Origin of the sequence: Stanieria cyanosphaera PCC 7437 (genome assembly GCF_000317575.1) — a bacterium.
GTDB lineage: Bacteria > Cyanobacteriota > Cyanobacteriia > Cyanobacteriales > Xenococcaceae > Stanieria > Stanieria cyanosphaera.
The window spans coordinates 2850856-2966198 of record NC_019748.1; the positions used below are offsets into that span (position 1 = coordinate 2850856).

The following is a 115343-nucleotide window of genomic DNA, read 5'->3' on the forward strand; positions in this document are numbered from 1 at the left end:
TAATCAGACTATTGATGGTGAAATAGAAGTAGATTGGACAGGAATTCGGATTGAAATTGAAAGTAATTTACAACGATTAATTAACCGAGAGTTGAGAAGTCGACCTTTAGTAGTCTTTTTGTTGCAAACACCAGAAAAACCGGCTCTTAAATCTACTGCTCGCAGAAGACGCAGATCGACTGCTTCAGTTGCTCTATAACAAAGTTATTAAGATTGTAAGCAGAGAGTGGGCAATGCCCACTTTTTTTTGCTTTGTGAAAAAGTTTCTTGAATTTGAGCTTTTAGTTAATGCTTCGGGAAGTCTATACATATAACCGTCAAGGAAAAAACTCTGCGTTCCTAAGAAAAAATACTGCTAGTAAATCGTAACTATAATTATGGAATCTTTGAATTTTGACTTTTCTCGGCAAACAGCTACAACCATCAAATTTATCGAAGAAATCGGCATTATTATCGCTGCTAAAAATTTAACCCCGACAATGGTTAGTCAAGACTTTCTCAAATTTAGTGGTATTGTTCCTCAAAACTGGGAATTGTCACAAGAACCAATTCTAAATCCAACCTATGCCCAACTAAACTTTCAAAACGGAATTAATATTGTTGCTCAACCTCGAACTATTACTATTAATGAATCGATTACAGGTAAAAGCATTAATGAAATACAATCACCCCTAGTAACCAGAAAATATGTAGAAAAATTACCTCATGCTGAATATCAAGCCCTTAGCTTTAGCCCTAAGATTATCGTTCCATTTCCTAATAACGGCGAAATTGCTTATAAATATCTAACTAAAACTCTTTTAGCTCCAGGTTCTTGGCACGAAATAGGCAAAGGATTAGTACAGGCAGGCATTAATTTAGTCTATCAATTAGACCGATGTCAATTAACTCTCAGTATTAGTGAAGCCAGATTACAGCAACCACAACAACAGCCAGTGTTTGCCCTTTTATTTGCTGGAAGTTTTAACTACAGTATTACTAATGATAACCCCCAACAACGTTTAGAAAGACTTGCTCAAGGATTAAATTTTTGGCAAACTGATTTGCAAACTTTTCGAGAATTAGTCAATCAAAAGTTTTTAGCAGAAGGAAATATTGGTCAATTTACTCAAGAAGCAAGCATCTTTCCCGTTGGTGCTATGTAATTTTTGAACTAAGGAATTACAATAGAAAGGTTGTGCATTCATATTACATTTAATCCTATGGCTGTTCCTAAGAAGAAAACATCTAATTCAAAACGCAATCATCGCAAAGCCCACTGGAAAAGAAAAGCTGCTCTAGAAGCTCAAAAAGCTCTTTCTCTAGGTAAATCAGTTTTAACTGGACGTTCTAATAGCTTTGTTTACCCTACTGACGAAGAAGAGGAAGAAGAAAACGAATAAACCACTCATTTCAGTCTCTGGCTAGCAATCAAAGTGAAATACTTTTGGTTCAAAGCTAGCTAGACTAATTAAAAAGATAGTATTGTGACTGAAATTTTATGTTAGGCAAGTTTTTTCAAAAACCAACACCAGACGCAGATACTCGTGTTCCTCCTGGTCAATATTTAGCTAAGGGTTTTCCTGTCCTTACCTATGGAGAAACTCCCCAAATTAGTACTGATAAATGGAAATTTCGAGTTTGGGGATTAGCTACAGAAAAAACTTTGAGTTGGTCGGATTTTATGAATCTACCGCAATATGATTTCACGGCTGACTTTCATTGCGTAACTCGCTGGTCAAAATTAGATGTCAAATGGACTGGTGTTAAAGTTACAGATTTCATAGAATTAATTCAGTTAGACCCCAAAGCAACCCATCTCATGCAGCATTGCTATGGCGGTTACACTACCAATATTTCTCTAGAAGACTTTCTAAGAGAAGAAAACTTTTTTGCCCACACTTTGTTCGGTGAACCTTTACCCGCAGAGCATGGCGGTCCAATGCGTTTAGTAGTACCCCATCTTTATGCCTGGAAAAGTGCCAAGTGGATTAATGGTTTAGAATTTCTCGACCATGATGAATTAGGCTTTTGGGAACGAAATGGTTATCACCGTCGAGGAGAACCTTGGGCAGAAGAGCGTTATGCTGGTCTTTAATTAAATTTTATTCAATTTCTTGATAATAGCTTTGTAGCAAGTTTTCCAACTGTTCTTGAGGACAACATTGTATCAAAGCTTCAAAAACCTCTACTAATTTGGCTGCACTATCTCCCAAAATGGGACTTAACCCCCAAACATCTTGCACCCATTCTTGAGGCTGTTGGTCATCAAAAATTAAACGTTCTAAAAGTTGTTTAGCTTCTGTTTGAGATAAAGACATAAGCTTGATTATCCTTATTTTTGAGTTTTATAGCAGTACAAGTAAAGATTACGATTAAATAGTGTGGAAAACCGAACCTTTACTACATTGACGCATTTTACAAGCAATTGTTACATTTATTTACATATTGAAATTAAACTTATAACAAAGAGGTAAAAGTAAATTATGACTATTTTAATTGGATTATTCATTGTTGGTTGGACTGCTGCTGCGGTATTAGGTACTCAAGCTTATTTTTTAGGTGAACAAACTAAACCAATTCACGAACGTAATCTCAAATCTCAATCTTTTAAAAAACTAGCTAAAGCTGTTACAGGTAAAGACATTGACTATGCTCAAAGAACTCCAGCTTATGGTTTAGATGCTTATACCAGTAGCAATCTTCCTAACACTTAAATAGCAAACAACCCCAAAAGCTTGATAACGATTTTTGTCAAACCGCAACCCAGCTTCTCGGGTTGTTTTTTTTTAATGGGATTAATTATTGAGGAGGGATAGCAAAAATTTCTAATTTACTCAGCCGTAACAAGTTCGGTGCTACCTGGAGTACGACGACGAGTAAGAGTGTTAAACAGCATCTTACCAATAGCTTTAATTAAGTTTCCTTCTAATTCTTGGAACATTTTCATGTTCATGCCAAAAGCATCATTAGCCTCTTGAACAATTTCTTCGGCTGTTTGTTGGTCTACAGGTAACTCATCCATCGTTTGACGATATTCATTTTTAAATGCTTTTTCGTCTGGGATATCTTTAAATTCGTAGAAAGCAGTACCTTCGCCATCAGAAAGATTCATTGCTCTTTGAGAAATCTTTTTGAGGATTTGTCCTCCAGATAAATCTCCTAAATAACGAGTATAAGAATGAGCAACCAACAATTCTGGTTTAGTATTAGCTACTTCTCTAATTCTGGCAACATAAGCTTTTCCTGCTTCAGATAGAGTAGCTTCTTCACGCCAATTAGGGCCGTAATAAAAATATAGATCTTGCTCCAGACTATGTTGGCGATTTAATTGAGGAAAATAAATTTTTGAGACTACAGGATGGTCTTTTAATCTTTCCATTTCTTCTTCCATCGCGGAATAAACGAAATAGAGATTAGCAACTAATTTGCGATAGGATTTTTTTTCAACTACTCCTTTAAGAAAACATTTAACAAAACCAACATTTTCCGCCATTGTGTGGGATTTTTTAGTCCCTTCTCGTAACATAGTGGCTAAATTAACGCTCATGCTAAAATTCCTGCTCTTATGATGAACAACAGATCTACGATTTTTTTACAAAAGATCAAAATTTTATACCTAATTGGCTAGAGTAAACTGATTTAATGAGACTTTTTATTAAGAATTTTTACATCAAACGGATCAAATAACTTGAAAAATACGATTTTCAATACTTTAAGGCGACTTCAATAGTTTTTTTCATGTTAAGTTTATTAAATTAATTGGGTAATTAATCAATAGTCAATGAGCGGTTGGCTTCGGTGAAACAATCTCGTTTAGTAAAAATTAGTAAATATCTGAGCTATCATTTGCGTCATCACCCTGAGCAATTGGGTTTGATTTTAGCTCCTGGTGGTTGGGTAGAAGTAGAAAAATTACTATCAGCAGCTAAAAAAAATAATTTTCTAATTAGTTTCAACGAGTTGCAACAAGCCGTAGCACAAAATGATAAACAACGTTTTTCCTTGGATGCTACAGGAACTCTCATTCGTGCGAACCAGGGACATAGTTCTCAAGTAGATTTACAACTAAAACCAATTACGCCTCCGAGTCTTCTTTATCACGGTACTCATTTAGGTGCAGTTGCAGCTATAGTACGTGAAGGACTGCGCAAAATGTCTCGACATCACGTTCATTTATCTGAAGATTTACATACAGCGAGAAATGTTGGTGCTAGAAGAGGTAAACCTGTAATATTTCAGATTGATGCTTCGGCAATGTTTCAAGCTAACTATCAATTTTATTGCTCGGCAAATCAAGTTTGGCTAGTTGAAGCTGTTCCTCCTGATTATTTACACAAGCTTGAATTTTAAGCAGTAGTGATTTCAACTTAGCTGCAAATGTATTAAGTGTATGTTGATCTAATTTAAATAAGATAATTTAATAATTTTAAACTTAAACTATAAATATTTTTGCAAAAATTTCAATTTAATCGTGATTTTACGGAAAGTTATCTAATAAACTCCTCCAATTTTAGGATTCGTGCTTATAATCAGTACAGGAATTTTTATTTATCCTAAACTTTCTTAGTCTACTTTTACAAAGCGAGATAACTATTAAATTATATACTCATGCCACGAATACTTGTAATTGACGACGATCCCGCAATCTCAGAATTGGTATCTATCAATCTGGAAATGGCTGGCTATGACGTCAATCAGGCGGAAGATGGTATCAAAGGTCAAGCATTGGCAGTCCAACTACAACCAGACCTAATTATGCTAGATTTGATGCTACCCAAGGTTGATGGTTTTACAGTTTGTCAGCGATTGCGCCGAGATGATCGTACTTCTGATATACCTGTTTTGATGTTGACTGCTTTAGGGCAAACGCAGGATAAAGTAGAAGGTTTTAATGCAGGTGCAGATGATTATCTGACCAAACCTTTTGAAGTAGAAGAAATGCTTGCCAGGGTGAGAGCGTTATTGCGACGGACTGATCGTATACCTCAAGCTGCCAAACATTCAGAGATTCTTAATTATGGACCTTTAACTTTAATTCCTGAAAGATTTGAGGCAATTTGGTTTGAAGAGACTGTCAAGTTGACTCATTTAGAATTTGAGTTATTACATTGTTTATTACAGCGTCATGGACAGACAGTTGCGCCTAGTGAGATTCTCAAAGAAGTTTGGGGATATGATCCTGATGATGATATAGAAACTATTCGTGTTCATATTCGTCATCTACGCACGAAGTTAGAACCTGATCCTCGTCATCCTCGTTATATTAAAACTGTTTATGGTGCAGGTTATTGTTTGGAATTACCCAGTAGCGAACAGCTTGGTTTAGATAACGAGCAAGCAGCAGTTTGAATTTTCGGAGGAGAAATTTTATAGCGAAAATAGCAGCATATTGGGCAAAACTTAGGTTTGTCCCATCCTGTGAGGCTGCTAATTTTAAATTAAAATCAACTTCTTAGTAAGAATATGTAGATACGATATAGTTTATGCAAAGATTGGGTAAAGCTAACCAAATTCTTGCTCAAATATGGAAAAATAAAGTTGGTGACTGTAAATCATGATTGCATCACTATCAACTCGGTAATATAGTCAAACAGAAGTGCATCTGGTTGGTGTACTTCTTTTTTTATTATACTTCTGACTAGTTTAATAGTTTAGCAACTAAACTCTTTGAAAATTCTTAAGTTTAATCAAAGAAATTATTATAGCGATTCTCAATTTTTAGGATAAAGTCAAGACCCTGGTTTTTGTTGATAGTTAGTCGCGCAGCGCGCCTTCGGCGGGGTTTATTGTTAACTGATGTAGAACTCTCTTTATAGTCTTTAGATAGGATGAAATTAGTTATTAATTTTTATCTTGATGATTGATTAGCTACGTTAAAAAAAATTGCTGGAAAGCAGGCATAATAATTGTGCTGCAAAAATTTAGATTAGATTTTAAGGGAGAGACTATCTATGGGACGTTTAGCGTTACTAAGCGTATCTGATAAAACTGGAATTCTCGAATTAGCACGACAACTAGTAGAAGAATTTGAATTTGAAATAATTAGTAGTGGTGGTACAGCTAAGACTCTACAGGAAGCTGGCTTATCAGTTACTAAGGTTAGTGATTATACTGGTTCACCAGAGATTTTAGGTGGTCGAGTTAAAACTTTGCATCCTCGTATTCATGGAGGTATTTTAGCTAGACCTGATTTACCTGAAGATTGTAGTGATCTTGAAGCTAATCAAATTCGTCCCCTAGATTTAGTAGTAGTTAATCTTTATCCCTTTGAACAAACTATTGCTCAACCGAATGTTACTGTAGCAGAAGCAATTGAACAGATTGATATTGGTGGGCCTGCAATGCTCCGTGCAGCAGCTAAAAACTTTGCTTATTTAACGGTTTTATGTGAACCAGGACAATATCAAGAGTATTTGACTCAATTACGTAATTCTCAAGGAAAGGTATCGCAAGAATTTCGGCAAAAGATGGCAAGCAAAGCTTTTGCTCATACTCAGGCTTATGATTCTGCTATTGCTGCTTATTTTGCGAGTTTAGACGGGGAAGAAGAGTTATCAGAAATCTATGCTATTTCTGGGAAAAAAATCCAAACTCTGCGCTATGGAGAAAATCCTCATCAAGCTGCTGCTTGGTATCAAACTGGTAGTGTAGCTACAGGATGGACTTCGGCAACGAAATTGCAGGGAAAAGAACTTAGTTATAATAATTTGGTTGATTTAGAAGCAGCTAGACGAATTATTGCCGAGTTTGATGATCAACAACCAGCAGCAGCGGTTTTAAAACATACTAATCCTTGTGGGGTAGGGGTTGGTAATACTTTAGTAGAAGCTTATGAAAAGGCGTTTAATGCTGATTCTGTTTCGGCTTTTGGGGGAATTGTTGCTCTTAATCAATCGATTGATGCTGCTACAGCGACAGAATTAACCAAAACTTTTTTAGAATGTGTAGTTGCACCTGGTTGTGATTCTAAAGCAGAAGCAATTCTTAAAAATAAAGGCAAGGTAAGGGTTTTACTATTGCCAGATTTAACCGCGGGTCCGAAACAAACTGTTAAAGCGATCGCAGGGGGTTGGTTAGTTCAAGCTAGTGATGATCGAATTGAAAATCTTACTAGTTGGAAAGTAGTTACGGAAAAACAACCCACCTCAGAACAAATGGCAGAGATGTTGTTTGCTTGGAAAGTGGTTAAACACGTTAAATCTAACGCGATCGTAGTGACTAAGGATGGGGTTAGTTTGGGTATTGGTGCCGGACAAATGAATCGAGTTGGTTCGGTAAAAATTGCTCTTGAACAAGCAGGAGAAGCAGCTAGGGGTGGTGTCCTTGCTAGTGATGGTTTTTTTCCTTTTGATGATTCGGTTCGGACTGCTGCTGAAGCAGGAATTAGTGCAATTATTCAACCAGGTGGTTCGATTCGAGACAAAGATTCAATTGCTGCTGCCAATGAATTAGGTATTGTGATGGTTTTGACTGGAGTTCGACACTTTTTACACTAAATCTGGTTTAAAGATGGTACTATTAGAAGGTTGTAGTGTAGGATGGGGATAATCTACGCCATAACGGATTTTAAGAGTAAAATCTCGAGCCCTAATTAATTAGAGGGATTTGAACCACATCAACAAAACGATTACATTAAAACATTAGGAGGATGATATTTAATGACCCAAGTGGTTGTTGGACAAAATGAAAATATAGAATCAGCATTACGTCGATTCAAACGTCAGGTGTCAAAAGCAGGAATTTTTGCCGATATTAAGCGTCGTCGCCATTTTGAAACTCCGATCGAAAAACGTAAACGTAAAGCAGTGGCTAGAAGGAAAAAGCGTTATCGTTAACTATAAATTAAATTTTTATGATCTCAGGTCAAACTAATCAATATGACATATGACATTGGTATGTTCTGCTTGGAGTAAAAATAAATAATCTTGCTTAACAAAAAAAATTAGCGATCGCCATTAAACCAGAAAAAAAGGCGGTCGTTCTTTTTTTCTAATGATCCGTTTTTGATTTAGAGATTACACTAGGATCGATTATTTAGTTATGGTGTGATGGAATGAGGGTTCAAGTCTCTTTGTCTATAATCGGAGGTTTATTATTAGTTGGATTAACAATCGTTTCTCCTTTAGCTGCGCAAACTAATTCTGTAGTAATTAGTCAAGCAAATAACCAACAACTTGAAGATTTGTTACGTCAAGGCAAAGAATATCTGGATGCAGGAGACTATGCTAATGCATTAGTTCGTTATCAACAAGCAGCTAATTTAGACAAAAGTAATGCCAGAATTTTTTCAGGAATTGGTTATCTTCAAGCTCTCCAAAATAATTATGCAGCAGCAGCAGCAGCATACCAACAAGCGGTGACGATTGAACCGAGTAATGCAGAATTTTATTATGCTTTAGGTTACAGTTGGGCTAATGCTGGAGATAATGTCAAAGCAGCAGCAGCTTATCAACAAGCGATCGCTATCGATCCTGGTAATATTAATAATTATCTTGGCTTAGGTGTAGTGCTACTGCGTCAGGGAGATTATGAAAGAGTTATTGATACTTACTATCGAATTTTAACTCTTGAACCAGATAATCAAGAAGCTTATCAAATTATGTCAACTGCGTTAATTAAGCAAGAAAGATATGAAGAAGCACTTGATTTTTTACAAACTGCTACACAAAAGTTTCCTGGCAGTAGTGATTTACAATTACAATTAGCTACAGTTTTATTTTCTCAGGGAGAACTAAAAACAGGTTTACAAGCTTTACAAAAAGCCGAACAATTAGAACCAAATAATGCTTTAATTCATCTCAAAATTGGTAAAGTTTTGCAGTTACAAGGAGATGGAGAAGGAGCTTTAAAAGCTTATAATCAAGCCTTGATTTTCAAGCCAGATTTGATAGAAGCACAACAAGAAATTGGCAAAATTTATTTTAATGAACAGGATTATTTACAAGCAATTATTGCTTATCGACGTTTAACAGAAATCGACCCTAAAAATCCTGATGCTTATTATTATTTGGGTATGTCGCTCAAAGCAAGAGAAAGAAAAGAAGAAGCAATTAGTGCTTTTCAACAAGCTTTGGAATTATATCAAAATCAAGGTGATAAACAAGAAGTAGAAAAAGTTAATGCTTTACTTCAGGAGTTAAATTAGGACTGCAAATCTGAATTCTAGTTGTTATTAGTTAAACTTTGATTGTGATAACGTAGCAGAAAGGGGCTTTCAAGGTGTAGAAGTAAATTTTGTACACAGCCATAGAAGAAGGCAAAAGCAAGAATTATATAGATCAATTTGAGGATTAAGTTTTTGTCTAATGAGTTAACAAACTTGATATAATTACATAAAAAATTTCCATAAAAAAATAGAGAAAATTTATAAATTTTCCCTACTTAAATCAATGATTTATAATTGCTAGAGAATATAACTATAACCTTTCTCAAATAGTGGAAGTACACCATTCTCATTTATCAGTTATCCGTAGAGACGTGTCGGCGACCTAAGTACAGGACAAAAGTAACAAGTAGCAATTAACTATCAACTATTAACTAAAACCAAGATCTTGACTGCATTTCACCAATCTGAGAACAGCTATATATATTTCTATTACTTAGACTAACTTAATACCTTCAATTCAAAGACATCGTGAGAGCCACCACGCAGAACTGATTCGGTGTGTCTTCCCTGCATTTTTTTGCCCATGATAGTTTCAATTGCACCCCAAATTGCACCCATAGTATAAGTACATTTACGAGGAGAACCTTGGGGTTCGCCAGCAGAACAAACAGTCTCGCTAGTATAGACTTTTATGGTTTCTCCATCTTGTTCAATTTTATCCACACAACACAGACAAGTACCTTCTTTGCCCACAGCATGATTAAGTTTGCTAGCCAAATCTGCTAGAGCAATGTTGCTACCAGATAAACCTAGTTCGTTAACAAGATTTTTACCTCTGGTACGACCAGCAGAAATTAGAGCGATCGCAGTAGCTTTTTCTCCTAAAGCCTCTTCCATCCCAGTAATTACACCTTTGAAGCAAACAATGCTGTTAAAATCGCCAAGTGTAGGACGTAACATACTTAAATTTCTCCTTTTTAATTAATCGTGTAAAGTCTCCGTAGTTAAATTAGAAATGATTGTAAGAATTATTCTGATGAGGGTTAATGAATCCTAGTCAAGTCATTAAGTTAGTACAGGAGTTAACTCTCCAGCTAAACGCTTGATTTCTAAAAAAAGTAACCCTTGTTTAGCTGCTTTGCTAGCTAATACGAGCAATACTGCTTCGTTACCACAGCCAACCATGATACTGTAGCCTCGATCTCCTTCTACAAGGATGCGTTCAATAGTTCCTCTAACTAATTCTTTACCGATTCTTTCTCCTAAAGAAAGCATTGCTGCAGACATCGCTGCGGTTCTTTCTTCATCCATTTCCCCAGGTAGTACAGAAGTCAAAGCTAATCCGTCAGGACTAACAATTGCAGCACCTTGAATATCAGGGGTACTAGCAACAAAATTCTTAATAAGCTCGTTTAAATTACCAATTTTCATGGTGATATCTTCCTTAATAAGTTGTGGATTAACAGAGGTAGTTTCTTCTGAAACGTTTTGATGAAGAAGAGGCGAAACTCGAGACAATTCTTCAGTCAGAAGATGTGACTCTTGTTGAGAAGTATTCGGTTTAATAAATAACTTATGAATTAGATCAAAAGATTTAACTAACCATCCTCTACGCTTCTTTGCTTCAGCAAAAACTTGAGCAGCTTTTGAATTGTTGGAACTCATAAAATAGGTTATCGATTCAATTAAGCCTATGTTCCTAACAAGTTTTTTTTGAGGTTATATGTATATAGTTCCCAAAATTAGGCACAAAGTAACAAAATCGCTTTGACAATTAGTTAGTTAAAGCATGAGATAACATTTGTTGCAACAAAGACATTAAACACTGGGCAACAGATTTACGTTCTCCAGCGTTAACGGTAACTATAAGTGGACGTTGATTCGGATTACGATAACCTAAAGCTAAAGCAATATCTTCAGTTTCCCAAGCTTCTTCACAATCCATATGAGTCAAACCAATGATCATTGGAATTGGAACTTTTTTGGTCATAAAATTGAGAATCTGACGGCAACTGCGAAAATCTTCAGGACGATGAGCGTCTATTAACATTACCCAAGCATGAGCTTTGGCAATAATAATTTCCCACATAAAATCAAAACGAGATTGTCCAGGAGTACCGTAGATATGTAAAACTTGCTCATCATTTAAAGTGAGTTTACCAAAGTCCATCGCTACGGTTGTATCTTTTTTGAGAGAAGCTACCTCGTCAGTAGCAGGGCGTTCGGTGCTAACAACTTCAATCTCACTAATCGTGCGAATAAAAGTAGTTTTTCCTGCTCCAACATTACCTGCGATCGCGATTTTAAATATTTCCATCAAAAATTTCCTAGAAAACGAAGTAAATTACTAACCAATGAATTATTTACTTTAGGTTGAGTATTTACTGATTGAGTGCCAACAGTTGCTAATTTTGGCTCTGGTAAAATCTGATTTTTATTAGTTGATAAAGAACTTTGAACAGAGATATCAAAAACTGGTAACGCTTCGATCAAATCAGCTACGATTAGACCATAAGCAGCCCTTTGTATGGTTACAATGGGTTGATTAAATGCTTTAGCAAATTGCTGCAAAGATGTTTCTCCATCGGCAAATTTCCAAAGTTTAAATTCTAGTGGTTCAAGTTTTAAATTGTGTTGAGTAACTAACTGTTCTAAAATAGAATTTGATTCTGGTATGACAGATTCTAAATGTTTCCAATTAGTTAATTTTCGCAACCCATTCAAAGCTAATTGTCTTGCTTCAATACTTTCCCCAGTCATTTCGCTCCAGGGCATTTTATCTTGGTCGCTAATATCTTCAAACTTAAACCAACCAAAAGAAATTTCAAACAATTTATAAATTTCTTCTAGTTGAGTTTGAAGAATTAATTGAAGTTGTTGTTTAGTTAAACTTCCGTGCTTATACAAACATAAACCTACTGGTTCTATTGTTGAACACAATTGTCTAATACGCTCTTGTAATTTAGGATGATTAATCAAACCTTGTTGTTCTACAAAAGAGAGTAAGTAAGTATTGCTGAAATTATTAGTAACTGAAACTAATTTACCTTGTTCAAACCAAAGATAGTATGAACCTGCAAATTCTTGTTCTTGTTTTTCTGGTGATGGCTTAATAACTAGCCTGCCAGATTTATATCCAGAATCAATAATTTGCAAGATTTCAGCTAAAGAAAAATTATCTAGAAATCCAGTTAAACTCAAGAGGCAATTACCTCCTTATTGCTTTAATTATTTTGCCATTATAGCTATTAGTTTGTCTTGGTTGACCAGAGTAAAAACGCGTAAAATTATCTTTTATAAATAGGTAAAAAAACTCAATTAATTTATTAATTTATCTAGCTTTTAATCGTAAAATAATAATTAAATTTTCTTTCATTTCAATCAATTGCTTTTAAATATTTATTGGCTTGGATTAAAGTTCATAATTATTTAAAAAATAAGCAAAAAGTATTAAATTATTTTGATATTTATAGCGGTTTTTAGATTAATGAGATACAGTTTATTTCCCTGATTGATTGTTGATAACTGGTAACTGTTAATGATGTGCCTCACCAAGAGGGAGAAAGGCTATAGAAAATATTTTGACTAGCTAGATGAATGATTGTTTTTAATAAAAATTAATGAAGATATATAAAGTTTATTTAGTAGTACTGTTCTAAAACTTGTCGAGTTGCCTCGGCTGTTTTTTGCCAACTAAATTTACTAGCTTGGATTAAACTCAAATGACTTAAATGCGATCGCAATTGATTATTAGTGGCAATTTCTGACATAGCGGATGTGATTTCTTGTACCTGATCAGGATTAATTAAAATTGCTGCATCTCCAGTTATTTCTGGTAAAGAAGCTAAATTAGAAGTAATTACAGGAGTACCACAAGCCATTGCTTCTAAGGCAGGTAAACCAAAACCTTCCCATAAAGTGGGAAAAACTAAAGCGATCGCGCCTTGAATTATAATTGGTAATTCTTGATAAGAAACGTAGTTAAGAAACTTAATTTGTTCGCTAATTCCTAATTCTTTGGCTTGTTGTTTTAATTTAGGTGTATAGCGTGGATCGGTAGAACCTGCTAACCATAATTGATAGTTTGTACATTGGGGTAAATTGGCAAAAGCTTCGATAAGACGATGTAAGTTTTTATAAGGATCGTGACGACCAAGATAAAGAAAATAAGAAGGTGTTTGAGGTATTGTATCTAGTTTTTCTTGTGGTAATCGAGAGAAATTATTTACATCATAACCAAGGAGAATTGGGGTGATTTTTTGAGGAGAAATTCCATAAAAATGAGTAAGATCTTTAGCTGTAGCTTCAGAATTACAAATAATATGTTCTGCTTGTTTTAAAACTTGAGGAACAAGGTAACGAAAATAATTTGTTAAAGGAGAAGTAGTTTTGGGAAAACGTAAAGGAATCAGATCATGACACATTACTACATAACGACATTGTGAATAAATTGGTGCTTCTGTAACAGGAGAAAACAGTAGATTTGCCTGAAGTTTTTGATAAATTTTTGGTAGGAAAAATTGAGTCCAAACTAAACGACGAAAATGACCAATGCTACCTTGAGCAGGAGTTAAATTATGGGGGATTGGATAATAGTTAAAGTCTTTAATTGCATTAGCGGTTAATAAAAGAGGATCGAGCGGGCGCAAATAAGGAATTAGATTAGCTGCATAAGTACTTATTCCTGTTGGTTGTGCCAAAAGAAATGAAAGATTGATAATAATTGAATTAGACAATTGTATTACTGAAAATTATGGTAATTAATTATTTGTACTTTAGATAGTAAAACAGAGCCATAAGAAGTCAACTATTCGTGACTTTTACGTTAAATTTTAAATGAGGGAAAAAGTTATAATCAAAGGTTGCTAAAAAGGCACTAACCAGAACCAGTACAGGAGTCTGCTGTGGTTGTTCAAACTAATACCGACCAACGTTACGAAGCGAAAACCCAGGAAATTGCTAGGGAATTAATCAAAGTTACTAGAGAAAAGGGTAACATTTTTGCCCAAATGCGGGAAGGAATGCGTTGGGATGATAAACTCCTTGATTGGGCAATGAGTAATCCTGGTTTGCGAGTGCAATTGTTCCGCTTTATCGATACAATTCCTGCTCTACAAAGTAAAGCAGAAGTAGCTCGTCATTTGCAACAGTATTTAGGGGATGAGTCAGTTGAGTTACCCTCGGCATTAAAAGGTATTCTCAATTTTAGCGATCCTAATTCTTTTCCCGCCCAAACTGCTGCTGCTACGATTACTAAAGCCGTAGAAACGCTAGCTTATAAATATATTGCGGGGGAAAATATTGCTGAGGTAATTAAAACTATCGAACGTCTGCGAAAAGAAGGCATGGCGTTTACGATTGATTTGTTAGGGGAAGCAGTTATTACTGAGGCTGAGGCACAGTCTTATTTAGATAGATATATTGAATTAATTCAACAGTTATCTCAAAAAGCTCAAACTTGGACACGACAAGCAGGAATTGATTTAGCTGAGGGAAAAGAGATTTCTTCTGTACAGGTATCGGTTAAGTTGACTGCTTTTTATTCTCAATTCGATCCTCTCGATCCTGAAGGTAGTAAAGCGAAGGTATGCGATCGCATTAGAATTTTATTACGAAAAGCGCAAGAGTTGGGTGCTGCGATCCATTTTGATATGGAACAGTATGTTTATAAGGATTTAACTTTAGCAATTTTAAAAGAATTATTATTAGAAGAAGAATTTCGGAATCGTACCGATTTAGGTGTTACTTTACAGGCTTATTTACGAGATTCTTACCAAGATTTACAAGATTTAATTGTCTGGGCAAAACAACGAGGTAATCCCGTAACGGTGAGATTAGTAAAAGGGGCTTATTGGGATCAAGAAACCATCAAATCTTTACAACATCATTGGCAACAACCAGTTTATAACGATAAAGCCGAAACCGATGCTAATTTTGAACGGATGACCTGTTTATTACTAGAAAATCACGAATATTTATCCGCAGCCATTGGTAGCCATAACGTCCGTTCCCAAGCCTTAGCTTGTGCGATCGCAGAAACTCTGCAAATTCCTGCCCGTCGGTTTGAAATGCAGGTTTTATACGGCATGGGAGATAAATTAGCTAAAGCTTTGGTTAAAAGAGGGCATCGAGTGAGAGTTTATTGTCCCTACGGTAATCTTTTACCAGGGATGGCTTATCTGATTCGGAGATTATTGGAAAATACGGCAAATAGTTCTTTTTTAAGGCAAAATTTAGAAGAAAAACCGATTGAATCTTTAATTGCACCACCAACAGTAGAAGCGAATGGTATTCGCCCACAATCTTCATCAAATAATCAATTTGCTAATGCACCAGATACAGATTATGCCCAGGCAGAATTAAGGCAAAAAGGACAACAAGCTTTAGAACAAGTGCGTAATTCCCTTGGTAAAACCTATCTACCTTTGATTGATGGAGAATACGTTGAAACAGCCGAATATATCAATTCAGTTAATCCTTCGAGATCAAGCGAGATAGTAGGCAAAATTGGCTTAATTTCCGTCGAACAAGCCGAACAAGCCATGCAAGCAGCTAAAACAGCCTTTCCCACTTGGCAAAAAACTCCCGCTACAGAAAGGGCAGCAATTCTAAGAAAAGCAGCCCAAATCATGGAGGAAAAAAGACACGAACTTAACGCCTGGATCTGCTTAGAAGTAGGGAAAATCTTACCTCAAGCTGATGCCGAAGTATCCGAAGCGATTGACTTTTGTAGATACTACGCCGACGAAATGGAAAGATTAGATAGCGGTTACAACTACGACATTGCAGGAGAAACCAACCGCTACTTCTATCAACCAAGAGGAATTGCTGTAGTTATTTCCCCGTGGAACTTTCCGTTTGCGATCGCAACTGGAATGACAGTAGCAGCTTTAGTTACAGGCAACTGTACCCTCCTTAAACCTGCGGAAACTTCTTCCGTAATTGCAGCCAAAATTATCGAAATTCTAGTTCAAGCTGGTATTCCTAAAGGGGTGATTCAATTTGTGCCTGGAAAAGGTTCTCAAGTAGGCGCATACATGGTTGAACACCCAGATACCCATGTAATCGCTTTTACGGGTTCGCGAGAAGTCGGTTGTCGCATCTATGCCGAGGCAGCTAAATTAAAACCAGAACAAAAACACCTCAAACGAGTCATTGCGGAAATGGGTGGAAAAAATGCCATTATCGTTGATGAAAGTGCCGATTTAGACCAAGCTGTGGCAGGAGTAGTTTCATCCGCTTTTGGATATACTGGTCAAAAATGTTCTGCTTGTTCCAGGGTAATCGTCCTCGAACCTATTTACAACACTTTCATTGAAAGATTAGTAGAAGCAACCAAATCCCTCAATGTCGGCGTGGCAGATGCACCCAGTACCCAAGTAGGCCCCGTCATTGATGCTAATGCACGCGATCGCATTTTAGAATATATTGCCAAGGGTAAGGAAGAATGTCAACTTGCTTTATCAATGTCTGCCCCCGATGGTGGTTATTTCATTCCCCCAACTATTTTTAGTGATGTTTCTCCTGATGCAACTATTGCCCAAGAAGAAATATTTGGTCCCGTCTTAGCCGTAATAAAAGCTAGTAACTTTGACGAAGCCTTAACCATTGCCAACAGCACCGATTATGCCCTTACTGGAGGCTTATATTCCCGTACTCCCGATCATATCGACCGCGCTTACCAAGAATTTGAAGTCGGTAACTTATATATCAACCGTACCATTACAGGCGCGATCGTAGCTCGACAACCTTTTGGTGGGTTTAAACTTTCTGGAGTTGGTTCTAAAGCAGGAGGTCCCGATTATTTACTACAATTTTTAGAACCTCGTGTAGTGACAGAAAATATTCAACGTCAAGGTTTTGCACCGATTGAAGGAGTAGATTAGAACAGTCATCAGTGACCAGTTATCAGTTATCAGTTATCAGTAGGGATGTAGTAGACTATGTCTCTATTTTTATATTTATTCAAAATAATCTTACTTCCAATAGGTTTGCCATTATACATTTTTTGATTTCTAATTTTTTAATAACTGAAATTAGTACAATAATGACACGCAAGAGGAAATTTTACAATTAACTAAAGCACGCTCGCTTCTAAATAATTAAAGACACAATGGTAAAGAAAATAAAATCAATCCGCTTCTTATTTAATTGTTTCAGTAACAAAGAAAATTAAGATTAAAATTATTTTTATCGTTCGTTTTAATAATATTTATTTTTAAAATTAACTCTAAACTTTTAACGCTGTATTTCAAAGTTTGAAATACATTTTTCAGAATCATAATAATGATAAGATGCTCTAACAAATCGCTGCTTTTTACTTAGATTGGATATTACATTATTCACTTCCTCGTAACGATAGTCGTTACCCATATAGTTATAGTTATTGAAACATTTAATGCTTTTAATATCAAACATAACAAATTTTTTTTCTTCTATTTGAAAAGATTTAATCCATTTTTTTTCAGATGAATAGTCATCGAAAAGCTCGGTCGATGTAATTTTAATTTTCCCTTCAACAACAAGCTCATTTTTAATTTTATCTGGCAGCAAAAAAATATTATAAAATGTACTACAACCATACAATAAAATAAAAACTAAAGGCATGGCTACAATAACAATTGAGAAAAATTTATCGTTTAATTTTGAAAATTCTTCTTGTCTAATTTCTCTATGATTGCGATTCTCATAAGTAAGATAGATAGCAATAACCCAAGCAATGAAAAAGGAAGCAACAAGCGGAACTTGATAGGGAATCGGCTTGATATTGTCAAAAATAACTTGATAATGAATCATTTGTTTGTATATAAGAACTTTTCTTTGTTGTTCAAGTAATTATAGGTAAAAATTTTTTTTATAATGCGTATTTAATATATTTTTTTACGTTTTTATTTAGCTACTTATAAAGCGATCGCTTTTTATTCATCATTATGATGAATTGGTAGTTGTAACCAATCACTTAATTCTCTAGACAACCAATTTAATTCAGCTTCATTTAAGCCTTTAATTTCATATTTTTTTAGTTCATTTTTATTTCTGCCAGCCCAAATAATAATCTTATTCAAGACAATATTTTCAAATCTATCTGTTTCTAGTTTATCTAGTTTATATATAAATGAATTAGATGTAGGTGGAATAATATCGTATTTAAATTTAAATACTTGATAAGTTAAAGCAATTTTTTGTTTTTCAATAATTAACTTTTTTTTTACAAATAAAGGTAAGATATTGTCTTGTATGTAATATACAGATGAAATACATATAATTCCCACAAATATTATTAAAACGGCTAATGCACCTGGCTCTAATACAACGAAAACCAAAAATCCTATAACTATAATTATAAAATCTAGTAATGATAACTTTGTTGTTTTTGGCTCAATAATTATTTCTAATCTATTTACACTTTTCTGCAAATAAAATTTTTGTCTATCACTTAATTCAACAACATTTAAATCGTTTGATTCGGATTGAGATAAATTAATTAAATTATCTAAAGCAACTTGAGCAGAACTAAAACGTTTATCTAAACTTGGTTCAATCATTCTTTTTAACCAATCTTTTAATTGAATACTGAGATTAACAACCCTTTCAAATTGAATTCTTCCCTCTTGTTGAGGTAAATCAGCAGGTTCAATTCTGGTAACTAAATTAATTAAAGTTGCTCCTAAACTATAAAGATCTGAAGCAAGTATACAGCGATCGCCAAATTGTTCGGGAGGCATATAACCATAAGTTCCCACAATAGTAATTGTTCCTTCTTGTTTGGCTGCTACATTTTGTACCGAACCAAAATCAATTAAATAAACATCTCCAATATGATTACCAGAGCGATTTGTTAATAAGATATTACTGGGTTTCAGATCTCGATGAATTATAGGAGGATTTTGTGAGTGTAAGTAAATGAGAATTTTGAGAATTTGTTCGGCTAATTGTTTAATTTCTGCTTCAGTAAAAGTTCTACCTTTATCAAGTTGTTCGGCTAGAGATTGAGCTTGAATATAAGTTTGAACTAAAGCAAATCCTTGATATTCTGGTGAATTTATTTCAAAGTAATCTAGATATTTAGGTATGGCAGGATGATTAATATTTTGGAGAGTTTGAGCTTCTCTTTCAAAGAGTTTAAGTTGTTCCCATTGAAAGTCTAAACCGAATTGAAGAAGTTTAACTACAACTAATTCTTCGGTTTGTATGTCTTTAGCTAAAAGAGTTTCTCGTCCACCTCGCTTGCCTAATTGCTTTTGAATTAGATAGCGATTGCATAAAATTTCCTCTTTCATAAAGATTTAAAATCTAGCAATTATCAACGTTTATTTTTTGAAGTGATTTGGCAAGGTAATTATCTAGAAAATTACTAAATATAAGGCATATTTAATTAATTTATCGACATTTTTATTTAGCTACTTATAACGCGATTGAAATGAATTTTATGTACTAACTTACTTCAAAAAGCTGAATACATTCTGCACAGCCTGAGTTAATTTCTGCCACTTGGGTTTTATCACTCGATTTGTCACCATGTCGGGATTAATTGAATTGCATTTCCTGAAACTAGCGAATGCTTCTTTTTTACGACCTAAATTAGATAGGACAATGCCTCGTTCAAACCAAATTTCAGCGTAATTGGGATTGATTTCTAATATATTTGATGGATAAACACTTATTGTTTTTTAGGAACTCGCTCGGCAACTAACTGACGAAATTGCTGCCAATCTTCTTCAGAATTAAAAAAGCTACTAGGTAGAATAAATGCTTGATTAATCGCTATGTAAAGTAGAATGATATTTTCTACTTCTTTATATTTCAGCATTACGTTCCAGGGAAATTTTGATTCTCCGTAAGAAGAGTTACAGACAAAATTTTCTTCTGTGGCTACTCCAGAAAACCCTTCTTGTATTGACTTATTAGATTGCCAAACTTTTTTGATCTGTCGCTTTGTAAGTTGAGGAAGAAGTAACAACAATAGTAGTATAGATATATCAAAAGAGAAGCGTGGACTTGCTATATATTCTGGAATACCTATCGCTTCAACAATCATCAAGCCCAAATAAAACCAAGGAAACCATTTGCCAATAAATCTTGCCCAAGGCGGTCGGCAATATTGATTAAATTTATAAAAATGTTCTTCTGATAAAATACCGTTAAAATGAATTTCTATTTGTTCGGACATATTTTTTGAAGATTTTTTAAAGTTAAATTTAAATTACGTTGAGTAGGAAAAATAAATGCAACCTTGTTGCCTGTGACACGGCTTAAGATTTGCTCTTTCATAATGATTTAAAATGTGGCAATCATTAATGTTTATTTTTTGCTCATGATTTAGTAATCTAAAAGTTTTTAAAACTCAAACTGATTTGAAGTAAAACTTGATAAAATTGATATTTTCAACTCAATCTTGCGAGGGAATAGCGTTTAACTTATTTCAGGTTGGGAGTAAAAAAATTTATTGTATATTTTGAATTCCATTTAATGTATTTTGATACCCTTCCGTATTACCTCGTTGTTCATATTCAGTTCGATAGCACGATTAAAATCGGCATTCGCTTTTTCATCTTGTCGTAATGTTTGGTAGGCTAAACCGCGATTATAGTATGCGTTGGCAGACTGAGGATCGAGTTCGATGGCGCGATCAAAATCTGCGATCGCTTCTGCATATTCTAGTAATCTTGCGTAAGCTTTGCCACGAGCAACGTAGGTTTCGGCAGACTGAGGATTGAGTTCGATAGCGCGACTATAATCAGCGATCTCTTTTTCAGATTGTCCTAATAGTCCGTAAGCTGCGCCACGATTAAAGTAAGCCTTTGCGAATTTAGGAGCGAGTTCGATGGCACGATTAAAATTGGCGATCGCTTTTTCATATTCTTGTTGATCGATATATTCTTTACCGCGATCGACAAATACTTTAGGATCATTTGAGTGGTTTTGCACTATTGCTGCGGGGAATTCAGCAACAATTTTTTCTTGACTTTGAATTTCGGCAATGCTGTGAAGATTTAACATAGCCGACATTACCATAGTTGTAACTAGCATAAATATCTTCAAAGATTTTATAGTCTTAAATATTGTGAAAGCTAAACCAAATTACTTTATTGTTGGAGATTGTTCTTGAGTAAGATTGTTTTAATTTTGAGACTTAACGTTTTCTAGAAGATGTATATTTTTTAAGTAAACCGTAACTCAACAGTGTCGCCAACAAGATCACGAGTAGACTAAAAATAGTTTTTACGACAGTTTTAAATAGCGGTCGTAACTAGCAGCAGCTTCTTCCTCTCTACCTAAATTATCTAAGACAATGGCACGGTTATACCAAACCAAAGCATTATTTGGTTGTAATTCAATCGCACGCTCAAAGTTAGTCAATGCTTCTTCATATCGTTGTAAGCGATCGCAAAGTAATGCCCCTTTATTAAGCCAAGCATTAACATTATTTGGTTGTAATTCAAGAGCGCGATCATAACTAGCTAAAGCTGCCTCTAATCTATCTAAATTAATCAAAGCAACACCACGATTAACCCAAGCATTAACATTATTTGGTTGTAATTCAATCACACGCTCAAAGCTAGTCAATGCTTCTTCATATCGCTGTAGATAATCGCAAAGTAACGCACCCTGACTGAGCCAAGCATGAGGATTTTTTGGTTGTAATTCAAGAGCACGCTTGTAACTAGCAACAGCTTCCTCTAATCTATTTAAATTAATCAAAGCAACACCACGATTAACCCAAACATTAGGATTCTCTGGCGCAAACTTCAGTGCTTGATTAAAATTAGTCAATGCTTCTTCATATCGCTGTAGATAATCGCAAAGTAACGCACCTTGACTGAGCCAAGCATGAGGATTTTTTGGTTGTAATTCAAGAGCACGCTTGTAACTAGCAACAGCTTCCTCTAATCTATTTAAATTAATCAAAGCAACACCACGATTAACCCAAACATTAGGATTCTCTGGCGCAAACTTCAGTGCTTGATTAAAATTAGTCAATGCTTCTTCATATCGCTGTAGATAATCGCAAAGTAACGCACCTTGATAAAGCAAAGCCAAAGCATGATCTGGTTGTAATTTAATAACGCGCTCATAACTAGTAACGGCTTCCTCTAATCTATTTAAATTATCTAGTGTTTTGCCTCGTTCAAACCAAGCTTCAACGTAATTGGGATTGATTTCTAAAGCGCGATCGCAACTAGCTAACGCTTCTTCATGACGTTTTAGATCATTTAAGGCAATGCCACGATTATGCCAAGCACTAGCATCATCTGATTTTAATTCAATAGAGCGATCGTAACTGGCTACGGCTTCCTTCAATCTCCCTAAATTTTTCAAGGCAATGCCACGATTATGCCAAACAGTAGCATCATCTGGTTTTAATTCAATAGAGCGATCGTAACTAGCAATTGCTTCTTCATCGCATTTTAATTTCAATAGTGCATTACCACGGTTAAACCAAGCACTAGCATCATTTGGTTTTAATTTAATAGCGCGCTCGTAACTAGCAACCGCTTCCTCTAATCTCCCTAAATTTTTTAAGCCAATGCCATGGTTAAACCAAATATTAGCATCATTTGGTTTTAATTCAAGAGCGCGATTGTAACTGACAACCGCTTCCTCTAATCTCCCTAAATCATTCAAAACATTGCCACGCTTAAACCAAGCAGTAGCATCATCTGGTTTTAATTCAAGAGCGCGATCATAATTGGCAACTGCTTCATTTAATCTCCCTAAATCATTCAAAACATTGCCACGGTTATACCAAGCGTTAGCATCATCTGGTTTTAATTCAAGAGCGCGATTGTAACTGACAACCGCTTCCTCTAATCTCCCTAAATTCGTCAAAACATTGCTATGATTAAGCCAAACAGTAGCATCATCTGGTTTTAATTCGATAACGCGATTGTAACTAGCAATTGCTTCTTGTAATCTGCCTAATAAATGCAACGTATAACCATGATTATGCCAAATAAAATCAAACTCGGGAGCTAATTTAGTAGCACGCTCACAACTAGCTAAAGCTTCTTCTAATCTGCCTAAATTTCTCAAGGCAATGCCACGATTATGCCAAGCAAAAGCAAGATCGGAATTTAATTCGATAGCGTGATTGTAACTAGCTAAAGCTTCTTCTAATCTCCCTAGATCATCCAAAGCATTGCCACGATTATACCAAGCAGTAGCATCATCTGGTTGTAATTCGATAGCGCGATCATAATTGGCAACTGCTTCATTTAATCTCCCTAAATTGCTCAAAGTAATGGCGCGGTTATACCAAGCGTTAGCATCATCTGGTTTTAATTCAATAGCGCGATCGTAACTAGCTAAAGCTTCTTCATAATTTTTAGCTTGATTAGATTCTAATCCTTGTTGAACAAAAGACTCTGCATCTGAATTTATATTTTCACTCATGGGAGTTCTTTATCCTTTTAATATTTAATAACAACATGAAAATAAATTTTTATTTTTTAGGAACTTTACTGATAACTAACCGACGAAATTGTTGCCAGTCTTCTTCAGAATAAAAAAAGTTTCGAGGTATAATAAGAGTCTGATTAATTACTGTATCAAGGATAATTGTATTTTTAGCTTCTTTATATTTCAGCATTGCGTCCCAGGGAAATATTGACTCTCCATAAGGAGAATTCCAGAACAAAGTTGGCTCTGTTGCTACTCCAGAAAAATTTCCTTGAATTAATTTATTCGATTGCAAAATTTTTTTTATTTGTCTTTTTATAAAAAGCCAAGGAGACATAAAGAACAAAAAAAGAAGCAAAAATATATTATATAAAAAAGAAGAGTTTACTGATATATAGCCAGGTTTATAAAGAGGGGAACTTACTGATATATAACCAAGTATACTTAGTAGTGTATATATCATTAAGCCTAAAAAAATCCACGGAAGCCATTTAAGAAAAAAATTGAACCATATTGGCTGATAATGGTGGTGAAGATGATAAAGATACTTTTTTGTTAAAGTACCACTAAATTGAATTTCTATTTGTTCAGACATATTTTTTGAACATTTTCAAAAGCTAAATTTTAATTACGTTGGGCATGAAAAATAAATGCAATTAAATTTATCTACTTATTATTTTTTAGGAACTTTACTGGTAACTAACTGACGAAATTCTTGCCAGTCTTCTTCAGAATAAAAAAAGTTCCGAGGTATAATCAATGCTCGATCAATTTCCGTGTAAAGCATCATGATATTTTTTACTTCTCGATATTTAAGCATTACATCCCAGGGGAATCTTGATTCTCCATAAGGATGATTCCAGAACAAAGTTTTCTCTGTTGCTACTCCAGAGAAATTTCCATGAATTAATTTATTAGATTGCCAAGCTTTTTTGCTATTTTGCTTGGTAGATTGAAAGAATAGCCATAAAAAACATATAAAGATAAACACATCACCAATAACATCACTAATAACCTCATCAAAACTTAATGGTATATCTCTAGGATTACCTAGCCCTTTAATTATCATTGAGTACAAATTAAACCAAGACAACCATCTAACTATCGTTAAGCCTAAATAAAACCAAAACAACCATTTAAAAAAAAATTCTATCCATGTTGGCAAACAATATTGTTTATAAATATAAAAATGCTCTTCAGTTAAAATACCACCAAAGTGAATTTCTATTTTTTCAGGCATATTTTTTCAATATTTTTTAAGGTTAAATTTAAATTACGTTTGGTATGAAAAATAAATGCAATTGAATTTATTTACCTATTATTTTTTAGTAACTTTATCGGCAACTAACTGACGAAATTGCTGCCAATCTTCTTCAGAATTAAAAAAGCTACGAGGTACAATAAGTGCTTGATTAATTCCTGTGTAAAGCATAATTATGTTTTTAGCTTCTTGATATTTCAGTATTTTATTCCAGGAAAATTTAGATAACCCATAAAGATGATTATCCCAAAACAAAGTTTGCTCTCTTGCTACTCCAGAGAAATTTCCTTGAATTAATTTATTAGATTGCAAAATTTTTTTTATCTGTCGTTTTCTAGATAATAACCATAGAATAAATATATCATAAAAAAGAGCGGGACTTACTGGTATATATCCAGGAATCCGTAGTGCTTTAACTATCATTAAACCTAGATAAAACCAAAACAACCATTTAAAGTATTTTGAGAAAAACTCTAACCATGTCGGCAGGCAATATTGATGATAAATATGAAGATGTTCTTCTGTTAAAGTACCGCTAAAGTGAATTTCTATTTCATTTTTTTCAGGCATATATTTTGAAGATTTTTAAAAGTTAAATTAAAATTACGTTGAGTATTAAAAATAAATGCAATCTCGTTTACCTAATTAGAATATAAATATTGGAATGTTCTACTATCAACTTTCTGTTTGCCTGATAATACTGCACAAGTTTCAGCAGACATCTGGGGAATGTCGATTTTAGCGATCGCAGCTTTTGGGTAAACACAGCAAATACTACTTATAACCGCGATCACAACTAGCTAACTCTTCTTCATAGCATTTTAAAATATACAGTGCATTACCACGGTTAACCAAAAAAGCAACATAATCGGGTTTTATTTCAATAGCGCGATCGTAACTGGCAACAGAATCCTGAATTCTCAAAAAAATGAATTGTCTAAAAATCATTTTTAATTCAGTCGTCAAGGAATTATCCAACTCTAATTCTGGCTTCGAGTAAAATACTAAACCTTATTAAATTCATTAATAGAGATAGGCAATAGGCAAGAGAGAAATAAAGTGTGTAATTAATTTTGTTTAACTACTTAGCTTTAAGTTTCAATTGCAAATTCTTCAGGATCGATCTCCCAATTTACCCAACGAACTGCTTCTCTTGCCGAATTAATATTAGATGGTACTCGCAGTGCATGAATTAATTCTGTGCTAGGACAAATCATTTTTAAAATATGTATTGGTTCTTCAATTACCTCATAACCATTGCGATAAGTTTTAGGATCGATTTCTATCCTCAATAAAACATATTCTCGCCAAGAATCTAGTTCTATTGCTTGTAATTCTTCACACAGTCGACCATAGCCAATTTCTTGAAGTAAAATTCTTCTTAATTCACTATTAGTTTCTTCTAAAATCCATTGCGATCGCCATTGATGGTAAGACAATTGACCATATTTAGTTGGAAGTTCGACACCATGATAGTAATAACCAGTATGCCAACCATCAATAAACTGAAATGCTGGTTCTCCTTCTGCATGAAAACGATTTTCTTCGTCTAGAGAAAATTTGCTTGGGCGATCGCAGATGATACATACTTTTTCATAAGGAATTACCCAAGGACAATGTTCTAAAAGTTGATGCAATATTTCAAAAGCTTGTTGAATTTCTGGCTCGATGCGATCGAGTCTAGAAATAAACCAATCGATTAAAGTAATTTCTTTTGATAATTCTATTGGGGTAATGACATCGATGCAATTAATTTTACAAAGATCGATTATTTGATTACTAGAGAATCCATGTTCTTTTAGCTCGAATAATAATTTTCTACTAATCCGTCGATGAGATATCAATAAATTTCTGGTATGTTGATATAACTTATATTTAAGATATTTTCCTAATTGCCGTTCATTTCTGTCGGTTAAATATTCATTAGCTATAGTAGGACCATCACAAAAAATAATTTCTGGCATTGGATATCCTATCGCAACATAAGCAGCATTAATTGTTTTAATTGCATCCGTGCGACAGATTCTTTGGGTAGAAAGAGCAAGCGATCGCAAGTTATTTGGTAAAGAATTTAGTTGATTTATTCGCTCGATTGTCGACCACCACGACCTTCTTAGATATAGGAAAGTCAGATTAGTTAGGGATATTAGTGGAGTAAAATCGCTAATTTCATTTTTATTTAAAGTTAAGTTAGTCAGCTTAGTTAGAGATTGTAATGGAGTAAAATCTGTAATTTGAGTGCTATGTGAATTAGTGTAAGTTAAGTTAGTCAGATTAGTTAAAGATTGTAATGGAGTAAGATCGCTAATTTGATTTTTAACGAGACATAAACTAGTCAGATTAGTTAAAGATTGTAATGGAGTAAGATCGCTAATTTGATTCTTATTGAGAGTCAAACTAGTTAGATTAGTTAGAGATTGTAATGGAGTAAGATCGCTAATTTGATTTTTATTGAGAGCCAAACTAGTTAGATTAGTTAGAGATTGTAATGGAGTAAGATCGCTAATTTGATTTTTATTGAGAGCCAAACTAGTCAGATTAGTTAGAGATTGTAATGGAATAAGATCGCTAATTTGATTTTTATTTAAAATTAAGTTAGTCAGCTTAGTTAAAGCTCCCAATGAACTAAAATCATTAATTTCATTTTCAATGAGACATAAACTAGTCAGTTTAGGAAAAGCTCCTAGTAGGCTTATATTGTTAATAGAAAAACCTTTAAGAGTCAGTTGAGTAAGATTAGTCAAAGACTGCAACACACTTAAATCGATAGTTCCATAGCCATTGAGAGTCAGATGAGTAAGATTAGTTAAAGACTGCAATGCACTTAAATCGCTCGCTCGATTTACTTGAACTTTAATACTTCTCAGTGATAAATGAGTTAGTTTGGTCAAAGATTGTAAAAAACTGATATTATTCAATTGACTAGCCCTCACCGAGAGTTGGGTAAGATTAGTCAAATATTTCAGTGGAATAAGATTTTTGGCATCGTAGACTCTAACACTTAAACTAGTTAAATTAATTAGAGATTTAAGTGGAGTTAAATCTTCAATTGGACTATGCTTGAGATTCAATTCTCTTAAGTTAGTCAAGGATTGAAGTGGACTTATATCTTTAATTGGATTAGCACTAAGCTCTAATTTTTCTAACTTAGCTAGCGATCGCAATGGCTTTAGGTCTGTGATATGATTATGAGTGTAATGAAAAGTACGACCATAAATTAGAACATTTGGAGTACTCAAGTTAAGACTAGTCAAGTTAGTTAAACTCTTGATTCGATCTAAATTGTCATCGTCAATCTCACAATCGAGCAAACTTAATGTAGTTAATTTCGTTAATGATTGCAGTACACTTAAATCGTTACCAGACCAAGAACCAGAACCATTTAGCTGTTGTAAATTTGGTAAACATTGCAACAGTCGAAAATCCTTGCCTAAATTTCTGACGATTTCGTTGTTTAAATTTAGTTTGGTAGACTTTAATAGTAGTTGTTCTGCTTCTTCATAGTCATCTGTACCAGAAAGTTTTAAAAGCCTTTCTAATGTGTTTCTGGTTGCTTCTGGAAGTTGGTTTTGATGTTCGTATAAGTAAGCAAAAGATTGAAAATTTTCTGTTTTATCCATGAGTAAATCTCCAATAATTCGTAACTTCCTATGATTTAGTCAGCAACATAACGCCAACCCCTTGGTTCGTATTCTCGTTGAATTTTAACCATCCAATTTCCACCAGGAATAGAAATAGTTTGGTGTTCTTCGTGAGATAAAGTTGCTGTCTGTGAAAGTATTTTTAAATAAAGGGTGTCGTTTGTTTGATATAGTTCTGCTTGTCCTTCGCTGATGCGGTGTTTATGTCCAGTGACTTCCCCTTCAGCTAGAGTTAGATGAGTGAGAAGTTGTCCTTCTGTTTGTTCAGTGGGGATAAGGATCACATCCCCTTGTCGAATTGGTTTTTTATTCATATCAACAAATGTGTGAACTTAATTGACGCTATTTCGGGTATCTATAAATAAGTTTGCACGAGGTTAGTATCTTAGTATGTAAAAATCCTAGATATAATGCAAATTTCGATAATTTATTAAAAAAGAAATACAGCAAGAAATTTGTTTTTATGTCGCGATCGCAGTTTACCAACGATCAAGCGATCATAATTAAATTGAAATTGGTTCTCTAATAAATCCCATAAATAAAATTACACCCATTTGATTATCTCGAATTGCACAAAAGAAAGGGCGATCTACTATCATTATTAAATGTTTTCTTTTTTTTAGTAGAAGCCATGGCAGATGGAACTACCATTGCAGTCACAGCAATCGCTTCTGTCTCTTTTTCATTAACTTCCACTAAAGTTTTATGTAGAATTTTACTAATCATCAAAGGTTCTGTACTTATTCCTTGAAAATTGGCATCTTCTTCATCGAAAGCTCTACCCATACCAAGATTTCTCAGCACATTATTTAGATCGGCTTCGTATTCTAGTTTGAACCGTGGTAATGCTATAAAACTTTCTAACTTCTCAAACGAATTTGTTTAAGTTTGAGCTTTGACGTTTTCTAAAAAAATTAAATTTTTTAATAGCAAAACTAATCAGTTTAAGTAAACCGTAGCCTAACAGTGTTACACATAGTATTGCAATTAGATCGAAACTTAGTAATATACAATTTTTAAAAACCTTATGCTCATTTTATGTAACACTTCAGTTAAATTTGTTCTAACAACTTTAAAACTCTTTGATAATTATCTTGATCGCCTTGAGCTTGAAATAATTTAGCTGCAATTTGATAATCTGCGATCGCGTTTTGTTTATTCCCTAAATATTGCTCTGCCAAACCTCGGTTAGCATAACCAAGAGGATTGTTCGGTTCTAGACGAATTGCTTCTGTATAATCTGCGATCGCTTCTTGATAGTATTTGCGGTCATAACGGGCTGTACCTCTTGCCAAATAAGCCTTAGCATCATTAGGATGAAGACGAATCGCTTCATCATATTTTGCCATCTCCTGTTGCTCGTTGGTTTGAGATGTATTGGTGTTATTAGGCTCGGTATTGGTTAAATTTGATAAGGGGGTGGAATCAGTATTTACAATTGGATTGTTTGCAAAAGGATTACTTGCTCGCTTACGTTGTTGATAATCTAGGTAGGCTTGAGGGCATTGCTGAATGACTTGTTTATAAAGAGCGATTGCAACGGGATTGGGATCGGCAAAATCTTCTTCAAGCAATAATAAATACTGAAGTGTGCGACTATCGAGTTTTTGTTTACCTGAGAGTACCGCACAAGTTTCAGCAGACATCCGAGGAATATCGATTTGAGCAGTCACTGCTTTTGGATAAATACAGCAAATCGTACTCAATAAAGCGATCGCACTAGATTGAGAAATTAGGTGTGTAGATTTCATTTCCTCTGCTGGTTTCTTCTATTTAGGAGGAATCAATTAAGCTTAATTGTAATCTTAGATAATCCTGTTTGATTAAGTGCAGTTTTCAATTATTTCTTTACATCTATAGCCAAAAAATACTGTAAAAAACAAAAGTCTAAATATATTTTTTAATAAAAAAAAGCTGAAAAGTATCTCTTTGTAAGAGTTTATTCTCAGCTTTGATGAAGAGTTAGAGTTTGCTTATAAGATATTATGGTCAGTCACTGCACCTAAACTACTAGAAGAAACTAATTTTGCATATTTTGCTAGCACACCTCTGGTATAGCGGGGTTGAGGAGGCTGCCAAGCTGCTCTACGTTTGAGTAATTCTTCCTCAGCAACATTAAGTTGTAGAAGTTTGTGATGAGCATCAATAGTAATACTATCTCCCTCTTGAACTAGGGCAATCGTACCACCCACGGCTGCTTCAGGAGCAACGTGACCAACTACCATACCATAAGTACCACCAGAAAAACGTCCATCGGTAATTAAACCAACACAATCACCCAAACCAGCACCAATAATTGCTGAAGTCGGGGCAAGCATTTCTCGCATACCAGGACCGCCTCTAGGGCCTTCGTAGCGGACAACAATGATATCTCCTGGGTTAATTTTGCCAGCCAAAATGGCATCTAAACATTCTTCTTCCGATTCAAAAACTCTGGCAGGCCCTGTAATTTGAGGATTTTTAACACCACTAATTTTTGCTACAGACCCTTCTGTCGCTAGATTTCCTTTTAATACAGCTAAATGCCCTTCTTTATATACGGGATTTTCCCAAGGACGAATTACATCTTGATTAGCTGGAGGTGTATCGGTTACATCTGCTAAAACTTCGGCAACAGTTTGTCCTGTAATTGTTAGTGCATCCCCGTGTAATAAACCATGAACTAATAACATCTTCATGACTTGAGGAATACCACCAGCATTATGTAAATCGACAGTGACATATTTACCAGAAGGTTTGAGGTCGCAAATTACAGGTACACGCTTGCGAATTGTTTCAAAATCATCCAAGGTTAGAGGAACACCAATTGTATTTGCGATCGCTAGTAAATGTAATACGGCATTAGTCGAACCACCTACCGCCATAATTACTGAAATAGCATTTTCAAAGGCTTGACGGGTTAAAATTTGGCTGGGAAGAATTTGCTTACGAATGGCTTCTACTAAAACAAAAGCTGATTTTTCGGTACTATCTGCTTTTTCTGCATCTTCGGCTGCCATAGTTGAAGAATAGGGTAAACTCATCCCCATTGCTTCAAAAGCGGAAGACATGGTGTTAGCTGTAAACATCCCACCACAAGAACCAGCCCCAGGACAAGCATTTCGTTCAATTGCTAGAAGTTCTTCTCGATCAATCTTACCTGCACTATATTGCCCTACCGCTTCAAAAGCACTGACAACAGTTAAATCTTGTCCGTTGTATTTACCTGGTTTAATCGTACCGCCATAAACAAAGATACCAGGAATATTCATTCTTGCGATCGCAATCATTGCCCCAGGCATATTTTTATCGCAACCACCAATTGCTAAAACTCCATCCATGCTTTGTCCATTGCAAGCGGTTTCAATCGAGTCGGCAATTACATCACGAGATACCAAGGAATATTTCATTCCTTCTGTTCCCATCGAAATTCCGTCACTAATGGTGATAGTCCCAAACATCTGAGCCATTGCACCAGCTTGAAACAAAGCTTGTTCTGCTCGCTGTGCTAAGGAATTAATCCCCATATTACAAGGGGTAATAGTACTATAGCCGTTGGCAAGTCCGACAATAGGTTTAGTAAAGTCATCATCTCCAAAACCCACAGCCCGTAACATGGCTCGGTTTGGCGATCGCTGTTCACCTTTCGTAACGACTTGGCTTCTACGATTATCTGGCATCGCTCTCTTGCTCCTTGTGATGAGATAGTCTGTTGAGGGCAAATCTTATCCTACCTAGATGTTGAACTAATTTACCACTATCTTTTAAATCTGCTGCTAAACATTGAATCAGTAAGATAACTTTAGATAATAGTTCATAGTTGATCAACCAGCAACATAAAACTATGAGGTTGAACTTTAACTCATTTAATAAAAAACAGTGGTTTCAAAAATCAAATTTTTTTCTTTGAGTTTTTACTTTTGAAATCAAGATTAAGTTAAGGCTTTATTTGTAAATTAAATATTAATTTTATAGCTGTCTTTTTAATAACTTCAAATTTAATTTGAGCAAATCTTAATTATTTGCTTATTAAGTCACCTTTACATAAAGATTCAATAAAGAAAAATATATTTGTAGCCAAATAATTTTTATCTTAACTCCTGATTAGATAACTATATTTTGTTTTTTAAAAAATTTAGCGAAAATGTAAACTTATTTTTTTGAAAAGATATTATATAATTTTTTGATATTAGTTAAAAATTTGCTGCATAATTGATTAATAATTTATCTATTTAGATTATATTAAATTAATTCAAATGCTAATTAAATACATTAAACTTATGCCAAGTATCAAAATATCAAGCAAAACTTGCCTATTAACGATTATTTCCCTTGGTAGTACCTTTGTGGGTACTTTATCAGTCCAAGCTGCTACCTTCTCTTCGGCACAAAATAGTTTATTTTTAAATAACTTTAATATTTCCCCATTTAATCCTACAGCCCAAAGCGAGCGCAATGCTGTGGCTATTTCTGGTGATGCTACCGCGATAGTCAATAGTAACGCCGATGGAATTCAAAATTTTGTCATTGATAATCAAAATATTAATAGCCCTGTTGCTTTTTTAAATACTAACTTTCAAACTAATGCTACTGGAGAAGGTCTAAAATATTTTGGTCAAGCAACAACTTTTTCAGAAGCGACTGGAAACTTTTTCATTGCTGCTAATCAAGTTTTGAGTTTTGATTTTCAACTATCTTTAAATATTAATAATGCAGTTGATAGTTGGTTAGATGGTAGTGTTGCTACTTTTAGTGGTATATCTTTTTCTTTGTTTGATAGTGCTAATGAAGGATTTTTAGGGGGAGTAAGAGTCTTAGGAAATTTAACTACCAATTTAGCCCAAGACTTTAATAATGATTTTCTTGACCCGAGAGCAACTTCTAATATTAGTATTACCAACTTTTTTATCGATAATTCTTTTGGAAATAATCAAGAATTTGGTCAAATCATTGTAGCTGGTAGATATCAAAATTTCTTTGCTAATCCAACTCAAGTTAAGTTAGTTGCTACTACAAGTAATCAATCTTGTATTCAAGCTCCAAAAACTATTAATCCTTGTCAAAAAGTTCCCGAATCAGATAATACGGTGGCTTTAATTGTTGGTTTTTTGGGATTAGGTTTTTCTTCCCAATTAATGAAAAAAAATAGGATTTGTAGAAGCTTAATTTAAAATTAGAAATTACTGTGTTTGAGAATTAATTAACCAGGTTAAAGTCGCTTAATATAAGCGATAAAGAAACTCAAAAACATTCTAATCTTACTGTTGAATTTGATTTAAGGGAAAGAGCTTGCGTTTAAATTAACCTTTTTATTTAGTTTATTTTAAATAAGCTATATTTACCGACTGAATTATATATTAAGAAAGTTAAATTACTCCGTAATTTTTCACAAAATATATTTAGAAATGATCAAAATCTCAATATTAACATATTTATTTTGATAAAACCGAAAAAACACCTTTACAGAGATGTTTTAAATACATTATATTGTCGAGCAGTAGGTATAGACATTGAGCGACTAAAAATTTTGCTATCAACAAATAACAAATAACATATATTGTTTTTTTATCTTTTTTTAATTAAATAATAACCATAAAATAGTACAAAAATACGATCAATTAAAAGTTTATTAAAAAATAATCAAATTTAGCTAAAAATTTTATTTTATACGGTAATATTTGGGTCAAAATAACTAATCTTTATTAACTAAAATATACAGACATATGAAAAAATATGTTGCAGAATTTATCGGAACTTTTTGGTTAGTTCTTGGTGGTTGTGGCAGTGCGGTACTTGCTGCTGTATTTACTTCTGATGCTAATATTATCGGACAAGAGGTTTATTATCCCCTAGGTATTAGTTTTGTTGGCGTTTCTTTAGCCTTTGGATTGACTGTACTAACGATGGCTTATGCAATTGGTCATATTTCTGGTTGTCACCTTAATCCGGCTGTTTCCTTTGGCTTATGGGCAGGTAAACGATTTTCTGGTAGAGAATTACTTCCTTACATTGTGGCTCAAGTGCTTGGAGCTATTCTAGGAGGAGCTATTATTTGGTTGATTGCTAGTGGCAATCCTGAGTTTAGTTTAGAAGGCTCTAATCCTATGGCGACTAATGGTTACGGAGCGCACTCTCCTGGAGGTTATTCGTTATTAAGCTGTCTGATTACAGAAGTGGTCATGACATTTATGTTTTTAATGATTATCTTAGGTTCAACAGACCGTCGTGCGCCTGCTGGTTTTGCACCTGTGGCGATTGGTTTAGGATTAACTTTGATTCACTTAATTAGTATTCCTGTAACCAACACCTCAGTCAATCCTGCTCGTAGTACGGGAGTTGCTTTATTTGCTGGCACAGAGTTAATTGCTCAATTGTGGTTGTTTTGGTTTGCACCTATTCTCGGCGCACTTTTAGCAGGATGGTGTTATCATGCTGTTTTTGCTGAAGCAAGAGCCGAACAAGATGCAGCAGATGCGATGAGCGATCGCGAATTTGAACAGATCTCTTAGTTTTTTTGAAACAAGATAAAAAGATTCATAGTTTAAAGCGATCGCCTGATTAGTTAGAGCGATCGCTTTTTGGATGATAGTAGTAACGATCAGTCTAAAATGTTCGTAATATATTGCGAGAAATTCATAATTTTTAATTATTAATCGTCTTTACTGTCGTTTTAGCCAAGATGGTTTATGTTTATGGTAATTCTTTCCTGACTGGTCAGCCTAAAGCTTGGTTCAAGTATCAATGCATAAACTCTCTTCTCGGCACAAAAAAACTACTCCTAGAGTCAACCAATGGTTTAAATGGCTATCACCAGGATTATTTATCAAACGTTGGCTGTTGATTAGTGCTAGTGGTTTAGCGATCGCGGTTTTAGGTGTAGCAATCTGGGTTAAACTCACTCCAATTTATCGTTTGTTAGAGTTTGTTTCGGGCTTATTAGAGAATATCACAACCATTTTACCTAACTACATCTCTGGACCTCTAGCCATAGGAGCAGGATTATTTTTAGTTTTTTGGGGACAATCTCGTACTGTTGGTTCAATTAGCGAAGTTTTTAAAGTAGATCAAGAAGAAGTATTAGTCGATATGCTTCTTAATCGTCGTCGTTTAAATCGAGGACCTAAAATAGTAACAATTGGCGGTGGAACGGGTCTTTCTACTTTGTTGAGAGGCTTAAAACAGTATAGTAGTAATATTACCGCGATCGTAACTGTAGCTGATGATGGTGGTTCTTCAGGTAGACTAAGACGAGAAATTGGGGTGTTACCCCCTGGTGATTTACGCAATTGTTTAGCAGCTTTAGCCGATGAAGAAAAACTTCTCACCGAATTGTTTCAATATCGTTTTCGGGCTGGAGATGGTTTAATTGGTCATAGTTTTGGCAATCTATTTCTGACTGCGATGAGCGAAATTACAGGAGATTTAGAGCAAGCAGTGGCAGCTAGTTCTCAAGTTTTAGCTATCAGAGGTAAAGTATTGCCCGCTACTTTAAGTGATGTGCGGTTATGGGCAGAATTTGAAGACGGTAGAATTATCGAAGGAGAATCTAATATTCCTCAAGCTGGCGGAAAAATAGTTAATCTTGGCTGTATTCCTGCCAATCCCCCTGCTTTACCCGCAGCAATTAAAGCAATTCGCGAAGCTGACTATATTATTATTGGTCCTGGTAGTCTTTATACTAGTATTATTCCTAATTTATTAGTTCCTGAAATCAGTCAAGCGATCGCAGAAGCTAATGTACCTCGGATTTATGTTTGTAATATTATGACTCAGCCAGGAGAAACCGAAGGTTATACTGTTGCCGATCATATTCGTGCCATTGATCGCATTTCAAATCAAAAATTATTTGATGCGGTTTTAGTACATAAAAAACCCCCCTCTCCTCAATCATTGCAAAAATATGCCCTAGAAAATTCTCATCCTGTATTTGTAGATCGAGAAGATGTTGGTAATTTAGGTCGTCGGATTGTCTTAGCCAATGTTATGGATGAAGATGAAGAAACTGGCTATGTCCGTCATAATTCCAATCGTTTAGCTAAAGTCTTACTACGTTGGTATACTGGCAAATGGCAACCAAAAATATCAATTGCCGGAAAAATTGTGAAAAAATTTGAGAGGTAAAGGGATAAACAAAATAAAGACGAAAGTTTAGTTATAACTATAAGACTGTCGAATTTATTTAGAATAATTAGTAGGTTTTGGTTATCCTGGTTCTTAAATACAACTCAAACCTGATTTATTTTGCTATCCCAACTACAATTACTTGGCTTAGTTTTAATAATATCAATTGAATATTAAGTTAATGTAATTTTAAAGCAGTACAATATAAAATTTAGATGAACTTTTAAGGATTGTTGAAACAATCTATTAGCTCAATTGACTATAGCGGTTCTCAGATTAATGAAATACAGTTCATTTCCCTGGTTGAGCGTTCATAGTTGATAGTTGATATATATTTATAAATAAAATTTTAGATAAAATTGTTAATGATCATCAATCTGCCTAACTTTCATAAAACTCAAGATTTAGGGATTTTGTTAGGTCAATTTTTACCAGCAGGAACAACGATTTTATTGCAAGGAGAAATTGGTGCTGGAAAAACTACTCTCATTCAAGGAATTGGCAAAGGCTTAAAGATAGAAACTTCTATTGTCAGTCCTACTTTTACTTTAGTCAATGAATATCACGAAGGTCGTTTACCGCTATATCATTTAGACTTATATCGTTTACAACCGACTGAAGTTGCTGCTATTTATCCAGAGACTTATTGGGAAGGCATTGAAGTTCCCCTAGGAATTACTGCCATTGAATGGGCGCAACATTTACCCTATCAACCAGCTAGTTATTTAGAGATTAACCTGAGCTATACCGCTAACCAAACTCGTCAAGCTGAAATTTTTGCTAGAGGAGAAGTACAATTAGCTCTCAATTTTCTAGAACAATTGCAAACTGAGGCTTAATCCAGTAAGTTTGAATAATAAAAAAAAATAATGGCGTGAGCGAAATGCCCACACTATTATCTTATATAAGAAACAATCTCTTCTTTTGAGAATTAATCGATTCCTAGTTGATTGCCTCTTTTGTACTGCATATATGCAGCAAAAAATAAGCCGGCTAAAGTAATGGTAATCAGACCTAAAACAATCCCTAGTAGTAACGGTTCAATCACAGCAATCTCTCCTTGAGATAAAAAATTATGTGTCTGAATATATCCTACTTGACTAGTAGCTTTAGTTCTAGCCTCAACTGAGAGAAGATTTTGCTCAAGATTTTTTACGATTTGTCTAGTCTGGCTGTCAAATCTTAAGCTATTTTATGAATTGAAACAAAATTATAAGTAAATACATTTATCAAAAATCAGTGGATAACCAGTTACTTCAACCACAAATTTTAATTAAGCGAATCATGATTCCCACTATGCTCGTAGTCTTAATCGGATTAATTACCATTCTGGGTCTATATTGGCATCGAATTTCTGATCCTTACATCATTGAAGTTTTAGCTCTTCAAGGCGATGTAGCACAGGGATATGCTATTTTTCAAATTAATTGTGCTGGCTGTCATGGCATTGAAGGTGATGGTATTGTTGGCCCTAGTTTAAAAAATGTTCCTAAGCGAAAATCTAAAATAGATTTAATTGAGCAGGTAATTAGTGGAAAAACTCCACCTATGCCCAAATTTCAACCCAGTACACAAGAAATGGCAGATTTATTAACCTATTTAGAACAGTTATAAACCAAAATTTCGTTTAAAATCGCTCTACACTGCCTAAAAAGACTGGTTCAACCCGAATAGCAACTATACTGCTTGGGCGTACAACCATATATTCTCCTTGAATATTTTTGATCGGAACATTAATAAAATCCTGTGAATCAGATTTGGGGACAAGTTCGGTACTGTACCATTTTTGAAATTCTTGTACAGTACTAAAGCGAACTTCTTCTTTGTGTCCGTTATTGAGCAAAATATAAATAGAATATTCGTCTGGTTTTCTGGGCATAAAATTGATGATCAGGTTAAATTAGGCAAACTGAACCTACAGTTCACGGTTTTGAGGTAGGCTCGAACCTGTGTCCTCAATTTTATAATTCCCAGAACTTCTGACAGACTATCAAAAATTAATTGAGAAATTTAAAAGCAAATTGTGCTTTCCAAACTTTATTTCCAGCCAGCACGATCCATAATTTGAACTGCTAAAGCGTTATTTTGACCGTACACTGCTACGTTAGTAGTATCTGCTTTAAAATCTCCAAAACCAGCCACGATTGGATCAATAGTAGTTCCTTCTACCACAGGATATTCATTGTTGCCCTGGGCAAAAAACTCTTGCGCACTAGGACTGACTAGATATTCTAAAAATTTGACTCCATTATCTTTATTCGGTGCATATCTAGTTAAACCGCCACCGCTTATATTAACATGAGTTCCGCGATCGCTTTGATTGGGGAAAAATACACCTACTTTTTCAAAAATAGCTTGGGATTTACGGCTATTATCCTTACCTAATCGAGCAAGATAATAGGTATTAGCTACAGCAATATCGCCTAAACCTGCTGCTATTGCTTCGATTTGGTCTGTATCTCCTCCTTGGGGTGGTCGAGCCAGATTAGCTACTATTCCTCTACACCATTCTTCGGTTTGTTGTTCGCCGTGAGCATCTATTAAAGATGCAACTAAGGATTGATTATAAATATTGCTAGAAGAACGAATTAAAAGTTTTCCTTGCCATTTAGGATCGGCTAAATCTTCGTAAGTAGATAATTGAGTAGGATCGACTCTATCTTTGTTATACATGATCACCCGCGCTCGCTTGGAAAAACCAAACCAAAGATTATTGGGATGACGTAAGCTAGCAGGAATATTATTAGTTAAAGTTTGAGAGGTTACGGGCGCAAAAAGACCCGCTTGTTCTGCTCGCCAGAGACGACCAGCATCAACTGTAATGAGGATATCTGCTGGACTGTTTTGTCCTTCACTGGTAATTCTTTCAATTAATTCGTCGTCTTTGCCTTCAATAAGATTGACTTTTATTCCTGTTTGCTGAGTAAAACCTTCGTATAATTGAGCGTCTGTGTTGTAGTGACGAGAAGAGTAGATATTGACTGAGTTGGTTTGAGTTATGCCTGATTTAACTCTAATTACTTGACTAAAACCGACCGCTGCACCCGCCCCTAGAAACATTCGTCGTGAAAATTTGTTCATCTATTTAACTCTGTCTAAACTGAATCAGATTTGGTTATTTATCATACAATTTATGCAAGTAATTCTCAATAGATATAAATTGAGCTAATTAGGGTTAATTAAAAAGAAAAACAAGTTTATTCAAGTAAGTAATAATCAAAAAGCATTTTTTAGCTTTAAATGAATATTTATTAAGAACTAAGCTGCAATTTGTCCTTTTATGTTTTTGATTTCAGCAAAATCCTTAGCAATAAATACCTAATAATTTGCTTACTAAATTTACTTGATTATTAGAATTATTTGCAATTAAAGCTGCCGACTAGCTAGATCGGGTCGACCAACCTCAATTAAAGCGCGATCGCGTATACGGCAAGAATCGCATAAACCACAGGGTTGTTCTCCTCCCTGATAACAAGACCAAGTAACTTCGATAGGAACTCCTAACTTCAAGGCACGACGAACGATATCGACTTTAGAATCTTGAACGAGAGGGGCAATCAGTTGAGGTGCTTTGCCCTCTACACCAACTTTAGAAGAAAGATTAGCTAAGTTTTGATAAGCTGCTAAATATTCAGGACGACAATCGGGATAACCAGAATAATCTACGGCATTGATACCTAGATAGATTGCTGTAGCACCTTTAGCCTCTGCCAAAGCAAGAGCGATCGCAATAAAAACTGTATTTCTGCCTGGTACATAGGTAGAAGGAATGATATTTGGGTCTACTCCAGTTTGAGGCAAGTCAATTGATTGATCCGTGAGCGATGAACCACCCCACTGAGATAAATTAATATCAACAATAAAATGCTCTTTGATCTGCAAAAGTTGAGCAATTTGTTTAGCTGCTGATAATTCTTTGGCGTGACGCTGCCCATATCTAAAGGAAAGTGCGATCGCTTCAAAGCCTTCATTAATAGCGATCGCTGCTGTGGTAGCAGAATCTAAACCTCCAGAAAGTAACACAACTGCTTTGGTCATCGAACTTCTAATAATTTGTGAGTTTGCAAACTAATACGCCATTGAGGATGTTTTAAGATATATTCAAAGATTAAATCTTTACTGCTGGGTGTATTCCATTCTGGTTGTAAATATTTTAAGGTTTCAGGAGATACTAAACTAGCTTGTTGCTCTGCCCAAATCAAATCTTCTGATTTTGCTATTACTACTTTAAGTTCACTGACGTGAGAATAAACACTTTGATGAGGAGGTTTAAACTGTTTTGGGGAAAAAGTTACCCAATCAAAATCCCCACTGAAAGGATGTGCGCCAGAAGTTTCCAGATGAACTCTGATGCCCAAACTTTTAATAGCTGCCGTTAGAGGATAGAGATTGTGCATTAACGGTTCACCACCAGTAATAACCGCGATCGCAGGATGAGCGTTTCGGACTTCCTCAGCTAAATCTTGAACTTGACGTTGAGGATGACGTTTCGCATTCCACGATTGTTTAGTATCGCACCAAAAACAACCAACATCACAACCTCCTAAACGAATAAAAAAAGCATTTACTCCCGTCCATGCACCTTCTCCTTGTACAGAATGAAAGGTTTCGACGATGGGATAGGTAACAGTGTCCATATTTGTTTATCAATCTCCAGAAGCAAATCCTTTACTTCCCTTGTCTTTAGTTTTGATCGAGATAAAAGGCCGACAATTCCACTCAACCAGTTTTCTCTGTAAAAAGTAGGATTATGTCAAAGCTAGCAAAAAAATCCTACACTAATAGCTGTGTCGCATCTAAAATTTAATTTCTAATGATACTTGACCCCCAAATTCCCCCTGGTAGACTACAAGATAAATGGGATTACTATAAAGACCACTGCAAATTAGTTAGTCCAGCCAATAAGCGCAAATACAATATCTTAATTGTTGGCACAGGTTTAGCTGGTGCGTCTGCTGCTGCTACACTAGCGGAATTGGGTTATAACGTCAAAAGCTTCTGTATCCATGATTCTCCTCGTCGCGCCCATAGCATTGCTGCCCAAGGGGGTATCAACGCTGCCAAAAATTATCCTAATGATGGGGATACAATTTGGCGATTGTTTTACGACACGATTAAAGGTGGTGACTATCGTTCCCGTGAAGCAAATGTTTATCGTCTAGCACAGATTAGTAACCAGATTATCGATCAATGTGTAGCCCAGGGAGTTCCTTTTGCGAGAGAATATGGAGGTTTACTGGCTAATCGTTCTTTTGGTGGGGCGCAAGTTTCGCGAACTTTTTATGCGAGAGGACAAACGGGGCAACAATTATTATTAGGTGCTTATAGTGCCATGTCTCGTCAAATTGCTGCTGGCAAAATTGAGATGTATACCCGTCGGGAAATGTTGGATTTAGTAGTTATAGACGGGAAAGCTAGAGGCATTATTGTTCGTAATTTAATTACAGGAACTATTGAACGCTATAGCGGTGATGCAGTTTTACTATGTACTGGTGGTTATAGCAATGTTTATTATCTTTCTACTAACGCCAGAAATTCTAATGTAACTGCTGCTTGGCGTTGTTATAAACGAGGAGCTTTATTTGCTAATCCTTGTTTTACTCAGATTCATCCTACTTGTATTCCTGTTTCTGGAGAATATCAATCGAAGTTAACTCTAATGAGTGAGGGATTGAGAAATGATGGTAGAGTTTGGGTACCAAAACAACCAGGCGATCGCCGTCGTCCAGATCAAATTCCTGAGTCAGAAAGAGATTATTTTTTAGAACAGAAATATCCGTCGTTTGGTAATCTTGTTCCTCGTGATGTTGCTTCTCGTAATGCTAAACAAATGACTGATGCCGGCAAAGGAGTAGGGGAAACTGGTTTAGCAGTTTATTTAGATTTTCGTGATGCTATTAATAAATTAGGCAGGGATACTATTGTTGAACGTTATGATAATCTTTTTCAGATGTATCAGCGAATCACTGGAGAAAATCCCTATCAAGTACCGATGCGAATTTATCCTGCCGTTCACTACACTATGGGTGGTTTGTGGGTAGATTACAATTTGATGAGTACTATCCCTGGCTTACACGTTTTGGGAGAAGCAAATTTTTCCGATCATGGTGCTAATCGTCTTGGGGCTAGTGCTTTGATGCAGGGTTTAGCAGATGGTTATTTTATCATTCCTTATACTTTAGGTAATTATTTAGCAACTAATGATTTGATTCCCATCGATACTACTCACCCCGCTTTTGAAGAAGCAGAAACAGCAGTAAATAATAATATTGACAAGCTGATTAGTATTCAGGGTGATAAAACCGTGATGGAATTTCATCGCCAATTGGGTAAATTGCTCTGGGATTATGTAGGGATGTCTCGTCATCGTGCAGGATTGAAAGAAGTCATTAATGCGATCGCTTCTCTGAGGAAAGAATATTGGCAAAATGTTAAAATTCCGAGTGATAGTCATACTCTTAATAAAAATCTTGAATTTGCAGGTAGAGTAGCAGATTTTCTCGAATTAGGCGAATTAATGGCAAGAGATGCCCTTGATCGGGAAGAGTCTTGTGGCGGACATTTTCGTGAAGAATATCAAACTTCTGAAGGAGAAGCAAAGCGGGATGATGAAGATTTTGCTTATGTGGCTGCTTGGGAATATCAAGGAACTAATCAATCTCCTGTAATGCATCAAGAAAAATTGCATTTTGAAAATGTGCAGTTGACTCAGCGTAGTTATAAATAGTTTGTTGAATCAGAATCCTGTTGAATAGCTATGAAAGAAAGTAATAAGTAATAAAATTGATTTGAGTCGTAAATTTTTTTTAGTAATTAAACAGACTTGATTTTAGTAATAAATCACTTTAGACAAACAAAAATCCTTGACTTGGTAAAGAACTTGCTAAAGAAGCAGCATTTTCGATTAAAGCAATAGTATCTGTACCATAACTAATCAAAACATCTTGTTGATCGACTTGTACCATATAATCACTAGCACTACCAAAAACTTGTAATTTATCTCCCTCTGCGAGGCTAAAGTCAGTGATTGTGGCATAGCCATTATCTTGATAATAGCTTTCCAAATTATCACCCAATACAAATAGATCTGCTCCTAAACCTCCAGTAAGAGTATCATATTCACCTACGCCTGAATCATATACATCTGGATTTGAACCAGTCAGGGTATCGTTACCCGAACCAGCACTAAGGCGATCGCTTTTTTCTAAACCTGTTAACTTATTATTAGCACTATTACCAATAATTAGATCTTCTCCTTCTCCACCAATCGCATTTTCAATTGTGACACCATGAGCGATCGTAGCACCACCATAAATACCAGTTACTTTAGAAAGATAACCTCCTGCATTAGAACCGACTAAAGGTGCTTGATTGAGATTGATGGTAGCGTTAGCTGTAGCGGTTTGGGCGGTAATAGTATCAACTCCGCCAGCATCCCAAATGGTAAAATAATAAGTTCCAGCACCATTGACAACAGGTAATTCGTAGATATTGTTACCAGTGTTATAATCCATGTTTGCGCCATAAAGATATTGAACCGCAGCAATATCAAAAGCAGATGGTGTACCTTGATAACCATAGTTGTATCCTGGAGGAGGATCATTAACAAGACCATCGTTGTAAGACATGGTTGTCCAAATGCCTTGATTTAGTCCATCAGTTCCTGTATCATCATCGGAATCAACTCCAGGAAAAATTAAAGAGTTACCGCCATCATCGTGAGGATGAGCTAAACCTAGACCATGACCAAGTTCGTGGATTATGGTAACAAAACCGTAACCTCCTTGTTGTAAACCCGATTCATCCCAGCCTGTTCCTTCCCAGTTAAAGTAACCAATTCCCATTCCAGGTTCACCAGGTGGATTAAATCGACCTAGAGTGATAGTGCTGCTGTCATTATCAGAATCAAGTTGTTCACTATCAACTGAATAAAACTTTAGGGTGGCAGTTGAGGAGTTATTTGCAGTAGGAACAAAAGAAATATTTGCTACATTTGACCAAACTTGTAATCCTTTTTGAATCGCTTGAATTTCATAATTTAACCAAGAATCAGCTTGAGTAGCTATGTTGCCATAATTATCATCAAAAAATTCTGAACCTGGTTGTAAAAAAGAATAAGGAATTATTGTAGTCGAATTTGTTGTTGTAGTTGGGTTTGTCCAGTAATTTCCACCCCATAAAATACTATTGATATAAGAATTATTAGTAAAAGGTTTAGTTGCTACTCCGTTGTAAGGCATTGATGATGTTCCTTGCTCGATTTTTGTTATGTTTTTATACGTAAAAAGATCAAAGAATATGCTACAAGTAAAATTTAAGTAAGAATAGGTTAAACCGAAATAATTTTGCTAGAAAAGCTTAAGTAAATACTGAGCTAACCCCACCGACGCGATCGCTTTTTTTAAGATACAGTAACCGAATTTTAATCACTGATCTTTTTGTTATCTGAACAATTGAGTAAAATGCTCAATTATTCAATTATTTTTGTGATTAAATTTGTATGGTTTCTACCTCTTCCGATCAATTTTCTTCATCTCAGTCTTCGGTAACTAGTACTCAAGCGGAAGATGAACTAAATTTACTAGTTGATGAACATGAACATAAACCTGAACAAGAGCTAGATTTAGACTTTCTTTTTACTAGAGACATTGAATTTCGCCAAGAAACTATTTATTTTATTGTTGTTGATCGCTTTCATGATGGTGATCCTAATAATAGCGAAGGTCCTAATCCCGAACTTTATGACCCAAATCAGGAAGAATGGGGCAAATATTGGGGTGGTGACCTACAAGGCGTCATTGATAAGTTAGATTATCTTAAAAATCTCGGAGTTACGGCAATTTGGTTGACTCCTTTATTTGAACAAGTTGAAAGTTTATTTATTGAAAGTGCAGCTATTCACGGTTATTGGACAAAAGATTTTAAACGTTTCAATCCTCGCTTTATTGGGAAGGACGAAAATCCTTCTCTCAATGCTACTCAGGAGGCAAAAAATACTACTTTTGATCGCCTGATTGAAGAGTTGCACAAACGTAACATGAAGCTAATTCTGGATATTGTGTGCAATCATAGTACTCCCGATATTAGTGGAAACAAAGGCGAATTATACGATGATGGGGTAAAAATTGCCGATTTTAACGATGATAAGGATTTTTGGTATCACCACTATGGTGAAGTGACTAACTGGGAAGATGAATGGCAAGTACAAAACTGTGAATTATCGGGACTCGCTACTTTTAACGAAAATAATACCGAATATCGCAATTATATTAAATCAGCCATTAAACAATGGTTAGACCGAGGTGTAGACGCTTTAAGAGTTGATACTGTTAAACATATGCCAATTTGGTTTTGGCAAGAATTTAATGCAGATATTCTTAACCATAGACCAGATGTCTTTATTTTTGGAGAATGGATTTACAATAGCCCAGACGATCCTCAATCAGTTGAGTTTGCTAATAATTCTGGAATGACTATTCTGGATTTTGGTCTGTGTATGGCAATTCGTCAAGCTTTGGGTTCTTGGGAAGAAGCAGGTTTTCATCTGGTACAAGATGTCCTTGGTTTAGATTATCGTTATGACTGTGCGACTGAATTAATTACTTTTATCGATAACCACGATATGCACCGCTTCCAAACTTTAAATCCTGATCCAGAAGTGTTGAGGTTGGCAGTAGTTTTGTTAATGACTACTCGTGGTATCCCCTGTCTCTATTACGGAACGGAACAATATCTTCACAATGACACTAATGGAGATAATAATCCCTATGGTAATAACGATCCTTATAACCGTCCGATGATGGAAAATTGGGACACAGAAAGTGAATTGTATCGCGATATTCGTTTACTTTCTGGTTTGCGTCGTCTCAATCCTGCTGTATCTCTTGGCAGTCAATGGCAAAAATATATTACGCCTGATGTTTATTGTTATATTCGTCGTTATCGGGATTCTTTAGTTTTTGTAGCTTTGAATCGAGATGAGGCGGTAACTGTAGAGACTGTTGCTACAGAATTGCCCGATGGCGAACATACTTGTATTCTGACTCGTCGAAAATTTACGGTAGAAGATGGTGCGATTCACAATTTAGAATTAGAAGCACACGATGCCATTGTAATTAGTCATGTTGGAGAGAGAGTTAAGGGTCAAACTATTGTCCGCGTACAACTTAATGCAGTGGATACTCAACCAGGAGAAACTATTGTGGTAACGGGTAATTGTCCCGAACTCGGTAACTGGGATATCGGGAAAGCCTACCCTCTTGAATATATTAATCAAAATACCTGGTTTGGAGAAATTCCTTTTGAGGAAAGTGCAGGTAAACCAATTGTCTATAAATACGCTATGTGGCGTGAAGGACAATCTCCTGTGAGAGAAAACTTAGTCTGTCGTCGTTGGGTAGTTGCCGAAGAAGGTACTGTTAAATGGCGCGATCGCTGGGCAAGCTAATTTATTGGTGAAGGGGAAAAACTAAAGTAGTCGAATATCATTCTTATTGCGATCTCGGCGCAGCCGAGGCGCGTGCGCGATCGCAACTAAAGGGGATCAACAAGAAAGCCTAAGCGACTATCCATGGTTTTTCCCTCCCCTTCTCAATTATTGTAAGTTTAATTTAACTATTCATAATAGAGATCAAAGCGCGATCAAAGATTTCTTCACGGTTAATTAAAGTTTCCAATTCTTCTGGAGAATAACGTCCTTCTGCTACTTCCAAAGAAGCACTATCGATTGCATTTAAGTAAGCTTCTTCGAGAATTTCTTTTAATTCCTCTCGGTTGAGATAGTAACCTTTTGCTTTGCGCATCTTATTTTCCCGTTGAATTTCGCGAACACAATTGCGAATAGACACATCCCAGGAACGAGTGGTGCGTTTTTCCGCTTGTTGTTTGATTAAATGTAGCAATAAAATTACTGCATAACTACGAATAGTCTTGATAATACTTTTGCGACCCATTTCTTCTAGTTCTTCAACGATCGCTAAAGATCCTTTAAGATCACCTTTTAGAAGTAACTGTTTGAGTTCTAATAATTCTTCCATAACTGAGAATTGGTAAAAGAACTGTCTTTAATTATGCTTAAAAAATGAAATATTTACCTTTAACTGCTCGCGTTTGTCTTTGCTTAATTTTTCTCAAGGCTGGAATTAGCCATCTTTTAGGTTTTAATAATACCGTCCTAATGATGACTAACAAGGGTTTGCCTATTGCCAATATCTTGTTAATTTTTACAATTTTATTTCAATTATTGGGAGGTCTTTCTTTACTGTTAGGCTATCAAGTTAAGATTGGCTCGATACTATTAATTTTATTTTTAATTCCCACCACTCTGATATTTCACAATCCCATCGCTGACCCCAATGAGATCAATGATTTTCTCAAAAATATTGGTTTAATTGGTGGATTGTTGATGGTTATTTACGCTGGTGCTGGGGCTTTAAGTATCGACTCACGGCAAAAATCAAATTAAGCGATCGCATCCACAATTTGCTTATTGGTAATTTACGGTTTACTGATGTTCAAAAATCCAACTCAAAGCTGATTTGTAGTCATAACCAACAACGCTAGGCTTTAATTTATTTTAGAGCTAGAACATGGATTATTACATTCTTGATCTGCTAGTGATTGGTTTGCTGCTGCTAACTGTAACTCTCGGTTCTGGTTGGATTGCTCGTTTACCTTTGTCTTATGCACTAATTTATATAGTGGTAGGAATTAGTCTTGGTCCTTATGGCTTTAATCTAATTACTGTTCGACCCGATGCTGAATTTTTAGAAAGATTGACCGAATTTGTGGTGATTGTGTCGGTCTTTTGCTGCGGTTTAAAGATGAATCGTCCTCTCAACCTGAGAAATTGGCAAACTACGATAAGATTGATTGGTTGGTTAATGCCTTTCTCAATTTTTACTCTAGCTGCGATCGCACATTGGCTGTTAGGAATGAGTTGGGGTGCAGCTATTTTACTAGGAGCAATTTTAGCTCCTACCGATCCAGTTTTAGCTTCAGAAGTACAGTTGGCTAGTGTAAAAGATAAGGACGAATTGCGCTTTGCTTTAACTTCCGAGGGTGGATTAAACGATGCCTTAGCTTTTCCTTTTGTCTATTTTGGTCTTTATGCTTATAAAGATTCTAACTGGGACAATTGGTTTAAAAGTTGGGTAGCCGTAGATTTGCTTTGGGCGATCGCTGCTGGGATAGTTATGGGCATTATTGTCGCTAAAGCTGTGATTTGGTGCGATCGCAAATTACAAAAGCGACGACGAGCAGATGAGATCATGGAAGATTTTATCGCTCTTAGTACTATTTTACTAGCTTACTCTTTAACAGAATTAGTTAATGGCTATGGATTTCTGGCAGTATTTGTAGCTGGGGTAGTAGTACAAAGAACTTACTTCACCAATCAAGAGAAACGAATGGCACAACTAGAATTTACCGAACAACTAGAGAAATTACTAGAAATAACGGTGGTAGTGGTACTTGGAACTATGCTCTTGATCAACCCGATGATTAATTATGCCTGGCAATCAATCGCGATCGCTTTTTGCCTGTTTGTTTTGATTCGTCCTCTCGGAGTTTGGTTATTTAACCTTAATGGTTATTTACCTCGTCCTACTCAATATTTAATCGGTTGGTTTGGCATTCGTGGAATTGGCTCAATTTATTATTTAGCCTATGCTTTAGGAAAAGGTCTTAGTGGTAACACGGCTGAACAAATTTCTTGGATCACTTTTACCGTCATTACTATTTCAGTAATTATTCATGGAATTAGTGCATTGCCTTTAATGAATTGGTACGAAGGCAAAAATTAAAAGTTCAAAGCCTTGTCCTGAAAGATAATGATCAATTTTTCTTTACCAAAATTCAGGCGGTTTTCCAGTTTAATAGCCATCGGATTAATAATTACAACTGCTTCGGTGGCTTTAACTCAGGAAGAAGAAATACTAATACCGCCGAATAATACTCCAGTCGAAGCTATTCCTGGACTTTATTTTGCCGACGTTTTGGTTCGAGGTAGACCAATTTTTCAAATCGGGAGTTTACCTGAAATCAATGCCACTCAACGAGCAGAAATTATTAATCGTCGAATTGCCAGTGTTTTAACCCAATCTGATGTGGTAGAACAAGTTACAGTCAAGCCTGATAATCCTCGTCAAATTGCCACTTTACAACTTAACAATCGCGTCTTAATGACCGTAACTCAGCAAGATGCAGAAGATTTTGGCTTAGAAGTCGAAGATTTAGCTCAAAGATGGGCAAAACAACTCAATCAAGCTCTCAATCGACCTCCTTTAGCCATTGATGTCGGACAACGTCTTTATGAAACTGTTCGTCAACTGATACAAGATACAATCAATAATTTACCTTCTTTGGTTGGAGCAATTATTGTAATTGGGATTACCTGGAGTGCAGCTACTAGTGTTCGTTATCTTGCCTTTCGGTGGGCGCAGCGAACTGAAGGTGATTCTAGTACCGAAATATTAATTGGGAGATTGAGCTATGGCGGAGTTTGGTTGTTAGGGAGCGTAATTGCTTTAGGTGTGATGGGGTTAAATTTCGGAGCTTTACTAGGAGCATTGGGTTTAACCAGTGTCGCGATCGGTTTTAGTCTTAAAGATGTCTTGAGTAATTATATTTCTGGCATTATTTTACTATCTGCACGACCATTTAAAATTAACGACCAAGTTATTATTGGTGATTTTGAAGGAACAATTGCTCAAATTCAACTACGCGCCACAACGATGAAAACCTATGACGGGCGATTAGTTTATATTCCTAATCAAGAAGTGTTTCAAGCCAGCATTATCAATAATACTGCTTCACCTCGTCGTCGTAGTTCAGTAAAAGTAGGAATTGATTATGGTGAGGATATTGATACAGTCAAAAAAGTAATCAGAGAAGCAATTGATGAAATTCAAGAAGTTGAAGCTACTCCCGTACCTGATATTTTAGTTTGTGAATTAGCAGCTAGTACAGTTAATTTAGAAATTCGTTTTTGGGTTGATTCTCGACGTTCGGGTTTTTTAGCTACTACTTCCAAAGTAGCTCAAGCCGTTAAAGAAGCATTGGAGAAAGCAGACATTGATATGCCCACAGATATTTATACCTTGATTTTAAGAGAATTTCCCACTCAAATTCAGATTAAAAGTGAAGAAGGTTAAGCTTCAAAAAATAATTTGCTCAAGCTATAGATAGAGTAGAAAAAATTAGCCAAAAGAGAGAGGTTCACAAATTAGGTATAGAGTATTTTTAAAATAAGAAGCTAAATTAAATTACGAGTATAAAAGTGATAAGTTGATGTCTAAGTCAGTTTTAGTGGTAGATGATTATGCCGATATTCTCTACCTTTTTAAATTATCTTTAGAATCAGAAGGTTACGAAGTTAAGCAAGCTAGTAACGGAAAAGAAGCTTTGGCGATGGTTAAAGAAATTAATCCCGAGCTAGTAGTGCTAGATGTTATGATGCCTGATACAGATGGACTTGAAGTTACTCGCCAAATTCGCAGTCAACCGAGTTTATCTACTATGCCAATTCTACTTGTCTCTGCTAACTACGAGATTAGCCAAGACTGCGCCTACAACAATGGTGCTAATGATATTCTTTACAAACCTTTTCGTCTCGAAAAACTATTTGATAAAGTTAAAGGTTTGATTAAGTCTGAAAATATAGTATCGTTTAAGCAATAATTTTTGCGATCGCACAGTTAAGATAAAATTCGATTACCAAAATATACTTTTAGTTAAAGGTTGTCATTAGGTTCTGATACTTCTGTCTTTTACCCATTAACCTTCATACCAGGATATTATACTAAATCCGATTCTCAAAATACACTTATCGATTGGAAGTTTCAATTAGCTTAAAACCCTTCTGTCTCCTGCCTCTACACAACTTTTAAATGGTGTATACCAACAGGATTTAGTATTAACTGTATCTCATTTAATTGAGAAACTCTATATCAAGTTTTTTTTGTACTTCTTGCTGAATTTGAAACACGACATTATTAACAGTTTTAAGGCGTTCTTGTTGATAATCGTTAAAAAAATCTTTAAGATTTACAGGATTGCCGATCTTAACTATTGCCTGTCGAAATCCTTTAGGTTTAGGTTTATCAATATTAAAAACTTCTCGTTCCAATCTAATTAAAGTATCTAAAAATCTTTCTGATGTAGGATTTTCTGCGACATAACCATCATAAATTGCATCAAAGTTTAAAAGACGCTTAATAGATTTGTCAATTAAGTCTAAATTAAGAGCAGATTCAGTTTTTAGTAAATTAGATTCTGGATTTACTTCACTTGATTCTAATTGTTCAACTTTAGTTTTGAGAACATATTCCAGTTTATAAGTACGTTCTCTCACCATTTCATTAGGATTAGTAAGAATTCCCAGTTGCTGTTCACAATTTTCTATAATTTTAATTCTTAATTTTTTAATTCTTTCTTGCCAAGATTGATAATTTGTTTCAGTAGTGGCTAATCCATAATCCTGTTCAATTTTCACAATTACTTGTTCAGCAATTAATCTAAGTCTTTGATAAGAAGAAAAATGAGATTCTGGAATGATATTTAAAGCTTGTTCTAATTCTTCTAGAGTTTGCGCGATCGCTTTTTCCATATTTTGAGTATATTTATATTTAATACTAACAGGAACAACATACAAATCTGGTATTGTTTCCCCTTGTTTGGCTTTTTTTTCCATCGCTTTAAAAGCAAGTTGTACTGTACCAGATCTAAAAGGCATAACTGTATCATTCTGAAATGAACAACCTCCTTCAGGAAAAACTACCAAACGTGATTCAGGATTACTTAATAAAGCTAAAGTTTCTGTAATACTAGATCGATCTACTAATCCTCTCCGAATTGAATAAACACCCAATCTTTGAAAAAATCCTGCTAACCAACTGTTAAATAATTCGTATGCTGCTAAATAATGAAATTTTTCTTTTAATTTGGCAGACAAAACAAACATCACAATAGGGTCATGAAACGTAGGATGATTAGGAGTTAAAAGCAAAGTTTTATGTTGTAGGGATTTGATTTGATCTAGAGATTCAGAACCGATTACCAGTTCAAATTTATAAAACAATCGCGCACCATAAGGAGCAATTATTTGAACAAAACGAACTAATAAAGGGTTAAGTCGGGGTGGATAAAATAAAGGTTTCATCAATTATGATTGCTTGCTATGATTATCTCTTTCAAGAAAATCAATTATCTACAAATTAGGAAAAAATTGACGACTCAAATCAATTTTATGCTATAAAATTCTTCTAGAGGGACTTTTAAAGCCCCGTCCTCTTACTTTTGATCCTTTGTTTCACGTTTCTGACGCTTCGCGCTTTTGTACAAACGTAACCTGTTGCGGTGAGACCCTGCGCCACGCCAGTCGCTCCACTTGGGGATACCCCAAGACCGCGCTGGCTCACTTGCGGGCGCAAAGGAACGCTCACCAAGACACGTCTCTACTTTCTCTTAGACTATGACAAATTTATCTCTTGGAGAGGAGGGCGTAAATTTTATTCACTTCAATTTTATTTTTTAAATCTTTAATCTTGTTCTTTTAGGAATTACATCACTAGGTACTTGCCAAAATGCTGATGCTTGCCTCATGTTATAACTTAGAATTGAACTATCTACAACAGCCAATTTTTTAATTTTAATTGATAACAAATCAACATTAAGACATTTAATTATTTCTTCTCCTAAAGATTTTGCTAGTAAAGGAATAACAGCATTCCCGATTTCTCTAAATCCATGCCAAATTGTACGATGAAATTGAAACCAATCAGGAAAAGTATGTAACCTGGCAGCTTCTCTAACACTAATGCAACGAGGAATTTGATAATGGATTGGTCGAGGTGCGGTATAAGCTCCTCTGTTACTAGCTGTACCTGCTCTCAATGTGTTAGATATACCATCAGGAGCAAGTTTGAAAAAACGACTAACTTTTTCTATATCACTCGGTAATGTTTGTTTAAAACGTTTAATAGATTTCTCTGTATGCATAGAACCAATATGTCCCCAAACGATATTATCTACAACTCTTTGATGACATAAAGAATATTTTCCCTGTTGATCAATTGCAAAATTTTCTCTAAATTGAGAGTAATCTAGCTTTTGAGCATCTATTCCCCAATCATCTCCAATAAATACAGATATGTTAGATAAATCACCAATAGCCGAACTAACGGTATTTAAAGGCTGAAGATTATTGTCACCATGAGTATAAGCAGGGTATTTAGGTTTAGGCAGATCTTTTCTATAGCCAATTAATATAAGTCTTTTCCGTTTTTGTGGCGCACCATACAAAGAGGCATCTAATACTTTAATTGGTTGAACAACAGAGTAATCTGATTTGGCAAATTCTGTAATAAGTTCGTTCAAAAAGTGCTGATGTTTTCCTGTTGCCATGCCAGGTACATTTTCAAAGATGAAATACTTTGGTTTAACTTCGGATACGATACGAAGATACTCAAAAACTAATTGATTTCTGGGATCATCAAGTTGTCTTTTACCGATTTGAGAAAATCCTTGACAAGGGGGACCGCCCGCAATGAGATCGATATTACGATTAAATCCTTTATGCGTGATTGAATTTAATAACTCTTGGCTAGATAATTGTGAAATGTCTTGGCAAATTGTTACGCCATAAGGAAAGTTGTAATGATGTACTAAACAATGAATAGGATCTATTTCAACAGAGGCTGCAATATCAAAGCCAGCAGCTTCTAAACCAAGTGACATTCCGCCACAACCAGAAAATAAATCGATAGCGATTGGACGATTACTCAACGTTTGACCTTTTTTCTTTTAGATTTATAAATAATAAAACCCGTGGGAAATAAAACTCCACACGGGACTGTTCCTTAATATTCGACTAAACTAATCACGGGTAAATTGGGTAACTTTTTCCTACCTTCTAAAGCCGTTAATTCAATCACAAAAGCAAAACCGAGAACCTGAGAACCAATTTTTTCCAATAGTTCAGCCGTTGCTTTAGCCGTACCGCCAGTAGCAATCAAATCATCGACAATTAATACTTTTGCACCATGATCTAAGGCATCTTGATGAATTTCTAAACTATCTGTACCATATTCCAATTCATATTCAATGGTATGCACCGCAGCAGGTAGTTTTCCAGGTTTGCGGACGGGAATAAAACCTGCGTTCAATTGATAAGCTAGAGGTGGACCAAAAATAAAACCGCGAGACTCCATTCCCACAATATAATCGGGATTGAGATTCAATGCTTGACATTTTTGTGTGAGGCTATCGACTGTGTATTTTAATCCTGCGGAATTACTTAAAAGAGTGGTAATATCTCGAAAAATAATTCCCGATTTGGGAAAGTCTGGGATATCGCGAATAAGAGATTTGAGATCCATAAAAAAAAGTCAATAAATTTTCTGCTTTTGATGTTTACTAAAATACCTATGGCATTATGGCAGCAGAGAGTGATTATTTTACTCTCTATTGAACATATAAGATAGTTAAAATATGGACTTGATTTTAGAATGAGTCAATCTGCAAGTATAATATCCGATTCTCAACCTACCTTTTCTAGTAAACCCTCGATTTTGGAAACTTTACCAGAGATTCCTCTTGCTTCGGGAGTATGTTCCCCTCATACTCAACAACAAATTGATTTGCTATTGCTTGCTATTGAAGCTTTAGAATTAGGAGCATCAGAACAAATGCTCGTAACAATTAAACAACTAGAATTACAATCTGTAATTAAAAATCGGGTTAGTCTCTGGCGTTTGCGTTGTAGCAATCCTTGGCGACGTTCTTATAGCAGAGAGGATTTGACTATCGATCAAGCTAAAGCTTTAGTTATTTTAGCAGGCGATCGCGCTAGACGTTTGACAGTTTTGATTCGTCAATTGTTGCTGGCAGAACAACAAATGAGGGAAAAGAAACTTCCTCTAGAAAATCATTTTCGTTTGTCTGAATACTTAGAAAGATTCCGCGCTCATTTTCGTAGCCGAATGAATCGTCGTCGTGCTAAAGTTTCAGCTTATTTAGCTTCGGAACAAGAATTAAATGAACTAGCTCTAGCATACTTGAGTAAACTATTATTTTGTACCGGCACAAAAGGTTTACAACGGGTTTGGTACAGTTTATTTGATGGGGAGGTAGCATGACAATTAAACGGCAATATATTTTGCCTAACTGCACTTTAACTTTAGAAGGATTTGGCGATAATACCCAGGCTGAAGTCGAAGAGCCAAGCGAATCAACCTCAATTTCGATTTTAGTCAATGCTGAATGTAATTTTGTTGGTTGTGATCGTTCTCTTTCTGGGGGGGGAGTTTTTTTTGAAAATCTTGTTAAAGCAGTAAGTACTTATGCTCAAGAATTCTTAAGCGGATTATCCCATCCTCACGAATCTCAAACCGATTATCCCATTGTTAAAATTGAATCTTTAGGCGAACAACATCTCCATCGCTTATCTGTAGATTCCGCAGCCGAAACAGGGAAGGAAAATGTTGCGATTGATTTAACCACCGTGCAGTTATTTGATCTCGTTGAAGCGATAGATCAATTTTTGAGCGATCGCAATATTCTTCCCGATTTATCTTTTCAGATCCAACCAGTTAGCAGACGCTACCGTAAACCAGAAGAACCTTTAGTCGAAAGAGTTACTCCTATAGCCGTGGGTGTTGGTAGTTTGGCTATTGCTGCTGCTGCTTTTTGGATGATTCCACCGCCAGAAATTCGCGAACCCCAACCGCAACCAGGAGTTTCACCTACGGAGACTTTACCTACTACTCCTCAATCACCACCACCTCAATAATCTTCTAGGGCTGTTTTCGGTCGAGATAGATAGGGAGACGAGCGTAGCGAAGCCCTGAAGGCAGTGAAGGGTCTGGAGATAGCTAGTATCATTGTTAATAAATTCTCCTGTTGCACCAGAAGCACCTTACTCCTCTCCGTTTCTCCACTTCCCTGCGTCTAATCAAAAATCGCCTTGAGGACAAGATTAAGCAACCGCTTCTAAAGAACCAAGAGGATTGGGAATTGAGTCTGACGGTGCTTCAAATTCCCCTTTGAGAACATATTCCAATCTAAGTTTTAACCAAGTAATAAATTGAGAATTTGTAGAAATAACTGCTACCGAAGGTTGAGGAACTTTTGCTTTAATAGCAGCAAATTCTGGTGCTTCTAAAAAAGCAGGTTGTTTAACTAACCAAAAGTCTATTTCTTGATTTTTCTCTTGGTAGTTTCTGGTTCTTTCTTGTAAAACTTCCTCAAAAGGCTCTTCTTCAAGTAAAAACTTTTGACTGCCTAAAACGTAATAGTAAGTTGTCATTTTTTTCTGTTCCTATTTAAATCAATTACTTAAAATAATTTAAAATTCGCCTCGCATGGCAAGTTTCATGTCTTTAACTGCTCTTTCCATACCAACCAAGACAGCACGGCTGATGATGGTATGACCAATATTTAATTCTTCCATACCAGGGATACAAGCAACAGGGTAAACATTCCAATAAGTTAAACCATGACCCGCATTAACTCTTAAACCCACAGCCAAAGCTTGTTTTGTTCCTTGTTGTAAAATTGTTAATTCTTGTTTTCTGATAACTTCATTCTCTGCATCGGCATATTTACCAGTATGCAGTTCGATAAACTTTGCCCCAGTTTTGGCAGCAGCATCGATTTGTGCTTCGTCTGCATCAATAAACCAACTGACAGGAATTCCTGCCTCTTGGAGTTGCTGAACAACTTCACAAAAGCGAGTTAGATTGCTAACAATATCAATACCGCCTTCTGTAGTTACTTCTTCTCTTTTTTCAGGAACTAATGTAACGTAATCAGGCTTGATCTCAATTGCGATCGCAATCATTTCTGCTGTTGGTGCCATCTCTAAGTTAAGATGAGTTCTAACTGTTTGACGCAACAAACGGACATCTCGGTCTTGAATATGGCGACGGTCTTCCCTTAAGTGTACGGTAATCCCATCAGCACCGCCTAACTCAGCTAAAACTGCTGCTGCTACGGGATCTGGTTCTACTGTACGTCTGGCTTGACGAATAGTAGCGACATGATCGATATTGACTCCAAGGGTAAGCAAGCTGAACTTCTCCTGTTGAGGATTTTGATTTCAGTTTTTTATCCTATCAACAAACAAAATCAATTTCCTAAGCTTGCCAGTTAAAAAATCTGACATAACAATAGGCGATTAACTCAGAAAGGGTTTTTCTAACTCCTTCACTAGAAGTCCACCAAGACTTTGCTTCATATCTTACACTAGGATGAGCGATCGCACCTACTGCAATTGATTCTGGAATTGCTTTTCTAAATAAAAACCAAGTTCTACGAGTATGAACGTCATCAGAATAAACATTCATACCAGTAATTTTAATCTTATTTTTTGCTAACCATTGTTGAACGGCAATTGCACCTGCTAAAGTCCGATCTTTTTTGACTTCTGGAGTTGGAATGACAATTGATTTGCTTTTGTCTAAACCAAGAGTAATCAAAGTAGCTGCGGAAAGTTGAGCAAAATTTTTATACTCAGAAAGATACATTCCTCGATCAAGAGGAACACCTGTAGTCATTAAAAATTGATAATTGCTTCGGCGAAATTCTGTCAGCGCGCCTACTAACCCTTCATCTTCAATCCAACCTTCTACAACTAATATTTCCGCTTTTACTGGTGCTGTGTAGGCTAAAAAAGGATGTAATTGAGAACCGATTAACCAGATTACTATTGTAGTTAATAATAAAATTGACAACCATCCTTGAAGAGTCAGTCCCCAACGGGGTTTATGGTCAATTAACCACCAGTTTTTTGTTTTTTTGCGGAAGTAGTTAGCTTTTTTGGTCATTTATTCTAGTTAGTCACCGATTTTTTTTCTTTTAAATAAGTAAAAACTGATTTATCACCAATATCTGGATCAATTGGTTGAATCATTTTACGTACGGCAAAAATTGTAAACAGAATAGTCCACATTGCCAACAAAATCTGTTCTATTCCTAAAGGTAACCAACCAAGTAAATGTCCTAATAACAAAAAAGGCACAATGATAGTCAGAAATTTAGTTTCGAGACGATTAAAACAAAAAGCTTCTTTAAAATAAATTCCTGTCAAAGCGACAAAAGTAAAACCGATCCCAAATAAAGTTATGGGATGATGATACACATAAAGTGCCAGTGGTTCGTCAATCTGCCAAGCAATGATGATGCTAGCTATCGAACCAATTAATAAACAAGCTTGTAAAACTCGATGTAAAACAGCTAAATAAATATGGATCGTAACTAAACTAATTCCCAAGCCGATAGAAAAAATTACAAACAAAGGTGTAATTATATTTACAGCTTGTTGTCCTTGAATAAACAGTAGATTAGAACTAATAATCAAACAAATGGCAGCTAATACCAAACCAAAACGATAAATAACTACGCCAATGCGATCGCTTTTAGTGATAGTATATTCACCAAATTGACCTTGATATATTTGAGGTTGGGCAAAAGTAGTTGATGTCATAAAGCTTTCCTCACTATCTCTTAATTTATTTTACTGAGAGAGTATCTACTTATTAAAAATCTGAAAGGCTTTTTTCAAATTTAATAACGCGACAATTTGTTAAAAGTTACTACATCATATTTTTAGTAAGATAATTCATGAATTATCTCTACTTTTATCTAAAATATTAATTTTAACTTTTCATCAAAAAAAAATTTAAGGCTAAGAAGATAACTCTTTGTTTCTAATTTGTAGCAATAACAAAAAACTACTAATCACAAAACCAATAATTAAGCCAAACAGATGACTACTAAAACTAACTTCTGGAACGAGATTGTCAAATAAAAACTGAATAATAATTACTACAATAATTAATCTTAAACGTCTAGCATTAACTTTAGTTCTTTTTTTGAACCAAATTTGTAAGAAAATTGCCAAAATACTGCCAATCAATCCCATTATTGCTGCCGAAGCCCCAACCAAAACTACATTTTCTTCTCCTGTTTTTAAAGTAAAAAGGGTAAACAAAAACATTGCCCCAATTCCACTAAAAAAATAAACAATTAAATATCTGATCAAACCAAAACTTGCTTCAACCAAACGCCCCAAAAAATAAAGAGCAGCCATATTAGTTATTAAATGTAACCAACCAAAATGTAAAAAATTAGCACTTAATAACCGCCACCATTCTCCTGCGATCGCTTTTTCAGGAATTAATGCTCCTAAATAATCTAAAGTATTTAAGTTTTCACTACCACCTAATTTAATTTCTAAAGCAAATAAAGTTAAATTAATACAAATTAAAATATAAGTAATTGGATAAAATCTTTTTTGGTGCGTTTTGTTCATAAAAAAAATAAATAATTTAATTGCTAAATTTTTAATTAATTTTATTTAGATAAATTTTTATACAATTATCATATTTATTATCTAATAAACTATAATAAATAGATCAATTTCTGTTAATAGACGAGCGATCCTGGAGCAGAAACTTTACTAGAGAAAAGGACAAGGAAAATTGCTTGAGGCAGATCCCATGAGTAAAAATTTTTAACTTAACGTAATTAGGCTACAAAAAACTTGTAAAAGAAGTTTAATGATGATTATGATCAAATATTCACTCGATCATACCGTTTTTTTTTCTCCGACAAAATTAATTAAATTAGGAGTTTATCCGACAGTTACCACTAAGTGATAAATTATTACCTGTTGTCTAATCATCGATTATCAAAGCAAACACTCACCATGACCAAACAATACCGTATAACTTTACTTCCTGGAGATGGCATCGGGCCCGAAATTATGGCAGTCACAGTAGAAGTACTTAAAGTGGTCGGGAAACAACATAAGATTGAGTTTGCTTTTGAAGAAGCTTTAATCGGTGGTGCAGCAATTGATGCAACAGGTGAACCCTTACCAGCCAAAACTTTAGAAATATGTCGTAGTAGCGATGCTGTTTTGCTAGCTGCAATTGGTGGTTATAAATGGGATAATTTGCCTCGTCAGCAACGTCCTGAAACGGGATTATTAGCCTTACGAGGAGGATTAAACTTATTTGCTAATTTGCGTCCTGCGACTATTTTACCACAATTAATTGATGCCTCTACCCTCAAACGAGAAGTAGTAGAAGGGGTAGATATTATGGTAGTAAGAGAATTGACTGGCGGCATTTATTTCGGACAACCCAAAGGAATTTTTGAGACAGAAACAGGGGAAAAACGCGGTGTTAATACAATGGCTTATACTGAGTCGGAAATAGATCGCATTGCCAAAATCGGCTTTGAAACTGCCCAAAAACGCCGAGGTAAGTTATGTTCGGTTGATAAAGCCAATGTTTTAGATGTTTCTCAATTATGGCGCGATCGCGTTACGGCAATGGCAGCTAATTATCCCAATGTAGAATTGACTCATTTATATGTAGATAATGCAGCAATGCAATTAGTCCGCGCTCCCAAGCAGTTTGATACTATTGTTACAGGTAATTTGTTTGGGGATATTCTTTCTGATGCTGCTGCGATGCTAACGGGTAGTATTGGAATGTTACCTTCTGCTAGTTTAGGCTTGGATGGACTAGGAGTTTTTGAACCCGTACACGGATCTGCACCAGACATAGCTGGACAAGATCAAGCCAACCCCCTGGCTCAAATACTTAGTGCAGCTATGATGTTGCGTTATGGTTTAAATGAACCTGAAGCAGCAACCAAGATTGAACAAGCAGTGATTAAGGTTTTAGATCAAGGTTATCGAACTGGAGATATTATGTCTGCTGGCATGAAAGCAGTCGGTTGTCGTGAGATGGGCGAAGTATTAATTAAAGTATTGGAGTCGTAAATTTTTTGAAGTAAAAAGTAAAAAGTAGAAAGTAAAAAGTAAAAAGTTTTAATTTTTCAGCTTATTAATAGTACTAACAAGTATGCTTATAATTTCTTTTATTTCTTGAATCATAAATTCAAATTTTTTTTTGAAACTAATTCCGTTTCAATCATAATCTCAATCCAATATTTCGTCTCGCTGGCTTCTTTAAGAGCAATTGAATATTTAGATACAAAATCATTTTTAGATTGTGCAAAAACAGCTTCAGCGCAATTTGCCCCTATACTAGTTCCAGAGCGTAAAAATTGTTTTGATAAAACTTTTGCTGCATCGTCGTAATTTCTTTTGTTTATTTCTACGTAGGCTTTAATAACTCTAACAGCAAAATTTTTAGTTCTATCTTGAATCGAAATGTTATTATGATTCATAGTTAAAATTGTTATTGTAATTACAATTTTAATCCGTAGAGATAATTTATTTCTAGCTCTACTTATTACTTATTACTTGATTGAAAGTCCAGAAGTTGTGAGACGTGTCCCTCAATCTAACTTACCGCTACCCTTTAACACAAACAACCTGTTTGAGAGTGGCAACCACTTCTACTAAATCACTTTGATTTTTCATAACTTGATCAATTGGTTTATAAGCACCAGGAATTTCATCGATGACACCCGAATCTTTACGACATTCAATTCCTTGGGTTTGTTTGACTAAATCTTGAAGATCAAAGCGTTTTTTAGCCTGGGTTCGAGACATTAATCTTCCTGCACCATGAGAGCAACTACAATAACTATCGTGATTTCCTTTACCTTTGACAATAAAAGATTTAGCTCCCATTGAACCAGGAATAATGCCATAATCTTCTTCTCTCGCTCTTACCGCACCTTTACGGGTAACATAAACATCCTCGCCAAAATGAATTTCTTTTTCGGCATAATTATGATGACAGTTAACCGAAAGTAAAGGTTTAGTTGGTTTTCCTCCAGCTAAATGTTTTTCAACAATTTGTTTAAAACGAGCCATCATGACATCGCGATTAACACGAGCATAATTTTGCGCCCATTGTAAATCTCGCCAATAAGCTGCAAATTCTGGCGTTCCTGCGACAAAATAAGCTAAATCGGGGTCTGGTAATTTAATTTCTGCTAATTTGGCTAATTGTTTCGCTGTCGAAATATGACATTGAGCTAATTTATTACCAATATTACGCGAACCAGAATGAAGCATTAACCAAACCTGCTCTTCTGTATCTAAACATAATTCAATGAAATGATTACCTCCCCCAAGAGAACCCATTTGTCTCATCGCTTTGCCATCAAGATCTTGAACTCCTCGATGTAATTCTTTAAAATTACGCCAACCTTGCCAGTTAGTAACCGTTTTCTCAATGTTTTTATTTTCATTAAAACCAACGGGAATAACAGCTTCAATCTCTTGACGAATTTTTTTGAGCTTTCCGTCGAGTTGATCTGCATGAAATGGCATTTTCAGAGCAGCCATCCCACAATTGTGAACAAATACTCCTGCACTAAGAGCAAAGTTATTGTAACCAGGAACACTTAAACAATAAACATCTTCTTGTTCTTGGAGAGGAAAGACCGCAGCTACTTTATGATTGTAGCCGTGTTGATATCTAGGGTGATTATGAAGTCCAATCGGACTTTTAATTGCATCTCCACAAGTTTCACAGGTATAAAAGCGATTAGCAATTTCCTTGCTTTTAATTCTTCCTTTTTCACTTTGGTTGTATGTAATGAGATATTGCTTTCCTCTTTCCCCATTACCCGCTACAGATTGAAGAAAATGTTCGGGATTATTCTGCATATAGTTAAGAATATTAGCCGTTCCTCTTTGAGCAAAATATTCGTAGCCTTCTTTTGTTTTAGCTTTCGCTGCTAAGGCTTTTTGTCTTTTAGCTTCAAATTCTGGGGATTGCCAAGAAGTATTTTTCTCTACTAAAGAACGATGATAAGCAGAATGGTCGCAGTTTCCCATAAATTCTAGATTTTCTGGTCGATTATCTGATTGATCGAAATTCTTATGATGAATAACTACTCTTTGATTCTCAAATTTGGGAACTGCACCTAAAATTCCTGAACGAGCAACAATCCAATGAGCTTCTTGCCATATTCCAGAATAGTTTTGTTGGATCAAAGTATATCCATCTTTGTCTGTTTTGGCATAAAAAGGCATCAAAGAATCATTAGGCTTAAGCTTTATGGCTTCTCGATAACTGCCATCACGCAGCATAAATTGATGATCTGGAGTACATCTTATTTCTTGATGATTATCCAAAACTACTTTAACCAATTCTGCATTACTACGAGTCTTACGAGCGATCGCTTCTGCACAGACAATTTTGCCACTATCCGTACAGGCATATACATAAATTGGCTTTCCTTGCTCAACTAAATCAGCAAGCGTATATTTTTTCCCATTCACTAAAGGAATTTCGGTATCCCCTGTAAAACAACCCACGTCAACCCCCACAGCAGCAGGAATAACTGCGTCTTTAGTGGCAATGACTGAACCAACTAACGCTCCTTTACCTAAATGAACATCCGGCATCAAAGCTACGTGCTTAAAAACAAACGGCAGAGAGGCAACATTTTTTGCCATCTGGGTTTCATTCCCTGCTAGCTCGTGATTTGCCCAGGATAATACTGGTTTTGGTGTTGATAAATTTAACTGTTCGTAAGGCATAATTAAATACTAAAAACTACATTAATAATACAAAAAGAAACTTGTTCCTGCAAGTTGTTAATCGGATAATTTTTGAGAAAACAACTCGATTTGATTGCTATTTAGTGTATTTATTAACAGCATCAGCAGAGCAATTTGTTCTATATAATTTCACAACTTTTCCAAGTTAATGTCTTAAAGTAAAGATCAAAAAGGTAAACGGTAAATTACTTATGCTATTTCGTCAACTATTTGACCGAGAATCAAGTACTTATACTTATTTAATTGCTGATTTAGATACTCAAGAAGCAATTTTAATAGATCCAGTTTTAGAACAAGTTGAACGAGATTTACAATTATTGACAGAATTAAACTTGACTTTACGCTATTGCTTAGAAACCCATGTTCATGCCGATCATATTACAGGAACAGGTATGCTACGGCAAAAAACTAATTGCTTAGGAATAGTTCCAGCCAATGCAGCCATTGAATGTGCAGAGCATCAGATCAAAGATGGAGAAGTATTCAAATTAGAATCGATCATTATTAAAGCGATCGCAACTCCTGGTCATACTACTAGTCACATGGCTTACTTAATTAATGGTAAACGATTATTAACAGGTGATGCCTTATTGATTCGTGGTTGTGGTAGAACCGATTTTCAAGGTGGTGATGCAGGTACACTCTATGACTCGGTAACCAAAAAACTCTTTACTTTACCAGATGATACTTTAGTTTATCCCAGTCATGATTATCGTGGATATACTGTTTCTACTATAGGTGAAGAAAAAAACTGGAATCCCAGATTTGTCGGACGAACTCGTCAAGATTTTATTGACTTTATGAATAATCTCAATCTTCCCGAGCCAAAAAAAATGATGGAAGCTTTGCCAGCTAATAAAACGTGCGGTCAAATTTTAACTGTAAAACAATAATCAATCTAATTACCCAAATAATCAAATTAAAATCAATAATAAAATTTCAATCAAAAAAATCTAACTATATAAATATAACGATAAACTAGAAACAACTTGATTCTCATCTGCCATCAAATAATCTTCTAGTTGAGCCAGTTTATATTGCTCTTGCTCCTCTAAGCTATTTGTCTGCTGAGATTTGCATCGATTAGCAGCGATCAAATTAAAAATAGGTAAGATAAAAGATAAATAGTGGCTCATAGAAAATCTAGATTAAACAAATCTATATTACATAGTTTTTTGCCGATTTAAAAAAAAACCTAGATTGTAATTACAGATTTTTTAAATAAAGTTTAAATTAAGCTAATCGGCAATCAGACCAAATAATTTTAAAGAATAATAATTTTTAGGGAATTAGTACTCTAGTTGAATTAAAAATTAACTTTTGTACAGACGCAATATCTTACGTCTCTAGATTTTTGACTTTTAACTTTTGACTTTTCTATAATGCTTATTCTGTCATTCCGATAGTCTCAATGTATCTCAAAAATCTTCATCTGCGGTCATTTCGTAACTATAGCGAACAGCAGGTAGACTTTACCGCACAAAAAACTATTTTGGTGGGTAATAATGCTCAAGGAAAGTCTAACCTTCTCGAAGCCGTAGAATTACTAGCTACTCTCAAAAGTCATCGCGTAACTCGCGATCGCGAATTAGTATTAGATGGAACAAATCTTAGTAAAATTGAGGCTACTGTCGAACGAGCTTATGGGACATCGGAATTAGGCTTAATTCTTCGTAAACAAGGAAGACGGACAGTTGAATTGAACCACGAAACTTTACGCCGTCAAGTTGATTTTTTAGGAGTTCTTAACGCAGTACAATTTTCCAGTTTAGATTTAGATTTAGTTAGAGGCGCACCTGAATCTCGTCGTAACTGGCTTGATAGCTTAGTAACTCAACTAGAACCAATCTATGCTCATATCTTACAAGAATACGAACAAGTATTGCGTCAACGTAATGCTTTGCTCAAAAAAATTGTCCAAAGAGAAGAACAACCATCACTAACTACATCTTCTGCTGATCTTAAACAACTACAATTGTGGGATGAACAATTAGCAGCAGCAGGTTCTCGGGTAACCAGACGACGAGCTAGAGTTTTAGCAAGATTAACCCCCATCGCGCAACAATGGCATCATTGTATTAGTGGAACAACCGAAATTTTAAAAATTAATTATGCACCAAATGTGACTTGGACTGAAGACGAACCCGATAAAGTGCAGCAAGCTTTTTTAACTAAACTTGAACAAAGACGTATTGTTGAACAAAATCAAGGTAAAACTATAGTAGGCCCTCATCGAGATGAAATTGAATTTACAATTAATCAAACTCCTGCTCGTTATTACGGTTCTCAAGGACAACAACGCACCTTAGTTTTAGCTTTGAAATTAGCAGAATTAAAATTAATTGAAGAAGTAGTAGGAGAACCTCCTTTACTTTTATTAGATGATGTTTTAGCAGAACTCGATCCTAATCGACAAAATCAACTTTTAGAAGTTATTGGTGGTCAACGAGGAGTTGATGGCAAAATCAATGGTTTTCAAACTTTAATTACGACTACTCATATCGGTTCTTTTAATCATCAGTGGATTGAAGATGCTCAAATTGTTACTGTCGAAGCAGGTAAAATCCAAAATTGTTAAATAAATTACTTACGGCAGTTTTCGTGCTTAGTAGACTACAGGCGACAAGTAAAAAGCGCTTCGGTGTCAGAAACGTGAAACGAAGGATCAAAGGGCGGAATGCCCCGCTCGCAGGTCGGGGCTTGCAAGCCCCGATGGATTCCCCACACTTGAATTAAATTCAAGTGTACCGAGCGGTAAAAAACCGTTCACTGGTAACTGATAACTGATATATGTTCTATTCAACTGAAAATCTTAGTAAACTTAGGTTGACCAAACTAAAACAGATTTGCTTAAAGATTAAATAAAATAGCCTCTCCGATTAGGAAAGGCTAAGGTCAATTTTTTTAAAGATAAAAATTATCGCAAGGAGTTTAAAGCTGCTTTTTTGCTCCAATCTACTTGATAATCATCTTTGTCATCGCTCCAAATTACTCCTTTAAGTACCTGCAAGTATTTCTGGGCAATAATTTCTGGGGTAAAATGTGATTCTAGATATGTACGACCAGCTTTACCCATTGCCATAGCTTTTTCAGGATTTAAAGCCAGAAAACGAATAAACTCCGCTAAAGCAAGACTATCATTATTACTAAAAGCAACACCACAACCTGCCACTTCTAAAAGTTCCCTTAGATAAGAATGAGATTCACAAATAGCAGCAACAGGTCGTCCGGCAGCTAAAATACCATAGAGTTTACTAGGAACAACTAATCCTTCAAAACCAGGCGCGATACTAACTAATGACAAATCACAGGCTGTGAGAGAATAGGGAAGATCTGTTTTGTGCTGATAAGGCAAGAAAATACAGTTTTGTAAACCCAAATTTGCTACAGTTTCTATACAAATTGCTTTTTTGGCACCACCACCAATGAAAACAAACTGAATTGGTTCATGTTGTAACAGTTTAATTGTTTCTATGATTGTTTCAGCGTCATGGCAACGACCAAGATTACCTGAGTACAAAACAGTAAACTTGTCTTTCATTCCATACTGAGTGGCAAACCAATTTTCTTCTTTGGGGATCGGTTTGATCCAATCAGGATCTGCCCAATTATGAATTACAGAAATTTTGTCAGCTAGTTGAGGAGCTTGAGCGACTAATCGTTGTTTCATAGTGGGACTAAGAACAATAATTCCTTGAGCGCGCTGCCAAACTCGATGGTTAATCGCAGTCCAAATTTTAACCAACAGATGATGATTGGGAAAAATAGAAAGTGCAGTGGTGATATCAGGATATAAATCGTAAATCAAGCATACATAGTTACGTTTAAAACATAAATTCGCTAAATATCCGATCGCTGGTAAAAATGGTGGTGCGGTGGTAAGCATCAGAACATCACCACGATGCCAAGATTTGAGCAAATGTAAGCTTGAACGTAAACAAAACAGAACACCACTGAGAGCTTTTCCAATAATTCTTCCGGAACTTAGTTTGGTAATACGCGATCGCTTGATGAGTAAACGTGTGAAACGCTCAATTGCTGGAGCTTGTTCTTGATCGAAAGCATAACCAGGTTGCCCCGTAAATATTTTGATATCCATTCCCTGTTGTGCTAAATGAGTTGCTAATTCTTGAATTAGCTGACCTGTAGCTGCATAATCTGGGGGAAAAAACTGAGTAAATATAGAAACTTTAAAATTTGACTGGTGAGCATTAACTGTTTGGTTTTGAATTCTTTGAGCTTGAAAAAAGAGACTTTTAATCTTATTCATCCACTGGTTTATTACTTGTGTCATGGAAAAACCTCATTTAGTTATTGTCTTCTTTGGATCAATTGACAGAGTTAGTTTTGAATTTGTAGCGTTATCTAGTTTTATTTTCTTTTGTATTTTTCCCAATTTTTTTCAATAAAAAACATCAATAATTTTTTAAAATTTTTATTTCAATTATTATTAACTTTTTATTGTATTGATTAATAAAAACTTTGCCTATAGTTGATTTCAATTAAAAAAAAATACTTAGATAAAATTACTGAAATTATTTATTAAACAAAAGATAATTAAATTGATCTACTCTTCTTTTTTTTTAAATTGGGGGAAGTAAACAAAAATAACTTAATTATTAATATTTTTTTGTGAAATTTAGTTAAAATTTAACTTTTAAATCTTGACAATGCTTTTTTGTTTTAAAAAACACAATTAGCACAATTACAAAAGTAACTAAGCAAAAAAAATAATTGTTAAAAATAAAAACAAAATAGCTAAGATTTTGCTGAACTTAGCATTCTAACTTCTGGGGTTACAAGTATAATTACTGAGGTTGTTAAGCCAGAATGAATTTATTATTGGTTTGAAAAGTCTCTAAGTATATTCTTATTAAAAGATTAAAGCCAAAAAGTTATTTTAATTTTTTTTGTTTGTTATGAATAATCAATTAGTCAATTCTAATACTTTGTATTTACCTACTCCAGAAACTGAATCAACTTTTTCTCTGACAGAGCTAAAACAAACCTTGAGTCGTCAGTGGAAACCAGCATTACTAGTAGCAAGTACTGTATGTATTGGGATGTTTTTATCTACAGTCTTGCAAACTCCTAAGTATCGGTCTCAAACGCTTCTTCTATTAGAAAATAATAAAACTCAGCAATCGGCATTAGTATCACCAGGACAACAATCATTAAACACAGGCTATAGCAATCTCAAAGATTTATCTACAGAAATACTAGTCTTACGAAGCTATCCTTTAATTGCTAAAGCAGTTGAGAAAGTTCAACAAGAATATAGCGACTTGACTGTTGGTAATGTCATAGGCAACTTGTCTATTATTCAAGCTAATGTTAATGAAATTCCAACAGATGTATTAGTGGTTTCTTATATTGATAGCAATCCTGAAAGAGCCAAAGCAGTTTTAGAAGCATTGGGTTCTACTTATGTAGAATATAGTTTGAATCGACAGCGATCGCAAGCTGCTAATGCAATTAATTTTATCGATCAACAATTACCCAAAGCGCAAGCTGAATTAGATGATGTAGCCAAGAAAATTCGTAATTTTCGACAAAGCTATCATATTGTCGATCCTAATGAATATGCCTCGCGGGTAATTCAATTTAGAGATGGGTTAGAGCAACAGGAAAAACAAGCAGAAATTTCTTTAGCAGCAGCCCAAAGACGCTATGAAGAAATTAATCGTCAGCTAAGAGAATTGGGACAAAATCCAGAGACTATTGTTGCTTATACACTTCTTAGTCAAGACCAAGTTTATCAAAATTTAACTAGTAGGCTCAAAGAACTAGAAAGCCAATATGGATTGGGTAGTGTCAACTTTCATGACAGTTATCATGTCATGGAAGAATTTAAGCTAAAGCAAGTAGAACTCCGCAAATTAATGAAAGAGCGAGCGCAACAAATTTTGGGTGATGCGGTTTCTCAGGTCAACCTTGAAGCAATAATTGTGAATCAGGGAAGCACCAGTCAAATTATGGGAATAAATACCGCTAATACTCAAGTCTCAGCAGCGAATACTAATCAAGCTGTAGAGTCACAAGGTGGTAGTACCCAAGTATCTGGGACTATTTCTACAATCCAAAATCTTGCATCTATGCGATTGCAAGTAGAAACTGAACAAGCATCTTTACAAACTCAGATTGCTGGAATTCAACGAGCTAAAACACAAGTAGAAAATACGTTTAATAGTATTCCTCAACTACAGCAATATTACGCCGAACTGACACGCCAGTTTGAGGTTAAATCTGGAGCGGTCAACTATTTAATGCAACGAAGGCAAGAACTAGATATTAATAAAGCACAAGAAAATGCTCCTTGGCAAATTCTGGAAGCTCCTCGTTTGCCGAACGTTCCTATTTCTCCTAATCTTCAACGAGGTATCTTTTTAGCTTTGATGGCGGGGGGTTTTATGGGAGTAGCAACAGCCTTCTTGCTGCAAAAGTTAGACCAACGAGTCAAGCAAGTAGAACAAGTCAAACAAATAGCACGACTACCACTGTTAGGCACTATTCCCAAAGTAGAAGAACCAGTCATTCAAATCAATGGGGAAACACATTCGAGAGCTCATTACTATAATTATTCCTCCTTTACTGAAGGATTACGAGCTTTGGCAATGAACTTGCGCTATACAATCACTGAAACGGGCAAGATCAATTCTCTAGCTTTGACTTCAAGTACTTCAGCAGAAGGCAAAACTACTGTAACTTATAACCTAGGACTTGTCTTGGCAGAGTTAGGACTGCGAGTCTTAATAGTTGATGCGGATATGCGTAAGCCAAAGATTCATAAATTAGCCAAGTTAGCTAATGATGAGGGTTTAAGTGAAGCGATCGCCAATGAGCGACCTTGGACTGATTATGTCCGACTAGGAGTATTGGAAAACCTGCATTTGATTACTGCTGGTTCGACATCTCCTAATCCTATAGCCTTACTGAATTCCGACAAAATGAAACAATTGATGCAACAGTGGCAGGAAGCTTATGACTATGTTTTAATAGATACGCCACCAATTGGAGTTATGGCTGATGCTAAAAGTCTGGCAAATCAAGTAGATAGTGTTTTATTTGTTGTCGGAATGGAAAGAGCTACTCGCAGGGCGATTAACAATTCCCTAGAAGTCCTCCGTAGCAGTCAGTGCAATATTTCAGGCTTTGTTGCTAATCTGGTTGACCGTGAGTTTGACTATTATTCTTATTCCTACTACGACTCTTATTACAATCAATCCGCTAATGGCAATGGCAATGGCAACGGCAATGGCAATGGTAACGGTCATCACCATGAAGGCAGAATGCAGCAGTTGTTGCAACAATTCCGTCGTCGCGAGTAAATAGCTAAAGTTATCAAGCTAATTGGTCTAAACCACAAACTATTATGGTTAATAGTCCTCCAGAATTAGCTATCGAAGCAGGTCGCACCGAACGCCAATATTGGCGAGATTTATGGCGAGATCGGGAGTTATTTTACTTTTTGGCTTGGCGAGGAGATATTTTAGTTCGTTACAGTTACAAACAAACCTAATTTTATTTATCGGAGGTATTTGGTATTTTCGGAAAATGGAACCACCTTTGCTGATGTAATTTAACTTTTCAATTTAGTTAGGTTAAGAGAAGTATCATTTTAATTGAGCAAAATATGAGTGTTAGTTTAGGATTATCCTCAAAGTCCAAAATAGAACTAGAACAAAGAAGACAAGAAGCTTTGTGTACAGCAGAAAGATGTATGCAACTTCTTAGAAATGATTTTGGGGCAACAGAAATCATTTTATGTGGTTCGTTAGCTGGAGAAAGTCCTTGGCATTGGCATTCTGATATAGATATAGCGGTTCGAGGGATGAGTAAAGATGCAGTTTGGGATGCATATTCGGCAATAGAAGATTTTGTACCTCATTGGTTGAAAGTAGATTTGATTCCTTTGGAGTTTGCACCTAGTTATCTTGTCCACCGTATCCTCAAAAAAATACCGATGCCTGACAACAAATATCTTGCTTTAAAAACTCGCATCGAAGATGAATTAAAGTCTCTAGAAAACACGATTCAAACAATAACCGATCTACTAAATCAAAAAGATACTATTCCACAGGTAGCCTTAATTCCTGCACTAGCTAGTTATATTGCTGATTTTTATTCTGGATGTGAACGTATAAGCGAAAGGGTTGTGGTTTATTTAGATGGTGGTTTACCTACAAGCAAAGATTGGCATTTTGAACTATTAAAACAAATAGCTGAACCTGGAGGTAGTAATCGTCCACCTTTATGGAGTGGTGCATTACTGTTAGAACTAGATGAATATCGTAAATTTAGACATTTGGAAAGACATATTTACAAAATTGAGTTAAAACCAGAACGAGTAATTGCTTTAGCCGAAAATGTAAAACCAGTTTTTGACAAAATTAAATCGGCAGTAGCAAGATTTTATCAGTGGTTAGAACAACAAGCCGAACAAGACTTTAATTAGATAATCATGTCAAAATCTTTACGAGTTAACGGGCAATCGCGCCAATCAAATTGGACAGTTTATTCTCCAGAAAGTCAAATTAAACATCCCATTCGGCTCATTAAATTTATGTGGCGCGATTTACTTGGTTCAAGAGAACTAGCTTGGCAACTGTTTATTAGAAATATTAATGCTCAATATCGGCAGTCAGCTTTAGGGTTTTTCTGGGCTATATTTCCAGCGATTGTTACAGCTTGGGGTTTTACCTTTGCCAAAAATAGTGGCATTGTCAATATTGGAGAAACGGATTTGCCTTATCCTGCCTATGTCATGTTTAGTACAACTTTATGGCAGACTTTCATCGAGTCCCTTAATGCGCCAATTCAAGCTGTAAATAGTTCTAAAGTTATGTTAGCGAGGATTAATTTTCCTCGTGAGGCAATTATTCTAAGTCAGTTAGGACAAGTTGGTTTTAACTTTGGTATCAAGTTAATTTTGATTATCGGCTTGTTTGTTTGGTTCAAAATGCCTGTTACTTGGAGTGTCTTGATCGCACCAGTCGGATTAATTCATCTAATTATACTTGGTACGGCGATCGGTTTATTTTTAGCTCCTATAGGTAATCTCTATCAAGATATTTCTCGTTTTTTAGCAGTTGCTACTAGTATGTGGCTATTTCTGACTCCTGTAGTTTATCCTGTCCCAACAGAAGGAACAATCGCCAATATAGTTAGATTAAATCCTGTAACTCCTTTACTGGTAACTACTAGAGAACTAGCTACTACTGGAGTAATCTCTAATCCTCAAGGATTTTGGTTGGTAAGTATAGTTGCAATAGTTGGTCTATTTCTAGCCTGGATTTTTTATCGTCAAGCTATGCCCTATGTGGTAGAGAGGATTAGTTCTTAATGACTATCAGTATTTCAGAAAAACAAGAACTTCCACCATCAAAAGACAACGAAGTTGTTCTTTCCATTGAAGGAGTATCTAAAAAATTTTGTCGCAGTCTCAAGCATTCTCTGTTTTATGGAATTCAAGATATTACGACAGATTTGGTTGGATTACGAAATAATGAGCGAGATTTGCGCAATCAAGAATTTTGGGCTTTAGATAACGTCAGTTTTGAATTACGACGAGGAGAAGCACTGGGTTTAGTTGGCAAAAACGGTAGTGGTAAATCTACTTTACTAAGGATTATTGCAGGTTTAATTAAACCAGATCGAGGTCAAGTTCGAGTCAGAGGAACAGTTGCACCCTTGATTGCTTTGGGTGCGGGTTTTAATCCTATTCTTACAGGTAGAGAAAACATCTATGCCAATATGTCAATCTTGGGATTATCTAAGCAGGAAATCGACGAAAGATTCGACGAAGTAGTAGAATTTGCAGAAATAGGTGACGCGATCGATGCACCTGTGCAAAGCTATAGTTCTGGTATGGCTGCACGTTTGGGTTTTGCTTCTGCAATTCATACTGAACCAGATATTTTATTGATTGATGAAGTGTTGGCTGTAGGTGATATTAAATTTCAATCTAAATGTCATCGAAAACTAAGCGAGCTTCGTCAGCAAGGTACATCTTTTATTTTAGTTAGTCATAACTCTCAGATAGTATTAGGTGTCTGCGATATTGCTGTGTATCTTTTTCAAGGTCAACAGTTAAAGTTTGGCGATATATATTCAGTTATTTCTCAATATGAACGGCATATATTTGCTAGTAATTATGAACAAACATTGGGAGTATTAAAACGTCCAGCTAAACAAGCTACTGAAAGCAATGGATTAGATATTACTTCTTTATATTTTAAAAATTCCCAAGGTCAACAAATATCATCTCCAGTTAGTGGAGAACCTGTTGATTTGATTATAGGATGTCAAGTTAATAAAAAACTAAATAATATTATTACTAGAATAAATTTTTATGATACTAAATTTGGCACTAGCCCAATCCAATTTTTAAGTAATTACAACGATAAACAACAATTGACTTTAACAGAAGGTCAGCATGAAATTGTTGTTAGAATGCCTTATTTTTGTTTTAAACCAGGTCTTTATGATCTAAAAATAGTTATCAGAAATGATGCTTTGTTTACATTAGATTATGTTGAATCATTTCGATTTCAAGTTGACTCTAATGGCAGCATGACTAATTGTGAATTTTATCAGCCACGTTTGTGGCAAATCATAAGTTATTAATTGTAAATGATATGCAACTGAATAATATTAAATGCGATCGCTCTTACCGAGACCAAGCTACAATTCACCATTGCAGTTTATGTGGTTCAAGCAATCATAGTCTACTATTCGATAAAGGACGACACAATCAAGTAGTTCACAACTATATATGTAATAATTGTGGCTTTGTATTTGTTTTGCCTCGACCTTCTGCTAAAAAACATCAAGACTTGTATCAAGAAGATCAATTTTTCAATACAGAAACAAATTTATCAGCACCTGATGACGCTAAATTTGCTGCTTGCGAACTTGTCGCTCAATCTAGACTCAAAATTCTAGAGCGTGAGTTAGGAGAATTTTTGTGGTCTAAAGAAACCTCCAAATCTATTTTAGAAGTTGGTTGTGGTACTGGTGATTTTCTGCGATTGATGCGAGGCTGTGGCTGGAATGTCCTTGGACTTGAGCCAGATGTTAATTATACTGAAGCCGTTAAAAAAAGATACAATTTATCGATTGATAATCAATTTGTCGAACAGTTTTATACGGAAAAAAGATTTAATTTAATCTGTAGTTTTGACGTAATCGAACACATTGAAGAGCCTAATGTTTTTCTAGCTAACATTTATAGGCTTTTAGATGACCAAGGTTATCTTTATTTGGAATGTCCCAGTATAGATCGTTGGTATGGCGAAACCATTGACTTCTTTTTCAGGGACGTTCATATCAATACGTTTTCTCAAAAAACTCTAAAAGCATTTCTGGCTAAAAATCAATTTCAGTTGATATCTTCTGGTTGGAATAGTCATGGTTTATGGGTTATTGCTCAAAAAACTAATAAAAAAAATCTTCTAGTCGAGTGGGATGATCCACAACGCATACATCAGATAATTCAACAAGCAAGTTTTCCCATCAAAGCTGCAAAAAATAATCGCTTGATAACTCGAACATCATCTATTATCACTAGAAGTATTAACCTAATTAAAACTAAACCATTACAAATTCCTATTAAAGTCAGTAACAAAATTAAGAATCGTTTCCATTTTGACAGTGCTTTTAATACTTCAGGAGATCGCTTACTTAATGCAGAAGAAGTTGCTATTAAACCTTCACTACCTAATACTAGTAGCTTAAGAGTAGTTCATGTAGGAATACATCAAAATACTGACAATGGAGGAGATACTTTACTATTTCCTGCCATTAGATGGCTATGGCAAAATCATCTTGCTCCAACTCATTTTACTTTATCTCCTTTGCGAGGAGAAGTAACACAAAAAACTATTGATGAGATTAATCAACACGATGCTTTAATTATTGGAGGAGGAGGACTCTTTTTATCTGATACTAATCCTAATGGTTTTTCAGGTTGGCAGTGGGCTTGTTCTACTGAATTATTAGATAAAATTAAAGTACCAATTATTTTATTTGCTGTTGGTTACAATCAATTTCGTGGACAATCAAAATTTAAACCGGTTTTTACAGAAAACTTGCGTAAGCTAGTTGAAAAAAGTGCTTTTATTGGCTTAAGAAATTATGGTAGTATTGAAGCTCTTAAACAATATTTACCAGAATATTTACATCATAAACTAATCTTTCAACCTTGTCCTACGACTTTACTAAGTCGCTTTTATCCCGATATTCCATTTCAAACTGAAAACACAGAAAAAATTGTATCTGTTAATATTGCCTTTGATCGTCATCACCTTCGTTTTGGTCATCGAGAAGATGAAATTCTTTGGAATATAGCTGATAGTCTGTTGTTATTACAAGAAAAAGGGTGGAAACCTGTTTTATTTAATCATTCTAGCCATGATCGAGATGCTTATTTATGGTTCAAAGCTAGAGGACTTCGTCTTGATGAAGCTCGACTATTTTGTGTTCCACCCCAAACTGTAATTCAAGAATATTCTCAAGTTTCTTTAGCTTTAGGAATGCGTGGTCATGCTCAAATGATTCCCTTTGGATTAAACTGTCCAATTCTGAGTTTAATTACTCATGATAAACTGGGCTTTTTCTTAGATGATATTGGACATAATGAGTGGGGTATAGATTTACAACAGGAAAATGTCAAAAATAATTTGACTGCTAAAATTAATTACTTTATCAATCATCAAAATGATGTTAATTTACAACTTCAGCAAGCACAAGAAAAGCTATGGCAAATTACGCAACAAAACATAGAGAAAATTAAAAAAAGCTTGTAATATACTTTCAAAATCAATAATTACTACTAAACAAGCATTACTAAATAATCATGTGACTTTAGCAGAAGATTATTTTAAAGAATTGCGCTATGAACCAGCTAATTAAAGATTAATTATTATCTTAGAATTAATTCATTACCAATGTCCATAATTGCTCTCATCCCTGCGCGCGGTGGTTCTAAAGGTTTACCTGGTAAAAATATTCGGAATTTAAGTAACAAACCTTTAATTGCTCATTCGATTATTGACGCCAAAGAAGCAGAATTTATAGACAAAGTATATGTCTCTACAGATGATTCTGAAATAGCGGAAATTTCTAGAGAATATGGTGCAGAAATAATTAATCGCCCTGATGAATTAGCGGGAGATACTGTTTCTTCTGAATCAGCTTTAAGCCATGCAGTTGAGCAAATTGAATCTACTGGTGTGGCTATAGATTTGGTGGTGTTTCTCCAATGTACTTCCCCGATTAGAACTGGAATAGATCTTGACAATGCCATTAAAAAAGTTAAAACAGAAGGTGCAGATTCTTTGTTATCTGTTTCTCCTTCTCATAGATTTTTATGGCAAGAAGTTGACGGTATAGCTCAATCAATTAACTATGACTATCGTTGTCGTCCACGTCGACAAGATATGCAACCACAATATGTTGAAAATGGCTCTATTTATATTTTTAAACCTTGGGTATTGAAGCAATTCAACAATCGTTTAGGTGGTAAAATTGCTCTTTTTCCTATGATTGAAGCAGCCAGTTGGGAAATAGATTCTATTTTTGATTTTGAAATTGCCGAATCTTTACTGAACAAGCAGGTGACAGTAAATGCTGATTGATAGAAATATTGCTAAATATATTGTCTTTGCTGAAGATAGTATTATTAATGCTTTAAAAAAGATTAGCGACAATAAAAGTAAAGTTATTTTTTCTGTAACCGAATCTGGCAGACTGGAAGGAGTAATGACCGATGGTGACTTTCGTCGTTGGTTAGTGACTCAAAATACTATCGATCTCAATCAGTCAGTTGCTAAAGTTGCCAACAAAAACTTTAAATATGCTTTTGATGGAGACGAACCAGAAAAGATTCAATCTTACTTATCTGACAAAATTGAGTTTGTTCCCCTGATTGATAAAAATCATCATCTAGTTGCTGTTGCGAGAAAACGGTCTAATGTTATTCAAATTGGGGACTTTACTATTGATGTTGAATCTCCTAGCTTTATTATTGCAGAGATTGGCAACAACCATAACGGTAGTTTAGAGTTGGCGCGTCAACTAATTGATGCAGCAGTATTATCTGGTGCAAACTGTGCCAAATTTCAACTACGGGATTTAAGTTGTCTCTATGCTAATGCAGGGAATGCTAACGATGTAAAAGAAGATTTAGGCTCTCAATATACTTTAGATTTGCTATCCCGTTTCCAATTGAGTCCAGAGGAAATGTTTACCGCTTTTGACTATTGTAAAGAGCAAGGTATTTTACCTTTGTGTACTCCTTGGGATGAGAATAGTTTAAGTCTTTTGGAAGGATATGGAATGCCTGCTTATAAAGTTGCTTCAGCAGATTTTACTAATCATGACTTTTTAAAAGTGTTGGCAACCACAGGGAAACCTTTAATCTGTTCGACAGGAATGTCCACAGAAGCTGAAATTGTGGAAACAGTTAGTTTGTTGCAGAGTTTAGGGGCGATTTATGTGTTATTACACTGCAATTCTACTTATCCAGCACCTTTTAAAGATATTAATTTAGCTTACCTAGACCGACTAAAAGAGCTAGGAGACTGTCCTGTAGGCTATTCTGGTCATGAAAGAGATATTAACGTGGCGATCGCATCTATCGCCAAAGGTGCAAAAGTAATTGAAAAACACTTTACCCTAGATAAATCGATGGAGGGTAACGATCATAAAGTTAGTTTGTTACCTGAAGAATTTCAGGCGATGGTAGAAGGAATACGCCAGGTGGAAGCTGCGCTTGGTAACAATAGCGATCGCCGTTTGAGTCAAGGGGAATTAATGAACCGTGAAACCCTGGCAAAAAGCTTAGTGATTAATTGTAATCTACAACCAGGAGACGTAATTACTGAAGCTATGATTGAGGTTAAAAGTCCAGGTAAAGGATTGCAACCCAATCGCAAGGGTGAATTAATCGGTAAAAAAGCCAAAAGAGCGTTTCAACCAGGAGACTTCTTTTTTCCTAGCGATTTAGAAAGAGAACGTATTTTAGCGCGTCCCTATCAGTTTAAACGTCCTTGGGGCATACCAGTTCGCTATCACGACTTTAAAACGATTTTGGCTAAAACCAATCCCGATTTATTAGAATTTCACCTCAGCTATAAAGACTTAGAACAAGATATTAAACAATACTTTGATCGCGTTTACGATTTAGATTTAGTTGTACACAGTCCCGAATTATTTGCAGGGGATGTAGTTTTAGACTTATGTTCTACCGATCAAGATTACCGTCAACATTCAATCAAAGAATTACAAAGAGTAATTGATTTGACGCGATCGCTAAAACCCTATTTTAGTAAAGCAACTCGACCCTGTATTGTTACTAATGTAGGTGGCTTTAGTGAAGACAAGCCGTTACCAAGTTCGCACAAAACCGAGTTATACGAATTGCTGATTGATAGCCTTTCGGTTTTAGATCAAGATGAAGTAGAAATTATTCCTCAAACTATGCCACCTTTTCCTTGGCATTTTGGCGGACAACGCTACCATAACTTATTTGTTGCTCCTCAAGATACAGTTGAATTTTGCCAAGCACAAAACTATCGTATCTGTTTAGATGTTTCCCACTCTAAACTTGCTTGTAACCATCATAAATGGTCTTTTAAAGAATTTGTCGAACAAGTAGGAATTTATACTGCACATCTTCATATTGCTGATGCAGAAGGTGTGGATGGTGAAGGATTACAAGTCGGTGAAGGTGAGATTGACTTTTCTGCTTTAGCGAAAGACTTGGCAGAAGTTGCACATTTAGCTTCTTTTATTCCAGAAATTTGGCAAGGACATAAAAATGATGGTGAAGGGTTTTGGAATGCGTTGGAACGTTTAGAAGCAATTTTTTAGTTGAATAAATAATATTAGAAGATGCGAGCAGGATTATGACCAAAAATGACATCATTATTCTAGGTAGTGGAATGTCTATTCTAGATTTATCCGCAGCAGAAATTGAATACATTAATCAATGTTCCGTCAGAATCGCTGTTAACAAATTTATGGCTTTTTATAAAAAAGTCAACATTATGCCTACCCACGTTTATTATGTTGATGCTTATGAGAAGTCAGTAGTTTTATTTTTACAACATATATTTAATGTTTGTAGAAAAGATAAACTGGAGAACTTAACATTTATTTTGGGCAAACACCTCAATCAAAAAAAAGTTATTTCTAATTTGCTATATTTTTATCTTAAAAAAAACTATCTTAAATTTAAAAAAATTGATAATGTCAATCTTTTTTTAGTACCTAAAAATTGTTTTTTTGAGTTTATTTCTCATCAAGATTGGTTACATGGTAATGAATGGAGTCATACTTTGAAGCAACCTTTATTTCATTATCGGGGCAGTCTTAGCACAGTACTTAATTATGTTTCAATTAAGTATCCAAATCATCCAATTAAATTAGTCGGGGTAGATTTTAATTCTCCTGATTACTTTTTCCAAAAAGAATTAGAAAAACTCAATTTCGCTTGGCAAGATTGGACTACTCCTATTATACAAAAAGAAAAAAATCATTTTAGTGCTATTCCCTATGAAGGTACAACTATTTTTGATAAATTCGAGTTTATTATTGAAAACCTTCACAAATCTGGTAATGAAATTTTTAGTTGTAATCCTAATGGTTTATTAGTAAGTAAAAACTTAGTTAAATATAATAAAATTATTTCTTAAATTATTAATATAAAGATTATGGATTATAAGTATAAAAAACAAAAGATATCAGTTTGTAAAAACTATGTATTTCCTAAAATTTCTCCATTGATAGAAACTAGTGAACGGCCATTTTGGTCAGTAATGATTACTAGTTATAAACGTACAGAATATTTAGAGCAAGCTATTAGAAGCGTTTTAAGCCAAAATATTGGTGAACAGGAAATGCAAATAGAAGTTGTAGATGATTGTTCTCCACTAGAAAGTGGACAAAAAATTGCGCAAATTGTCCAAGAAGTTGGTAAAGGTAGAGTTACTTTTTATCATCAACCTCAAAATGTTGGTATCTATAATAACTGGAATACCTGCATTAATCGCGCTCGTGGTCGCTGGATTCATATTTTGAGCGATGATGACCTAGTTATGCCTAATTTTTATCAAGCTTATCGACAACAGATAGAAGCAAATCAATGCTCTATGGTTATAGGGCAGTCAGTTTCCATCAATCAACAAGAGCAATGGCTCGGTATTTCTAAATCGCTTCAAGCCTATGAAGGTTTACTAGATAATGCCCTCAAAAAACTTTCTCGGGATAATCCCATTAGAACGCCAGCAATAATTGTAGCTCGTGAAGCTTATGAACAAGTTGGAGGATTTACTGATTCTCTTGTGTATGCTCCAGATTGGGAAATGTGGACTAGACTAGCTGCTAATTTTAATGTGGCTTATGTTAAAAGACCTTATAGTCAATTTCGTTGTCATACTGGCTCAGAAACTAACAAATTAGTTCTTACTGCTACTTCAGTTGCCGATAGTTTAGCAGCATCACAAATCATTCAATTAAGATTTGATAATTTTCAAGACCGCCAAGAAATTAAACTTTCGGTCAATAAATGGCTTAGTAATGAAAGTCGTTATCTTAGTAATAAATTTGCCAGTGAAGGATACTATTATTCTGCTTGGATTCATGCACTTTGGGTATTGCGATTAACCCCTTCTATTTCATCTTTAAAAAATATAATAAATGTTTTTTTGAAAATGCTTAAGTCATTATTAATAAAGTTATTTCATTCTCTGAAATTTCAATATTAGTTAAGCATTAAAACTAATTTATAACAATATTATTCGGCTCTAAAATTGATCGACATTGAGTAAGTATTATAGAAAAATTTTTACAAAGTTTATTAAAACAGACATATATGAAAGTTTTACACATTAATCAATCTGATATATCTGGTGGAGCAGCGATCGCAGGATATCGACTACATCAAAGTTTATTAAATAGCAGTATTGATTCTCGTTTACTAGTAGGTAGCGCTAAAATTCAAACCGATCGCATAGCTAAAGTTAAACGCAAATATCCTCTAGAAAATAAATTGTTTCGTTTGTCTAAATGTTTAGGAGTTAATTACCTCAACCTTGTTAGTACCTTTGATATAACCAAACACAAGTTTTATCAAGAAACTGACATTTTAAACTTTCATAATCTCCATACTGGATATTTTAACTATCTCGCAATTCCAGCTTTAACCAAAGATAAACCTGCTGTTTATACTCTCCATGATATGTGGAGCTTTACTGGTCATTGTGCCTATAGTTACGATTGCGATCGCTGGAAACAAGGTTGTGGCAAATGTCCAGATCTTAATACTTATCCTGCTGTTACAAGAGATAGTACTTCTTGGGAATGGAAGTTAAAAGATTGGGTTTATAGTCATTCTAATTTAGCTATAGTTACTCTAAGTAATTGGCTGACTAAGCAAGTACAACAAAGTATGCTGAGTCGATTTCCGATTCATCATATTCCTAATGGAATTGATACAGAAGCTTATCAACCGATTGAGGCAGAAAAATGTCGTTTTATTCTAAATATCCCTCAACATAAAAAAGTTTTAATGTTTGGTGCTGATAATGTTAAAGATTCTCGTAAAGGGGGAGATTTATTAGCTAAAGCTTTATCTGATTTACCAGAATCTCTAAAAGCAGAAACTATCTTACTAACTTTTGGTTACGGTGGTGAAACTATTGGTAATCTGGTTGGAATTAAAACTCTAAATCTAGGATATATTGACAGCGATCGCATTAAATCTATTGCCTACTCTGCTGCGGATTTATTTGTGTTTCCTACCCGTGCTGATAACCTACCTTTAGTATTACAAGAAAGCATGGCTTGTGGTACACCAATGGTATCTTTCAAGATTGGCGGTGTTCCCGATTTAGTGCGTCATAATATTACAGGTTATTTAGCTACTCCTGAAAACTCTCAAGATTTTTGTCAGGGAATTATTCAGCTTTTAGAAGATAATCAACTAAGAAAAAAGATGAGTGAAAATTGTCGCGATATTGCACTTCAAGAATATTCTTCAGAGTTGCAAGTCCAACGCTATATCAAGCTATATAAAGAACGATTATCTAATTAAATTTGTTATTCTAATGAATTTGAATAATTAAGTTTATCTTAAAAGCGAGAAGAACAATAATTTTTAAACATAATCATATGTCAGAAATTTCAAATCCACACATTCTTTTTATCTCTAGACAACCGCCTCGACAAGGAACAGGAAGTCACATTATTATTGAACGCCATCTAAAACGACTAGAAGATTCAAATTGGAAAATATCTATTGTAGCCCCAGAAAATACTTTAGCTAAGGTGAAACTGCCTAATACCTGGAATGTTATTTCTCTACCTAAACGGCGATGGTGGTGGCCTGCCTTTAGAAAACATCTTCCCTTATCACTTAAAATACGTATTCATTGTTGGGAATGGGAATGTAAAAATAACTTGAAAAACACAAAAATCTCAGCTATCTTAGCAGATTACTGGGACGACTATTCTTTACTAGCAGCTTTTTTATCTAAAAAATGGAATATTCCTCTTTCTTTGATTATTCATGATCAACCTGAATTATGGGCCGCATCTAAAAAACAAGAGCTAGAAATTGCAAAACGTACCAAACTGGTCATAAATCAAGCTCAAAGAATTTGGTGTGTTTCACAAGAATTAGCTGATGCTTACCGATTAAACCTCAACCCTAAAACTCGAATTCTTCTTCCTATTTCTAATGGTAACTTTTTAGGATTATGTGCAGAAAAACAACCTTCTAATCTTAACAAAGAATTTGTCATTGCTCACGCTGGAAGCTTACATCCATTTCAATATGAAAATTTCAAACAAATAGCTCTATGTTTACAGAAAATTAATGGAGTTTTTTTGCTGATTGCTGAACAAGAAAATCCTACTGTCAAAAAACTACAACAACAGTTTGACAATATCAAACATTATCCAACATTTAAAAGCAACACTGAAGTAATGTCGTTTTTAGCAAAAAATGCTCATTGTCTATTAGTTTCTTATTCTTTTGATCTCAATCAGCAACCATGGGCAGCAACTAGCTTTCCTAGTAAACTAGTTGAATTTGCTCATTTAAAAATACCAATATTAATTTTAGCTCCACTTAATACAGCTATTTCCAATTGGGCAATAAATAACAATTGGTTAGGCTATGTCAGTAGTCTAGAAGAGACAGAATTAATAGATATTTTAAATAAAATAAAAGATGAAGAAACCTGGCTTAAAATGGCAAAACAATCGACGAGGCTAGCTCTAACGAAATTTAATCCCGATTTAATCCAAGCTCAATTTCAATCAGAAATAGCTATTATATGACACCAATAATAACTACTAACCTGGTAAGATTTAATTTTTTAAATGAATATGAAAATAGCATTTATTAGTTATGAATATCCTCCAGACACAGCTTGTGGAGGAATTGCCACCTACGTCAGGCAAGCTGTTAGTATGCTATCTAACAAAGGTCATTATATAGAAGTCTTTTCAGGCAGTTTTAATGAAAATAAAATCCAAAAAGATAATCAAGTAATTATTCATCGTATTAAAGCTAGTAAAAGACAAGAATTTACGAAACAAGTAGGAACAATTTTTGCTCAAAGATACCAGCAAATTAAGTTTGATGTTTTGGAAGCTCCAGAAATTGGTGCTGAAGCAGCAGAAGCAATTAAATTAGTTCCAGAAATACCATTAGTAGTTAAATTACATACTCCATCTTATGTTCTTCAGGAGCTTTTTTATACCCCACCCTCTTTTCAAATGAAACTACGTCGCTATTTTGGCGCATTGCGAAGAGGCAATATTCCTAAACCTTTTCACAATTATTCTTATAATCCTGACAACGATCTTGAAAGAATATATACTTTAAAAGCTGATGAAATAACTGCGCCTTCATTAGCAATTGCTAACAAATTAAATATTGATTGGCAAGTAGATAAACAAAAAGTAATTCATTTACCCAATCCTTATATTCCTTCGCAAAAACTGCTAGATATTCCGATAAAAACTCAAACTAATATAATTACTTTTATTGGTAGATTAGAAATTCGCAAAGGAATTCTAGATTTAGCCAAAGCTATTCCTTTAATTCTTAACAAAGAACCCAAAACTAAATTTCGCTTTGTCGGTTCATCATTACCTTCACCGAATCCTAAATTAGATATGCATCAATATCTAGAAAAAAAACTAAAACTTTTTCTTCCTTCTTTAGAATTTATTGGAAATTTACCACTAGAAAAAATTCCTTCGATTTTAGCAGAAACTGACATTTGTGTTTTTCCAAGTATTTGGGAGAATTTTCCTTATGTATGTCTAGAAGCTATGTCTGCTGGCAGAGGAATTGTTGGTAGTAGTGCAGGAGGAATGGCAGAATTATTAGACGGAGGAAAAGTAGGAAAGTTAGTACCGCCAAAAAGTCCTAAAAGTATCGCTAAAGCTGTTATTGAATTACTACAAAATCCTGAAGAGAGAATGAAATTAGGAGAAGCAGCCAGACAAAGAGTTTTGAGTCAATATAATCTGGAGAGAATTGGAGCTTTACAAGAAGCAAGCTATTTAAGGGCTATAGAAAAAAGACAAGCTTTAGGAGCAAGAAATATTGCAGAATTACCTCAACCAATATATATACAAACATGAAAACTATTCTCAGTATTATTATTTGTACCCATAATCCACGCTCTGAATATCTCGACAAAGTATTAACTTCTCTAAAATCCCAAACATTGCCTCAGTCTCAATGGGAATTAATTTTGATAGATAATAGTAGTGAAAAAATCTTAGCATCAGAAATAGATTTAAGTTGGCATTCTTTCAGTCGTCATGTAAGAGAAGAAAAACTTGGCTTAACTAATGCTAGATTACGAGCATTTCAAGAAGCAAACGCAGACATCTTAGTTTTTGTCGATGACGATAATATACTTGATCGCAACTATCTTAAAAATACAATAGAAATTTTGGAACGAAATCCTAATTTAGGAGCAATTGGAGGTAAATCTTTACCAGAATTTGAAATACAACCAGAATCTTGGTTTTCGGCTCTTGGAGTTCCTCTTGGGTTGCGAGATTTAGGACATGAGGTTAAGGTTGCTTATTGGGATCAAGAAACTTCTCGTAACTATCCTGCTTTTGCCCCTATTGGCGCAGGTTTAGTTATTCGTAAACCAGCAGCACAGATATATGCACAAAGAATTGCTAATAACAACGTAAGATTGGCTTTAGGACGTACTGGCAAACAATTAACATCAGGAGAAGATAACGATATTGTCTTGACTCTTTTAGATGCTGGCTATGGCGTAGGCTATTTTCCTGAGTTAGAGTTGATTCATTTAATTCCTGCTAGACGTTTAACTCAAAAATATTTAGCACGTTTAAACCGAGCTTCCTCTCGTTCTTGGGTTCAGGTTTTGGATGTACATGGTATTAGACTTTGGAAAAAAATTCCTCGATGGACTGTATTTTTAAGACAAATTAAAGCCTTTTTTTGCTATCAACCTTGGACAAGTCCTGCTGCTTATATAGGTTGGCAGGGTGCTTGCGGAAAATTAGAAGGACAAGCTGATTTACTTTAGTAATTTTTAAGATGGTTAATACTAGCTTTAGTAACCCGAAACAACTAGCAAAATACCTTAATTTAGGTAAGATTGTTTATAGCTTTTACTATGCACCAAAAAGCTTTTTACAAAAATGTCTGCGGATTGGTCTTATCAATATGGCAATTGACCACATTGAAAAACTGCGGATGGAGCAAGCTGCTTACCACTTACCTACAATTCCTACCTATTCTTCACCCTCAACCCCATTAGAAATTTACTTTTTAAGTGGAAAAAAATTTTGGTATCAAACTTGTTTTTGTGCTTATTCTATGGTGCAACAAAGCAAGCTTAATATACGTCCAGTAGTTTATGATGATGGTACTTTAAAACCAAAATATATCAAAGAAATTAAGCGAATTTTTCCCAACGCCAAAATTGTTCTGGTTAAGGAAATAGAAGCATATTTAGAAAAGCATTTACCAATAAATAAATTTCCTTATCTAAGAGAACGTCGTCTTAACTATCCAAATCTACGAAAACTAACAGATATTCATATTGGTTCTCGTGGTTGGAAATTAGTTCTTGATTCAGATATGCTCTTTTTTCGATCTCCTACTTTGCTCTTGAATTGGTTACAATCTCCTCATCAACCCTGCTATATGGTCGATACAGAAACTTCCTATGGATATTCTGAAATTTTGATGCGTTCCTTAGCTGGAACAGAGATACCCGAACGATTAAATGTCGGTATTTGTGGTTTAAAAAGTGATGATATAGATTGGGAACAATTAGAGTTTTGGTGTCGAACAACTGTTGAAAAAGAAGGTAGGCACTACTATCAAGAACAAGCTCTAATCGCAATGTTACTGGCTAATCAAAATTGTTTGGTTGCTCCTGAAGAAGATTATATAGTTATGCCTAATCAAGAAGAAGGAATTAATCCTAAAGCTGTACTGCATCATTATGTAGCTGATTCTAAGCCTTGGTATTTTCGTTATGGTTGGAAACTAATGTTTATTTGAAGACAGTAATTGTAGATAAACACTTTACTTTGTCATTAATTATTTAGTTACAGTTGATTTCTTAAACATCCAATAAAGTTTTAATTCAATTATTATTGTCTTTCTAATTTATTCATCTTACGTAGCTTGTTGAAAATTATGATTACTCAAAAAATAGCAACAAAAATTAGAAACAAAATTGACTATGCTTATAACTTTACTAAAGATTTTGCTGTAGATAATGGACTAATAGCAAATCATAATAACTATCAAAAATTTATTATTTTATCTTCTGGCCGCTCTGGCACTAATTTATTAATAAGTTTACTTCAGTCTCATACTAAAACAAGAGTTTATAGTGAAGTATTCCATTTTCACAAACCTGTATGGGGTTATTCGGGAATGAATTACAAAAATTCAGCAGAGAGATTAGCAGTAAGAAATAAAAATTTAACACAATATATAGAACAAGAGGTATATGGTCGATACCCAAAAAATATTGAAGCTGTAGGATTTAAATTACTTTATTTACATATGGAAAAAAATAAAGAAGTAGAACAGTGGCGACAAGAAATTCTTAAATCTATTAATAATTTTGATAATATAAAAATTATACATTTACAAAGAAATAATCTTCTTAAAGCTTGTCTTTCGTCTGCTATAGCGATCAGAGATAATAGATGGATTGTTAATAACAAAAATAATTTTAAAGATATTGAACCGATAGAACTATCTTCTGAACAATGCTTGCGTTATTTTGAGGAAATACAAAGTCATCAAAATAAATATACTAATCTTTTTAATGGTTATCCAATGATTGATATTTACTACGAAGATTTATGTATTAATTCAAATGATGTAACTAAACAAATTCAAAATTTTTTAGGAATTGAAGTTCAAGAACTAAAAACTGCTACAAAAAAAATAATTCAATCACCATTGTCTTCACAAATCAATAATTATTACGAACTCAAGGAGAAATTTATAAATACTCCTTATGAAGAATATTTTACCGAATAAAATCATAAAAAACGAAGCTATAAAGACTGTAATGTTAAATAGCTATTTTTGCTAAAAATATGAAACATACTACAGAATTAACTCAAAAATTTGCTCGGAAATTTCATGAATATCAACATCAATTAATTAATAAGATGATTGATAGTCATTTTTTACCAAGTGATAATAATTATCAAAAATTTATTATAGTATGTAATATTAGAACTGGCTCAACAATGCTTTGTTCTTTATTGTCTAGTCATAGCCAAATTTTGTGTTTTTTTGAATTATTTCACCGCCATTTAAATTCTGTTCCTTTTTCAACTCTAGGTTATCAAAATAAATCTAAAAATAAAACAATTATTGATTTACGAAATAATAATCCTCAAGAATTTTTAGAACAAGAAATATATAAAAATCATCAGAAAAAAATCAAAGCAGTCGGGTTTAAACTTTTATATACTCAAGGACGTACTGATAATCCTTGGTGGAATTCTTCTGAATATGATAGATGGTGGAAGGATGTCGGTAAAGAACCTTGTTGGAATTCTAATCAATCTAATCTTTGGCAATATTTAAAAGAAAATAAAGATATTGCTATTATTCATTTGAAACGGAATAACTTACTTGAAGCAAAAGTATCTGGAATAACGGCTCAGACTACTGGTAATTGGGGCATTGGCGCAACAGGAGGTATAAATAAAAATAATGTCTTAGTTAAGTGTGAACTAAATTTTGAAGAGTGTATGCAAGATTTTGAAGCTCTCCGTCGAATGGAAGATGAAGCAGATGAGTTTTTTGCTGAACATAGAAAGTTGGTAATTACGTATGAAGAACTTGTAGAAAATACAGCTAATATTACTAATAAAATTCAAGTTTTTTTAGGATTAAAAACTGAAAATTTAGTTACACAAAGTAAAAAGCAGGCTACCTGCTCACTTTTAGATGTAATCGATAATTATTATCAGTTAAAAAGTCAATTTACAAATACTCGCTGGAGTAATTTTTTTTAGGATTTAATGGCTTGGTAACTTCAAAGTATTATCCTAAAATTTACAAGTACAATAAACATTCTTTATACACCATAAATTATGGCTAAATTAACAAATCCTTTGGTATCAATTCTTATTCCTTGCTATAATTCCGAACAAAATCTTTCTGAAACCATCAAATCTGCATTGGCTCAAACTTGGAAAAATATAGAAATTATCATAGTTGATGATGGTTCAACAGATAATAGTTTGGCTTTAGCAAAAAGTTTTGAATCATCCATTGTTAAAGTTATTAGTCAAGAAAATCAAGGTCAAAGTGCATCAGAAAATAAAGCTTTTGCTGAGTCACAAGGAGATTTTATTGAATATTTAGATGCAGATGATTTATTAGCTCCTGATAAAATAGAACGACAAATAAAACTATTAGAAAATTCGGATTCTTTTGTTGCTTCTTGTGAGTGGTCAAGGTTTTATAAATCTCCTAAAGAAGCTATGTTTATTTCTCAACCTTTGTGGAAAGATTTAGACCCTGTAGATTGGTTAGTTTGTGCATGGGAAGGACATTATATGATGCACGGTGCTACTTGGTTGATTCCTCGCAAAATTGTTGAAAAAGCTGGTGGTTGGGATGAAAGACTATCTTTGATTAACGATTTTGAGTATTTTAGTCGAGTTTTACTAGCTAGTGAAGGAGTGAAATTTTGTTCAGGTGCAAGAACCTACTATAGATCTGGTAATACTAGTAGTTTAAGTGGCAGTAAATCAACTAAAGCTCGACAATCGCAATTTTTATCTCTTAGTTTAGGAACAAGTAATCTTTTAGCAAAAGAAAATAGCCTTCGTACTCGTCATGTTTGTGCTACAGTTTTTCAACGCTTTATTTATGAAGTGTATCCCGATGTTCCTGAGTTGAGTAAACAAGCAGCAGCAAAAGTGAAAGAACTAGGTGGTTCAAACCTTAAACCTACTGGCGGATTAATGTTTCAATTCTTATCTAAACTTGTTGGTTGGCAACAAGCAAAAAAAATGCAAAAACTATCTTATCAGTATGGTTATCAAAAAACTGCGGTAGGTTGGAAATTATCCAAACTACAAGAAAAAATTATTTATGTAATGAATAATTGAGAAACCAAAAAGTGCCTTGCCGAAAGTTACAAAAGATTTAGACCCTGTAAATTGATTAGTTTGTGCATGGGAAGGACATTATATGATGCACCGTGCTTGCTACTTAATTAATTCCTCGCAAAATTGTTGAAAAGGCTGATGGTTGGGATGAAAGATTATCTTTGATTAACGATTTTGAGTATTTTAGTCGAGTTTTACTAGCTAGTGAAGAAGTAAAATTTTTTTCGGATGCAAGAACCTACCATAACGGAAATTCGTTAAATTTTCCTAAAGTGACAAAAGAGAGATAGGTTAGCCTGTCATAAATAAAAGAAACAGCGTCAGTTACAGAAAAAAATCATCTTAATATTACAGAATAAATTTCCAGCACTAGCGATAACCCAAAAAAACTCTTGAATAAAACGATTGTCAGTGTCTAGATCCCCTTGCCGAGCAAATTAGTATTATCCATAACTTTAAATTATTAATTATTTCGATATAAAAATTATTTTTTTTTTGACTCTATATACTTTAAGCTATCGGGGAGATTTTTATCGTTATTACTTACCTGAAAATATGGACATTGCTCTAACCCTTGGGGTTTTAGTCGTGGCTTTAATCGCCTTTATCTTTGAATGGCTTCCTGTTGACATAACTGCGTTAGCCGTTGCAGTTGTTTTAATTGTCTTAGGTTTAGTTACACCAGAAGAAGGAATTGAAGGTTTTGGTAATTCAGCTACAATTACTGTCTTGGCAATGTTTATCCTCAGTGCGGGAGTTACTCGTACTGGTGTGGTACAAATAGCTAGAGATTGGTTAATTAAATACGGCGGAAAAAGTGTTACTCGACAAATCTTGGTTATGGGAGGAATTGTTGGTCCGATTACGGCCTTTATTAATAATACGGCTGTAGTTGCTATATTTCTTCCTATTATCGAAGATTGGTGTAAAAAACGGAATGTTTCTCCTTCTAAATTGTTGATGCCTTTATCATTTGTGACTATTTTAGGAGGAATGATCACTTTAATTGGTACTTCTACTAATATTTTGGCTAGTGGAGTATCTAAAAAATTAGGTTATGGAGAATTTGGATTATTTCAATTTACAGCTTTAGGGATAATTACTTTTATTATTGGTATTCTTTATTTAGCTTTTATTGCGCCAAAGTTAATCCCAAATCGAAAACAAACTAGTGGTGATTTAGTTAGTGATGAATACGGTTTAAAAGATTATGTTACAGAAGTAATTATTTCACCTAAATCTAGTTTAATTGGACAAACATTACGGCAAAGTGAAATTCAACGTAAATTTGATGTTGACGTTTTAGAATTAATCCGTGATGGTAGTCAATTCCCTCAACCAATCGCTGACAAAGTTTTAAATGCTGGAGATATTTTACTTGTTCGTGGGAGCAGTGCAGAATTACTCAAAATCAAAGACCAAAAAGGCTTAGAAATTTTTCCTGACGTCAAATTCAATAAAGAAGATTTAGAAACTGAATTAAGCGAGGGAGAACTTGGAATTGCAGAAGTTTTAATTCTTTCTAACTCGCGTTTAATTGGTTCTACTCTCAAAGATTTACGCTTTAGACAAAGATATAATGCTACAGTTCTTGCGATTCGGCGTGGAGAAGAATTAATTAGAGATAGATTAGGAAAAGTTCCCTTACGATTTGGTGATTTATTATTAGTTCAAGGACCTAAAGAAAGTTTTTTGGGGTTACAAACTACTAGAGAATTACTAGTAATGGAACAGAAAGAATTAGATAATTTAAGAACTAATAAAGCTTGGATTGCTTTAGCTATTTGTTTAGCAGTAATTATTGTTGCTGCTTTTGATCTACTACCTATTTTAGTTACAGCTTTGGTTGGTGTAATTTTAATGGTAATTACAGGTTGTCTTAAACCAGGAGAGATTTACGGCGCAGTGCGTTGGGATGTTATTTTTCTTCTAGCTGGATTAATTCCTCTAGGTACAGCAATGGATAACTCTGGTGCAACCAAATGGTTAGCAGATGCTTTACTTTCTTTAGGTGGCAATTTATCAGGATATTGGATTTTATTATTCTTTTTTGTTGCTACTTCATTACTCACAGAAATTCTTTCCAATAATGCTTCAGTTGTTTTAATGATTCCTATTGCTGTTGAAGTTGCCAAATCACTAAGTTTGAATCCTTATGCTTTTATGTTTGCCGTAACTTTTGCTGCTTCTAATAGCTTTATGACTCCTATTGGTTATCAAACCAATACAATGGTTTATGGCCCTGGTGGTTATAAATTCACTGATTTCTTCCGCGTTGGTGGTCCACTTAATTTATTAATGGCAATTGTTACACCAATTTTGATTGTTCTGTTATACGGTTTAAAACCTTAAAAAACTTGCATTTAAATACCAATTCTAAAAGTTGCGGGAGTTTAGCTCCCGCGAAGCTAAAAACCAGATTTTTTAAAGTGAAGTTTTGATTAGTAACCAGAAAGCTAATCCTAATCCCAGGAAATTTGGTAACCAACTAGCTAAAAAAGGTGATAAAACTCCAACTAATCCTAAAGCATTCACTAAAAAACTAAATAAATAATAAACAAAAACAATTAGTGCCGTAAAACCAAAACTTTTTGCTCTACCAATATTTTGGCTACTAGCACCTAGTGTAGAACCGATCGCAGCAAAAACTAAACAAATAAATGGAAAGGCATATTTTTGTTGGATTCTAACTTGAAATAACCTAATATTTTTGTCATCATCTGTCAGTTTAATTAAATCTAAATATTGGCTCGCTTGAGCAATATTCATTTCTTCGGGATTGCGTTCTTGACTCACTAAAGCAAATAAAGTTTTAGCTAGAGGCAATTGTAAATAATCAAATTGCTTGCTAAAATTGTTCGAGATATTTTCAGTAAAATAATTAATTGATCCATTGACTAAATTCCAAAGTTTTTGAGTTTGATCCCAACTAGCTGATTGAGAAACAATAATTTGACTTAATTGATTTTCTGCCCAACTAATAATCGTGAGATTTCTTAAATTTTTGCCATCAAAGCTTTCTGCATAATATAATCTTTTTAAAGATTTTTGAGTTTGATGATTGGATTTTTCATATTCGGGATAATAAATATCTTTTCTTTGCAGGGAAAAAGAAGTTTCAGGAATAAATTGCTCTTGAATAATAGTGGCTTGATAATTAGCAGCAGGAACAACAATCTCATTAAAAACAAAAGTTATTCCTATAACCATTAAACTAAAAATTAAAGCAGGTAAAATTAAACGAAAAATACTAATACCAACACTACGACAAGCAATTAACTCACTATCATGACTGAGACGACCATAAGTTACCAAAGTTGTTAATAACATTGATATCGGTAAGGCATAAGCAATAAACTCTGGTAATTTTAAACAAAATACTTTAATCGCAATCTTAATTGGTAAATTGTATTCCGTAATTTTATAAGCTAAATCAGAAATTGTACTTAGAGTAATTCCCAATGAAGAAAATAAACCAACACTAAAAAGAAAAAAATAACTTAATTCATTAATAAGATAGTAGTCTATCAAAGCTAATCTAAAATTAAATAAACGATAAATATATAATTTTTTTTTGTTCATCATCTTAGTTGAACTTACTTATTTTTATACCATTTTTATCATAAACAAAGAATTAAAATGAATTAAAATATAGGAAATATGTTCACTATTATAGTTATTCACTTTTTACAGCAATTTTCGTGTTGGGGAAAATAGGGAATAAGGAACAGAAGACATTAATTTTGTCGGTTATTTGGTGATTAACTATAAACTTTAGTAAACTTATTAACAGAGTTTAAAACATTCTGTATTCCTCACGGGTTTTTCAAATAGTTGTAGTAGGTATGAGTTGATTTGCAAACAAGGAATTGACGATGCAAAGCTCTGATCCACAACTACAATCGCAAAACTTATCAGAACAAGCTTTTGATTCTGCTCATGATATTTTCCGTGCAGAAAGCCAACCCCTAAGCCCAATTTTTGCTCCCAAAACAATTGCTGTCATCGGTGCTACCGATAGGGCTGGCAGTGTGGGACGTACTCTGATGTGGAATTTGGTGAGTAGTCCCTTTGGTGGAACAATTTTTCCTGTCAATCCCAAACGCAGTAATATTTTAGGTATAAAAGCTTATCCTAGTATTCAGGCTGTTCCTGAATCAATCGAACTAGCAATTATTGTTACTCCTGCTCCTACTGTACCAGGAATTATCAGTGAATGCGTTGATGCTGGAGTCAAAGGAGCAATTATTATCTCGGCTGGGTTTAAAGAGATTGGGGCAAAAGGTAGAGAATTAGAACGACAAATCTGGGAACGATCGCGGGGCAAAATGCGGATCATTGGTCCAAATTGTTTAGGGGTAATGCTACCTCGTCAAGGTTTAAATGCTACTTTTGCTAGTGCGATCGCTCGTCCTGGTAATGTAGGTTTTATTAGTCAAAGTGGTGCTTTGTGTACTGCGGTTTTGGATTGGAGTTTTCCTGAGAATGTCGGTTTTAGTGCTTTTATTTCCATCGGTTCAATGTTGGATGTCAGTTGGGGAGATCTAATTTACTATCTGGGCGACGATCCTCATACTCAGTGTATTGTTATTTATATGGAATCGGTGGGTGATGCTCGTTCTTTCCTTTCAGCAGCGCGGGAAGTTGCTTTAACCAAACCGATTATTGTGATTCGGGCGGGTAAAACCGAAGCAGCAGCTAAAGCCTCAACTTCTCATACAGGGGCATTAGCAGGAAGTGATGAAGTATTAGATGCAGCTTTTCGTCGTTGTGGGGTTTTACGAGTTAATCGCATTTCAGAATTGTTTAATCTGGCGGAAGTTCTTGCTAAACAAAATCGTCGTCCTCAAGGCCCTAGATTGAGTATTATTACTAATGCTGGAGGTCCTGGTGTACTTGCTGCTGATGCTTTAATTACTACTGGAGGTGAGTTAGCAACCCTTGCGGAAGATACTATTACCAACCTCAACCAATTTTTACCTACCCATTGGAGTCACAACAATCCGATTGATATTTTGGGAGATGCTGATTCAGAAAGATATACTAAAGCGTTAGAAGTTGCAGTTCAAGATCCTAATAGTGATGGCTTATTAGTAATTCTGACACCCCAGGCAATGACCGATCCTACTCAAACTGCCGAACAGTTAAAATCTTGTGTGCAAAAAGCTAATAAACCAATTCTAGCGAGTTGGATGGGTGGTGCAGAAGTAACGGCAGGAGAAATGATCCTCAATCGGGCAAGTATTCCTACTTATCGTTATCCTGATTCGGCTGCTCGTTTATTTAATTTGATGTGGCAGTATAGTTATAACTTAAAGGGTATCTACGAAACACCAACTCTACCATCCAAACTCGAAGAAGAAGCGAATAGTTTAGTAGTTGATGAGATCATTGCTAATGCTCGTCAAGAAAACCGTACAATTTTAACTGAATCAGAATCCAAACAGATTTTATCTGCTTACAGCATTCCCATTGTCGAAACAGCGATCGCAACTAGTGAAGCAGAAGCAGTTCAACAAGCTACAGCAATAGGCTATCCAGTTGTTCTCAAACTTTGGTCCCAAAGCATCACTCATAAAACTGATGTTGGTGGGGTTCAGTTAAATCTGAGTGATCAAGAAGCAGTACGTTGGGCTTATCGTACCATTGAAACCAATGTGAGGGAAAAAGTTGGCACAGAACACTTTCAAGGCGTAACCGTTCAACCTATGATACAACGCGATGGTGGTTATGAACTGATCATCGGTAGTAGTCTCGATCCCCAATTTGGGCCTGTGTTACTGTTTGGTTCAGGTGGACAGTTAGTAGAGATTTTTAAAGATAGAGCGATCGCTCTTCCTCCCCTCAATACTACTTTGGCGCGGAGAATGATGGAACAAACTAAAATCTATAAAGCTCTACAAGGAGTAAGGGGAAGGAAAGCTGTTGATTTGGAAGCTTTAGAAGAATTATTAGTCAGATTTAGTCAATTAGTTGTTGAAAAACTTTGGATTAAAGAAATTGATATCAATCCTTTATTTGCTTCGGCAGATAGATTAATAGTACTGGATGCTCGGGTAATTTTGCATAAAAGTGAAGTTAAAGCAGAAGAACTACCTAAACTAGCTATTCGTCCCTATCCTCATCAATATATCTCTCCCTGGACGCTCAGAGATGGTACTAAGGTCACTATTCGTCCGATTCGTCCAGAAGACGAGCCTTTAATGGTTCAATTTCATCAAACTCTTTCAGAACAAAGTGTCTATTTTCGCTATTTCCATTTAATGAAACTTAGTCGTCGAGTTGCTCATGACAGGTTAACTCGGATTTGTTTTATTGATTATGACCGCGAAATGGCATTAGTTGTAGACTATCAAAATCCAGCAACAGAAAAACACGAAATCCTTGGAGTCGGACGTTTGAGTAAATTACACGGTGTCAATGAAGCTGAATTTGCCATGTTAATCAGCGATCCTTTTCAACGGCAAGGACTTGGTACAGAGTTACTGCAAAGACTCATTCAAATTGGACAAGATGAAAAACTTGCCCGCATTACTGCCGAAATTATTCCAGAAAATCGAGCCATGCAGCGAGTATGTGAAAAGGTTGGTTTTCGTCTGCAGCCTACTATGGATGTAGTCAAAGCAGAAATTAATTTGCAATCTAGTTCCGATCATTAACTGTTATTTTGCTCCCTAAATCCTTAACTTTGGGGCAAGGGGGCAAGATTTACAGTGACCAGTTATCAGTTACCAGTGAACAATTTTTTTGAATTTTGAGTTTTATATGAAATAAAATAGCAAACATTTAAGTGTTTCATCTTAGCTCAATATGTAAGAATACAGCGGGGTTCACAAATTAAAAAGCTAATAGCTAACAGCTAAGAGCTTATTTTTTCTTAATGTGGTCTACTAAGCACGAAAATTGGTGTAAGTAAGAAGAAAAAAAGATGGAGTTGTTAATAATTGGAAATTGTAACCAAGAGATTTCTTCTACGAGATTTTATTGAAGAAGATGAGTCTGCGTTTTTTGCCTATCATGCCGATCCTCGCTATGCTCAATTTTGTGCGCCAGAAGAATTAACATTTAGCTATACACACCAACTTTTAAGCCTATTTTATCAATGGGCAATTGAACATCCTCGTCGTAACTATCAACTTGCAGTCGCTAGTCGTCGTACTTCAGAGTTAATCGGTTGTTGCGGTTTACGTTGTGAGAATCATAATTCTACTATGGCAGAAATAGGGATTGAATTAGCTCCTCAGTTTTGGAGTCATTACGCCTATGCAATTGAAATTGGTCATGCTTTAATTGAGTTTGGTTTTAAAGAGCTTGGTTTACAAGAGATTCGAGGTGTCACAGTCAGTGCAAATATGCGTGTAGCACGCTTGGCACACCGTTATGGATTTATCCCAATTGGTAAACGTTCTAGTCCAGAGTGGATGGTTGCGCGAGGATGGAGTCGCAGGTACTCTGCCGTTGAACGGCAGAGCCTGCTGCGACTGGCGTTCCCCAGTCAAACCGAATGGCAACTGACAAAAGAATCGTGGGAAAAAATAGCCTCTAAAGACAACCAATTCTCACAAATTAATTAACTTTTAACTATTGCTCCAAAATCTGCTAAAACTCTAGCGTGATTTCGTAACAATCCTAATAAATTAAGTCGATTACGCTTAATCTTTTCGTCTTCAGCCATTACCAAAACACTAGTTTCACCATCAAAAAAGTTACTGACAGTGGGAGCAATTTTAGCTAATCCATCAACTAATAATTGATAATTTCTATCCGCTTGGGCAGATTGAGTTTGAGGTAATAATTCAACTAAAGCATCATAAAAAGCTTGTTCTGAAACTGACTCAAATAAATCTGGATTAACTAATTCTTTTGGAGCTAATTCTTGAGTATTTAAATCACCTTTAACAGCTAAACGAGTCGAACGATTAACGGTTTCGTAAATCGCATCTAACTTACCATTATTTCTTATTTCTTGTAAAAATAAAGCGCGATCGCGTACATCTAATAAGTCATCTAAAGCTCTTTCGGTATATTCTGAATCTTCTTCACCCAACACCGCATTAACTAAATCGTAATCAATGTTTTTTTCGTCTTGCAATAAAGTACGAATACGTTGAATAAAAAATTCTTGCAATGCAGTAGCGGGAGATTCTCGTTCAGGATGGGTTGCTAAAAAATCTGTTGCTCCTTGTTGAATCAATTCATTTAAATTAATTCCTAAATCAGCAAACCAAGTAACATTAATAATCGCATTAGCAGCCCGACGTAAAGCAAAGGGATCTGAAGAACCAGAAGGAATCATTCCTAAGCCAAAAATATTGACTAAAGTATCTAATCGATCCGCTATTCCTACTACTTGTCCGTTTAAAGTTTCGGGGAAAATATCATCAGCAGTCCGAGGTAAATAATGTTCAAAAATACCTCTAGCGACAGTTGGAGATTCACCACTAACTAACGCATATTTTTCGCCCATTACTCCCTGTAACTCAGGAAATTCATAGACCATTTGTGTAACTAAATCTGCTTTACAAAGTAAGGCTGTGCTTTCAATTTCACTACGTTGTTGTTCGTCTACATTTAATTGTTCGGCAATCGTATTTGCTACTTCGATAATGCGGTCAACTTTATCCCGCATTGTGCCTAATTCTTCTTGAAAAGTTACCGTTTCTAATTGAGGTAAATAAGTTTCTAAATGTTCGTCACAATCTGCTTTATAAAAAAATTGGGCATCGGCAAGTCTAGCGCGAATCACCCTCGCATTTCCTTCAGCAATAATTTCTTTTTTACTAGGATCGCCGTTAGAAATAGTAATAAAATTAGGTAATAAAGTATTGTGGTGATCTTCTGCTTTTTTGACAGGAAAATAACGCTGGTGAGTCACCATTACAGTAGTAATTACTTCCGTCGGTAAACTGAGAAACTCAGACTCAAATGTACCAATAACCGCCGTAGGATATTCAACTAAATTAACTACTTCTGCCAGCAAATCTGGATAAATTTCAGCAACACCACTCAATTCTTGGGCTGCTGCTTTGATTCCTTCAGTTATCTTTTGTTTCCTTACTTCAAAATCGGCTTCTACATAAGCTGCCCTTAACGATTCCAAATAAGCTGAAGCATGATCTATTGTTACAGGTTCGGGATGTAAAATCCGATGTCCCGCCGAAATGCGATCGCTCTTGATCGTTTCTGAACCATTAACCAATTCTAAGGGTAAAATTTCTTCATCAAATAAAGCAACTAACCACCGAATCGGACGAGGAAAACGTAAGTCTCCATCACCCCAACGCATAAAGCGTTTACCCTCTAAACCTGTAATCCATTGAGGCGACAATTCTTGTAAAATCTCGGTGGCAACTCTGCCCTGAATTTTCTTCTGAACAAAAACAAATTCCCCTTTATCCGTATCCCTAACTTCTAAATCTTCTACTGCTACTCCCTGTTTACGGGCAAAACCCTCGGCTGCTTTGGTAGGTTGACCATCTTTAAAAGCTGCGCTGGCGGGGGGCCCTTTAATTTCTTCTTCTCTGTCTGCTTGTTGGGCAGGAATACCCTTAATTAAAACGGCTAAACGTCTAGGTGTCCCGTAAACCTCTACCGCTTCAGGAGTTAAAAATTCTGTTTGTAAACTTTGAGGAATGCGAGTTTGCCATTGCGCGATCGCAACTTGAACAAAATCGGCTGGTAATTCCTCAACTCCCACTTCTAATAAATAATTAGGCATAATATTTTAGTTATCAGTTATCGGTTATCAGTGATTAGTAGAGACGTAGCATGCTACGTCTGTACAGTTATCAGTTACCTGCCAGATAGCCAGCCAGAATATTTATCAATAATGGCTAGAACCCAAACACTGTTAACTGTTAACTGTTGGCTGTTCACTGTTAAATCCCTGCGTGTCCCAATGCTAAACCAGTAACCAACATTCCCAAAACCAGAAACGGCTGTGCGCTGGCTTGATATTTCACATCGTTATTGAGAGGATCGCGGAGGAAATACATATCCTGAAAAGTAATTTGAGGAATTACAAGTAACAACAGGATGGTAGCGTAAAGATTTTGATGAATACTAATTAAATACCCAGCAATTCCTGCTTGAAACAAATCAATCATAATCACGCAAATCCAAGCAGCAGTAGTAACGCCAAACATCACAGGTAAAGATTTTAAACCCAAAGTGCGATCGCCTTCAACACTTTTAAAATCGTTAACAACCGCAATTCCTAAACCAGCAAAACTGTAGATTAAGGTCAGAATTACAATAGTCCAATTCAGTTCACCAAATAAAGCATGACCAGCCCACCAAGGTAAAGCGATATAACTAGAACCAAGAGCATAGTTACCTAACCAACCATTTTTCTTTAGTTTCAGTGGTGGGGCAGAATAAATATAAGCTAAAAATCCTCCTCCCAAAGTCAGACAAAGCATGATCGGAAAATCATGTCCAGCCCAAACATCCAGTCCATAAGATAAACCCAAACCAGCAAATAATAAAACTAAAATTTGCGTTACTACTTGAGGAACAGAAATCGCCCCTGAAGGAATGGGACGATAGGGTTCGTTAATGGCATCAATGTCGCGGTCATAGAAATCGTTGATGGTTTGAGTATAACCAGCCATCAAAGGCCCTGAAAGCAACATACAAGCAGCAGCTTTCAAAAAATCTTCAACCGACCAAACATAGCCCCCAGAAGAAGCTGCACCACAGACTACTCCCCAAATTAAGGGAATCCAGGTAATCGGTTTCATTAACTGAAGACGAATTTTCCAAATATTTTTTTCGCCAGAAGCTGCACCTTTCATCCCCAATAACTGGCGAGTTTTGGAACTTTGTTCTGGTTGAATTTGGTTAGTTTGACTGGAAGTTGAGGAGTCAGACATGATTACTTGCGATTTAATTGTTTTTTTATCCGATAGTTAGTTCTAAATAGCCGTTTTGAAATTTTGCTCCTGTGACCGAACGACCACTCCAAGCTGGAGGTAGAGTAATATTACGTCTTTGGTCGCCTGCTTCAACAGTAACTTCTGGCCCGTATTGAGTGAGCTTGACTTGTTTTTTGTCCAAACCAGGTAGAAAAACCCGAATTTTGCGCTCATTCATCTCAATGGTGGTGGGTTTAGGAGCGTCTGTACTCCTACGGAAGTTTGGTAAAGCATCAATCAAAGGTTGCCAATCACCAGAATCAATTGAAGGAACAGCCGTAATGGTCAAAGGATTAAACTCTGTAGAGAGAGAATCGCTTATCTCTGCTTGATTGAGTATTACCCCACCCACAGTTAAACCAATTTGCTGTGCGCTACCCCAATAATATTTAGCAGTTGCGATCGCAACTTGTTCAGGAGTAGTCACTAAATAAGAGATTAATCTTTGGGGATCGGCTAAAGCTTGTTTGCCTTTACTTAATAACTGGGTTGCTTGATTGGCTTGTTCTGGGGCAAAACTGTCTGCTGTCCAAGAAACATTCAGAACGGCACTAGTCACAGGTTGAACAAAGGGAGATAACGCCTTAACAATATCTGATTCTTGAAATACCCCACGAAAACGACGGATATACCAATCCAGAATCTCTGGAGTTCCCCACATTCTCAAACTGTTTAAATCTCCCGAACCATCATAGACAATCACATCATATTTTTGCGATTGGTCGTATTGGCGAATAGCATTCAAGGCTAAAGCTTGATCCATGCCAGGAAGAATACCTAACTCTTGACCATAAACGTTTTTTAAAATTGGCGATCGCAAATACTGAGCTTCTAATTGTTTAACCTCTTCCCAGCTTTTCTCTAACAGTACAGTAGTATGCAGTTGGACTGCGGAAAGATTAGCTGCGATTTCTTGAGGTTCAGCCTCGGGAGTGATGCCTAAAACTAAACTAAAAGCGGGGCTGGGGTCTTGTCCTACTAAGAGAACTCTTTCCCCAAGACTAGCAAGTTTTTTGGCAGTTGCGATCGCAATTGTTGTGCGTCCGATACCACCCTTGCCCAAGAAAGTAATGATTAGGGACATTGTTATTTCCTCTTGCTTGTCACCGCTTACTATTTATTGTTATTCTACTGGTTTAATTTCGTCTTCAAAAAACCAAGTAGCACTCTTGTCATCAAATTCGACAATTACGCCAACACCACTGCCATCAGTCATTTTAAAATTTCTAATGACTCCGGTCTTACCTAATTTTCCTGCTATATTGCGACGAGACAGACGGTCTCTAAGACGATATATTTTGACTTTTTGCCCGATTTCCATTCCTGCTTATTTCCGAAATAACTTGAGCCATATCACAGTTTAAAGCAAAATCTGTCCTTGCTGAAACTTAAAAACCGAATCCTAGGTAAATGTTATCGCTCAATTTATTGTTTACTTAGTTACAATACGCCCTGATACCGTTTCGGATTTATATAACTGAACTATGGTTACTTTTGTCGACAAAAAAATCAATTCTTCCCAGCTTTGGTGGTATTGGGAACTTCTTTCTGTCTTAATCAGACGAAATTTAAAAAGAAGATATCGCGGTTCTTTTCTGGGCGTATACTGGTCGCTGCTCAATCCTCTAATTATGACTGGTTTATATACCGCTATTTTGGGTTCGGCGTTTAAAAGTTATTACAATAACTCGTTATTAAATTATGTTTTAGCTGCTTTTACTGGTTTAGTAGTGATTAATTTTTTCTCTTCTGCTACTCTTCAAGCACTAGCTAGTGTAGTTGAAAATGGAGCGATAGTTAATAAGATTCGTTTGCCTTTATTTGTTTTTCCTTTAGCTACTATCGGTGCTAACATTTTCCAATTGTTAGTGGGAGTTGTTCCTTTACTCGTGATAGTTACAGGAGTTTTTTCTAAAAATATCTTGAATATTATAGCTTTATTCTTCCCCTTATTTGCACTAGTGTTAGTGTGTTCGGGAATTGGTTTATTAATGAGTGCGCTTTATGTATTTTTCCGAGACTTGCCTTATTTTTATGAACTTTTTACTTTTTTATTATGGATTAGCTCTCCTGTGTTTTATCCACCAGATATTGTACCAGAACAAGTTCGTCCGTTTTTAAACGTTAATCCTTTATTACCAATTATTGAAAGTATTCGTCAGATTTCTTTGTCTGGTAATTTTCCTGAAATTAATTTAATTTTTCACGCTTTATTAAGTGGATTATTAATTTTAACAATAGGAATAATTTGTTTTCGGTTTTGGCAAAATCAATTTATGGATTTACTTTAAAGCAACCCAAAGATAATGGTAGAAGCAATTAGATTAGACCGAGTTTCTTTATGGCGTAGAACTCAAGAAGAATTTTCTTACGATTTAAAAAGAACTTTACTAACTTTTTTAGAAGGAAAATATCGGCAACCAGCTAAAAAACTAATTTTAGATAATATCGATTTAGTAATTAAACCTGGAGAAAAAATTGGCATTATTGGGCCTAATGGATCAGGTAAATCTACTTTACTAAAACTCATTTGTGGGATTTTAAAACCTACTTCTGGTTCTGTAAAAGTTAAAGGTAATATAGCTCCTTTGATTGAATTAGGTGCAGGGTTTGATAGTGAACTTTCTGTTTTAGATAATATTATTTTTTATGGAGTAATGTTGGGTTTTTCTCGCCAAGAAATGCGAAAAAGATCTGATTTAATTTTGAAATTTGCTGAGTTAGAAGACTATGCTTTAGCCCCAGTAAAAAGTTTATCTTCTGGTATGACAGCAAGACTAGGATTTGCGATCGCAACTGATGTCCAACCTGATATTTTGATCTTAGATGAAGTCTTATCAGTAGGAGATGAAAGTTTTAAAAATAAATGTAAACAAAGAATGGAAGAGTTTTGGCAAGACCATATTACAATTTTGCTGGTTTCTCACACCATGGATTTAATTGGTAAATCTTGCGATAAAGTTATTTGGCTAGAAAAAGGCAAAATTCAATTAATTGGTCAAGCTGATGAAGTGATTGATTCTTATTTAAATAGTGTAACTAATAAAGTATAGATCGATACTCATTTACCCAATTCCAGAGCAGCTAATTGAGCTAAATATTGATAAGCACGCCACACACTCATCAGCACTCCTGATGTTAAAACAATACCCCGTGATTCAAAATCATAAGAGTGAATTTCTGGTAATTCTTGCTCTAAATTAGCTAGTGCTTGTTTAATAAAATCAGGTGATAATTTTGATAACTTCTTAACAGTTTCTGGGTCTAAACTTTCGACAAAGTTGATAATATCAGACTCTTTTTGTTCGGGCAGGATATCATGAGGTTTGCATAAAAGTTTATAAGTCTTAGGATAATTTTTGACTGGTGAATCTGTTTTACCCAAATAAGTTACTAAGTCAGTAATTTCTGCTTGTGTTAACTGCCATATATCAATCCCAGAATTAAGAAGTAACGGAATGGAAATGCCGTAATGATATTCAGCATAAATGCGTTCAAAATCTCTGGCAAACTCGACAGGATTTCGATGGTAAATCATGGGATTGGTTAGGGGTGACAACCAACCATATCGATAATACATTGCAGCATGATCGATATAACTGTTATCTTCTGGTTCGAGTAAACCACAAGCTGTCAGGAAAAGTGCATCGGCAGATTGATTGGCTTGAATTAACTTTTGATTGAGAACGGGTTTCATCCCCTCATAACCCCACGAGAATTTAGGATTGTTTTCATTAGCTGCTTTGTTTTTAAATCTTGGCTTTAATTTGACGGAATGATACAAATCACTATATTCAGTAGTAATTTGTAAAGATCCTAGATATCTAACATCAAGACCATTTTTATAAAGCTTGCCAGATAAATAGATACTAATCCCAATCCATTCACCAGAGAGAAGTTGGTAACCTGTGTCTACAGAAAAACCCTCGTTCCCTTCAGCTAAAGATTCGGCATCCGAAGATTCTAGAATATTCATCAAAGTTGCCAAATCTAGTCTTTCTGAATCATAACTCCATGTTATTTGATGTCTTTTGATTTCTGGCGAGGGGTTATCAACTGTCAAACGACGAACTAAAGCAGCATAAGCTTGGACTACCTTATGTTTTTGCGGAATACATGAGATAGATATTATCATTCCCATATCGAGCAAATTATTAACCAAGTTCAAGAGTAGCTAATTGAGCTAAATATTGATAAGCACGCCACACACTCATCAGCACTCCTGATGTTAAAACAATACCCCGTGATTCAAAATCATAAGAGTGAATTTCTGGTAATTCTTGCTCTAAATTAGCTAGTGCTTGTTTAATAAAATCAGGTGATAATTTTGATAACTTCTTGACAGTTTCTGGGTCTAAACTTTCGACAAAGTTGATAATATCAGACTCTTTTTGTTCGGGCAGGATATCATGAGGTTTAGAGAAAAATGTATAAGTGCCAGGATAATCTTTAACTGGTGAATCTGTTTTATCCAAATAAGTAACTAAGTCGTTAATTTCTGCCTTTGTTAATTTCCAGATATCAATCCCAGAGTTGAGTAATAAGGGAATAGGAATGCCGTAATGATATTCTGCATAAATGCGTTCAAAATCTCGGGCAAATTCGACGGGATTTCGATGGTAAATCATCGGGTTAGTCAAAGGAGATAAGCAGTTAGCTAGATAGTACATTGCAGCATGGTCTATATAACTGTTATCTTTTGGTTCGAGTAAACCACAAGCTGTTAAGAAGAAATTGGCAGAATTATTATTCGCTTCAACTAAGTTTTTGTTTAAAACAGGTTTAATACCCTCGAAACCAGTCTCGAATTTGAGATTGTTTTCATTTTTCTTTTTATATCGTTTTTTAAATTTAACAATCCGCCACAAATCTCTATAACTGATGTGAATTTGACAACCGCTATCGTATCTTGTTTGTAGTCCACGACCATAATTTTTACCATAAAAATAAATAGAAATAGGCATGAAATAATCAGGGAAGAGTTCGTAACCTACACCTACATAAAACTTGTGGGTAGAATTAGCCAAAGACTGATGATCTGAAGAATCTAAAATACTCATCAAAGTTGCTAGATCGATCTCTTGACAATTCCGCCCTTCTAAATATTGTTCGACAGTCCTAGGATTGTGTTTACGCGTAAAACGACGAACCAAAGAGGCATAAGCTTGAACAATATCCGTTTCAGAAAAAATTGAAATAGTTATTGTCATGCTCATGGTAATATCCTTACTGTCACAATATTGTTTCCAACTTTTATAATTTCTCCCTTGATAAGGTCGATTATTTGATTTCCTGACAGTTGATAGTTCTGCTCTATGGGCGCACCTTGATTAATAACAATTTCAAGTTTACCAATTTTAGCTCCTGGAACTCTCTGAATTAGTGTGTTGTAAGTGTTTTTCAACTGTAAGACTGCATCTCCAATCTGAGCCCCTTTTGAAGTACCAGGCTTGGCATCTTTAACTTCGGTGATGTTAAATCTTCCCGAGAGGGTTACACTAAGAAAATCGGCTGCTGGAGGAGGATTGGCACCTCTGGGTAGACCTAGTGTTTTTCTTACTCCATCATCCCCAATGCCGATAAGAAAATTACTTTCTGCTAAAAGAGCGTTTCCAGCCTTTACTTCAAGTGTGTTCGCAAGCTCCTTAAAGCTTCCACTAACTTTAAGACCTCTATAGGTATTAGAACTTCCTTCACTAATAGCTAGAAAATAGTTTCCTATTGGTTGTTCATTATCAGGAAAAATTAGAGGCTTATTAATTAATTGAGCAATACTAGAATCTTTAGGAAAAGTAGTAATGCTAATTCTAGAAAAATCATCTAATTGTGTAGGATTAGCAAAAATACTACTATCTAAAATCCGATTAAATACACCTGTGTCTTTCGGAAAGAATTCAAAGCTGATAGTTCCTTCTTGTGTTCCAGGAAAAGGAGGAGGATTAGTAGTAAGATCGGAAAAACTTTCTATTGCTTGAGTGCTGAATCTCCAGAGCTTACTAGCTGCATCATAAATTAAACTACCTCCTAAGAAAATCAGGTTACCTATTGGATTATTACTACCACCTTGATAAGCTGATTGAGCTAATAAAATTTGATGAGAAAATTCAGAAGCTTTATTATAATTTTTAGTAAATCCACTGTTAACAAAATCGACTAAAGGATTAATTCCTGACTTAAGAACAGTAGGATATTTGTTGACATAATAAGAGGTATCAAATAATAAAAAAGGACTTCTACCTTCTTTAAATCCATACTCTACATAATGTCCTAGTGGATTTAATCCTGCTTTTTTGACATCAAGATTTTTATCTAAATAATAAGAAGTGTCGAATAAAGCAAAGGGATCTCTTCCTTCTTTAAATCCATACTCTACATAATGTTCGAGCGGATTCATTCCTATTTTTTTGACATCAAGATTTTTATCTAAATAATAGGAAGTGTCGAATAAAGCAAAGGGATCTCTTCCTTCTTTAAATCCATACTCTACATAATGTTCGAGCGGATTCATTCCTATTTTTTGACATCAAGATTTTTATCTAAATAATAGGAAGTATCAAATAGAATATGAGGATCTAAACTATGCTTGTAACCAGTTTGGATAAAATGCTTAAACGGATTAATACCTGCTTTTCTGACATCAATATTCTTCTCTAAATAAAAAGAAGTATCAAATAAACAATTAGGATCTCGTCCTTCTTTCCAACCATACTCCATGTAGTGAGTAAAAGGATTCATTCCCAATTTAGCTACATCAGAATTATGGGACAAATAGAAATTAGAATCAAATAATTCATCTCCTTGAAAAGAAAGTTTAATTGCTCTGATATCACTAGCATCGAGCTTGCTTAAATCATCGAATTTAAATTGCTCGGAAAAATTGGTATAGGAAAACTTATAATCAATCAAATAATGAAGATCGATCGCAAGATCTATAAATTTAAAGCTATCTGAGTTGTAATACAACAGATGGTTATAGTTATCTTCAATCTCAGCAGTAACACTAGGTTTTGTTTCAATATCTCCAACCGTAATTTCTAAGTCCCAATCACCACCAAATTCTTTAGCACCAGTAGCGTCAGTCGAAGCAGCAATATCCGCATTAGTTAGTTTGCTTAATTCTGTAACAAAAGCAATTCCATCAATATCAGTAGCAAGATTACAACCATAAAGGAAAATATCTCCTTGCTCGGATAAAGAATTTTGCCAAGATGCTAAAACATTACTATATTCAAAAAGATTATCCTTGGTAAGAACAGTATTACCAAGCAGTAATTGTCCTAAATTTCCATGAGAAATAATTTCAATTCCATCTAAATTTTCATATTCACTCAGGACTTTATTAATCTGAGTTAGTCCATCCGATTGAGTATCTAATACTACTATTTTAGGAGAACCTGAAAGGCGATCTACTACGGTTTGATAATCTTCAACAGCACCATCAATAAAAACAATCTCATGCTCATTAAATTTGTCAAAAAGTTGCCCTGTTAACGAATCTTTGAAATTAGCTCTCTCATTTAAATCTGTCTCAACATAAGCATTGTTTTATAGTGAAACTGTAATATTTTCTAAGGAGTAACTTTCATCAAATAAAGCTAACTCATTTTGACTTAAATTAGCTGGATATCTGTTTAAAGATTCTAAAGATAAGCCATAGCTAACGCTTTGATTTAAATCTGAAAAATTTTCTAAATGTATGAGATTCTGCTGAATTTCTTTCATAAATTTATCCCATAGAAAATTGAACGAGCAACAAAATGTTTAATCAATTTGCTCGAAAAAAATAAGATGTTAGCGTCACAAAAAACTCACAAAAATATTTTGTTTGATGCGCTTATTTTATTTTCTGCTAAAAAAACAGGAAGGTAAAGTCAGTTAATTTAATCTTTTAAAATAATATTATTTTTGATTAAAAATTCATATTCAATCTATTTTTATCTAACTAATTATTCGTACTTAATATTACTGAATCGTTAAGTTTCAATTGAGAAAATCAAAAAATATCCACAGATAAATGTTGTCCTAAGCAAGGCGAAGGAACAGATAAAATTATTGTTTGATAGTGTTTTTTGTAGTTATTTTTTAGCTGCTCTAATAAAATGAAATTTTATTCTCCAATATTGAGCTATTCCTAAAAATTTACCAACAGTAATTTTGGGTTTAATTGGTAAAATAATTACTACGTGAATAATTAAACGAAACAGTCTTATATAAAAGACTAAAGAATGACAATATTGCTTAATAGTAATTAAATAACTATAGGTACTATGTTTAAATTTATTGATTAAATCTCGATCAGTAATAGTAGAAGGTTCGTGAATAACTGATATTTTATTCGTAATAGCAATTTGATGCTCTTGTGCAGCATAACGACAACAAAAATCAAAATCTTCGTAATATAAAAAATATTGCGGAGCAAATTGAGGACATTGAGAAAAATTTTTCAGATTAATTAATAAACTACAGCCACTTACCCAATCACAATTCACATAAAATTTATCATCAAAATCTGTAAATAAATTGGTTGATTTAATCGTACCTGAACTAGGAATAAAACGACCTCCTCCAAACCAAAGCTCACCATTAGGAGTATAAATCGTAGTTCCTAAAATAGAGATTTGGGGATATTTAATAAAAAGGGTGGAAACTATGGTTAGATCGACTGATTTAAAATAAGCATCAGGATTAATCAACCAAACTATAGCTTGAGGATTTTGTTGATAAATATAATTTAATCCCAGATTACAAGCATTACCAAAACCTAAATTTTTTTTTGCCTCTAGAATGTGAATATTATTTTGTTGAAGTTGTTTAATCTCCACATCTTCTGGAGAATTATTTATAATTATTAATTGATAAAGAATCTCTTGGTTTTGAGGTAAAGATTGAATCAGTCGATTAATTAAATGTGCTGAATAATAATTAACTGTTACAAAATAAAACATTATTTTCTTGAATAAAAAAGCAGTTTTTGATAATAATAATCTGCCCAAAAAAATTATTATATTGATTCTTTCAACTTACTTAGAGTGTTAAACGTTTAACAATAACCAAAAATAGTACTAGTTTACTTCTTGCCGAAGGCGAGGCATGAAGCGGACAGCTTCGCTGCGCCGAAGGCGATCGCATTCAACTACAATTCAATAATTAGCTCGATCTTAGTTGTTATTTTACTAATATCCCTTTTATCATGAGGAGGAAATTTCTCTAAATTCCTAATTAATGCTTTTGGCAAACATGAACCATCCATTAATCTCCTCTATTTTTTCCTCTACAACTATTATGAAAGCTGAGTGGCTTACACCTTCAGCTTGGTACGGTCATGTTCCCTTTGCTTTCTGGTTAATTGAAAATCTTCAGCCCAAAACTTTGGTAGAATTAGGTACACACTATGGTGTTTCTTTCTGTGCTTTTAACCAGGCTATTCAAAAATTACAATTAAATACCAAAAGCTATGCTGTAGATACTTGGGAAGGAGATGAACACTCTGGATTATATGGAGAGGAAGTTTTTAGCCAGTTATCTGCATATCACGATCCCAAGTATGGTAGCTTTTCACGTCTAATTCGTTCAACTTTCGATCAAGCAGTCAGTCATTTTCCAGATCAAAGTATTGATCTTCTTCATATTGATGGTTTGCATACTTACGAAGCAGTTAAACATGATTATGAAACTTGGTTTGCTAAACTTTCTGATCGTGCGGTGGTCATCTTTCATGATATTAACGTCCGAGAGAGAGGGTTTGGTGTTTGGCAACTTTGGCAGGAGTTGAGTCAACAATATCCTCACTTTTCTTTTCTGCATTATCATGGTCTTGGTGTTTTAGGTGTAGGAAAAAATCTTCCTAAAAATGCGATCGCTCTTTTTGAAGCTAACTCTAATTCCGAACTAGTTTTTCAAATTAGAGAGAGTTTTGCGCGATTAGGAACTGGTGTAGCTGAAAGTTGGTCTAAACAAGAACAGCAAAAAGAAGTAGCTAAACTTGCGGTTCAACTACAACAGACTCAAGCTGAATTAACTAATTCTCAACAACAGCTACAACAGACTCAAAATGTATTAACTCAAACTCAAGCTGAATTAACTAACTCCCAACAACAGCTACAACAAACTCAAAGCGAATTAACTCAATCCCAACGAAAGCTAAAATCGGTTCAAAACGAATTAACTCAATCTCAACAACAACTACAAAAAAATTTCCATCAACAAGCGCAATTACAGAACTTGATTACTGCAATGGAAAGCAGTAAATTCTGGCAAATTAGAACACTTTGGTTAGGTTGGAAACAAGCTTTAAATCTCAATCATAGAGATGAAGTTTATCAAGCTTATCTCAATTCTTTTGCTACAAATAGTTCAGTAATTCCATCTCTTGAAAAAAAAAAGATTAACGATAGAATAGCGCGGTTACAAGAAAAAGGTTGGGAATATATCTTTACCAAAATATTTCGAGATAAACTACCAAAATTAGCTAAATCTTTAGCACATCCAGAACCAATAGTCACCAGAATTGATGAAGATATTCCTCCTAGCAAAGATAGTAAATATCAACAATGGTTAAACAAACACTATCCTAGACAAATTGATTTAACTAGGATGAGCGAAACACTATCACTTCTTTCTTATCAACCTAAAATTAGCATAATTGTTCCAGTTTATAATCCTCCAGAAGCTTTTTTTCGTCAAGCGATTGAATCAGTTTTAAAACAGATCTATCCTGATTGGGAATTATGTTTAGCCGATGATTGTTCTACTAAACCATATGTCAAAGAAATATTAGAAGAATACGCCCAAAAAGACTCTCGAATTCAAGTAGTATTTCGTCAAGAAAATGGTCATATTTCTCGCGCTTCAAATTCAGCTTTAGACATAGCTACAGGAGAATATATTGCTTTATTAGATCATGATGACTTGTTAGCACCTCATGCTCTTTACGAAATGGTTATGTTGCTCAATCAACATCCTGAAGCTGACATGATTTATTCTGATGAAGATAAGATCGATGAAAATAATTGGCATAAAGATCCTTTTTTCAAAATGGATTGGTGTCCTGATTCTTTTTTGACTCGGATGTATACTTGTCATTTGGGAGTTTATCGTCGTTCAATTGTTACTGAAATTGGTAACTTTCGACCAGGTTTAGAAGGCAGTCAAGACTATGATTTAGTATTAAGATTTACGGAAAAAACTGACAAAATTTTTCATATTCCTAAAGTACTTTATCATTGGAGAATTCATTCTGAATCGGCTGCATCGGGTACTTCAGCTAAACCTTACGCTTACGAAGCTGCTCAAAAAGCTTTATCAGAAGCGTTAGTAAGAAGAAAAGAACCAGGTAAAATAATTCCTGTTACTGGTTATCCTGGTTTGTATACTACTAGATATGAAATCAAAGAGAAACAACTTGTAAGTATTATTATTCCTACGAGGGATTTAGCTAAAACTTTAAATACTTGTTTGAAATCTATTTTTACTAAAACTACCTATCCCAACTATGAAGTAATTGTGATTGATAATGGTAGTCAAGAATCAGCAACTTTTGAATGTTTTGAATATTGGAAAAAACAAGAACCAAATCGTTTTAATTGTTATTCGTTAGATATTCCTTTCAACTATTCGGCAATTAATAATTATGCTGTCGAAAAAAGTCAGGGACATTATCTCTTATTTTTGAATAATGACACAGAAATTATTAGTAATGATTGGATTGAAGCAATGGTGGAACAAGCTCAAAGACGATCTATTGGTGCGGTAGGTGCATTACTTCTTTATCCAGATAAAACTATACAACACGCAGGTGTAGTTTTAGGAATTGGTGGTGTTGCTAGTCATAGTCATAAAGGCTATCCTTCTTTGCTACCTGGATATTTTGGTCAAGTAATTACCATTAACAACTATTCTGCCATTACTGGGGCTTGTTTGATGTGTCGGCGAGAAGTATTTCAACAAGTTAATGGTTTTGAAGAAGATTTAGCGATCGCGTATAATGATGTAGATTTTTGTCTCAAATTAGTTGAACAAGGCTATCGTAATATTTATCTGCCTCATGCCATGTTGTTTCACTATGAATCAAAAAGCAGAGGTAAAGAAGATTCTGTGGCTAAACAACAACGTCTACAACAGGAAAAAATTTATATGTTAAATAAATGGCAATCTCTGCTAGATAATGATCCTTGTTATAGTCCTCATCTAACTAGAAATGCTGATGATTATAGTATCAAAATTCTCTAACTCGAATAACACTAAATTCAATTATATTAGCGGATTAAAATTGTTGCAAAATACGTATTACAACTTTCTGTTTTGTCACACTAAGTAAGTTAAAATTTTTATTTTGCAACAGTTTTATTTACATAAAATACTTAAATATTTGCTATAGCGTGTAGGAGTTAGGGTGTAAGGTTTAGAGAATTTCTAAATGTGCAGTTTAAATGAATATAGCGGTTCTCAGATTAATGAGATACAGTTCATTTCCCTGGTTGAGCGTTAATAGTTGATAGTTGAGACCTACGGTAGTGCGCTTCGCTTATGTTAATTATTAATCCCTCATAATTAGTAATTAGTAATTAGTAATTACTAATTACTAATTAGTAACTGGTAATGGTATACCTCACCAAGAGCGAGAAAGGCTATAACAGCTTATTTTATATAATCACACTATCTGTAGAGTCTACATAAAAACCAACTCCACCAATTCCCTCTTGACGATATTGAGGTAAATTATCGAGTACAAAGTCTCTTTCTACTGTTGAAGGTGTATAGAAATGAACATCTAAGTTGGTATTGTAAAAACGGTAAACAGGGGTTGTCCCATCCACAGCAGTATCATAAGCATAATAAGCTGTATCTTCAAAACGGTAGATTGAACCAAGGTTGTCAATAATTGAATTTTTTTCTACCTCAGAAACAGTATATAAATGCACTCCAGTATTTTTGTTATAAAAACGATAAACTGACTTTGCACCTGTTAAAGGATCTCTGTCATCATCCGAGGCAATAGACTTATAAGAAGCACCTTCATAACGGTATTGTGGTAAGTTTTCCAAAACAGAATCTCTTTCTACATCAGAAGCGGTATAGAAATGTACTCCTAAATTGGTGTTGTAAAAGCGATGGACAAGTAAATTTTGAGAATCTGGAATTCGATCAGTTTCAAGAGCTTTTCCTCTATTAATAATTTTTTTATTAATAGAATTAAATTCTTCTAATGTACTAGAAATATTTACATTAAATTCTTCACCATTAGGTAAAGTTATCGTTTTACTGGAAGTAAAATTTCCTACATATTTACCACTATTTTGAACAGCTTTGACAAATTGATCGTAAGAAAGAGTTTGATCTTCTAATTGAAACTGTTCTATTTTATTTTCAAGACTTTTCCAATCGGGAATAATAACAAGTTGTTCATTAAATGTATCAAATAACAATAAAGTATGATTAAAATATTCAAGAACAAAAGTATCTTGGTTATTAAAACTTATTCCATCAGCTTTTAAAACATCATTATTAGAATTACTTCCATCTAAAACAACTATACCCTGATTACTATTAACAACATATTGATCGTTGCCTGAACCACCAACAAAAACTGCATCATCCCCTTGTGCATCAATACTATATCCAGGGGTAAGTGTATCATTACCTTGTAATCCATAAACTATTTCTTTTTTAAAACCTAATAGTGAATCGTTTTGGATTGTTCCTATTTTTTCAGAATAACCTGGAATCATATTTGACAATGCTTATTAAATGTTTATATTACAAG

General features: G+C 34.9%; 105 protein-coding genes and 2 pseudogenes (1 of these 107 running past the window's edge). 51 read left to right on the plus strand and 56 right to left on the minus strand.

The features are described from left to right. From STA7437_RS12395 to STA7437_RS12410, 4 genes are all read left to right on the plus strand, one after another. Nucleotides 1–199 carry the 3' portion of a ribonuclease J gene (locus tag STA7437_RS12395; RefSeq protein WP_015193729.1) on the plus strand. Its footprint begins 1556 nt before the window's first position, so 199 of the gene's 1755 nt are visible here — the last part of the coding sequence; the start codon falls outside the window, past its left edge; the stop codon is at nt 197–199. A 178-nt stretch (nt 200–377) separates the two neighbouring features. After that, nucleotides 378–1145 carry a hypothetical protein gene (locus STA7437_RS12400; RefSeq protein WP_015193730.1) on the plus strand — a complete coding sequence of 256 codons (768 nt, stop codon included), beginning with the start codon at nt 378–380 and terminating at the stop codon, nt 1143–1145. A gap of 57 nt (nt 1146–1202) precedes the next feature. Beyond that, entirely contained in the window at nt 1203–1382 is a 180-nt protein-coding gene (gene rpmF / locus STA7437_RS12405) for a 50S ribosomal protein L32 (RefSeq protein WP_015193731.1), read from the plus strand. Between the two features lie 98 nt (nt 1383–1480). Beyond that, a complete protein-coding gene (locus STA7437_RS12410; protein ID WP_015193732.1) occupies nt 1481–2077 on the plus strand; it encodes a sulfite oxidase-like oxidoreductase in 597 nt (198 codons plus the stop codon). Between the two features lie 7 nt (nt 2078–2084). Here the strand turns inward: STA7437_RS12410 and STA7437_RS12415 are convergent, their stop codons facing one another. Next, on the minus strand, nt 2085–2300 hold the full coding sequence (locus STA7437_RS12415; protein ID WP_015193733.1) for a hypothetical protein: 216 nt from the start codon (nt 2298–2300) through the stop codon (nt 2085–2087). Between the two features lie 165 nt (nt 2301–2465). Between STA7437_RS12415 and STA7437_RS12420 the strand changes: the two genes are divergently transcribed. After that, a complete protein-coding gene (locus STA7437_RS12420) occupies nt 2466–2696 on the plus strand; it encodes a photosystem II protein, Psb35-related (RefSeq protein WP_015193734.1) in 231 nt (76 codons plus the stop codon). Nucleotides 2697–2812: 116 nt separating this feature from the next. On the opposite strand, the gene STA7437_RS12425 is transcribed toward STA7437_RS12420, so the two are convergent. After that, nucleotides 2813–3529, minus strand: a complete 717-nt coding sequence (locus tag STA7437_RS12425) for a biliverdin-producing heme oxygenase (protein WP_015193735.1) — start codon at nt 3527–3529, stop codon at nt 2813–2815. 251 nt (nt 3530–3780) lie between these two features. Here STA7437_RS12425 and STA7437_RS12430 point away from each other — a divergent pair, with 251 nt between their 5' ends. The 5 genes from STA7437_RS12430 to STA7437_RS12450 all read left to right on the plus strand — a co-directional run bounded on the left by STA7437_RS12430 (nt 3781) and on the right by STA7437_RS12450 (nt 9127). Next, nucleotides 3781–4332 (plus strand): RNA 2'-phosphotransferase, encoded by a 552-nt coding sequence (locus STA7437_RS12430; RefSeq protein ID WP_015193736.1) that lies wholly within the window; start codon nt 3781–3783, stop codon nt 4330–4332. 258 nt (nt 4333–4590) lie between these two features. Then, entirely contained in the window at nt 4591–5331 is a 741-nt protein-coding gene (locus STA7437_RS12435; protein ID WP_015193737.1) for a response regulator transcription factor, read from the plus strand. Between the two features lie 602 nt (nt 5332–5933). Further along, nucleotides 5934–7478, plus strand: coding sequence for a bifunctional phosphoribosylaminoimidazolecarboxamide formyltransferase/IMP cyclohydrolase (purH, locus tag STA7437_RS12440; protein ID WP_015193738.1), 1545 nt, complete (start codon nt 5934–5936; stop codon nt 7476–7478). A gap of 162 nt (nt 7479–7640) precedes the next feature. Further along, nucleotides 7641–7817: a 30S ribosomal protein S21 gene (rpsU, locus tag STA7437_RS12445; protein WP_015193739.1), complete on the plus strand. Its 177-nt coding sequence runs from the start codon at nt 7641–7643 to the stop codon at nt 7815–7817. 218 nt (nt 7818–8035) lie between these two features. After that, the gene (locus STA7437_RS12450; protein ID WP_015193740.1) at nt 8036–9127 is read left to right on the plus strand and encodes a tetratricopeptide repeat protein; all 1092 of its coding nucleotides are present in this window, start codon (nt 8036–8038) and stop codon (nt 9125–9127) included. Nucleotides 9128–9586: 459 nt separating this feature from the next. Here STA7437_RS12450 and STA7437_RS12455 read toward each other — a convergent pair whose 3' ends face one another. The 5 genes from STA7437_RS12455 to STA7437_RS12475 form a co-directional block, all read right to left on the minus strand. Next, the gene (locus STA7437_RS12455; RefSeq protein ID WP_015193741.1) at nt 9587–10048 is read right to left on the minus strand and encodes a hypothetical protein; all 462 of its coding nucleotides are present in this window, start codon (nt 10046–10048) and stop codon (nt 9587–9589) included. A 105-nt stretch (nt 10049–10153) separates the two neighbouring features. After that, on the minus strand, nt 10154–10753 hold the full coding sequence (locus STA7437_RS12460; RefSeq protein ID WP_015193742.1) for a roadblock/LC7 domain-containing protein: 600 nt from the start codon (nt 10751–10753) through the stop codon (nt 10154–10156). Nucleotides 10754–10862: 109 nt separating this feature from the next. Further along, entirely contained in the window at nt 10863–11405 is a 543-nt protein-coding gene (locus STA7437_RS12465; protein WP_015193743.1) for a GTP-binding protein, read from the minus strand. Continuing rightward, nucleotides 11405–12289, minus strand: a complete 885-nt coding sequence (locus tag STA7437_RS12470; RefSeq protein WP_015193744.1) for a DUF4388 domain-containing protein — start codon at nt 12287–12289, stop codon at nt 11405–11407. Before STA7437_RS12470 ends, STA7437_RS12465 begins: the two co-directional genes overlap by 1 nt. A gap of 440 nt (nt 12290–12729) precedes the next feature. Next, the gene (locus STA7437_RS12475) at nt 12730–13824 is read right to left on the minus strand and encodes a glycosyltransferase family 4 protein (RefSeq protein WP_015193745.1); all 1095 of its coding nucleotides are present in this window, start codon (nt 13822–13824) and stop codon (nt 12730–12732) included. 168 nt (nt 13825–13992) lie between these two features. Between STA7437_RS12475 and pruA the strand changes: the two genes are divergently transcribed. Next, nucleotides 13993–16974, plus strand: a complete 2982-nt coding sequence (pruA, locus tag STA7437_RS12480) for an L-glutamate gamma-semialdehyde dehydrogenase (RefSeq protein ID WP_015193746.1) — start codon at nt 13993–13995, stop codon at nt 16972–16974. A gap of 352 nt (nt 16975–17326) precedes the next feature. On the opposite strand, the gene STA7437_RS12485 is transcribed toward pruA, so the two are convergent. The 17 genes from STA7437_RS12485 to ilvD all read right to left on the minus strand — a co-directional run bounded on the left by STA7437_RS12485 (nt 17327) and on the right by ilvD (nt 32049). Further along, nucleotides 17327–17884 (minus strand): hypothetical protein, encoded by a 558-nt coding sequence (locus STA7437_RS12485; protein ID WP_015193747.1) that lies wholly within the window; start codon nt 17882–17884, stop codon nt 17327–17329. Between the two features lie 122 nt (nt 17885–18006). Continuing rightward, nucleotides 18007–19368 (minus strand): serine/threonine protein kinase, encoded by a 1362-nt coding sequence (locus STA7437_RS12490; protein ID WP_015193748.1) that lies wholly within the window; start codon nt 19366–19368, stop codon nt 18007–18009. A gap of 159 nt (nt 19369–19527) precedes the next feature. Then, nucleotides 19528–19752: a tetratricopeptide repeat protein gene (locus STA7437_RS27680; protein ID WP_083856888.1), complete on the minus strand. Its 225-nt coding sequence runs from the start codon at nt 19750–19752 to the stop codon at nt 19528–19530. After that, nucleotides 19749–20258, minus strand: coding sequence for a YcxB family protein (locus STA7437_RS12495; protein WP_015193749.1), 510 nt, complete (start codon nt 20256–20258; stop codon nt 19749–19751). The genes STA7437_RS27680 and STA7437_RS12495 overlap by 4 nt, the downstream gene beginning before the upstream one ends. A gap of 296 nt (nt 20259–20554) precedes the next feature. Continuing rightward, on the minus strand, nt 20555–21118 hold the full coding sequence (locus tag STA7437_RS12500) for a tetratricopeptide repeat protein (RefSeq protein ID WP_015193750.1): 564 nt from the start codon (nt 21116–21118) through the stop codon (nt 20555–20557). A 192-nt stretch (nt 21119–21310) separates the two neighbouring features. After that, nucleotides 21311–23482, minus strand: a complete 2172-nt coding sequence (locus STA7437_RS12505) for a tetratricopeptide repeat protein (RefSeq protein WP_015193751.1) — start codon at nt 23480–23482, stop codon at nt 21311–21313. Nucleotides 23483–23531: 49 nt separating this feature from the next. Further along, nucleotides 23532–24083 (minus strand): YcxB family protein, encoded by a 552-nt coding sequence (locus tag STA7437_RS12510; RefSeq protein WP_015193752.1) that lies wholly within the window; start codon nt 24081–24083, stop codon nt 23532–23534. 78 nt (nt 24084–24161) lie between these two features. Further along, nucleotides 24162–24728, minus strand: a complete 567-nt coding sequence (locus STA7437_RS12515) for a YcxB family protein (RefSeq protein WP_015193753.1) — start codon at nt 24726–24728, stop codon at nt 24162–24164. Between the two features lie 78 nt (nt 24729–24806). Further along, a complete protein-coding gene (locus tag STA7437_RS12520) occupies nt 24807–25319 on the minus strand; it encodes a YcxB family protein (protein ID WP_015193754.1) in 513 nt (170 codons plus the stop codon). Nucleotides 25320–25390: 71 nt separating this feature from the next. Next, entirely contained in the window at nt 25391–25543 is a 153-nt protein-coding gene (locus tag STA7437_RS26580) for a hypothetical protein (RefSeq protein ID WP_171815432.1), read from the minus strand. After that, complete coding sequence (locus STA7437_RS26185; protein WP_150109063.1) at nt 25524–25697, minus strand: tetratricopeptide repeat protein; 174 nt, start codon at nt 25695–25697, stop codon at nt 25524–25526. The genes STA7437_RS26580 and STA7437_RS26185 overlap by 20 nt, the downstream gene beginning before the upstream one ends. A gap of 143 nt (nt 25698–25840) precedes the next feature. Next, nucleotides 25841–28369, minus strand: coding sequence for a leucine-rich repeat domain-containing protein (locus tag STA7437_RS24895; RefSeq protein WP_015193756.1), 2529 nt, complete (start codon nt 28367–28369; stop codon nt 25841–25843). Nucleotides 28370–28404: 35 nt separating this feature from the next. Next, nucleotides 28405–28704, minus strand: a complete 300-nt coding sequence (locus tag STA7437_RS12535; protein ID WP_015193757.1) for a hypothetical protein — start codon at nt 28702–28704, stop codon at nt 28405–28407. Nucleotides 28705–28893: 189 nt separating this feature from the next. Then, nucleotides 28894–28989, minus strand: coding sequence for a serpin family protein (locus tag STA7437_RS27685; RefSeq protein WP_150109064.1), 96 nt, complete (start codon nt 28987–28989; stop codon nt 28894–28896). Next, nucleotides 28949–29242, minus strand: a complete 294-nt coding sequence (locus STA7437_RS12540; RefSeq protein ID WP_083856856.1) for a serpin family protein — start codon at nt 29240–29242, stop codon at nt 28949–28951. The genes STA7437_RS27685 and STA7437_RS12540 overlap by 41 nt, the downstream gene beginning before the upstream one ends. A 200-nt stretch (nt 29243–29442) precedes the next feature. Further along, the gene (locus tag STA7437_RS24900) at nt 29443–30141 is read right to left on the minus strand and encodes a tetratricopeptide repeat protein (RefSeq protein ID WP_015193758.1); all 699 of its coding nucleotides are present in this window, start codon (nt 30139–30141) and stop codon (nt 29443–29445) included. A gap of 222 nt (nt 30142–30363) precedes the next feature. Further along, nucleotides 30364–32049 (minus strand): dihydroxy-acid dehydratase, encoded by a 1686-nt coding sequence (gene ilvD / locus STA7437_RS12550; RefSeq protein WP_015193759.1) that lies wholly within the window; start codon nt 32047–32049, stop codon nt 30364–30366. A gap of 600 nt (nt 32050–32649) precedes the next feature. On the opposite strand from ilvD, the gene STA7437_RS12555 reads away from it, so the two are divergent. From STA7437_RS12555 to tsaE, 4 genes are all read left to right on the plus strand, one after another. Continuing rightward, a complete protein-coding gene (locus STA7437_RS12555; RefSeq protein ID WP_015193760.1) occupies nt 32650–33540 on the plus strand; it encodes a hypothetical protein in 891 nt (296 codons plus the stop codon). A gap of 552 nt (nt 33541–34092) precedes the next feature. After that, nucleotides 34093–34878 (plus strand): aquaporin Z, encoded by a 786-nt coding sequence (gene aqpZ / locus STA7437_RS12560; protein ID WP_015193761.1) that lies wholly within the window; start codon nt 34093–34095, stop codon nt 34876–34878. 232 nt (nt 34879–35110) lie between these two features. Then, a complete protein-coding gene (locus STA7437_RS12565; RefSeq protein WP_015193762.1) occupies nt 35111–36490 on the plus strand; it encodes a gluconeogenesis factor YvcK family protein in 1380 nt (459 codons plus the stop codon). Between the two features lie 365 nt (nt 36491–36855). Further along, entirely contained in the window at nt 36856–37329 is a 474-nt protein-coding gene (gene tsaE, locus STA7437_RS12570; protein ID WP_015193763.1) for a tRNA (adenosine(37)-N6)-threonylcarbamoyltransferase complex ATPase subunit type 1 TsaE, read from the plus strand. Nucleotides 37330–37421: 92 nt separating this feature from the next. Here tsaE and petG read toward each other — a convergent pair whose 3' ends face one another. Beyond that, a complete protein-coding gene (gene petG, locus STA7437_RS12575) occupies nt 37422–37538 on the minus strand; it encodes a cytochrome b6-f complex subunit V (protein WP_015193764.1) in 117 nt (38 codons plus the stop codon). A gap of 191 nt (nt 37539–37729) precedes the next feature. Here petG and STA7437_RS12580 point away from each other — a divergent pair, with 191 nt between their 5' ends. Beyond that, entirely contained in the window at nt 37730–38104 is a 375-nt protein-coding gene (locus tag STA7437_RS12580) for a c-type cytochrome (protein ID WP_015193765.1), read from the plus strand. 13 nt (nt 38105–38117) lie between these two features. Here the strand turns inward: STA7437_RS12580 and STA7437_RS12585 are convergent, their stop codons facing one another. From STA7437_RS12585 to STA7437_RS12600, 4 genes are all read right to left on the minus strand, one after another. Further along, nucleotides 38118–38369 (minus strand): hypothetical protein, encoded by a 252-nt coding sequence (locus tag STA7437_RS12585; RefSeq protein ID WP_015193766.1) that lies wholly within the window; start codon nt 38367–38369, stop codon nt 38118–38120. Between the two features lie 158 nt (nt 38370–38527). After that, nucleotides 38528–39571: a Fe(3+) ABC transporter substrate-binding protein gene (locus STA7437_RS12590; protein WP_041619392.1), complete on the minus strand. Its 1044-nt coding sequence runs from the start codon at nt 39569–39571 to the stop codon at nt 38528–38530. Nucleotides 39572–39856: 285 nt separating this feature from the next. After that, nucleotides 39857–40528 carry a 7-cyano-7-deazaguanine synthase QueC gene (gene queC, locus STA7437_RS12595; protein WP_015193768.1) on the minus strand — a complete coding sequence of 224 codons (672 nt, stop codon included), beginning with the start codon at nt 40526–40528 and terminating at the stop codon, nt 39857–39859. Further along, nucleotides 40525–41127 (minus strand): 7-carboxy-7-deazaguanine synthase QueE, encoded by a 603-nt coding sequence (locus STA7437_RS12600; RefSeq protein ID WP_015193769.1) that lies wholly within the window; start codon nt 41125–41127, stop codon nt 40525–40527. Before STA7437_RS12600 ends, queC begins: the two co-directional genes overlap by 4 nt. Nucleotides 41128–41303: 176 nt before the next feature. On the opposite strand from STA7437_RS12600, the gene STA7437_RS12605 reads away from it, so the two are divergent. Then, nucleotides 41304–43217: a fumarate reductase/succinate dehydrogenase flavoprotein subunit gene (locus STA7437_RS12605; protein WP_015193770.1), complete on the plus strand. Its 1914-nt coding sequence runs from the start codon at nt 41304–41306 to the stop codon at nt 43215–43217. A gap of 118 nt (nt 43218–43335) precedes the next feature. On the opposite strand, the gene STA7437_RS12610 is transcribed toward STA7437_RS12605, so the two are convergent. Next, on the minus strand, nt 43336–44730 hold the full coding sequence (locus tag STA7437_RS12610) for a M10 family metallopeptidase (RefSeq protein WP_015193771.1): 1395 nt from the start codon (nt 44728–44730) through the stop codon (nt 43336–43338). 260 nt (nt 44731–44990) lie between these two features. On the opposite strand from STA7437_RS12610, the gene STA7437_RS12615 reads away from it, so the two are divergent. Beyond that, the gene (locus tag STA7437_RS12615; protein ID WP_015193772.1) at nt 44991–46937 is read left to right on the plus strand and encodes an alpha-amylase family glycosyl hydrolase; all 1947 of its coding nucleotides are present in this window, start codon (nt 44991–44993) and stop codon (nt 46935–46937) included. A 163-nt stretch (nt 46938–47100) separates the two neighbouring features. On the opposite strand, the gene STA7437_RS12620 is transcribed toward STA7437_RS12615, so the two are convergent. After that, nucleotides 47101–47526: a DUF29 family protein gene (locus STA7437_RS12620; RefSeq protein WP_015193773.1), complete on the minus strand. Its 426-nt coding sequence runs from the start codon at nt 47524–47526 to the stop codon at nt 47101–47103. A 44-nt stretch (nt 47527–47570) separates the two neighbouring features. On the opposite strand from STA7437_RS12620, the gene STA7437_RS12625 reads away from it, so the two are divergent. From STA7437_RS12625 to STA7437_RS12640, 4 genes are all read left to right on the plus strand, one after another. After that, nucleotides 47571–47954 carry a DoxX family protein gene (locus tag STA7437_RS12625; RefSeq protein WP_015193774.1) on the plus strand — a complete coding sequence of 128 codons (384 nt, stop codon included), beginning with the start codon at nt 47571–47573 and terminating at the stop codon, nt 47952–47954. A gap of 124 nt (nt 47955–48078) precedes the next feature. Further along, the gene (locus STA7437_RS12630) at nt 48079–49293 is read left to right on the plus strand and encodes a cation:proton antiporter (protein ID WP_015193775.1); all 1215 of its coding nucleotides are present in this window, start codon (nt 48079–48081) and stop codon (nt 49291–49293) included. 27 nt (nt 49294–49320) lie between these two features. Further along, a complete protein-coding gene (locus tag STA7437_RS12635; protein ID WP_015193776.1) occupies nt 49321–50643 on the plus strand; it encodes a mechanosensitive ion channel family protein in 1323 nt (440 codons plus the stop codon). 136 nt (nt 50644–50779) lie between these two features. Then, nucleotides 50780–51169: a response regulator gene (locus STA7437_RS12640; RefSeq protein ID WP_015193777.1), complete on the plus strand. Its 390-nt coding sequence runs from the start codon at nt 50780–50782 to the stop codon at nt 51167–51169. A 250-nt stretch (nt 51170–51419) separates the two neighbouring features. Here STA7437_RS12640 and STA7437_RS12645 read toward each other — a convergent pair whose 3' ends face one another. The 3 genes from STA7437_RS12645 to STA7437_RS12655 form a co-directional block, all read right to left on the minus strand. Beyond that, nucleotides 51420–52649, minus strand: coding sequence for a lysophospholipid acyltransferase family protein (locus STA7437_RS12645; RefSeq protein WP_015193778.1), 1230 nt, complete (start codon nt 52647–52649; stop codon nt 51420–51422). 371 nt (nt 52650–53020) lie between these two features. Next, nucleotides 53021–54274, minus strand: coding sequence for a DNA cytosine methyltransferase (locus STA7437_RS12650; protein WP_015193779.1), 1254 nt, complete (start codon nt 54272–54274; stop codon nt 53021–53023). Between the two features lie 74 nt (nt 54275–54348). Further along, complete coding sequence (locus STA7437_RS12655) at nt 54349–54867, minus strand: adenine phosphoribosyltransferase (protein ID WP_015193780.1); 519 nt, start codon at nt 54865–54867, stop codon at nt 54349–54351. Between the two features lie 129 nt (nt 54868–54996). Between STA7437_RS12655 and STA7437_RS12660 the strand changes: the two genes are divergently transcribed. After that, entirely contained in the window at nt 54997–55626 is a 630-nt protein-coding gene (locus STA7437_RS12660; protein ID WP_015193781.1) for a DUF3038 domain-containing protein, read from the plus strand. After that, entirely contained in the window at nt 55623–56279 is a 657-nt protein-coding gene (locus tag STA7437_RS12665; protein WP_015193782.1) for a DUF4335 domain-containing protein, read from the plus strand. Before STA7437_RS12660 ends, STA7437_RS12665 begins: the two co-directional genes overlap by 4 nt. Nucleotides 56280–56465: 186 nt before the next feature. Here STA7437_RS12665 and STA7437_RS12670 read toward each other — a convergent pair whose 3' ends face one another. The 5 genes from STA7437_RS12670 to STA7437_RS12690 form a co-directional block, all read right to left on the minus strand. Continuing rightward, entirely contained in the window at nt 56466–56795 is a 330-nt protein-coding gene (locus tag STA7437_RS12670; RefSeq protein WP_015193783.1) for an MgPME-cyclase complex family protein, read from the minus strand. Nucleotides 56796–56834: 39 nt separating this feature from the next. Beyond that, entirely contained in the window at nt 56835–57557 is a 723-nt protein-coding gene (locus STA7437_RS12675; RefSeq protein WP_015193784.1) for a pyridoxine 5'-phosphate synthase, read from the minus strand. Nucleotides 57558–57624: 67 nt separating this feature from the next. After that, nucleotides 57625–58314, minus strand: coding sequence for a YdcF family protein (locus STA7437_RS12680; RefSeq protein WP_015193785.1), 690 nt, complete (start codon nt 58312–58314; stop codon nt 57625–57627). 5 nt (nt 58315–58319) lie between these two features. Next, nucleotides 58320–58973: a DUF2301 domain-containing membrane protein gene (locus tag STA7437_RS12685; RefSeq protein ID WP_015193786.1), complete on the minus strand. Its 654-nt coding sequence runs from the start codon at nt 58971–58973 to the stop codon at nt 58320–58322. A gap of 201 nt (nt 58974–59174) precedes the next feature. After that, a complete protein-coding gene (locus STA7437_RS12690; RefSeq protein WP_015193787.1) occupies nt 59175–59801 on the minus strand; it encodes a rhomboid family intramembrane serine protease in 627 nt (208 codons plus the stop codon). Nucleotides 59802–60197: 396 nt separating this feature from the next. Between STA7437_RS12690 and leuB the strand changes: the two genes are divergently transcribed. Beyond that, entirely contained in the window at nt 60198–61283 is a 1086-nt protein-coding gene (gene leuB, locus STA7437_RS12695) for a 3-isopropylmalate dehydrogenase (RefSeq protein WP_015193789.1), read from the plus strand. Nucleotides 61284–61393: 110 nt separating this feature from the next. Here the strand turns inward: leuB and STA7437_RS12700 are convergent, their stop codons facing one another. After that, complete coding sequence (locus STA7437_RS12700; protein WP_015193790.1) at nt 61394–61693, minus strand: four helix bundle protein; 300 nt, start codon at nt 61691–61693, stop codon at nt 61394–61396. A 127-nt stretch (nt 61694–61820) separates the two neighbouring features. Next, entirely contained in the window at nt 61821–63968 is a 2148-nt protein-coding gene (locus STA7437_RS12705; RefSeq protein WP_015193791.1) for an RtcB family protein, read from the minus strand. A gap of 212 nt (nt 63969–64180) precedes the next feature. On the opposite strand from STA7437_RS12705, the gene STA7437_RS12710 reads away from it, so the two are divergent. Next, entirely contained in the window at nt 64181–64882 is a 702-nt protein-coding gene (locus tag STA7437_RS12710) for an MBL fold metallo-hydrolase (RefSeq protein WP_015193792.1), read from the plus strand. A gap of 60 nt (nt 64883–64942) precedes the next feature. On the opposite strand, the gene STA7437_RS12715 is transcribed toward STA7437_RS12710, so the two are convergent. Next, entirely contained in the window at nt 64943–65125 is a 183-nt protein-coding gene (locus tag STA7437_RS12715) for a hypothetical protein (protein WP_015193793.1), read from the minus strand. A gap of 275 nt (nt 65126–65400) precedes the next feature. On the opposite strand from STA7437_RS12715, the gene recF reads away from it, so the two are divergent. Next, entirely contained in the window at nt 65401–66567 is a 1167-nt protein-coding gene (gene recF / locus STA7437_RS12720; protein WP_015193794.1) for a DNA replication/repair protein RecF, read from the plus strand. 339 nt (nt 66568–66906) lie between these two features. Here the strand turns inward: recF and STA7437_RS12725 are convergent, their stop codons facing one another. Then, the gene (locus STA7437_RS12725) at nt 66907–68283 is read right to left on the minus strand and encodes a glycosyltransferase family 4 protein (RefSeq protein WP_015193795.1); all 1377 of its coding nucleotides are present in this window, start codon (nt 68281–68283) and stop codon (nt 66907–66909) included. Nucleotides 68284–68908: 625 nt separating this feature from the next. Here STA7437_RS12725 and STA7437_RS12730 point away from each other — a divergent pair. The 19 genes and pseudogenes from STA7437_RS12730 to STA7437_RS12815 all read left to right on the plus strand — a co-directional run bounded on the left by STA7437_RS12730 (nt 68909) and on the right by STA7437_RS12815 (nt 93017). Next, nucleotides 68909–71317, plus strand: a complete 2409-nt coding sequence (locus STA7437_RS12730; RefSeq protein ID WP_015193796.1) for a GumC family protein — start codon at nt 68909–68911, stop codon at nt 71315–71317. 44 nt (nt 71318–71361) lie between these two features. Next, nucleotides 71362–71505 (plus strand): annotated as a pseudogene (locus STA7437_RS26195) (ABC transporter permease); the annotation flags it as partial. A 117-nt stretch (nt 71506–71622) separates the two neighbouring features. Next, a complete protein-coding gene (locus STA7437_RS12735; protein WP_015193798.1) occupies nt 71623–72444 on the plus strand; it encodes a nucleotidyltransferase family protein in 822 nt (273 codons plus the stop codon). Nucleotides 72445–72450: 6 nt separating this feature from the next. Continuing rightward, nucleotides 72451–73332, plus strand: coding sequence for an ABC transporter permease (locus STA7437_RS12740; RefSeq protein WP_015193799.1), 882 nt, complete (start codon nt 72451–72453; stop codon nt 73330–73332). Next, on the plus strand, nt 73332–74615 hold the full coding sequence (locus tag STA7437_RS12745) for an ABC transporter ATP-binding protein (RefSeq protein ID WP_015193800.1): 1284 nt from the start codon (nt 73332–73334) through the stop codon (nt 74613–74615). Before STA7437_RS12740 ends, STA7437_RS12745 begins: the two co-directional genes overlap by 1 nt. Nucleotides 74616–74626: 11 nt before the next feature. Then, nucleotides 74627–76795 (plus strand): methyltransferase domain-containing protein, encoded by a 2169-nt coding sequence (locus STA7437_RS12750; RefSeq protein WP_015193801.1) that lies wholly within the window; start codon nt 74627–74629, stop codon nt 76793–76795. Nucleotides 76796–76936: 141 nt separating this feature from the next. Beyond that, complete coding sequence (locus STA7437_RS12755) at nt 76937–77626, plus strand: acylneuraminate cytidylyltransferase family protein (protein ID WP_015193802.1); 690 nt, start codon at nt 76937–76939, stop codon at nt 77624–77626. Continuing rightward, nucleotides 77616–79862, plus strand: coding sequence for an N-acetylneuraminate synthase family protein (locus tag STA7437_RS12760; protein ID WP_015193803.1), 2247 nt, complete (start codon nt 77616–77618; stop codon nt 79860–79862). The genes STA7437_RS12755 and STA7437_RS12760 overlap by 11 nt, the downstream gene beginning before the upstream one ends. A 35-nt stretch (nt 79863–79897) precedes the next feature. Then, nucleotides 79898–80686 (plus strand): hypothetical protein, encoded by a 789-nt coding sequence (locus STA7437_RS12765; protein WP_015193804.1) that lies wholly within the window; start codon nt 79898–79900, stop codon nt 80684–80686. A gap of 123 nt (nt 80687–80809) precedes the next feature. Next, entirely contained in the window at nt 80810–81757 is a 948-nt protein-coding gene (locus STA7437_RS12770; RefSeq protein ID WP_171815454.1) for a glycosyltransferase family 2 protein, read from the plus strand. A 107-nt stretch (nt 81758–81864) separates the two neighbouring features. Beyond that, on the plus strand, nt 81865–83085 hold the full coding sequence (locus STA7437_RS12775) for a glycosyltransferase family 4 protein (protein WP_015193806.1): 1221 nt from the start codon (nt 81865–81867) through the stop codon (nt 83083–83085). A 77-nt stretch (nt 83086–83162) separates the two neighbouring features. Further along, nucleotides 83163–84335, plus strand: a complete 1173-nt coding sequence (locus STA7437_RS12780) for a glycosyltransferase family protein (protein WP_015193807.1) — start codon at nt 83163–83165, stop codon at nt 84333–84335. A gap of 42 nt (nt 84336–84377) precedes the next feature. After that, nucleotides 84378–85652, plus strand: a complete 1275-nt coding sequence (locus STA7437_RS12785) for a glycosyltransferase family 4 protein (protein WP_216087043.1) — start codon at nt 84378–84380, stop codon at nt 85650–85652. Further along, nucleotides 85649–86584: a glycosyltransferase gene (locus STA7437_RS12790; RefSeq protein WP_015193809.1), complete on the plus strand. Its 936-nt coding sequence runs from the start codon at nt 85649–85651 to the stop codon at nt 86582–86584. The genes STA7437_RS12785 and STA7437_RS12790 overlap by 4 nt, the downstream gene beginning before the upstream one ends. A gap of 11 nt (nt 86585–86595) precedes the next feature. Beyond that, nucleotides 86596–87570, plus strand: coding sequence for a glycosyl transferase (locus STA7437_RS12795; protein ID WP_015193810.1), 975 nt, complete (start codon nt 86596–86598; stop codon nt 87568–87570). 138 nt (nt 87571–87708) lie between these two features. Continuing rightward, entirely contained in the window at nt 87709–88569 is an 861-nt protein-coding gene (locus STA7437_RS12800; protein WP_015193811.1) for a sulfotransferase, read from the plus strand. A gap of 59 nt (nt 88570–88628) precedes the next feature. Then, nucleotides 88629–89561 (plus strand): Stf0 family sulfotransferase, encoded by a 933-nt coding sequence (locus STA7437_RS12805; protein ID WP_015193812.1) that lies wholly within the window; start codon nt 88629–88631, stop codon nt 89559–89561. 78 nt (nt 89562–89639) lie between these two features. Continuing rightward, nucleotides 89640–90665 carry a glycosyltransferase family 2 protein gene (locus STA7437_RS12810; RefSeq protein WP_015193813.1) on the plus strand — a complete coding sequence of 342 codons (1026 nt, stop codon included), beginning with the start codon at nt 89640–89642 and terminating at the stop codon, nt 90663–90665. A gap of 555 nt (nt 90666–91220) precedes the next feature. Next, the gene (locus tag STA7437_RS12815; protein ID WP_041619998.1) at nt 91221–93017 is read left to right on the plus strand and encodes an SLC13 family permease; all 1797 of its coding nucleotides are present in this window, start codon (nt 91221–91223) and stop codon (nt 93015–93017) included. A gap of 72 nt (nt 93018–93089) precedes the next feature. Here the strand turns inward: STA7437_RS12815 and STA7437_RS12820 are convergent, their stop codons facing one another. Further along, complete coding sequence (locus STA7437_RS12820; protein WP_150109065.1) at nt 93090–94250, minus strand: LptF/LptG family permease; 1161 nt, start codon at nt 94248–94250, stop codon at nt 93090–93092. Between the two features lie 290 nt (nt 94251–94540). Here STA7437_RS12820 and STA7437_RS12825 point away from each other — a divergent pair, with 290 nt between their 5' ends. Both STA7437_RS12825 and STA7437_RS12830 read left to right on the plus strand, forming a co-directional pair. Further along, nucleotides 94541–97324: a bifunctional acetate--CoA ligase family protein/GNAT family N-acetyltransferase gene (locus STA7437_RS12825; RefSeq protein ID WP_015193816.1), complete on the plus strand. Its 2784-nt coding sequence runs from the start codon at nt 94541–94543 to the stop codon at nt 97322–97324. Between the two features lie 285 nt (nt 97325–97609). After that, nucleotides 97610–98239 carry a GNAT family N-acetyltransferase gene (locus STA7437_RS12830; RefSeq protein ID WP_015193817.1) on the plus strand — a complete coding sequence of 210 codons (630 nt, stop codon included), beginning with the start codon at nt 97610–97612 and terminating at the stop codon, nt 98237–98239. On the opposite strand, the gene glyS is transcribed toward STA7437_RS12830, so the two are convergent. The 4 genes from glyS to petP all read right to left on the minus strand — a co-directional run bounded on the left by glyS (nt 98236) and on the right by petP (nt 102902). Next, on the minus strand, nt 98236–100383 hold the full coding sequence (gene glyS / locus STA7437_RS12835) for a glycine--tRNA ligase subunit beta (RefSeq protein WP_015193818.1): 2148 nt from the start codon (nt 100381–100383) through the stop codon (nt 98236–98238). The two genes, STA7437_RS12830 and glyS, sit on opposite strands and share 4 nt — an antisense overlap. Before the next feature lie 160 nt (nt 100384–100543). After that, nucleotides 100544–101539, minus strand: a complete 996-nt coding sequence (gene chlG, locus STA7437_RS12840) for a chlorophyll synthase ChlG (RefSeq protein ID WP_015193819.1) — start codon at nt 101537–101539, stop codon at nt 100544–100546. Nucleotides 101540–101564: 25 nt separating this feature from the next. Then, entirely contained in the window at nt 101565–102665 is a 1101-nt protein-coding gene (locus STA7437_RS12845; RefSeq protein ID WP_015193820.1) for a Get3/ArsA fold putative tail anchor-mediating ATPase NosAFP, read from the minus strand. 39 nt (nt 102666–102704) lie between these two features. After that, nucleotides 102705–102902: a cytochrome b6f subunit PetP gene (gene petP / locus STA7437_RS12850; RefSeq protein WP_015193821.1), complete on the minus strand. Its 198-nt coding sequence runs from the start codon at nt 102900–102902 to the stop codon at nt 102705–102707. Nucleotides 102903–103065: 163 nt separating this feature from the next. On the opposite strand from petP, the gene STA7437_RS12855 reads away from it, so the two are divergent. Next, nucleotides 103066–103872, plus strand: coding sequence for an ABC transporter permease (locus tag STA7437_RS12855; RefSeq protein WP_015193822.1), 807 nt, complete (start codon nt 103066–103068; stop codon nt 103870–103872). Nucleotides 103873–103887: 15 nt separating this feature from the next. Next, nucleotides 103888–104634 carry an ABC transporter ATP-binding protein gene (locus STA7437_RS12860; RefSeq protein ID WP_015193823.1) on the plus strand — a complete coding sequence of 249 codons (747 nt, stop codon included), beginning with the start codon at nt 103888–103890 and terminating at the stop codon, nt 104632–104634. Between the two features lie 8 nt (nt 104635–104642). Here the strand turns inward: STA7437_RS12860 and STA7437_RS12865 are convergent, their stop codons facing one another. The 7 genes and pseudogenes from STA7437_RS12865 to STA7437_RS12880 form a co-directional block, all read right to left on the minus strand. Then, nucleotides 104643–105716, minus strand: coding sequence for a hypothetical protein (locus tag STA7437_RS12865; protein WP_245562025.1), 1074 nt, complete (start codon nt 105714–105716; stop codon nt 104643–104645). A gap of 19 nt (nt 105717–105735) precedes the next feature. Beyond that, nucleotides 105736–106797 carry a hypothetical protein gene (locus tag STA7437_RS12870; RefSeq protein WP_015193825.1) on the minus strand — a complete coding sequence of 354 codons (1062 nt, stop codon included), beginning with the start codon at nt 106795–106797 and terminating at the stop codon, nt 105736–105738. Beyond that, nucleotides 106794–108089 carry a hypothetical protein gene (locus STA7437_RS24905; RefSeq protein ID WP_015193826.1) on the minus strand — a complete coding sequence of 432 codons (1296 nt, stop codon included), beginning with the start codon at nt 108087–108089 and terminating at the stop codon, nt 106794–106796. The genes STA7437_RS12870 and STA7437_RS24905 overlap by 4 nt, the downstream gene beginning before the upstream one ends. 2 nt (nt 108090–108091) lie before the next feature. Next, a complete protein-coding gene (locus STA7437_RS27100) occupies nt 108092–108544 on the minus strand; it encodes a hypothetical protein (RefSeq protein ID WP_051036056.1) in 453 nt (150 codons plus the stop codon). Nucleotides 108545–108553: 9 nt separating this feature from the next. Beyond that, nucleotides 108554–109033, minus strand: a pseudogene (locus STA7437_RS27690) (DUF4347 domain-containing protein); the annotation flags it as partial. A gap of 93 nt (nt 109034–109126) precedes the next feature. After that, a complete protein-coding gene (locus STA7437_RS26585; protein WP_015193827.1) occupies nt 109127–109303 on the minus strand; it encodes a hypothetical protein in 177 nt (58 codons plus the stop codon). Nucleotides 109304–109656: 353 nt separating this feature from the next. After that, complete coding sequence (locus tag STA7437_RS12880; RefSeq protein ID WP_015193828.1) at nt 109657–110526, minus strand: glycosyltransferase family 2 protein; 870 nt, start codon at nt 110524–110526, stop codon at nt 109657–109659. 337 nt (nt 110527–110863) lie between these two features. Here STA7437_RS12880 and STA7437_RS12885 point away from each other — a divergent pair, with 337 nt between their 5' ends. Further along, the gene (locus tag STA7437_RS12885; protein ID WP_015193829.1) at nt 110864–113809 is read left to right on the plus strand and encodes a glycosyltransferase; all 2946 of its coding nucleotides are present in this window, start codon (nt 110864–110866) and stop codon (nt 113807–113809) included. Between the two features lie 413 nt (nt 113810–114222). Here STA7437_RS12885 and STA7437_RS12890 read toward each other — a convergent pair whose 3' ends face one another. Next, nucleotides 114223–115308 (minus strand): hypothetical protein, encoded by a 1086-nt coding sequence (locus tag STA7437_RS12890; protein ID WP_015193830.1) that lies wholly within the window; start codon nt 115306–115308, stop codon nt 114223–114225. Nucleotides 115309–115343: the final 35 nt, after the last annotated feature.

Coding starts and splice junctions, on each gene's coding strand:
- STA7437_RS12565 (WP_015193762.1), top strand. CDS start 35,111: ATGCATAAACTCTCTTCTCGGCACAAAAAAACTACTCCTAGAGTCAAC.
- STA7437_RS12660 (WP_015193781.1), top strand. CDS start 54,997: ATGAGTCAATCTGCAAGTATAATATCCGATTCTCAACCTACCTTTTCT.
- STA7437_RS12805 (WP_015193812.1), top strand. CDS start 88,629: ATGAAACATACTACAGAATTAACTCAAAAATTTGCTCGGAAATTTCAT.
- STA7437_RS12705 (WP_015193791.1), bottom strand. CDS start 63,968: ATGCCTTACGAACAGTTAAATTTATCAACACCAAAACCAGTATTATCC.
- STA7437_RS12700 (WP_015193790.1), bottom strand. CDS start 61,693: ATGAATCATAATAACATTTCGATTCAAGATAGAACTAAAAATTTTGCT.
- STA7437_RS12585 (WP_015193766.1), bottom strand. CDS start 38,369: ATGCCCAGAAAACCAGACGAATATTCTATTTATATTTTGCTCAATAAC.
- STA7437_RS12610 (WP_015193771.1), bottom strand. CDS start 44,730: ATGCCTTACAACGGAGTAGCAACTAAACCTTTTACTAATAATTCTTAT.
- STA7437_RS12520 (WP_015193754.1), bottom strand. CDS start 25,319: ATGCCTGAAAAAAATGAAATAGAAATTCACTTTAGCGGTACTTTAACA.
- STA7437_RS12625 (WP_015193774.1), top strand. CDS start 47,571: ATGAAATATTTACCTTTAACTGCTCGCGTTTGTCTTTGCTTAATTTTT.
- STA7437_RS12590 (WP_041619392.1), bottom strand. CDS start 39,571: ATGAACAAATTTTCACGACGAATGTTTCTAGGGGCGGGTGCAGCGGTC.
- STA7437_RS12795 (WP_015193810.1), top strand. CDS start 86,596: ATGGTTAATACTAGCTTTAGTAACCCGAAACAACTAGCAAAATACCTT.
- recF (WP_015193794.1), top strand. CDS start 65,401: ATGTATCTCAAAAATCTTCATCTGCGGTCATTTCGTAACTATAGCGAA.
- petP (WP_015193821.1), bottom strand. CDS start 102,902: ATGGAAATCGGGCAAAAAGTCAAAATATATCGTCTTAGAGACCGTCTG.
- STA7437_RS12635 (WP_015193776.1), top strand. CDS start 49,321: ATGATCAATTTTTCTTTACCAAAATTCAGGCGGTTTTCCAGTTTAATA.
- STA7437_RS12505 (WP_015193751.1), bottom strand. CDS start 23,482: ATGAGTGAAAATATAAATTCAGATGCAGAGTCTTTTGTTCAACAAGGA.
- STA7437_RS12770 (WP_171815454.1), top strand. CDS start 80,810: ATGATTACTAGTTATAAACGTACAGAATATTTAGAGCAAGCTATTAGA.
- STA7437_RS12710 (WP_015193792.1), top strand. CDS start 64,181: ATGCTATTTCGTCAACTATTTGACCGAGAATCAAGTACTTATACTTAT.
- STA7437_RS24905 (WP_015193826.1), bottom strand. CDS start 108,089: ATGAATCCGCTCGAACATTATGTAGAGTATGGATTTAAAGAAGGAAGA.
- STA7437_RS12685 (WP_015193786.1), bottom strand. CDS start 58,973: ATGACATCAACTACTTTTGCCCAACCTCAAATATATCAAGGTCAATTT.
- aqpZ (WP_015193761.1), top strand. CDS start 34,093: ATGAAAAAATATGTTGCAGAATTTATCGGAACTTTTTGGTTAGTTCTT.
- STA7437_RS12780 (WP_015193807.1), top strand. CDS start 83,163: ATGTCAGAAATTTCAAATCCACACATTCTTTTTATCTCTAGACAACCG.
- STA7437_RS12615 (WP_015193772.1), top strand. CDS start 44,991: ATGGTTTCTACCTCTTCCGATCAATTTTCTTCATCTCAGTCTTCGGTA.
- STA7437_RS12735 (WP_015193798.1), top strand. CDS start 71,623: ATGAGTGTTAGTTTAGGATTATCCTCAAAGTCCAAAATAGAACTAGAA.
- STA7437_RS12515 (WP_015193753.1), bottom strand. CDS start 24,728: ATGCCTGAAAAAATAGAAATTCACTTTGGTGGTATTTTAACTGAAGAG.
- STA7437_RS12460 (WP_015193742.1), bottom strand. CDS start 10,753: ATGAGTTCCAACAATTCAAAAGCTGCTCAAGTTTTTGCTGAAGCAAAG.
- STA7437_RS12420 (WP_015193734.1), top strand. CDS start 2,466: ATGACTATTTTAATTGGATTATTCATTGTTGGTTGGACTGCTGCTGCG.
- STA7437_RS12690 (WP_015193787.1), bottom strand. CDS start 59,801: ATGAACAAAACGCACCAAAAAAGATTTTATCCAATTACTTATATTTTA.
- STA7437_RS12400 (WP_015193730.1), top strand. CDS start 378: ATGGAATCTTTGAATTTTGACTTTTCTCGGCAAACAGCTACAACCATC.
- STA7437_RS12820 (WP_150109065.1), bottom strand. CDS start 94,250: ATGATGAACAAAAAAAAATTATATATTTATCGTTTATTTAATTTTAGA.
- STA7437_RS26585 (WP_015193827.1), bottom strand. CDS start 109,303: ATGAAAGAAATTCAGCAGAATCTCATACATTTAGAAAATTTTTCAGAT.
- STA7437_RS12885 (WP_015193829.1), top strand. CDS start 110,864: ATGAAAGCTGAGTGGCTTACACCTTCAGCTTGGTACGGTCATGTTCCC.
- STA7437_RS12855 (WP_015193822.1), top strand. CDS start 103,066: ATGGTTACTTTTGTCGACAAAAAAATCAATTCTTCCCAGCTTTGGTGG.
- queC (WP_015193768.1), bottom strand. CDS start 40,528: ATGACCAAAGCAGTTGTGTTACTTTCTGGAGGTTTAGATTCTGCTACC.
- STA7437_RS12645 (WP_015193778.1), bottom strand. CDS start 52,649: ATGAAACCTTTATTTTATCCACCCCGACTTAACCCTTTATTAGTTCGT.
- chlG (WP_015193819.1), bottom strand. CDS start 101,539: ATGTCTGACTCCTCAACTTCCAGTCAAACTAACCAAATTCAACCAGAA.
- ilvD (WP_015193759.1), bottom strand. CDS start 32,049: ATGCCAGATAATCGTAGAAGCCAAGTCGTTACGAAAGGTGAACAGCGA.
- leuB (WP_015193789.1), top strand. CDS start 60,198: ATGACCAAACAATACCGTATAACTTTACTTCCTGGAGATGGCATCGGG.
- STA7437_RS12630 (WP_015193775.1), top strand. CDS start 48,079: ATGGATTATTACATTCTTGATCTGCTAGTGATTGGTTTGCTGCTGCTA.
- STA7437_RS26185 (WP_150109063.1), bottom strand. CDS start 25,697: ATGATTTTTAGACAATTCATTTTTTTGAGAATTCAGGATTCTGTTGCC.
- STA7437_RS12455 (WP_015193741.1), bottom strand. CDS start 10,048: ATGTTACGTCCTACACTTGGCGATTTTAACAGCATTGTTTGCTTCAAA.
- STA7437_RS12745 (WP_015193800.1), top strand. CDS start 73,332: ATGACTATCAGTATTTCAGAAAAACAAGAACTTCCACCATCAAAAGAC.
- STA7437_RS24895 (WP_015193756.1), bottom strand. CDS start 28,369: ATGGATAAAACAGAAAATTTTCAATCTTTTGCTTACTTATACGAACAT.
- purH (WP_015193738.1), top strand. CDS start 5,934: ATGGGACGTTTAGCGTTACTAAGCGTATCTGATAAAACTGGAATTCTC.
- STA7437_RS12890 (WP_015193830.1), bottom strand. CDS start 115,308: ATGATTCCAGGTTATTCTGAAAAAATAGGAACAATCCAAAACGATTCA.
- STA7437_RS12800 (WP_015193811.1), top strand. CDS start 87,709: ATGATTACTCAAAAAATAGCAACAAAAATTAGAAACAAAATTGACTAT.
- STA7437_RS12555 (WP_015193760.1), top strand. CDS start 32,650: ATGCCAAGTATCAAAATATCAAGCAAAACTTGCCTATTAACGATTATT.
- STA7437_RS12435 (WP_015193737.1), top strand. CDS start 4,591: ATGCCACGAATACTTGTAATTGACGACGATCCCGCAATCTCAGAATTG.
- STA7437_RS12870 (WP_015193825.1), bottom strand. CDS start 106,797: ATGAGCATGACAATAACTATTTCAATTTTTTCTGAAACGGATATTGTT.
- STA7437_RS12755 (WP_015193802.1), top strand. CDS start 76,937: ATGTCCATAATTGCTCTCATCCCTGCGCGCGGTGGTTCTAAAGGTTTA.
- STA7437_RS12715 (WP_015193793.1), bottom strand. CDS start 65,125: ATGAGCCACTATTTATCTTTTATCTTACCTATTTTTAATTTGATCGCT.
- STA7437_RS12640 (WP_015193777.1), top strand. CDS start 50,780: ATGTCTAAGTCAGTTTTAGTGGTAGATGATTATGCCGATATTCTCTAC.
- STA7437_RS12810 (WP_015193813.1), top strand. CDS start 89,640: ATGGCTAAATTAACAAATCCTTTGGTATCAATTCTTATTCCTTGCTAT.
- STA7437_RS12790 (WP_015193809.1), top strand. CDS start 85,649: ATGAAAACTATTCTCAGTATTATTATTTGTACCCATAATCCACGCTCT.
- STA7437_RS12605 (WP_015193770.1), top strand. CDS start 41,304: ATGATACTTGACCCCCAAATTCCCCCTGGTAGACTACAAGATAAATGG.
- STA7437_RS12410 (WP_015193732.1), top strand. CDS start 1,481: ATGTTAGGCAAGTTTTTTCAAAAACCAACACCAGACGCAGATACTCGT.
- STA7437_RS12535 (WP_015193757.1), bottom strand. CDS start 28,704: ATGAATAAAAAACCAATTCGACAAGGGGATGTGATCCTTATCCCCACT.
- STA7437_RS12500 (WP_015193750.1), bottom strand. CDS start 21,118: ATGCTAGTTACAACTATGGTAATGTCGGCTATGTTAAATCTTCACAGC.
- STA7437_RS12425 (WP_015193735.1), bottom strand. CDS start 3,529: ATGAGCGTTAATTTAGCCACTATGTTACGAGAAGGGACTAAAAAATCC.
- STA7437_RS12865 (WP_245562025.1), bottom strand. CDS start 105,716: ATGATAATATCTATCTCATGTATTCCGCAAAAACATAAGGTAGTCCAA.
- STA7437_RS12465 (WP_015193743.1), bottom strand. CDS start 11,405: ATGGAAATATTTAAAATCGCGATCGCAGGTAATGTTGGAGCAGGAAAA.
- STA7437_RS12730 (WP_015193796.1), top strand. CDS start 68,909: ATGAATAATCAATTAGTCAATTCTAATACTTTGTATTTACCTACTCCA.
- STA7437_RS12490 (WP_015193748.1), bottom strand. CDS start 19,368: ATGAAAGAGGAAATTTTATGCAATCGCTATCTAATTCAAAAGCAATTA.
- rpsU (WP_015193739.1), top strand. CDS start 7,641: ATGACCCAAGTGGTTGTTGGACAAAATGAAAATATAGAATCAGCATTA.
- STA7437_RS12620 (WP_015193773.1), bottom strand. CDS start 47,526: ATGGAAGAATTATTAGAACTCAAACAGTTACTTCTAAAAGGTGATCTT.
- STA7437_RS12815 (WP_041619998.1), top strand. CDS start 91,221: ATGGACATTGCTCTAACCCTTGGGGTTTTAGTCGTGGCTTTAATCGCC.
- STA7437_RS12725 (WP_015193795.1), bottom strand. CDS start 68,283: ATGACACAAGTAATAAACCAGTGGATGAATAAGATTAAAAGTCTCTTT.
- STA7437_RS12665 (WP_015193782.1), top strand. CDS start 55,623: ATGACAATTAAACGGCAATATATTTTGCCTAACTGCACTTTAACTTTA.
- STA7437_RS12740 (WP_015193799.1), top strand. CDS start 72,451: ATGTCAAAATCTTTACGAGTTAACGGGCAATCGCGCCAATCAAATTGG.
- STA7437_RS24900 (WP_015193758.1), bottom strand. CDS start 30,141: ATGAAATCTACACACCTAATTTCTCAATCTAGTGCGATCGCTTTATTG.
- STA7437_RS12600 (WP_015193769.1), bottom strand. CDS start 41,127: ATGGACACTGTTACCTATCCCATCGTCGAAACCTTTCATTCTGTACAA.
- STA7437_RS12415 (WP_015193733.1), bottom strand. CDS start 2,300: ATGTCTTTATCTCAAACAGAAGCTAAACAACTTTTAGAACGTTTAATT.
- STA7437_RS12495 (WP_015193749.1), bottom strand. CDS start 20,258: ATGTCCGAACAAATAGAAATTCATTTTAACGGTATTTTATCAGAAGAA.
- STA7437_RS12485 (WP_015193747.1), bottom strand. CDS start 17,884: ATGATTCATTATCAAGTTATTTTTGACAATATCAAGCCGATTCCCTAT.
- STA7437_RS12760 (WP_015193803.1), top strand. CDS start 77,616: ATGCTGATTGATAGAAATATTGCTAAATATATTGTCTTTGCTGAAGAT.
- rpmF (WP_015193731.1), top strand. CDS start 1,203: ATGGCTGTTCCTAAGAAGAAAACATCTAATTCAAAACGCAATCATCGC.
- STA7437_RS12765 (WP_015193804.1), top strand. CDS start 79,898: ATGACCAAAAATGACATCATTATTCTAGGTAGTGGAATGTCTATTCTA.
- glyS (WP_015193818.1), bottom strand. CDS start 100,383: ATGCCTAATTATTTATTAGAAGTGGGAGTTGAGGAATTACCAGCCGAT.
- STA7437_RS12775 (WP_015193806.1), top strand. CDS start 81,865: ATGAAAGTTTTACACATTAATCAATCTGATATATCTGGTGGAGCAGCG.
- STA7437_RS12450 (WP_015193740.1), top strand. CDS start 8,036: ATGAGGGTTCAAGTCTCTTTGTCTATAATCGGAGGTTTATTATTAGTT.
- STA7437_RS12825 (WP_015193816.1), top strand. CDS start 94,541: ATGCAAAGCTCTGATCCACAACTACAATCGCAAAACTTATCAGAACAA.
- tsaE (WP_015193763.1), top strand. CDS start 36,856: ATGATCATCAATCTGCCTAACTTTCATAAAACTCAAGATTTAGGGATT.
- STA7437_RS12510 (WP_015193752.1), bottom strand. CDS start 24,083: ATGTCTGAACAAATAGAAATTCAATTTAGTGGTACTTTAACAAAAAAG.
- STA7437_RS12680 (WP_015193785.1), bottom strand. CDS start 58,314: ATGACCAAAAAAGCTAACTACTTCCGCAAAAAAACAAAAAACTGGTGG.
- STA7437_RS12655 (WP_015193780.1), bottom strand. CDS start 54,867: ATGGATCTCAAATCTCTTATTCGCGATATCCCAGACTTTCCCAAATCG.
- STA7437_RS12785 (WP_216087043.1), top strand. CDS start 84,378: ATGAATATGAAAATAGCATTTATTAGTTATGAATATCCTCCAGACACA.
- STA7437_RS12845 (WP_015193820.1), bottom strand. CDS start 102,665: ATGTCCCTAATCATTACTTTCTTGGGCAAGGGTGGTATCGGACGCACA.
- STA7437_RS12880 (WP_015193828.1), bottom strand. CDS start 110,526: ATGTTTTATTTTGTAACAGTTAATTATTATTCAGCACATTTAATTAAT.
- STA7437_RS27685 (WP_150109064.1), bottom strand. CDS start 28,989: ATGATAGTAGATCGCCCTTTCTTTTGTGCAATTCGAGATAATCAAATG.
- STA7437_RS12860 (WP_015193823.1), top strand. CDS start 103,888: ATGGTAGAAGCAATTAGATTAGACCGAGTTTCTTTATGGCGTAGAACT.
- STA7437_RS12750 (WP_015193801.1), top strand. CDS start 74,627: ATGCAACTGAATAATATTAAATGCGATCGCTCTTACCGAGACCAAGCT.
- STA7437_RS12670 (WP_015193783.1), bottom strand. CDS start 56,795: ATGACAACTTACTATTACGTTTTAGGCAGTCAAAAGTTTTTACTTGAA.